Consider the following 112197-nt stretch of genomic DNA (forward strand, 5'->3'; position numbering starts at 1 on the left):
GCCCGTGAGGCTTGACCATATAACACCCAAGCAATTTGCTGCTGCAGATTGTGGTGGTGAAGATGATACGAACCGAAAGTTCGCAACGAACCACAAACATCACATATCCGAATTCGCTGGGCTGTCCATCTGGACATTCTGGCTACAGAATTTCTTGACGACCATAGAGCATTGGAACCACCTGATCCCATCCCGAACTCAGTAGTGAAACGATGCATCGCCGATGGTAGTGTGGGGTTTCCCCATGTGAGAGTAGGTCATCGTCAAGATTCATTTCGCAAAACCCCTATCTGCGCGAGCAGGTAGGGGTTTTGTCTTTCCGATATTCGCACACCTTTCTCCAGGCAAAGATGTTTTGTCCGTCTCGCACCTGCGCAAACGCGCCGAAGGGTGCGACAATTAATCCTGTTCGTTTACGTGACTTTGCCCCGCCCAAGCTGCGTCAAGGCTTAGGTTCGGGGCACCCTCGCGCCCGGATAGAGCGATGCCAGCGTGCCGTGCTGCGCATTTCTGGACCTTCACCGTCCTATACAACTGAGGTTACAAGCAAGATGGCCAAGGCCGCCGATGTCGTTGTGCAATGCCTGGAAAACGAAGGTGTCGAGTATGTGTTCGGCATTCCTGGTGAGGAAAACCTCGACCTGCTGGAATCCCTGCGCAAGTCGAAGATCAAGCTGGTACTGACCCGCCACGAGCAGTCTGCGGGCTTCATGGCAGCCACCTATGGCCGCCTGACCGGCAAGACCGGCGTCAGCCTGTCGACCCTGGGCCCCGGCGCTACCAACCTGGTAACCGCCAGTGCTTACGCCTACCTGGGCGGCATGCCGATGATGATGATTACCGGCCAGAAGCCGATCAAGAAGTCCAAGCAGGGCCGCTTCCAGATCATCGATGTGTGCGGCATGATGGATCCCATCACCAAGTACACCCACCAGTTCGCCTCGGCCGACAACATCCCTTCGCGCATGCGTGAAGCGTTCCGCCTGGCCGAAGAAGAAAAACCGGGTGCCGTGCACCTGGAGCTGCCGGAAGACATCGCCGCCGAGCAGACCGATGCCATGCCGATCCCGCGCAGCCTGCACCGCCGTCCGCTGGCCGAACATGTGGCTATCGAAGCTGCCATCGAGAAACTGCGCACCGCACGCAGCCCTATCCTGGTGATCGGTGCCGGCGCCAACCGCAAGATGACTGCCAAGGTCCTCAAGCAACTGGTCGACAAGACCGGTATCCCGTTCGTCACCACCCAGCTGGGCAAGGGTGTGGTTGACGAGCGCAGCCCGCGCTTCCTGGGTAACGCTGCGCTGTCGTCCGGTGATTTCGTGCACCGTGCGATCGAAGCGGCCGATCTCATCGTCAACATCGGCCACGATGTGATCGAGAAGCCGCCGTTCTTCATGGTCCGTGGCGGCACCGAAGTCATCCATATCAACTTCCGTTCCGCCGAAGTCGACGCCGTGTACTTCCCGCAGGTTGAAGTGATCGGCGACATCGCCAACGCTGTCTGGCAGATCGCCGAAGGCCTGGGCGACACTTCGCACTGGGACTTCACCCGCCTGATGGCGATTCGTGAAGCCAACGAAGCCCAGATCGCCGAAGGCGCCGACGATGACCGCTTCCCGGTCTACCCTCAGCGCCTGGTTGCCGATATCCGCCGCGTACTGCCGTCCGAAGGCATCGTTGCCCTGGACAACGGCATCTACAAAATCTGGTTCGCCCGTAACTACAAGGCTCACAAGCCCAACACCGTACTGCTCGACAACGCCCTGGCGACCATGGGTGCTGGCCTGCCGTCGGCGATGGCAGCCCACCTGGTGTACCCGGACCGTCCGGTGATCTCGGTGTGTGGCGACGGCGGCTTCATGATGAACAGCCAAGAGCTGGAAACCGCAGTCCGTCTTGGCATGCACGTTACCGTGGTGATCCTGCGTGATGACGGCTACGGCATGATCCGCTGGAAGCAGGCCAACATGGGCTTCACCGATTTCGGCCTGGACTACGGCAACCCGGACTTCGTCAAGTACGCCGAAGCCTACGGTGCCAATGGCCATCGCGTAGAAAGCGCCGAAGGTTTGCTGCCGCTGCTCGAGCACTGCATCAAGACCCCGGGTGTGCACGTGATCGACTGCCCGGTCGATTACAGCGAGAACGACCGCATCCTCAACAGCGAGCTGCGTGAGCGCGCGCTGGCGGTGTAAGTCCTAAAGTCCAATCCTTGGTGAACCGCCTCCCCCAGGGGAGACGGTTTACCGGGGATCAGGCTGCCCAGGCATCACAACAGTGTCGGCTTTCCAGCGGTCACGCGGCAGAGCCTGCATTCATGGGCGTACATATCCACCACCGCTCAGGTCTTACGATTCACCATTCTCACGTTCTCAAGCCCCCATGGAGAACACGAGAACATGACCATTGGATCGTCATACAATCACCCCGCCAACTTGGCCATTGAGCCTCCTTCACCCACGCAACCTTGGGCTGCACGCTTCCCGAATCCACCAGACCTTTGCTTTGACTATCGCCGGCTGATCGAGCAAGAAGGTGGTATCGCGCGTGCTGTTCAACCGGAGCATCGGATCTGCATCGTCGGCGCTGGCGTTACCGGTTTGACCGCTGCCCGTGAGCTGCTGCGTTGTGGCTTCACACAAATCACTTTGATCGAGCAATCCCAGCGTCTTGGCGGCCGCCACCTGACAGTGGTGAACAACCTTGGCGATTACAAGCACCCTAAAAGCCCTTTTGAAATGGGGGCAATGCGCATGCCCTTCTTCAATAGAACGGGGGAGCCTGCCAAGGACGGACGTTCGCTGATGGCCTACTACGCCAAATTATTCGACTTGCGCCTCTCCGACTTTCCCAACCCTGGTACACCTTGGGTGAATGCCACAGGGATCTACCTGCGAGAAGGCCAGCTTGACGAAAGTAAAGATCCGGCCCTTCTGATCTGGCGCAATCCAGAAGGAGACACTCCTCCTCCTACGGACACCCTGCAGCGCATTCACGGGAAATGGACACGCTTTGCAGAGCTGTTCGCCGAAAAGGTTGCCACTGTTTACGGCACGCAAAGCTGGGAATCGATGTGGTCTGCCATTGTAGAAAGGTATCACCGGCTATCGTTCCGGGAGTTGGTTCACCAACCTGTTCTTGACCGCTGGGATCCAGCAAACCCCGGTGACTTTGGCGGGTTAGGCATGGATAGAGATGAGTCGGCAATCTTCTATGCGATAGGTATCGGTGATGGCAGCTGGGGTGCATTCTATGATGTCTGCTGCCTGTACCCTCTGCGCACTGCGATCTTCGGCTTCAGCAGCCACTTGCAATTGGTTCACGGGCGTGTGGATGAGGAGGGCATACCTTTCGCCGCACCGTATCTGGAAGTCGAGACGGTGCCTGACAGCAAGGGGGTAATGTTCCAGGCACCTGCCTATCTTGGCCTGGCAGCGATGGATGACTGCCTGCTGTTCATGGATATTGATACTCAGGGCACGTCACTGTATAGCCATCTTGCTCAACGTGATGATGGACTGCTGACTGACAGTTCGGTGTGCGGTCTGCAGAAACTGCCGAATGGTCGTATTCGAGTTCAATACCGTTGGCAGTGGAGCAATTCAGAGCGAGAGCAGTTGCTGCACGATGATTTCGACAGCGTTGTTCTGACCACGCCATCCTGGTTGATTGAAACTCAGATCCGGCTTAGTGATTTCAGCCGGGAGTCTTTGCCGCAACCGATCATGGATGCCTGGAAGCATGCCCATTGGGAAACCAGCTGCAAAGTCTATGCGCCGCTCCAGAAATCCTTCCTCGATCGCCAACTTCCTTTGCCACAAATCCTGATCACTGACAGCTTTGTCCACGACGTGTATGCCTACCGCTACAACGACAGCTACACCGATGATTGCATCCTCCTCAGTTACACCTGGGAAGACGACGCCACCAAACTGGGGGCGTTTTCTGATGAGGAGCTCGCACAGAAGTGCATCAATGAGCTTGATCGGATCCTGTTGCGCTGTAGCAATATCGGTGAAGCCATATCGCCTTACATCGATACTCGAAACATTCGTATACAGCGATGGATGACTGATAGAAACGCCCTCGGCTGCGCAAAACTTTATCGAGCAGGCACCTATTACGACGCTGTTGGCTTGATGAAATACAACCGTGAATTGAGTGCATCCTCGGGACTTTATCTGGCTGGGGAGTGCTTCTCTGTTGATGCGGGTTGGACGGAGCCATGTCTGCGTACGGCAGTCGACACGGTCATAAACATCTGTGATCGCACATCAGCCAAGTTCCATGGTGGCTTCACCCTTGATCACTATCCGCATTATCAAATTCGGTAAACAAAGCGTTTGAAGGTCTTCGAATAGGGCGTTTCCTACCAAAACTCTTCACTTTTCCTACAGGTCTGTGGGAGCGGGCTGACTGTCGCTCCCCAGCCTGGCCCCGCTTTACTGGCGTTCTTCCACAACAACCATAAAAGGAAGCCGCCATGTCCGAACAATGCCTCCCGATAAGCCCGGTTAAAGTTGCCGTCATTCAGTTCGACCCCCAGGTCGGCCTAGAAAATCGCAATGCCAACCTGAAACGCGGGTTGGCACTGGCCCGTCAAGCGGCCCGTGAAGGCGCCGGCCTGATTGTGCTGCCTGAACTGGCAGACACCGGTTATACCTTTCAGTCGCGTGCCGAAGCCTATGCTCATGCCCAGACGCTACAGGACGGGCCCAGCCTCCAGGCGTGGGCGGATTTTGCTCAGGAGCAACAGGTTTATCTGGCCGCAGGCTTCGCGGAACGCGATGGTCTGAAACTCTATGACAGTGCAGTACTGTTCGGGCCAGGAGGGATGCTTGGGCATTACCGCAAGGCTCACCTGTGGAATCAGGAAAAGCTGTGGTTCACCCCCGGCGACTTGGGTTTCCCTGTTTTCGAAACGCCCATCGGGCGTATAGGTTTGTTGATCTGTTGGGATATCTGGTTTCCCGAGGTCCCCCGCTTGATGGCGGCCCAAGGCGCCGACATCCTCTGCAGCCTGAACAACTGGGTATGGACGCCACCACCGCTGTTCGATGTTGCCGGCCGTTGCATGGCTTCGTACCTCACCATGACCGCAGCACACGTCAACAATGTTTATATCGCCGCCGCCAATCGAATCGGTAGCGAGCGGGGAGGCCGTTTTCTGGGCTGTTCGCTGATCGCTGGGACCAATGGGTGGCCTATCGGCGAAATGGCCAGTGCAGATCACGAAACCATCCTTTATGCCGATGTCGATCTCAGCGCGGCCCGTTCGGCGCCAATCTGGAACAGCCTCAACGATTTGCCACGAGACCGGCGGACAGATCTTTACGACGCCACGCTCGGCTACCGCATGCATGCACCCATGCCACGCTGAGGAGATGGTAATGAAGGTTAAGTTCATTTTTTCCCAGCAATTGATTCCTGCGTTGATGCTTGCCGGCCTGACAGCATTGCTGACTGCCAGTGTGGTAGTGGGTCAATGGCCCGATTATGCACAGTGGACTGCGACCCTTGATCAGCCACTAAGCCGCCTGCGCTGGATAGTCGCAGACATCAGCGAAGTCACTTTCTACAAGCATGAACTACCCGCTCTCGGCTTGCTGCTCGGCGCTTGCCTGGCGCATTGGGCCTATATCCGAGGCTACCGGTGCCAGGGCTTCGCCGTCTGTTATGGCAGCGGTTTGTGGCCCTGGGTTGTCACCAGCTCGCTGCTAGGGCTGCTGCTCAGTCATGCCATGTGGGGCTGGACCCTGGCCAGTGGCGCCTGGCAACCCACATTCGTCGCCTTCGTCTCGCTGCCGGCTGCCATGGTGCTGCTGTTTGGTGGCGGCTGGCAGGTAACGGTCACTGGTGCGGTCCTGGGTGCACTGCTGGTAGCACCAGCCAGCCTGTTGCTGGTCAATTACCTCTGCTACCCCCTGCAGTTACCTCCCGTGATCGGCACTGTCAGCGGGATGGCTGTAGCAAGCGTGATGGCTTTCATGCTGTGCAGGCGTTTTCCATCGTTGGTCAAGGGCGGCCGCAGGCCCGCGACGTTGCCGGCCGTTGCGCCAAATCCGGACTATGGAGTGCTCTGGTCACTCCGGCGCGTGCTGGCCGATTTCAGCGAAGGCCCATTCTTCGGAAATGAACTGGCCAGTCTGGGGCTCTTGCTGGGGGTGCTGGCCGCCTACATGCTAGCGCCCGCCGCCCCCGCCTATGGCTCGCAACTGGTTGTTCAACTGTTGGCCGGGCAGGGGTTGTCTTCGCTGATTGGTGTTGTGATCTGGCGGCGTCAATGGCAAGCACGTGGCTGGTATCCCACTTATATCCCCATCGTGTCCATCGTTCCTGCCGCGATACTGACCCATGGCGGTAGCTGGCAGGTGGTCATGCTCAGTGCAGTGTCGGGTGCACTGATCGCACCGCCGTTGGCTGTGGCCATCAGCCAGCGATTACCGAGCTATATGCATGGCTACATCGGCAATGTTCTGTCCATGGCCATCAGTACAGTCGCTATCGTGCCGCTGGTCGGTCTTGTTACGGGAGTTGGCATATGACGGAAGTTGAACATTTGCCTCGCTTGTCGATTGCCAGCCTGGGAGGAACAGTCAGCATGCAGGCCGATGCTCCTGGACGGGGAGTGACGCCGAGTCTCGATTGTGAGAAGCAGTTGGCCTTGCTACCCCAATTACGCGAGCTGGCGCAGCTTGAAATTGCCACGCTGTGTCTGGTCCCTAGCGCCTCCCTGAGTTTCGTGATGCTTCTTGAGGTGCTGGCCTGGGCCCGTGCTGAAATCGAAGCTGGCTCACAGGCAGTGATACTGACTCAGGGAACCGACTCGCTGGAGGAGACGGCGTACTTCTTCGACCTGCTCTGGCCTTACGATGCGCCGCTGGTGCTCACCGGTGCAATGCGCTCGGCCAGCCAGCCGGGGAGCGATGGGCCGGCCAATTTGCTGGCGGCGGCGCAGGTAGCACTGGCCCAGGAGAGCAGGGGACGAGGTGCGCTGGTGGTGATCAACGATCAGATCCACTGCTCAACGAGGGTCCGCAAGACAGCCAGCCTGGCGATGGCGGCGTTCGAGTCGCCTGGCAGTGGTGCCATTGGAGAGCTGGTAGAAGGCATGGCGGTGTATCGTCAAATGCCTTGCCCGCGCGCCGTGCTACCGCTGCCCGAACGCGTTGAACATCGGGTTGCACTGCTGGAGGCCTGCCTCGATGCAGATACCGCCTTGCTGCAGGCTGTTGCGGCCTTTGGGTTCGAGGGGCTGGTCATAGCCGGTTTCGGTGCTGGGCACGTTTCCAGCGCCTGGTCCGATATGCTGGGTGAGCTCGCGCCGAATCTGCCAGTGATTGTCGCTACCCGCACCGGAAGTGGTACCACCGCTCGGTCGACCTATGGCTTTGCGGGGGCAGAGATCGACTTGCAGTCCAAGGGCGTACATATGGCCGGGCAGCTGTGTCCGCGCAAGTGTCGAATATTGTTGTGGTTGCTACTCGGCACGGGGCAACAGTCGTCGCTGTGCTCCTGGCTACCCCATTAGGGGAACTGCCCGCAGCCCTTGCCCCGCTGCTGTGATAGGGTGCACACACTTTGGCTTTTCAGGATGTGCCCCCATGCTTCCTCCCCTCAGCGAAAAAGAGCTCAACCGCCTTGAAGACCTGCTGATCACCTACGGTAACGACTATTCGGTACTCAACCTTGCCGAGCTCAACGGCTTTTTCACCGGCCTGGCCAGCTCGCCGGGTCGGGTCAACCCCGAGCAGTGGTTGCCTGCGGTCGCCGGTGGCAAGGTGCCGAAGTTCAAGAAGCCAGCCCATGAAGAAGCCTACACAGCATTGATGCTGCGCTATGCCCACCAGGTGGCGGAACAGCTTGCGGAGGATGTCGACGGCTTCGAGCCGGTGTTCGAAGAAAGTGAAGGCGAGGAAGGGCCAGCGATCATCATGGAGGAGTGGTGCTTTGGCTACATGCGCGCTACCCAGGTCGCGCAATGGGGCGAGCTTCCGCCAGAGCAGGATCAACTGCTCAAGGCCATTTCGCTGCACGGGCTGGAAGATAACTTCGAACTGCTTGATACCATGAGCTTCGATGAGCTTCAGGCTTGTGTGCCCCACGTGGTCGCTGCAGCCAAGGGCTTGTATCGGTATCAGAAGCAGCAGCGACATTGATCTGCCCAAGGTCATTATTTCGCCCGGCGAAATTATGATCTCCTCTGCGCGCTGATTCTGCTTCCCGCCGAATCAGCGCAGCATGTGTTCCAGCAGCACCACCCCGGTGCCACGCCTGGAGCGCAGACCATGATCAAACTCTACAACTTCCCCAAGTCCGGCCATGCCCACCGCATCGAGCTGATGCTGTCACTGCTGAACCTGCCCACCGAACTGGTCTTCGTAGACCTGGCCAAAGGGGCGCACAAGCAGCCGGAATTTCTCGCCATCAACCCGTTTGGCCAAGTGCCTGTGATCGATGACAACGGTACTGTCATCGCCGACTCCAACGCCATCCTCGTCTACCTCGCGGGTACTTACGACAAACGTGGCCAGTGGCTGCCCCAAGACCCGCTTGCCGCTGCCCGCGTGCAGCGCTGGCTGTCGGTTGCTGCCGGGCCCGTTGCTTTCGGCCCTGCTGCCGCTCGCCTGGTCACGGTGTTCGGCGCCTCGTTCAACACCGACGAAGTCATCGGCCGTGCCCACAGCTTGCTCAAGGTGATGGATGCCGAGCTGGCCAAGACGCCGTTCCTGGTGGGCAGCGAGCCAACCATCGCCGACGTCGCCAACTATTCGTACATCGCCCATGCCCCCGAAGGCAATGTCTCGCTGGACCCGTACCCCAACGTGCGTGCCTGGCTGGCGCGTGTCGAAGCGCTGCCCGGCTTCGTTGCCATGCCACGTACCGCCGTGGGCCTGCAAGCCAGCGCCTGAGCCGCTACCCTACCGAGGAACGCCGCCATGCAAGCACTACCAGACCCTCGTACTTCCCCTTGGCACGCTGGCGAGAAACGGCTGCAGGAACAGGCCGGTGTGGCGGAACGTATGGAGGTGTTCGGGCGGAAGGTCATTCGTGACTACATGCCCGACCAGCATCGCGAGTTCTACCGGCAATTGCCGTTTCTGGTTGCAGGTGCCGTGGACGCCCACGGTAAACCCTGGGCGACGCTGCTTGAAGGCCCCGAAGGCTTCGTCAGCTCGCCCGACCCTCGGCAGTTGCTCATCGACACCCAGCTCGCCAGTGACGACCCGGCAGCGCCAGGCCTGGGCCCAGGTGGTGCTGTCGGCCTGCTCGGCATCGAGCTGCACAGCCGCCGCCGCAATCGCATCAACGGCCTTGTCCAACAAGGGAACGATGGGCGGCTGGCGGTGGCGGTGGAGCATGCTTTCGGCAATTGCCCCCAGTACATCCAGATGCGTGCTTACACGCGTGTCGATGAGCCGGCGCAGGGGCGGCTGGATTCAAGCGTGCTGGATGCCCATGCGGTGACCATGATCGAGCAGGCCGACACCTTTTTCGTGGCCAGCTACATAGACCACCCAGACGGCCACCGCGCGGTGGACGTCTCGCACCGCGGCGGCCGGGCCGGGTTCGTCAAGGTCGATGGCAACCGCCTGACAATCCCCGACTACGCCGGCAACCTGCACTTCAATACCCTCGGCAACCTGTTGGAAAATCCGCAGTCAGGGTTGTTGTTCGTCGATTTCAGCAACGGTGATGTCCTGCAACTGACTGGCCGCACCACTATTGTGCTCGACAGCCCACTGATCAAAGACTTCGAAGGCGCCGAGCGGCTATGGACGCTTCAGGTCGAACAGGTCGTGCTGCGCCGGGCTGGCGTGTCATTGCGCTGGGCCTTCCAGGAGTACGCGGCTACCAGCCTGATGACCGGCACCTGGGCCGAGGCCGAGCAGCGCCTGCAGCAGCGCGAACGGCAGCGCCAATGGCTGGCCTGGCGTGTGCAGCGGGTGGAGCAGGAAAGCCGAGACATCCGCTCGTTCTACCTCGCCCCAGATAGGCCGGTAACGTTCGCCCCAGGGCAGCACATTCCGGTGCGCCTGGCTTTGGGAGGCGAGACGCCGTTGATTCGCACCTACAGCCTGTCGTGCGCGCCATCGGACGGCTACCTGCGCATCAGCGTGAAGGCCCAGGGGGCGGCTTCGCGGTATCTGCACGAACAGGTCGGCGTGGGCGATCTGCTCGACGTGCGGCTGCCCATGGGCAGTTTCACCTTGGATGGCGACAGCGCAAGGCCCATCGTGCTGATCGGGGCAGGCGTGGGCATTACCCCGCTGATCGCCATGTTGCGCGAGCAGCTGGCCCGGCAGCAGGCGCGGCGAATCCATCTGTTCCACGGCGCCCGCCGCCTCGCCGACTTGCCATTTCAGCAGGAACTGGCGGCGTTGGGCGAGCAGGCAGGCGGCCTGTTGAGTGTGCATCGTTTCCTTAGCCAGCCCGAGGACGATGCACTACCAGGACGCGACTACGACCATGCCGGGCGCCTGGCGATCGAGCAGGTCAAAGCGAAGCTGGCGCTGGATGACTACGACTTCTACCTGTGTGGGCCCGCCAGTTTTACCCAGGAGCTGTATGAAGGGCTGCGCGCCATTCATGTACCCGACAAGCGCATCCATGCGGAAGCCTTCGGCCCGTCGACCCTGAAGCGTCATACCGACTACAACCAGCCGACATTGCAGCAGCCACCGGCTGCCAGCGAGCCGGTGCCGGTGTACTTCGCCAGCTCGGCCAAGGAGGCGCGCTGGGCGCCGGGCGGTGGTACCTTGCTGGAACTTGCCGAGGCCCGAGGGTTGTCCCCGGACTTCAGCTGCCGGGGCGGTTCGTGCGGCACCTGCAAGACCAAGGTGGTGAGCGGCCAGGTGCATTACCCGAACCCGCCTGCGCAGATGCCGGACGCGGGGACAGTGCTGATCTGTTGCGCGGTGCCGGGCAAAACGCAGGAGGGTGGGCAAGCGTTGGTACTGGACATTTGATGCCGCCTGCAGATGGCTGATAATCACTCGACACCCGTCCCCAGGAGCTGACATGGACCAGATTCACCTGATGAAGGTGTTCGTTGCGGTAGGCGAGCTGGAAAGCTTCGCAGCCGCCGCCCGCCGCCTGGATATCTCGCCCGCTGCCGTAACCCGCGCTGTCAGTGCGCTCGAGGACATGCTCGGCGTCAAACTGTTGCTACGCACCACGCGCAGCGTGCGCCTGACCCAGGCGGGTGGCCGCTATCTGGAGGACACCCGCCATATCCTCGCCAGCATCCTTGAGGCCAACGAGGCCGCCGCCGGTATCAACGCCACGCCCAAAGGCGAGCTGGCGGTCACTGCGCCCATCCTTTTCGGCAAGAAATTCGTCATGCCGAGCATCGTGCGTTATCTGCAGCAGTACCCCGAGGTCAACGTCTCTGCCTACTTCCTCGACCGCATCGTCAACATGGTCGAGGAGGGCATGGACGTTGCCGTGCGTATCGGTCCGCTGCCCGACTCCGGCCTCAAGGCCCTGCGCGTGGGCAGGGTCAGGCGCATGCTCTGCGCCTCGCCTGAATACCTGCTGCGCCATGGCGTGCCGCAGCACCCTTCGGACTTGCCGGCGCATGCGGTGATCGCCACCACCAACCTGTCACCGCGCGCGGGCTGGCGCTTCGGCGTGACGGACGAACCGACCCTGGTGCGCATCCAACCCAGGCTCACCGTGACCAGCAACGACGGTGCGATTGCCGCGGCGGTGGGTGGGCTGGGGATTGCCCGGTTGCTGTCGTATCAGGTGGTGGACGAGATCGCCAGCGGGCAGTTACAGGTGATCCTTGCCGACTATGAAGAAGCCCCATGGCCGATCCATGTGCTGCACCGCGAAAGCAAGCACGGTTCGGCCAAGGTGCGCGCGTTCGTCGACATGCTGGCGCATGAGCTGCGGGCCCAAGGGCTGGACTGACGTCATCCTGCCTTCGGGCCACCCGGCTCCACTTGCTCGCTGACAACCGTCTGGATCGCCTGGTACTCCAGGCTGAAGCCCAGGCTCATTTCTTCACCCTGCTGCAACAAACGCAGCCCCGGTTGCCCCGGCAGGTGGTGGGCATTGACTGGATGGCTGACCGGCTCAAAGCAGAAGAACGGTTTGTCCTGGGGGCAGAACAGCAAGAAATGCTCGGCGCCGTTGGCGCTGCATGCCAGGCGATAACCGGCTGCGGGTTGTTCGATCACGCAGTCCCCGGCCCAGCCGCCGAACGCATGGTCGACCACGGTGCTCGGCAGGCCGGCCGGCGCATCGAAGCGCCACGCATCAGGCACCGCTGCCTTGTACGACGGCAACCGACCCTCTTCGGCCAGCCACACATGCTGCGCCGCTGCCCGCAGCCGGGTGTCTGGGTAGCGCGGGAAGTAAGGATGCAAGCCCAGCCCGTACCAGGTAGCGGGCTCATCCAGATGCGTCACATGCAGGTCAAGCCTCAGGCAACCTTCATGCACATGCACATCCAGTACCGCCCGGTAGGCGAACGGCACGCTGCTCTGAAGGGTCAACCTTGCACTTCGCTCAGTGTGGTGAGCCACCTGCCAGGCCTGCTGCCAGGCAGTGCCATGAATCGGATACGGATCGTGTGGGGTGTTGGGCGCCAGGGCCAGCCAACCTTCGGGTCTTGCAAAACCACCTTCGCCAATGCGGTTGGACCACGGCGCCAAGGGGTAGCACGCCAACTGCCGCGGTGTACCGTTGGCCAGCGTCGCCGGGTCGGTATGACGCAGCAGCGCCTGCCCGGTCGCCTTCACTTCCCAGTTGACCAAGCTGGCGCCCAGCTCGGGCGCCAGGGTCAGGCGGGTCAGGCGGTCTTGCAGCTGCAGTTCGGTGACAGCCATCAGCGGCTCCTTTTACAAAGCGGGTCAGTTGGCCCGGCGGTAGGTCAGCAGCACGATGCCGCACACCACCACGGCGGCGCCGATCAATTGCCAGGTGCCCAGGCGTTGATCCAGCAAAGCCCAACCCAGCAGTAGCGTAGCGATGGGCTCGATATTCATCACCGGCGCGTTCTGCGCCATGTTCAGCCGTGGCACGCAGACGAACAGCAAGGTGAAGGCCACGCCATACAGCACCACCAGGCTGGCCAACGCTGCCCAGCCGCTGGCGCTGGCCGGCAGCGACAACCCGGATGGCATCACCCCGCTGGCACCGGCCACCAGCATGCTGGCGAACACGATCAACAGGGTCAGCAAGCTACGCACCGGGCCGCGAACCGCCGCCAGTTTGTGGTCAGTGATCCACAACGCGCAGGCGAACACGCAGGCGGCGCAGAACGAAAGGCCCACGCCCAGAAGCCAGTGCGGGTTGGCCTCACCCTCATTGCTCAGGCGCCCAGGTACATCCAGCGCCAGCACCAGGCCACACAGGATCAGCCCCATGAACAGCACGGTGCGCCCGGTCGGGCGAGCGCCGCCCAGCGCCCAGGTCAGCAGCGCCAGCAGCATCGGGAAGGTGTTGCCTACCAGCAGCGCCAAGGCAACCGGGATGCGCGCCACGGCCGAGTACAGGCACAGGCTCTGGGTGGCGATCAGCAGGCCCAACAGCAGTTGCCAATGCCGCGTGCCAGCCGGCAGGCTCAGTGGCTGGCGCTGCCACAGCACCAGGCTGGCCAGTACCAGGAAGGTGATGCCGGAACGACAGAGGATGGCCAGCAGAACGCCGGTGTCGTCATCGAAGGCGATGCGTGCGGCAATGTGGTTGCCGGCGAACGAGCAGGCCAGCAGCGCCAGTAGCGCGACCGCCAGCTTGCGTGGGAAAAGCGAGGTAGAAACAGCGACAGCCATGTGCAGGGTCCATTTGCAGGAGTGTCCATGGGCTGCTGCGCAGCCCATCGCCGGCAAGCCAGCGCCCACAGGTTTCGCATGATCCATCAGATCGGCGCGGTACCTGGGAGCCGGCATGCCGGCGATGGGCCGCACAGCGGCCCCGGATGAGGTCTGTTACAGCACGACGCTCGGCAGCCACAGCGAGATGGCCGGGATGTAGGTGACCGCGATGAGCACCAGGAACAGCGCGATGTAGAACGGCAGCAGCGCCTTCACCGTCGATTCGATACTCACCTTGCCGATGGCCGAGCCGACGAACAGCACCGCACCGACCGGTGGTGTGATCAAGCCGATGCCCAGGTTCACCAGCATGATCATGCCGAACTGCACCGGGTCCACACCTATGCCGGTGATGACCGGCAGCAGGATCGGCGTCAGGATCAGAATCAACGGCGCCATGTCCATCACCGTGCCCAGCAGCAACAGCATGAAGTTGATGCACATCAGGATCACATAGCGGTTGTCTGACAAGGTCAGGAACAAGGTGGTGATCTTCGACGGGATCTGCATCAGCGTCATCACGTAGCCGAAGCTGGCGGCAAAGCCGATCAGGATCATCACGATCGAGATGGTCCGCACCGTACGGTGCATCAGCTTGGGCAGGTCGCGCCATTTGTAGTCACGGTAGATGAACATGGTCACGAAGAACGACCAGACCACTGCCACGGCCGCTGATTCGGTGGCGGTGAACACCCCCGAGAGAATACCGCCGAGGATGATCACCATCGCCATCAGGCCCCACAGTGCTTCGCCGGCGATCTTCAGCGCTTGGCGCAGCGGGATAACCTCGCCTTTGGGGTAGTTGCGCTTCTTGGCGAACATCAGGCACAGGCCCATCATTACCGCGCTCAGCAGTAAGCCCGGCATGATCCCCGCAACGAACAGCGAGCCAATCGACACCGTGCCGCCCGCCGCCAGCGAGTACAGCACCGAGTTGTGGCTGGGTGGGGTGAGCAATGCCTGCACCGAGCCGCTGACGGTTACCGCCGTGGAGAACTCGCGCGGGTAGCCCCTGCGCTCCATCTCGGGGATCAGTACCGAGCCTACCGATGCGGTGTCAGCCACCGACGAGCCGGAAATGGCGCCGAAGAAGGTCGAGGCCATGATATTGACCAGCGACAAACCGCCCCGTACGAAGCCCACCAGCACGCCGGCGAAGGCCACCAAACGCCGTGACATGCCACCTTCGGCCATGATTGCGCCAGCCAGCACGAAGAACGGAATGGCGAGCAGCGAAAACTTGTTAACCCCACTGGCGATCTGAATCATCATCGCCTGCAGCGGGATGTCGATCCACCAGGCGCCGATCAGCGCCGACAGGCCCAGAGCGAAGGCCACCGGCATACCGATCAGGATGAGCACGATGAAGCTGCCCAACAGAATGAACGCATCCATTTACGCAGCTCCTTCGTTTTCTTCGGCCAGATCGTAACGAACCACCTTGCGGTTGCTCTGATCGCCCAGCAGGAGTTTTTCCAGTACAAAAACCAGGGTCAGCAGGCCACCGACGGGGATCGGCGCGTAGGTCATGCCCACCCGCACCCCAGGCAACGAGGCCAACGACTGGTTCCACGTGGTGATGCACAGCTTGACGCCGTAGTAGGTCATGAACACGCATACCAGGATCATCAGCACCTGAACCAGCAGTGCAACCAGCTGGCGCTGCAGGGGTGGCAGACGGTCGGTGATCATCCCCACCGCCATGTGCGCGCCGGCCCGGTAGCTGGCGGCAGCGCCGACAAAGGTGAACACCACCATCAGCAGGATCGCTACCGGCTCCGGCCAGCTGGAGCCGGTACCCAGCACATAGCGGGCGAAGATGCCCCAAGGGATGATCAGCGACATGGCCAGGATCGACAGGCCCGCGACCCAGATACAGCCGCGGTAGAGCGTGTCGTTGACGCTCAGGAAAAGCGATTTCATAGGTATCACCAAAGCGGCAGGGCGACGGGCGTCGCACTGCCGAGGTCAAACTTGGAAAGGGGCCGGTATTACTGTACGGCGTCGATACGCTTCATCAGGTCGGCGTACGGTGCACCGTATTTCTCGCGTACCGAAGCGGTAGCGTCGAAGAACGGTTTCTTGTCGACGGTGATGAACTCCACGCCTGCAGCCTTGAGTTTCTCTTCACTGGCGGCAGTCTTGGCATCCCACAGCGCACGCTCTTCCATCTGCGCTTCGCGGGCGACCTTCTTCACCAGCGCCTGCTGCTCAGGGGTGAGCTTGTTCCAGGTGGTCTTGGACATCACCACCGGCTCTGGCAGGATCAGATGGCCAGTGAGGGTGAAGTACTTGGCGCTCTGATAGTGGTTGTGCTCGAGCAGGGTTGGCGGGTTGTTTTCGGCGCCGTCGATCACCCCGGTCTGCAGGGCGCTGAAGATCTCGCCGGTATCCATGGCGATGCCGTTGCCCCCCATGGCGTTCATCATGTCGATGAACAGCGGGTTGCCCTGCACGCGGATCTTCATGCCCTTGAGGTCTTCCAAGCTGCGCACCGGCTTCTTGGTGTAGATGCTGCGCGAGCCGCCGTCCATCCAGGCCAGGGCCACCAGGTTGAATTCGGAATTGGTGATCTTGTCGAGGATCTCCTGGCCGATATCGCCGTCGATGATCTTGCGCATGTGGTCATGGTCGCGGAACACGAACGGCATGTTGAACACATTCACGTCAGGCACCACCGGGCCGACGATCCCCAGGCTGACGCGGGTCATCTGCACGGCACCGATCTGCGCCTGCTCGATGACTTCCTTTTCCGAGCCGAGGACGCCGCCAGGGAACATCTTGAAAGTGATCTCGCCATTGCTGGCCGCTTCGATCTTCTTGCCCATGTTCTGCTCGGCGACCACGGTCGGGTAACCGGCCGGGTGGATCTCGGCGAACTTGATGTCCAGCGCGTGGGCTGGCAGGGAGAGGCTGAAAGCGAACGGGAGTGCAGCAAGAAGCAGCTTGCGTTTGAACGTCATGATGAAACTCCGTGGTTTTTATTATCTGGTTTCGGGCGTGCGAGTGTGGTTGGCAGTACGGGTGTTCAGCCCCGGCAGGCAGGTTCCTCCAGGCCTTTGACGCCGAGTTCGAAAGCAAAAACGCCCCCGGCCAGCGGCTGGTCGCCGAGGTCGATGCCCGTGGGGCGGATCGAGGTGACGAACAGGGTGTCCAGGTTGGAGCCGCCGAAAGCGCACATCGCTGGCTTTTTGACCGGCACGTTGAGTGAGCGGTCCAGGCGGCCATCCGGTGTGAACCGATGGACCTGACCGGCATCGTTGCCGCAAATCCAGTAGCAGCCGTCCTGGTCGATGGCAGCGCCGTCCGGGCGGCCAGGGAAGGCATGCATATCGATGAACAGCCGCTTGTTGTGGGGTGTACCACTGTCGATGTCGTAGTCGAACACCCAGATTTTCTGCACGTCAGGGTGCGAGTCCGACAGGTACATGCGCGTGCCGTCGGGGCTGAAGGCCAGGCCATTGGGCACGATCATGCCGTCCTGCTGCAGGTACAAGCGGCCCTCGCCGTCATGCCGGTACAGCGCGCCGACCGTGGCGCCTTGCTGCATGTCCATCAGCATGGTGCCGGCCCAGAAGCGGCCCTGGCGGTCACAGCGCCCATCGTTGAACCGCATACCGCTGCGGGCATGGTCGACGGCGCTGAGCAAGTGGCTGGCCAGGCTGCCATCGGCCCTGGTTTCAAGCTGGAAGATGCCGCTTTCCATGCCGGCGATCCAGCCCTGCTCAGTGCGCGCTATGCAGGCGATCATCTCGTCGCCTTGCCAGCTCTGGTGCGCACCATCGGGCTGCCAGCGATGCAGCGTGCGGGCAGGTATGTCGACCCAGTACAGGGCTTGTTCGGTGGGGTGCCACACGGGGCTTTCGCCGGTGCCGTTGCGGGCGTCGACGATCAGTTCGCAGTTCATGGCCGGGCCTCCTGAAGCACTGGGTATCAGTTGAACGGTCCGGCAACGGCGAAGGCGCCGCCCTGATAGACCATGCTCGGGTCATCGGCGGCAGGGGCCGGCTGGGCCTCTACCACGTCGCGAAACACCTCGGAGGTGTCTTTCGGCGCGTAGCCCAGGTGTGCGGCATAGCGGTTGTCCCACCATACGGTGCGGTTGTCGGAGGCACCGTAGACGATGGTGTGGCCTACATTGGGGGTGTGCAGCCCGCGTTCGATCAGCTGCACCAGGTCGTCGTAGCTCAGCCAGGTGCACAACATCCGCAGGTTCTGTGGCTGGGGGAAGGACGAGCCAATGCGGATGCTGACGGTCTCGATGCCATAGCGGTCGAAGTAGAAGCTGGCCACATCCTCGCCGTAGCACTTGGACAACCCGTAGTAGCTGTCGGGCCGGCGCGGGGCGTGGGCGTCGATGCGTTCGTCCTGGCGGTAGAAACCGATGGTGTGGTTGGAGCTGGCGAAGATGATGCGCTTGACCCCATGCTTGCGCGCCGCCTCGTAAACGTGGAACACACCGCAGATGTTGGGGCCGAGGATGTCTTCGAAGGAGTGTTCGGTGGATACGCCGCCGAAATGGAGGATGGCGTCGACACCTTCTACCAGTGCGTGGACGGCGGCCTTGTCGGCCAGGTCGCAGGTCACGACCTCTTCATGCGGGCCCGCAGCAGGTGCCATCGGGCTGATATCGGAAAGGCGCAGGACCTCGGCGTAGCCTTGCAGGCGTTCGCGAAGGACCTTGCCCAGGCCGCCTGCGGCTCCGGTGAGCAGCAGGCGCTTGAGGGGGGTAGTGGTCATGGCCGGCTCTTTTGTTAATTGTTGTAGGTTGTCGTATGACTTGCCTGGATTATCGGCAGTGACTTCCAGGGTTGTCAATGTTATTTCTGTGACCTTGCGGCCCATCGCGAGCCACGGCGCGATGGGCCGCCACGTGCCTGCCTTTACAGCAACGACAATGGGTAATTGAAGATCAACCGGTTCTCATCGAATTCGTTGTTGCTGTAGTCGCGCCGAATCGAGGAGTTGCGCCATTTAACGCTCAGATCCTTGAACGCCCCGCTCTGGATCACATAGGCCAGCTCCGTTTCCCGCACCCACTCCTTGCCGTCGCTGACCGACGCGGTGTGCACGTCCTTGCCGCTGATGTAGCGGTTCATCAGCGTCAGCCCCGGCACGCCAACGGTGACGAAGTTGAAGTCATGACGCACCTGCCAGGAGCGCTCGTTGGCATTGTCGAAACTGGAGTTGTAGCTGTCGTTGGCCAAGGTCCCGCCGCTGGTACCGTTGACCCGCATCCAGGTATCGCCATCGACTTTCTGCAGGCCCACCCAGAACGTGTTGCCGCCATATTTGGCCGAGAACATCCCCGAATACGTCTTGTTGTCCAATTGCCCGGCCTTCTCGGAGCCGTCTTCGCCGCCGTGGAAGTAGCCGAGGTTGGCGCCGAAGGTCCAGCTGCCCACCGGCTGGCTGTGGCTCAGCTGCAGGTACTGCTGCTCATAGACGTCCTTGAGCACAGCGTTCCACAGCCCGACCAGAGTGCGGTCCTGGTTGAACTTGTATTCGCCACCGACGAAGTTGAACCGGTCCGACAGGGCGCCGGCGTAGCTCATGTCGTCCATGCTGGCGTCGTTGCGCGGGCTGTTGCCGCGGAACTGCCCGCCGTACAGCGTCAGCCCGGCGATTTCATTGGACGTGATTTGCCCACCGCGGAAGGTCTGTGGCAGCGAGCGGCCATCGTCGGAACGCAAGATGGGCAGTACCGGCATCCACTCGCCGATCTTCAGCTCAGTCTTGGAAATCCGCGCCTTGCCCGCCACCGCCAGGCGCCCGAAGTCATCCGCCGGCCGCCCATCGTCATGCCGTGGCAGCAGGGCGGTACCATAGGTGCCGCCACCGCCATCGAGCTTCACCGACCACATCCCCAGCACATCCACACCGAAACCGATCGGCCCCTCGGTGAAGCCTGAGCGTGCATCGAGGATGAAGCTCTGCGTCCACTCCTCGGCTTTGCTCTGCGGGTTGCTGGGGTTGGTGAAGTTGCGGTTGATGTAGAAGTTGCGCAGGCCAAGCGTGGCTTTGGAATCCTCGATGAAGCCTGCGGCCACGCTGGTGCCCGGCAAGCTCCCGATCATGCCGGCGCCCAGCAGGGCGAGGGGAAGGGTTTGGCAGATTTTCATTATTGTTGTGCTCCACAAAAGGGTGAGGCAACCCGTCCACCGGGCACGCGAAAGCGGCCTGCGGCAGGAGCGGGTGGGTACGGGCCGGTGAAGGCCGGGTAGGGTGAACCGGGTTTACGGCACTAGGTGGCCGTGCGTGACGCAATGGAGGGCGGTGCGAGGCTTGGGTGTAGCGCGATGGGGGTCGACATGGGGAGAGTGTCCACTGATTGTTGTTTTTGTTATGTGTTGTCGTACAACTATGGCGATTTTTTAGCAAGCGCAGGCGGTAATGTCAACGCCTACCAAGGCGAATAAATCCTCGTGTAGCACCTTTTTGAGAGGCATTTTTCATCAACGGAAGCTCTAGGGCGGGCATCCCCCTGCCTTGAAAGAGATACTACGACTAAAGTCGGTGTGAAGGGCGTTGATTGGCCGGTAACCCTGGAACTTTGTGTATCAGGACCGGATCAGGGGGGTTAAGACGCGTTATGTTGGATTTAAAACCCGGTGAGATCGTTGAGCGCCTATGCAAGCGTGCGTACCGAGCGGACCCTTCCCCATGAACCATTGCTAACAGGACATGTCTTACTGCCACCATCGACATGATGTCATTTTCACACGCAAGGAGGCTCCATCATGCAATACACCCCACCTACATCCACCGGTAAGCTGCTGGGCACCTATGGCTACGGCAAGGCGCTGATCATCAGCATGCTCATCCTGGGCAGCATATTCTTCGGCTTGGCCGTTTTCGTCGGCTACCAGAGTATCGCCAGCGACCTGCAATTCAACGGACCCAAGCACATCTTCTACTTCACCGTCGCCTTGCTGGCTGTGCTCGGGCTGAGCATGTTTGCCCTGGCCCTGTGGCAGATAAAGCTGCGCAAAGCGCGTTACGAGGTCTACGAAAAAGGCATCTGCCAGATCATCGGCAGCGAACGTGACTACGTGCCTTTCAGCGAGATGAATGACGTGTACCTGTTCGCCTCTGGCCAGACAGCCTTCGCAGGCCTCATCAACAACCTGGCTTATCGGCGCAATGCAAGCGAGCCTTTCCGCCGGGTCAATCCGCACCTCAAGGGCCTGTTCGCCTTTATCGAACAGGTGCGCGACCAGCATCTGAACGAACGGCTGCCAGCGGTATACGCCACGCTTCAAAACGGTGGCGGGGTGCAGTTCAACTATCTCGACACCAAACAGGTATGGGGCAAGCGGATCAGTGGCGACTTCTTTAACGTCACCACCAAGCCCCTGACCGTCACCCGCGACGCGCTCGACATCGATGGCCGTAAGGTCGCGTTGAGCAGCCTGGCCAATGTCGACCTCAATCAGTGGACAGAGTTGGTTGTTATCAAGGACGAGAGCGGTCAAACACTGTTGTCGACCGTCGGTAACGGGATCATGAGCTTCGATCTGTTCCTCAATACCCTGCACAACCTGCTAGACGCACCGCAAGCGCAGGCGGACAACGCCGTCACTGCCTGACGACAGGCAGCGGAGCCGCTTGGCGGCTCCTGATTGAGTCAAACCTGAATTGAAGCGCTTCGAGGGGGTTGGTGTCTCCGCCAACCTGCCTTATACTCCTCCACGGCCTCGCCCTCGACCACGTGACTGGCTTGTTCCATGTCGGGCACACTTCTGCCCCTTGTCGGCGTGGGCGAGGCCTCTCCCTTATCCAGTTGTCCCCCCCCGGTCCACGCTCGAATGCTGTGCTTGCAGGTCATTCAAGCAGTTTGCTTGCACCCATGGCCATTATGGCAAGGTCCCGCTCCGGCGCTTCGAGGCTGCGACGATAATGCTCCTCGAGATCCGGTGCCCAGCTCACCACTTCATCAATTATCTCGATGGCCTGCGCCTGGGAGAGCCCATAGTGTTCAACTTGGCTCAACAGGTTTCGTCGTGAAATTTCATGCCCATAACTCCCGATAGCCATTGCCAGGCGTGAAGGCGGGGCCCCATCGGTAGTCGGCACTACGTCATACATCGGCGACAATCGCCAGCAGTCGTTCGTAAACACCACTGCCACATTCTTAGGATGGTCATCATCGTTACCGACAAGAATGTTGAAACAGATCCGCTTGAACAGCTCCTGGCGGTCCGCTTCCGGCACGCCACGGCGGTTCATTTCGTCTACCAGCACCCCGTAATGCCATTTCTTCCAATCCCCCTGCCCGAGCCAGTTGCTGTCGAGCAAGGTCAAGCCGCTTAGCATCGGAACGCGTACGTATTGGCCGTTAGCTGCCGGCGCTCTGTCAAACCGGTCGACCAGCAATGTGTTGACCCGCCCTTTGTGCAAGCGAACGTTGGCAACATTCAAGCCTTTGCTGGCGGCGAATACCATGCACGCATATTCAAGCGAAGGGATGTCGTAGTTGTCGTGGCGATCCCGAGGTTTGGCCAGGATGAATCTGCCTGCCTCGACCAAGGTACATTTGGGGCGCGCACCACCGAGCGAGGAGCGTTGCTGCAACGTAGCCTTGGTCGCTCTATCCGTGCCAGGTGGGAAGCCGCCCTGGACTCCGTCTGCAAACTGGATAAACGCATCCAGTTGAGTGAGTGTGCCCAGACCTGCCTGGCCGATGCCTTCAGGTGGCACTTTGCTGCTGCCCACCATCAGGCTGCCGGCGCGATCATGGTTGGGCGACTTCTGCAGGTAACTGATAGCGTCCATCTCGCCGCCATGCTCGCGGATGACCAGCCGCTCGCCCCAGCCATCCGGCGCGGCATCCCTGATGAAGCCAGGAAGGCCGCCGTTCTTGGTAATGTTGGTATAGGGCTCCACGCGCAGAGGGTAGTGCAGTGGATCAGGCACCCAGCCCCCTGCCTTGTAATAGTCAGGGCTGTAGACGAACTCACCTACACCCTTTTCCACGGTAAGGCGCCCGAGCGTGGTGACCTCAAGCGATGCAGGTTGCTGGATGTAAATGTACAGTGAAGGCATTAGAAATCATCCTCGGAGATACGCTTGAGACGCACGCGATGCTCGGTGGTGTAGGGCGCGGGGGAGGCCTCAGGGATTTCCTTGAAGACATCGTCAAGCAGGCCGAGATGCCACAGTGCGGTCATATAGCTGCGCATTTCCACAGTCGGCGTACCTGCTTCGATTTTGCTCAGCGTGGTGGTAGACAGGCCGGATTGAGCTGCAAGATCTTTCTGACGCATTCGACGTTCTAGCCGTCTGGTTTTGACCAGAAGCCCGATTTTCGTTAGCCGGTCTGCACACATCAAGGGGAAGGCGAGCATTTTAAGATGTTCTATAAGCGTTTTTATCGAAGGTAAGCATGACTATAGCACTGCTTATATGTACTGAAAACCCGAGTGCCGACCCGAGTGTATGGGCAGGCGAATCATGGAGGATACGTCTTCCACTGGATTCTGCAGAGCATTCGAGGTAGGCGGCGAGCCCGTAGGACTTCAGCATTTAACGTCTCTATAAGCATGCTTAAGTGGCTTAAGCATGCTTATAGAGGCTTTTATGAAGAGAGTTGATCGGCATTCGCTACGTGGTGCTCACAGCAGCTCTTTAGACGCCATGCATGCGCAATGCCCGCTGAGCGCACTCGCGCCAGCTCATTTTGCGCTTCGCCATCGGCGAGTGTCCGGCCGCTTCCCCCGCCATCATTACCGGCATATCCCGCATCCGAACCCAGGGCTCACTTTGCCAATACAACAGCGTCGCCGTACGCCCGCCTGGCCAACACATCTGTCCAAGTCGCGGCACATCCTCGAATGCTGCCGCCTGCCCATCGCGCAGAACCGCCACCACCTCATGCGTCAGCCACCAGCGCAGATGGCGGTTCTCCGGAATGTGATGATGCGCCAATAAGGTGTAGGCCCCGGATTCGCTGACCATCATGGTCTCTTGACACTGCCCATAGCGCAGCAGCTGCACGTTGCGGTACTGGTCCGGGTCGAGTTTGCGAATGCAGTGTTCATCGAAGAAGTGAGCGCTCAGCCGGCCTAGTTCGTGAGCGCAGAACCAGGCTTGGGATTCGAGCCAGAGCGAGTGGAGGGGGCGGTTGTGGCGGGTGAAGAGGATAGGGGTGTGAAGGTCAGTCATGGCCGGCCTCCGCAATCTTTAAAGACTCGAGCAGGTGTGGTGCATGTGGGGAAGGTACGGTATTGCTAGGCTTGATAGGCATTTCCTTTACCTCTACGTGATTTCAGCTTTCTTAGGGCTGGGTGTCGGGAGCTAAGAAATCCCACGTAGCGGACCGGACGTATTCCCCTTGCGGGTCTTGTATTAGTCCGCTCCCGACATAACACGTTTTCTGCGCGCAGGATTAAACCACAGGCAAAAAAATGCCGCATCTGTCGGGGCGGATTGACCGCTACGTGAGGCGTTTCTTAGGCGCCGCGGAGAAAGGTAAATCGATCAGACGAGCCCGTCAAACTCAAAAGCTGTAGTCCTTTTCTGAATTTCTTTGTTAGGCTTTTTTGCTTTGGCTGTAGTTGCCGGGATATATGAGGGTAGGTCTAAGATTAAGTTTCCAAGCTTGAGCTTGCGAAGTGCTTAATCAAAGCTCCTGATCTGCCATAGGTAACAAACTCAGTTTCCGAAAAGAGCTCAGGTAGCCTGTATTGCCTCAATAAAAAAGGGCTGCCTCTTGGCAGCCCTTTGGATATCAATCCCAGCTCAACGCCCCACCCGTCTGATACTCGATCACGCGCGTCTCAAAGAAGTTCTTCTCTTTCTTCAAGTCCATGATCTCGCTCATCCATGGGAACGGGTTGGTAGTCCCTGGGTACTCTTCCTTCAAGCCAATCTGGGTCAAACGACGGTTGGCGATGAACTTGAGGTAGTCCTCCATCATCGCAGCGTTCATGCCCAATACACCGCGTGGCATGGTGTCACGGGCGTATTCGATCTCCAGCTGGGTCCCTTGCAGGATCATCTGGGTCGCTTCTTCCTTCATCGCCGCGTCCCACAGGTGTGGGTTCTCGATCTTGATCTGGTTGATCACGTCGATACCGAAGTTCAGGTGCATCGACTCGTCGCGCAGGATGTACTGGAACTGCTCGGCAACGCCGGTCATCTTGTTGCGGCGGCCCATGGACAGGATCTGGGTGAAGCCGCAATAGAAGAAGATGCCTTCCAGCACGCAGTAGTAGGCGATCAGGTTGCGCAGCAGCTCTTTGTCGGTTTCGACGGTGCCGGTGTTGAACTCTGGGTCGGAGATGGCACGGGTGTACTTCAGGCCCCAGGCGGCTTTCTTCGCGACCGACGGGATCTCGTGGTACATGTTGAAGATCTCGCCTTCATCCATGCCCAGCGACTCGATGCAGTACTGGTAGGCGTGGGTGTGGATCGCCTCTTCCAAGGCCTGGCGCAGGATGTACTGGCGGCACTCCGGGTTGGTGATCAGGCGGTACACGGCCAGGGCCAGGTTGTTGGCAACCAGCGAGTCGGCGGTGGAGAAGAAGCCGAGGTTGCGCATCACGATGCGGCGCTCGTCTTCGGTCAGCCCGTCCTGGCTCTTCCACAGGGCGATGTCGGCGGTCATGTTGACCTCTTGCGGCATCCAGTGGTTGGCGCAGCCGTCGAGGTACTTCTGCCAGGCCCAGTCGTACTTGAACGGTACCAGCTGGTTCAGGTCGGCGCGGCAGTTGATCATGCGCTTTTCGTCAACGGCAACACGGGCCGAGGAGCCTTCCAGCTCGGCCAGGCCTTCGGCAACGTCGAGGGCGTCGAGGGCAGCCTTGGCACGTTTGACGGCATCGGAGTCAGAAGCGGTGGCCGCACGGGCTTCCAGGGCGGCGGCACCACCGGCGCTGTCGAGCTTGTCGAGGGTGGCGGCGGCAGTGGCCTGCGCAGGGGTGTTGCCTTTGGCGGCTACTTCGCCGTCTTCTTTGTCGAATTCGTCCCAGCTCAGCATGGTTTGGCTCCTGCTTGAGGGTCGCCATGGGGCAACCGGTTGGATTTTAAGAATGTGATGCCTGACGCAAGGCCGTAACGGCGAATGGACAGCTCGAGAGGCTGACTCTCGTTTACATCTGAATGTGTTCTGGCTTGTCCTGGCCAGGCCTCGGGGAGGGGCCAGGACACTGAATGGCGCTCTTTTCAGAGGGCGCAAAGTATACCGGAATTCACCTTCGATCGGGGCGCATGTCTTGCGGGCGAGGGTAACTTTTTCGACCGGTTTTGCGTGCGTCCGTTCACGAAATGGCTGTGTTGTTCTACGGGGGGAGAGTGTAGCGCCAACCTATATCTTGTGCCAGTTTAAATTTTAAGGCACACCATATAGTGTTTAGGGAGAATTGTGTCGCGCGTCCCGGCGATGAGGCCGGGTCAGGCAACACGAGCTGCGGTGGCGACTTCTACCGAGCCGCGCGAGCGGCGGGCAAGGGCCAAGGTTTCTGTGAAGCGCGGATACAAAAATGCCGCGCGTGGCACCCCTAGGCACCCCGCGCGGCAGTCAGGCCTTACTGGCAGGCTTCGCAGTCAGGCTCGTCGATCGCGCAGGCCTTCGGCACTGGCGCTGGGCCGGCTGCCTGGACCGGGGCGCTGTCGCCACCGCTGGAAACGGCGTTGAGCTTGCCGGTGTTGATGGTCGACTTCTCGGTGCTGGTCGCGGCCAGGGCACGGAGGTAGTAGGTGGTCTTCAGACCACGGTACCAGGCCATGCGGTAGGTCACGTCCAGCTTCTTGCCCGAAGCGCCGGCGATGTACAGGTTCAGCGATTGCGCCTGGTCGATCCACTTCTGGCGACGGGAGGCGGCATCGACGATCCACTTGGTCTCGACTTCGAACGCGGTGGCGTACAGGTCTTTGAGCTCCTGCGGGATACGCTCGATCTGCTGCACCGAACCGTCGTAGTACTTCAGGTCGTTGATCATGACCGAGTCCCACAGGCCGCGGGCTTTCAGGTCGCGGACCAGGTACGGGTTGATCACCGTGAACTCGCCCGACAGGTTCGATTTCACGTACAGGTTCTGGTAGGTCGGCTCGATGGACTGCGACACGCCGGTGATGTTGGCGATGGTCGCGGTCGGCGCGATGGCCATGATGTTCGAGTTACGGATACCTTTCTGTACGCGGGCACGTACCGGTGCCCAGTCCAGGGTTTCTTCCAGGTTGACGTCGATGTACTTCTGGCCACGGGCCTCGATCAGGATCTGTTGCGAGTCCAGCGGCAGGATGCCTTTGGACCACAGCGAACCCTGGAAGGTCTCGTATGCGCCGCGCTCATCGGCCAGGTCGCAGGACGCCTGGATCGCGAAGTAGCTGACCGCTTCCATCGACTTGTCGGCGAACTCGACGGCAGCGTCGGAGCCGTAAGGGATGTGCTGCAGGTACAGTGCGTCCTGGAAGCCCATGATGCCCAGGCCGACCGGGCGGTGCTTGAAGTTCGAGTTGCGTGCTTGCGGCACCGAGTAGTAGTTGATGTCGATCACGTTGTCGAGCATGCGCACGGCGGTGTTCACGGTGCGTTGCAGCTTGGCGGTGTCCAGCTTGCCATCGACAATGTGGTTCGGCAGGTTGATCGAGCCCAGGTTGCAGACCGCGATCTCGTCCTTGTTGGTGTTCAGGGTGATCTCGGTGCACAGGTTCGAGCTGTGGACCACGCCCACGTGCTGCTGCGGCGAGCGCAGGTTGCACGGGTCCTTGAAGGTCAGCCATGGGTGGCCGGTCTCGAACAGCATCGACAGCATCTTGCGCCACAGGTCTTTGGCCTGGATGGTCTTGAACACCTTGATCTTGTTGTACTCGGTCAGGGCTTCGTAGTACTCGTAGCGCTCTTCGAAGGCCTTGCCGGTCAGGTCGTGCAGGTCTGGCACTTCCGATGGCGAGAACAGGGTCCACTTGCCGTCATCGAAGACGCGCTTCATGAACAGGTCAGGAATCCAGTTGGCGGTGTTCATGTCGTGGGTACGACGACGGTCATCACCGGTGTTCTTGCGCAGCTCGATGAATTCTTCGATGTCCAGGTGCCAGGTTTCCAGGTAGGCACACACCGCACCTTTGCGCTTGCCACCCTGGTTCACGGCCACGGCGGTGTCGTTGACCACTTTGAGGAAGGGTACGACGCCCTGGGATTTACCGTTGGTGCCCTTGATGTAGGAGCCCAGTGCACGCACAGGGGTCCAGTCGTTGCCCAGGCCACCGGCGAATTTCGACAGCATGGCGTTGTCGTGGATCGCGTGGTAGATGCCCGACAGGTCGTCCGGCACGGTGGTCAGGTAGCAGCTCGACAGCTGCGGGCGCAGGGTGCCGGCGTTGAACAGGGTCGGGGTCGAGGCCATGTAGTCGAAGGACGACAACAGGTTGTAGAACTCGATCGCACGGGCTTCCTTGTCTTTCTCTTCCAGCGCCAGGCCCATGGCCACACGCATGAAGAACACCTGCGGCAGCTCGAAGCGTACGCCATCCTTGTGGATGAAGTAGCGGTCGTACAGGGTCTGCAGGCCCAGGTAGGTGAACTGCTGGTCGCGCTCGTGGTTGATCGCCTTGCCCAGTTTGTCCAGGTCGAAGTCGGCCAGGGCCGGGTTCAGCAGCTCGAACTCGACACCCTTGGCGATGTAGGCCGGCAGGGCCTTGGCGTACAGGTCGGCCATCTCGTGGTGGGTGGCGCTGTCGGCGACGTTCAGGAAGCCCAGGCCTTCGGCACGCAGGGTGTCCATCAGCAGGCGGGCAGTGACGAACGAGTAGTTCGGCTCGCGCTCTACCAGGGTACGGGCGGTCATCACCAGGGCGGTGTTGACGTCTTTGATGGCTACGCCGTCGTACAGGTTCTTCAGGGTTTCGCGCTGGATCAGGTCGCCATCGACTTCGGCCAGGCCTTCGCAGGCTTCGCTGATGATGGTGTTCAGGCGCGCCATGTCCAGCGGCGCCAGGCTGCCGTCGGCCAGCGTGATGCGGATGCTTGGGTGCGGCTCGATCGCGGCGTCGGTGTTGGCGCGGGTGGCGCGCTCTTTGGCACGCTGGTCGCGGTAGATCACGTAGTCACGGGCGACTTTCTGCTCGCCGGCACGCATCAGCGCCAGTTCGACCTGGTCCTGGATTTCTTCGATGTGGATGGTGCCACCCGATGGCATGCGACGCTTGAACGTGGCGGTGACCTGTTCGGTCAGGCGCGCGACGGTGTCGTGGATGCGCGACGAGGCAGCGGCGGTGCCGCCTTCAACTGCGAGGAACGCTTTGGTGATGGCCACGGTGATCTTGTCGTCGGTGTAAGGGACGACAGTGCCGTTGCGCTTGATCACGCGCAGCTGGCCCGGAGCGGTCGCGGCCAGATCCTGGTTGGAATCGGCAGCCTGCGGCGCCAAAGCCTGCGGGTTCTCGCGAGTTGTGTCGGTTTGCATGGGTGGGTGTCTCCACAATTTCTATATGTTCAGGCGCCTTTTGGGCGCCCACCGTTCTGTCCACTCGTTCGACGGCCCTGGCGGGGATGCGTCATGCGCACGCATCCGCCCGCTCGGGCGTACCGACTTCGGGACAGACTCAGGAATAAGGGGCAAAGAACATGCCGCTCCCTGGCCGAAGTCAAAGGCTATGGGGCTAGCCCAAAAGCTGTTGCTCTCCATCTCCGCTGGAGCGGTTTGGTTGTTGAAACCACAATAAGTTCAGGCAGAAAAATCGCTTGAGTTTCTCTGCTGACTCGTGCTTGGGGTTGGTACGTGAAACCCAACATCTAGTGGTTCGCTGCGCTGGGGATACAAGATAATGCGGTATCGGGGGCTTTGCAAGGCGAGCGCTTGTGGATAACTTGTGCGTACTTTGTGAGTGAATAGTGGGTATTCGCTGTAGGCCTTGTACCAAGTGGTTTGCAGTTTTTTTTTCTGCAGCTCGTTGCCCCAGTGCAGATTTTTCAGGGCGCGAACCCTAGCACAAAAAACGCTTCAGTCCAGGGGTGTTTCGGGTGAGGTTGGCAGTGCTGGGTGCGGGACGTAGTATCGGCAGGGGATGTTGCCTTTTGGTTAAGGCGGCGATGCCGGCGATAGCGCCGGCACAGGCAACGCAAAAACAACAATCAAGGCAAACGCCATGGACCAACCCGTACCCCGCATCCTGATCGTCGAAGACGACCAGCGCCTCGCCGAGCTCACGGCTGAATACCTGCAGGCCAACGGTTTCGAGGTGGCAGTGGAGGGCGATGGCGCGCGCGCCGCCCGGCGCATCGTCGACAGCCAGCCAGACATGGTCATCCTCGACCTGATGCTGCCCGGTGAAGACGGCCTGAGCATCTGTCGCCGGGTACGTGGCCAGTACGCAGGCCCCATCCTCATGCTCACCGCCCGCAGCGATGAACTCGACCAGGTCCAGGGCCTGGACCTGGGTGCTGATGATTACGTGTGCAAGCCAGTGCGCCCGCGCCTGCTGTTGGCACGCATCCAGGCCCTGCTGCGGCGCAGCGAGCCGGCACAAGGCAAAACCCAAGAACTGGCCTTTGGCGCCCTGCGCATCGACAATCGCCTGCGCGAAGCCCGGCTTGGCGAACAGCTGATCGAACTGACCGGTGCCGAGTTCGATCTGCTCTGGCTGCTGGCCAGCAACGCCGGGCGGGTGCTGTCGCGCGAGCAGATCTTTACCGCCTTGCGCGGTGTCGGTTACGACGGCCAGGACCGCTCCATCGACGTGCGCATCTCCAAGATCCGCCCCAAGATCGGTGATGACCCTGTCCACCCCCGTCTTATCAAGACCCTGCGCAGCAAGGGCTACCTGTTCGTCGGCGATGCACCATGAACAACTCGATCTTCCTGCGCATTTATGGCGGCATGCTCGCGGTCCTGGTGCTGGTGGCCCTGCTCGGCGTGCTCAGCCTGCACCTGGTCAACGAGGTGCGCGCCGCCCAGCACCGCGAGCGTCTGGCCCAAGGCACGTTCAGCCTGATGGCAGACAACCTGGCCCAGCAGAATGAAACCGAACGCAAACGCTCGTTGTTGATGTGGGAGCGCTTGTTGGGCGTGCCCTTGGACTTGCAACCGATGTCAGCGCGCACCCTTGATGGAGGCCAGCGCGCGCGGCTCAATCGCGCCCTGGTGGTGGTGCACAAGACCGGCCCGCACGCCGCGCAGGTGCTGCGCAAGGTGGGCCAGGAAGACCTGCTGCTGGTGGCCGAGGTCAAGCAGGTCAGCGAGCAGTTGGCGCGGGCCACGCTCTATTTGCTCGCCGATGAACTGGTGCGCTACCCCGTCACCGAACAGCAACAGCGCCTGGCGCAGATCAAGCAGAGCAAGGGGTTCGGTTTTGGTATTGCCCTGCAGCGCCTGGAGCGCGTGGGCCTGGACGATGACCAGCGGCGCCGGGTAGAGGAGGGCGACACGGTCATGGCGCTGGGCAAGGATGGCGATTCGATCCGCGTGTTCGCAGGCTTGCCGGGCTCGCCCTGGGTATTGGAAATTGGCCCGCTGTACCAGCTCAACCCCTATCCGCCGCAATTGCTGGTGCTGATCGCATTCCTCGGCCTGTGCCTGATTGGCCTGGTGGTCTATCTGCTGGTGCGTCAGTTGGAGCGGCGGGTCTCGGGCCTGGAAATGGCCGCCACGCGCATCGCCCAGGGCAGCCTGGAAACCCGCGTGCCGGCCGACGATGCCGATTCGGTCGGGCGCCTGGCGGCAGCGTTCAACGGCATGGCCGAACACCTGCAGCGTTCGCTGAACATGCAGCGCGAACTGGTGCGGGCGGTGTCCCATGAGTTGCGCACGCCCGTGGCGCGCTTGCGCTTTGGCCTGGAAATGATCGAAAGCGCGCCGACCGATCAGGCCCGCGCCAAGCACCTGGCGGGCATGGACGGCGATATCCAGGACCTGGACAAGCTGGTCGACGAGATGCTGACCTACGCCCGCCTGGAGCAGGGCGCGCCGGCCCTGAAGTTCCAGCGCGTCGACCTGGATGCCTTGCTGGACCGGGTGATCGACGAACTGGCCCCGCTCAATACCGAAGTCAGGCTGGTGCGCGGTGCCTGTCAGCTTCAGGGTGGCGAAGAGGCCTGGGTCGAGGCCGAACCGCGCTATCTGCATCGGGCGCTGCAGAACCTGGTCAGCAATGCCCTGCGCCATGCCCGGGCAGAGGTGCGGTTGAGCTATGAGTTGGGCCAGCAGCGCTGCCGCATCGAAGTCGAAGATGACGGGCCGGGCATCCCCGAAGGTTACTGGGACCGCATCTTCACGCCGTTCACCCGGCTCGACGACAGCCGTACCCGGGCTTCGGGAGGGCATGGTCTGGGCCTGTCGATCGTGCGGCGCATCATCTACTGGCACGCCGGCCGGGCCACGGTAGGGCGAAGTGAAGCGCTGGGCGGTGCCTGCTTCAGCCTCAACTGGCCACGCGAGCAGGCGCCGCTGTAAGGCTTAAACGCTGACCAGGCTGAGCAGGTGACCGTCCTGCACGCAGAACTGGCCGTCCAGCTCGACGCCATGGCGCCATTCGGGCGACAGGTCGATGAGCAGGCGCAGGCGTGCAAGGCCTTCAGGTGACCACTGCAGTATCTCGGCGTGCTCGAAGTAGAAGCGCTGCCGGGTCAGTGGGTAAAGGGTCTTGAACAGGCTTTCCTTGAGTGAAAAGGTCAGGGTAACCGCCAGGCCCACCTGGTTGCGGTCCAGGCGCTCAAGCTCTGCCGGGGTGAGGATTTCGCCCATCAGCCGTTCGGCTCGCTCGTCGTCCAGCAGTGCTTCCTGGTCCAGCCCCAGGCCACGGCAACTGCCGTGCGCTGCAACCACGGCCGCAGCCCAGCCTTTGCCGTGGGTGATCGAGCCGTGGATGCCCGTGGGCCAGATCGGCGAACGGTCTTCGTGGGTGCCGGGCACATGGTCACGGCCATCCAGGCGTTGCAGCGCGGCGCGCGCGCACACCCGGCCGGCCAGGTACTCGGCCTGACGCTTGGCCACCGAGCGTTGCAGGCTGAGGCTGGGTTCGATACCGGCACGCTGGAAGTCGTCGGCGGCCAGGCGGTTGGGGTCGAAGGCACAGCTGACCAGCACCGCGCCGGGCAACGGGCGGGGCAGGGGCCAGTGGTGCTGCAGCGGGTCACAGCAGGAAGGCAATCTGTTCATGGCGGTATTGTGCCAGCCGCTGTGGCTGTGTGGGAGATGGGCCGCGAAGCGGCCCGGCAATCTTCAGTCGAACGCTTTCTTGAAGAACGCCTGCATGTCCGCCCATGAACGCTCGTCCGCAGCCTTGTTGTAACCGATGTCCGGCCCGCCATGGGCGCCGTGGCTCAAGCGGTCGGCATCCGGGTTGGTGAAGCCATGCTTGGCGCCGGGGATGCTGACGAATTGATAGTTGGCTTTGGCCGCGTCCATTTCGGCCTTGAACGCGGCGACTTGTTCATCAGTGACCATGCTGTCCGCCGCGCCGTGTTCCACCAGGATGTCGGCCCTGACCACACCAGGCTTGGCCGGCGTCTGGGTAGCCAGTGCACCATGGAAGCTCACCACGCCGTCCAGTTTCTCGCCGCGCCGGGCCGCATCCAGCACCACCTTGCCGCCGAAGCAGTAACCTACGGCGCCCAGTTGATGCTTGTTGACGTTCGGCTGCTTTTTCAGCAGTTCAAGGCCCGCGTCGAAGCGCGCGGCCGCCGCGGCCGGGTCCTTCAGCGCTTGGGCCATGAATGCCTGGGCATCCTGCGGGTGCTCGGTGTGCTTGCCGTCACCGTACATGTCGATGGCCAGCGCTTTGTAGCCCAGTGCCGCGAGGTCACGGGCACGACGCTTGGCGTAATCGTTGAGCCCCCACCATTCATGCACTACGACGATGCCCGGGCGTTTGCCCTCCAGTGCATCGTCATAGGCGTAGTAGCCGACCAGGCGGTTGCCATCGTCGTCCTGGTAGGGGATCTCTCGGGTCACTACTGCCGCCTGGGCAAGAGCGGCGCTGCACATCAGGGTCAAAGCCAGCAGGGCACGCATGTTCACTACTCCTTGTTTTGCAAACGTATCGTTCAGCCCCGGTTCAGCCAGGGTTCAGCCGCGGTTCAGGGCGTTCTGCTTACTCTAGCTTCCAGACCGAAACAGCGCATTCAACTGGAGTACAACGTCATGAAAACCTTCAATACCCTGCTTGCCGCCATGGCTGTCTGTGCAGCGGGCATGACCACCGCCCAGGCCGCCGACGACAACTTCGCCAGCCTGACCTACGGCCAGACCAGCGACAAGGTCCGCAAGTCTGGGCTGCTGCAACGCAACACCGACCACCTGAACGCCGACGGCATCATCGGCAAGGATGACACCTGGGGCGTGCGCCTGGGCAAGATCAACGACCAGGGTCGCTACTACATGACCTACGACAACGTCTCGGGCGACCACAGCGGCCTGAAGCTGCGCCAGGAGAACCTGCTGGGCAGCTATGATCTGTTCCTGCCGGTAGGCGACACCACCAAACTGTTCGGTGGCGGCAGCCTGGGCATGACCAAGCTGACCCAGGACTCGCCAGGGGCCAGCCGTGATACCGACTATGGCTATGCAGTGGGCCTGCAGGCCGGCGTAATCCAGGAAATCACCGACCGGGCTTCGGTTGAGCTGGGCTACCGCTATCTGCGTACCAATGCGGCGACCGAGGTGGGAGCGAGCGGCGGGCCGAAAGAGGGGACCTTGCGCCTGACCAGCAGTGCTCAGACCTACCTGTCGGCGAACTACACGTTCTGATGCCCGAGTCGAGTTATCCTCTACGGGCCTCATCGTCTGCAAGCCGGGTTCCCCACTGCTATTGAGTGCGGGAGCCGGCCTGCCGGCGCTCAGGCCGGTACAGCCAACATAGGAAGGAGCGTCACATGAAACTGCTGGTGGTCGAGGACGAAGCCCTGCTAAGGCACCACCTCCATACCCGCCTGAGCGAAAGCGGCCATGTGGTCCAGGCCGTGGCTGACGCCGAAGAAGCGCTGTACCAGGCCGAGCAATTTCACTTCGACCTGGCCGTGATCGACCTCGGCCTGCCCGGCATCAGCGGCCTGGAACTGATCGGCCGCCTGCGCGCCCAGGCCAAGACCTTTCCCATTCTGATTCTCACCGCCCGGGGCAACTGGCAGGACAAGGTCGAAGGCCTGGCCGCCGGTGCCGATGATTACCTGGTCAAGCCCTTCCAGTTCGAAGAGCTTGAAGCACGCCTCAATGCCCTGCTGCGCCGCTCCAGCGGCTTCACCCAGTCGACCATCGCCGCAGGGCCCTTGCTGCTGGACCTCAACCGCAAGCAGGCGACCCTTGACGAGCAGCCGCTGGCGCTGACCGCCTACGAGTACCGCATCCTTGAATATCTGATGCGTCATCACCAGCAGGTGGTGGCCAAGGAGCGCCTGATGGAACAGCTGTATCCAGGCGACGAGGAGCGTGACCCCAACGTCATCGAAGTGCTGGTCGGCCGTTTGCGTCGCAAGCTCGAAGGTGAGCGCGGGTTCAAACCGATCGACACGGTGCGTGGCCTGGGCTACCTGTTCACCGAGCGCTGCCGATGATTCGTTCGCTGCGGGTGCGCTTGATGCTCGCGGCAGCGGTTCTCGCGGTGCTGTTCATGCTGGCGCTGCTACCCGCGCTGCAGAAGGCCTTCAGCCTGGCCTTGCAGGAATCGATCGAGCAGCGCCTGGCGTCGGATGTGACCACGCTGATTTCTTCGGCGCGCATCGAGCATGGCCAGTTGCAGATGCCCGCACTGCTGCCGGACGAGCGTTACAACCTGCCGTATACCGGTTTGCTCGGTTACATCTTCGACCGCGAAGGCAAGCTGGTCTGGCGCTCCCGGGCCACGGCCGACCAGCACATCAACTACCAGCCGCGCTACGATGGACGCGGTAATGAGTTCGCCCGTATGCACCAGGATGACGGTGAGGAATTCTTTGTCTACGACGTCGAAATAAAGCTGCTGGGTGGCCAGAGCGCCGCCTATAGCATCGTTGCCCTGCAGCCGGTGCGTGAGTACCAGCGAACCCTCGATGGCCTGCGTGAAAAGCTCTACCTGGGCTTTGGTGCGGCCTCGCTGGCGTTGCTGGTATTGCTTTGGGCCGGCCTGACCTGGGGCCTGCGTTCCCTGAGGCGGCTGAGCCGCGAGCTGGATGAGGTGGAGGCCGGTGCCCGCGACGGGCTAAGTGCCGAGCACCCCCGTGAGCTGCTGCGCCTGACCGGCTCGCTCAACCGTCTGCTGCGCAGTGAGCGGGAACAGCGCCAGCGTTATCGCGACTCGCTGGGGGACCTGGCGCACAGCCTCAAGACGCCGCTGGCGGTGCTGCAGGGCGTGGGCGAGAGCATGCAGCAGCGCGCGGGTGAGCGTGAGCAGGCGCGGGTGCTGCAGAGCCAGATCGAACGCATGAGCCAGCAGATCGACTACCAGTTGCAGCGCGCCAGCCTGCGCAAGAGTGGCCTGGTGCGCCACAGCGTGCAGTTGCTTCCGGTGCTGGACAGCCTGTGCAGCACCCTGGCCAAGGTGTACCGCGACAAGCGCGTCGAAGTGCTGCTCGAAGTGCCGGCGCAGGCACAGGTGCCGATGGAGCAGGGCGCGCTGCTGGAGCTGTTGGGCAACCTCTTGGAAAACGCCTTCCGCCTGTGCCTGGGGCAGGTGCGGGTGAGCCTGCAGGAGGCGCCTGGGCGGCTGACCTTGAGCATCGACGATGACGGGCCGGGTGTACCGGCCGATCAGCGTGAGCGGATTCTCGAACGGGGCGAGCGGCTGGACCGGCAGCATCCGGGGCAGGGAATCGGCCTTGCAGTGGTCAAAGATATCGTCGACAGCTACGACGCTGAATTGAGCCTGGACGACTCGCCGCTGGGCGGAGCGGCATTGCGGGTCACCTTTTACCTGGATTGACGTTCAGGCGCAGGGTGCCCCATCACCTGCGGGCGGATTCCCGCCAAGGCCCCTGTACAAATCCCGCCATCGGGCGGAAATCCGCCATCTCTCCTCAGGCAATTCGCCCTGTCGTTGGGCATTTCCCACGAGCAAATACGGCCTTTGCACCCTTCGTGGGCGTTTTGGCATCGCCCTTGCTATCTGACTTGGCAGAGGCCTGCCCAGGCAGCTCGAACACAACGACAAATCCCTCCGGGTGCAGGAGGGTTAGCGATTCAGGTGCCCTGACATCCTGGGAAGGATGAAGCCGGCACACTTGAGGAAATTTAGCCATGACGACACGTCAGCCGCTGTACAAATCCCTGTATGTCCAGGTGATCGTTGCCATCACCATCGGCATCCTGCTCGGCCACTTCTACCCGGAAACCGGCGTCGCCCTCAAACCCTTGGGTGATGGTTTCGTCAAACTGATCAAGATGGTCATCGCGCCCATCATCTTCTGTACCGTGGTCAGCGGCATTGCTGGCATGCAGAGCATGAAGTCGGTCGGCAAGACCGGCGGCTACGCACTTCTGTACTTCGAGATCGTTTCCACCATCGCCCTGATCATCGGCCTTGTCGTCGTCAACGTGGTCAAACCAGGCGCTGGTATGCACATCGACGTCAGCACTCTGAACGCCAGCAGCGTGGCCGCCTACGCCGCCGCCGGTGCTCAGCAGACGACCGTTGGCTTCCTGCTCAACATCATCCCTAACACCGTGGTAGGTGCCTTCGCCAACGGCGACATCCTGCAGGTGCTGATGTTCTCGGTGATCTTCGGCTTTGCCCTGCACCGTCTGGGCAGTTACGGCAAACCGCTGCTGGACCTGATCGACCGCTTCGCCCATGTCATGTTCAACATCATCAACATGATCATGAAACTGGCTCCGGTCGGTGCCTTCGGTGCCATGGCCTTCACCATCGGCCAGTACGGCGTTGGCTCGCTGGTACAGCTGGGCTACCTGATGGCCTGCTTCTACATCACCTGCCTGTTGTTCGTGCTGGTCGTGCTGGGCGGTATCTGCCGCGCCCACGGCTTCAGCGTGCTCAAGCTGATCCGCTACATCCGTGAAGAACTGCTGATCGTACTGGGTACCTCGTCCTCGGAATCTGCGCTGCCACGCATGCTGGCCAAGATGGAGCGCCTGGGTGCCAAGAAGTCGGTGGTTGGCCTGGTGATCCCTACCGGTTATTCCTTCAACCTGGACGGCACCTCGATCTACCTGACCATGGCCGCGGTGTTCATCGCTCAAGCCACCGACACCACCATGGACATCACTCACCAGATCACCCTGCTGCTGGTGCTGCTGGTAGCGTCCAAAGGGGCTGCCGGTGTTACTGGCTCTGGCTTCATCGTGCTCGCCGCGACCCTGTCGGCGGTCGGCCACCTGCCGGTTGCCGGCCTCGCACTGATCCTTGGCATCGACCGCTTCATGTCCGAAGCCCGCGCCCTGACCAACCTGGTGGGCAACGCCGTTGCGACCGTGGTGGTGGCCAAGTGGGTCAAGGAAATGGACGACGACAAGCTGGCATCGGAGCTGGCTTCGGGTGGCGCGCCGCTCGAGCTGAACACCCCGACCGATGACCTGGGCGTTGCTGAAGTCCCGGTTCGTTGAGTGTGATGCCGTCATGAGAAAGGCGACCCTCGGGTCGCCTTTCTCGTTTTTGCTATGAAGCCAGCGCAGTATCTGCGGGGGGGCGGCTTGCCGGCGATAGGCCGGTTTATTCAACCCGCGTCTCGCCACTGTAGATCAGAACTTCTTTACACCGCCTGCACAGGTAGCGCCGCCCCTGATGCACCAACTTGTGCCGCTGTGCCGTGAACGGGAAATCGCTCTGCGGGCACGGGCAGCGATAGATGTAGCGGGTCGCCACACGCCGGCGCACCTCATAATTGTGGCAACGATTGGGCGGCAGTTCATACACCCCGCGCATGATCAGTTGCCACTCTTCGCCATGGGCCTGAATGCGGTCGCCGAACAGTTGGTGAGCCACCAGGTGCGCCACTTCATGGGCCACGGTCTGGCGCAGGAAATCTTCCTGGTTTTCGCGGTACAGCTGCAGGTTGAAGCGCAACAGGTTTTCGTGCAGGTGGGCGACGCCCGCTTTCTGGCCGCGCAGCTTGAAGCTGACTTCCGGGCGCGGGAAGGGGCGCTTGAAAAAGGTTTCGGCTTGCTGGTAACAGGTTTCGACGCGTTGTTTGAGCAGCTCGGGCATGGCGGGGTAATTCTCCTGACCGGGCATTATGCCGCAAGCAGTGGCAGCCTGCCGAGCCACCGGTCAGCAGACAGCCGGAAGTCGCCTTGCGGCGGCTTCCGGTTTGATGCCCCAGTGTTGGATCTAAGTGTTTTCGAAGCTAGTTGGTATAGACGGGCCCCACGCCCAGTCCCCAGATGATCACGGTCGCAGCCATGATCGCTACCAGTACCACCAGGCCCACTGCCAGCACTGAGCTGGAGAACAGGAAGCCTTCATCGGTCGGTATGTTCATGAATGTCGGCAAGCCGACGTACAGCAGGTAGACGGTGTAACAAATGGCCGCGGTGCCCACCAGCATGCCCAGCCACAGGTGCGGGTAAAGCGCTGCCAGGCCGCCGAGGAACAGCGGTGTGGCGGTGTAGGTGGCAAAGGCGATGCATTGCGCCATGGACGGGCTGGCGTCATAGGTGCGTGCCATCCAGTGAATGAACGCGCCCATGACCGCAACCCCGGCGAGCATCGCCAGGTAGGACATGATGCTCATCCATAAAGCGCTTTCCATCGTCAGCATCACCGCTGGCCGGTCGCCGATCACCCAGCCGACCTGGGTAGTGCCGATGAATGCCGAAACGGCGGGTATCGCCGCCAGTATCAGCGTGTGCGTCAGGTACATGTGGCTGATGCTTTCTTCTTCCCCGCGTATTTCCCGCCACTCCTGATCGGGGTGGGTAAACAGCCCCACAACGTGATGAATCATGCCGGTCACTCCTCTCGTTGTTGCCAATCGCCCCCCAGATGGAGCGCAAGCGGCCCGAGGCCAAGGCACCGATGGAAGCGGTAATGTGGCCTTATGTCGCAGTATAGGAAGCCGTTACCCGCACAAACTGTGCTTTTTAGAGCAAATCGCGCTGTAAGGCCGCCTGCTGATTCCCTTGAAGTCTTTATCGGAATCCCTACAGGTGCGCGTGGTTTGTGCGTAAAATAGCCGGCTTTTGTCACACCTCGCGGATCCAAGCGCTATGGGCACCCTCTCGGTCAACCAGAACAAACTGCAAAAACGCCTGCGTCGTCTCGCCGGCGAAGCCATCACCGACTACAACATGATCGAGGATGGCGACAAGGTCATGGTCTGCCTGTCCGGCGGCAAGGACAGCTACACCATGCTCGACGTTCTGTTGCACCTGCAGAAGGTGGCACCGATCACGTTCCAGATCGTCGCGGTGAACATGGACCAGAAGCAGCCGGGCTTCCCCGAGCATGTGCTGCCGGCCTACCTGAAAGCGCTGGGCGTCGAGTACCACATCGTCGAGAAGGACACCTACTCGGTCGTCAAGGAGCTGGTGCCAGAGGGCAAGACCACTTGCTCGCTGTGCTCGCGCTTGCGCCGTGGCACCCTGTACACCTTCGCTGACGAAATCGGCGCAACCAAGATGGCGCTTGGGCACCATCGCGACGACATCGTCGAGACCTTCTTCCTCAACATGTTCTTCAACGGTTCGCTCAAGGGCATGCCGCCCAAGCTGCGTGCCGACGACGGCCGTAACGTGGTGATCCGCCCGCTGGCGTACTGCAGCGAGAAGGACATCCAGGCCTACTCGGACATGAAGGAATTCCCGATCATCCCGTGCAACCTGTGCGGTTCGCAGGAGAACCTGCAGCGCCAGGTGGTCAAGGACATGCTGGTGGAGTGGGAGCGCAAACACCCGGGCCGTACCGAGAGCATCTTCCGCGCCCTGCAGAACGTCGCCCCGTCGCAGTTGGCCGACCGCAACCTGTTCGACTTCACCAGCCTCAAGATCGACGAAAGCGCCACCCCGCGCTTCCTCGATGTACTGAACATCTGATCCATGCGCGATTACCAGTGGTTGCATGAGTACTGCCTGAACCGCTTCGGCTCGGCCCAGGCCCTGGAGGCCTTCCTGCCGCAGCCGCGCACCCCGGCGCAGCTGCGCGACATCAGCAACGACCGCTACCTGTCGACCTTGGCCTTGCGCGTGTTCCGCGCAGGGCTCAAGCACAGCCTGGTCGATGCAAAATGGCCGGCATTCGAGCAGGTGTTCTTCGGTTTCGACCCGGAGAAGGTCGTACTGATGGGCGCAGAGCACCTGGAGCGGTTGATGCAGGACGAGCGCATCATCCGCCACCTGGGCAAGCTCAAGAGCGTGCCGCGCAATGCACAGATGATCCTTGATGTGGCCAGGGAGAAGGGCAGCTTTGGTGCGTTCATCGCCGATTGGCCGGTGACCGATATCGTCGGGTTGTGGAAGTATCTGGCCAAGCATGGCAATCAGTTGGGCGGGTTGTCAGCGCCACGGTTTTTGCGCATGGTCGGCAAGGATACGTTCATCCCCACCGATGACATGGCCGCTGCGCTCATTGCCCAGAAGGTGATCGACAAGCAGCCGACCAGCCAGCGCGACCTGGCGCTGGTGCAGCAGGCGTTCAACCAGTGGCATGCCGAGAGCGGGCGGCCGCTGTGCCAGTTGTCGGTGATGCTGGCCCATACCGTCAACCATTGAAAAAACCGGGGCTGCAACAGCAGCCCTGCGGATTCAACGGCCTTCGCCCGCCATGCGCCGTTCATGCTGGAATTTCCAGCGCACGAACAGCAACCCGCTGATGAACAGCCCCAGGCTCAGCAGCACCTCGACCCAGCCGAACACTGCCCGCGACGGGTCGAACGCCGCCAGCACCCCTTTGATGAAATAGATATTCACCACAAAGCAGGTCCAGGCATGCGCCCGGGCGCTGCCCAGCAGCATGCCGGGCAGCAGCAACAGCAGCGGCACAAGCTCGATCGCCAGGATCACTTCTACCCGCGCCCCGTGCAGGTTGGCGAACCACAGGTTGTTCGCCACCAGCAATGCGATCAGGCCAAAAAAGAATGCCAGGCTCAAGGCGCGGGTGAGGCGCAGGCGCGGTGCCAGCCACTCCAGTGGTGGCAACACCTTTGGCTTCTTAGCCACGCGAGGCCTCCAGGGCCTTGGCCGTGGTTGCCAGGCGTTGGCCCAGCGCGCGGCACAGGGTGATCTCGTGTTGGTCCAGCTCACGTTTGCCGTCTGCGCCGGCATGGTGGCTGGCGCCGTAAGGCGTGCCGCCGCCGCGGGTTTCGAGCAGCGCCGATTCGCTGTAGGGCAGGCCCATCACCAGCATGCCGTGGTGCATCAGCGGCAGCATCATCGACAGCAGGGTGGTTTCCTGGCCGCCGTGCAGGCTGGCGGTGGAGGTGAACACGCCGGCCGGCTTGCCGACCAGTTCACCCCCCAGCCACAAGCTGCTGGTGCCATCGAGGAAGTACTTGAGTGGTGCGGCCATGTTGCCGAAGCGGGTCGGGCTGCCCAGCACCAGGCCAGCGCAATGGCGCAAGTCGTCCAACGTGGCGTACAGCGCGCCGCTGGCCGGAATGTCTGGCGCCACGGCCTCGCACTCGGTGGAAATCGCCGGCACCGTGCGCAGGCGCGCTTCCATGCCGGCCAGTTCGATACCGCGGGCGATATGCCGGGCCATTTCGCTGGTCGAGCCGTGTCGGCTGTAGTACAGCACCAGGATGTAGGGCGCGCTCACGGCAGGATCTCCAGCACGTTCTCTGGTGGTCGGCCGATCACCGCCTTGTCACCGGCCACCAGGATCGGGCGCTCGATGAGCTTAGGGTGCTGGGCCATGGCGTCGATCAGTTGTGCATCGCTCAAGGCCGGGTTGGCCAGGTCCAATGCCTTGTATTCGTCTTCACCGGTGCGCAGCAGCTGGCGTGGGCCGATGCCCAGTTTGCCGAGCAGAGCCTTGAGGGTGGCGGCGTCGGGCGGGGTTTCGAGGTAACGAACGATGGTCGGCGCCAGCCCGCGTTGTTCGAGCAGTTCCAGTGCGCCGCGGGATTTTGAGCAGCGCGGGTTATGATAGAGCGTCAAGTCAGTCATGTCGGGTCGCATCCAGCTGGGTGTGGCGGCTATTCTAACCGCAGGAACTGACCTATTCGCTTGAAACTTCGAGAAGGATTGACCCATGGCAAGGCGTTTGGCAGCAGTATTGGCCATCACCGCAGGCCTTTTGCTCAGTGGCTGCGGTGCCGACTACGGTGTGGACCAGCATGGCAACACGGTGAAGGCCGAGCAGATCGACGGGCACTGGCTGGTGCTCAATTATTGGGCTGAATGGTGCGGCCCGTGCCGTACGGAGGTGCCTGAACTGAACACTGCGGCCAAGCAGTGGGCAGCCGATGGCATCAAGGTGGTGGGGGTGAACTTCGATGGCCTGCAGGGGCAGGAGTTGAAGCAGGCGGCCGATACCTTGGGCATCGGCTTTACCGTGCTGGCCCAGGACCCGGCCGAGCGTTATGACCTGCCACGCAGCGAAGCGTTGCCGGTGACCTACATCATCGATGACCAGGGCAAGGTCCGCGAGCAGCTGCTGGGTGAGCAGACCCTGGAAGGGCTCCAGGCCAAGATCAAAGCGCTCAAGGGGGCCTGAGAGCGGCAAGCTTCAAGCTTCAAGCTGCAAGAAAAAGCGGGCCGTGCATAGATCCGCCTTTGCTTGCAGCTTGTAGCTAGCAGCTTGCAGCTTGCAGCTTGCAGCTCAAAGCACTCAACGGGGCCTCAAAGCGGCAAGCTTCAAGCTTCAAGCTGCAAGAAAAAGCGGGCCGTGCGCCGATCCGCCTTTGCTTGCAGCTTGAAGCTTGCCGCTTGAAGCTTCCGAGAGCTTAGCCCTCTTCGGGCCAGAACCGCAGGGGCTTGCCTTCGGCCGGCCAGAAGCGCATCTGCTCGACAGGGGACACATCCCAGCGCTGCACCGTCTCCAGCGCCTGCAGGAAGCGCTTTTCCTGCTCCATCAACGCTGGCGCGCAAAGCTTGCGGGTCTTGCCGACCTTGCCGAAGCTCAGGTGCTCGCCGTCCAGCGTGTACGGGGCGAACCAATGATTGCAGCCCGCATTGCCATAGGCCCGGCCGTCACTGGCCAGCGTCAGTGTCAGGTGGCTGTAGTCGATCAGCGGCCGTTCACCGATCCACTCCAGCGCATAGCTGCGCTCCAGTTGCAGCTTCGACGGTTCGGTTGCGCAGCCGAGCAGGCCGGTGGCAATCAGGGCGCCGGTCAGCAGATTCTTCACTCGGTGCTCTCCTGGCAGCGCGGGCACACGTGCTTGTCGCCACGACTGGCCCAGCCCAGCTCGGCGATACGCGCCGTAGCGGCCGGCTGGCGGGCTTTCTTGCCCAGCTTGGCGTCCACGGCGAACTCGAAGTCCAGCACAGCATCGCAGCTGTCGCACTCAGCCTGCCAATTGAGGATTTCCAGCTCGTTGAACAGCGGGCCGCTGGCTACGGCCACCCACTGGCCACGCGGGTTGATCAGGTGGCGCACGCTCTCGACCGTCAGGCGCATGGACAAGTCCTTGCTGCCCTTGAGGGTGACCAACAGGGTGTCGCCCTTGTGCATCGAACCACCGTTGCCGGTCACCTGGTAGCGGCCCGGTACCAGGGCGCGGCACTCGATCAAGGTGTGTTGCGGGTTGAAAAGGGTGTAGCGGAAATCGTGCTCGACCATGGGTCCTCCAGAAATGCCGCGTATCCTAGCATCAACCTGTGACCAGATTCTGCGCATTACCCGCCGCCCAGCGGTTGATGTTTTCCAGCGTGGTCGCGGCAATGGCATCCAGCGCCTCGCGGGTCAGAAACGCCTGGTGCGCGGTGACGATCACATTGGGGAACGTCAGCAGCCGCGCCAGCACATCATCCTGCAGCGGCAGGTCAGAGCGGTCCTCGAAAAACAGCTGGGCTTCTTCTTCATACACATCCAGCCCCAGGTACCCGAGCCGGCCGCTTTTCAAGGCCTCGATCAGGGCCGGGGTGTCGACCAACGCACCACGGCCGGTGTTGATCAGCATGGCGCCGGGCTGCAGTTGGGCCAGGCTTTGCGGGTTGATCAGGTGCCGGGTGTGTTCGGTGAGCGGGCAGTGCAGGCTGATGATCCGCGCCTCGCGCAGCAGTTCTGGCAGCTCTACGTAGCGCGCCCCAAGCGCCAGCAGTTGGGGGTTGGGGAAGGGGTCATAAGCCAGCAGCTGGCAACCGAAGCCTGCCATGATCTGGGCGAAGGCGGCGCCGATCTGGCCGGTACCGACCACGCCGACGGTCTTGCCGTGCAGGTCGAAGCCGGTCAGGCCATGCAGGGTGAAGTCACCCTCGCGGGTGCGGTTGTAGGCCCGGTGCAGGCGTCGGTTGAGGGCCAGGATAAGCGCCACGGCATGCTCGGCCACGGCGTGCGGTGAGTACGCGGGTACGCGCACCACCGCAAGGCCGAGCCTTTGGGCGGCAGCCAGGTCGACATGGTTGTAGCCGGCCGAGCGCAGGGCGATCAGGCGCGTACCGCCAGCCGCCAGGCGTTGCAATACCTGGGCGTCGAGCTCATCGTTGATGAATGCGCACACCACCTCGAAGCCCTGAGCCAGGGCTGCTGTGTCGAGGGTCAGGCGGGCGGGCTGGAAATGCAGCTCCAAAGCGCTATCGCAAGCGGCCTGGGTGAAGCTTTCCTGGTCGTAGTGCTGGCTGCTGAACAAAAGAGCGCGCATGGTCGGGCTTCCTTGATCGTGGTTGGGGGATTGTAGCCACCTGCGCGCACAAGGAAGTTGATCTGCGCCGCCCCCATCGCCGGCAAGCCGGCTCCCACCGCGACCGCGCACTGCTTCAGGCCTGCGCTTTACCTGTGCAAGCCGCCGTTTTGCCCCATTCATAAAAGCCGGCGCAAATCCCTGTGGGAGCCGGCTTGCCGGCGATGAGGCCCTGAAGGTCAGGCGTTTTGGCGGGCCTGCTCCGTCAGCCGGACAATTGCGCCATCCAGCTCGTCGAGCGCCTGCTGCGCTTGCGGATGCTCCTGTTTCAGCAAGGTCTCGCTGCGCTGGCAGGCGGCACGCAACTGCGGCACGCCGCAATAGCGCGAGGCACCGTTGAGCCGATGCACCTGCTCGATCAGCACACCGTGATCGTCCGCCTCCCGTGCAGCACGAATGGCTTCACGGTCCGACGCCAGCGACGCCAGCAACATGGTCAGCATGTCTGCCGCCAGATCCGGCTTGCCTGCCGCCAGGCGCAAGCCTTCGTCAGGGTCGAGCACCGGTAGATCCTGGCCCTCGGCCTGCTGCTCCTCCAGACGCTCCAATGGCCCGACACCCAGGCTCAGGCCGGTCCATTTCATCACCACCTGGGCCAGCTGGCGCTCGCTGATCGGTTTGGTCAGGTAGTCGTCCATGCCGCTGTGCAGCAATGCCCGTTTCTCGTTGGCCATGGCGTGGGCAGTGAGGGCGACGATCGGCAGCGGGCTGCCGCTCTGGGTGTTTTCCCACAAGCGGATCTGCTCGGTGCAGGCACGGCCATCCATGCCTGGCATCTGCACGTCCATCAGCACCAGGTCGAAGTGTTCGCTCTGTACCGCCTGGACCGCAGCATGGCCGTTGTCGAGCGCCAGCACATCGGCGCCGAGGTCTTCCAGGAGGGTTTGTACCAACAGCAGGTTGGCCGCATTGTCGTCGACACAGAGGATTTTCGGCTGGCGCTGGCCGCGCGTTGGCGCGGCCAGTTCGCCCCGCGTACGGCGCGGTTGCAGCAGCTCCAGCAGCAGGCGGCGCAGCTTGCGCGTGCAGGTCGGCTTGGACAGCAGTTGGCCATGGCCATTAGGCAGGTGAGGGTGGTACAGCGCTTGCTCGGTGGTCGGGCAAAGCACCACGCAATGGCAGTGGTAGCGCTCCAGTTGCTGGTGGTATTGGCCCAGCTGTTCGGGCGTGAGATTGCCCAGGTTGGCACCCAGCACCGCGAACTCGAAGGGCATGCCGGCCTGGAAGCCCGCCTGAACCCCCTGCAGCAGGTGTTCATACGAGGCGAACAGGCTTACGCTCAAGCCGCAATCCTGCAACTGGTGCTCCAGGGCCTGGCGTGCCAGGTCATGCCCGTCGACGATCGCCGCGCGACGCCCCAGCAGCGGCTGCGACGCCTGCGTTTCGCTGTCGTCGTGGGCCTTGGGCAGGCTCAGGCTGATCCAGAATTGCGAACCCTCCCCTGGGGTGCTGTCGACCCCGATCTCGCCGCCCATCTGCTCGATCAGGCGCTTGGAAATCACCAGCCCAAGGCCGGTGCCGCCCGGCTGGCGGGCCAGCGAATTGTCGGCCTGGCTGAACGCCTGAAACAACGTGCGCACATCCTGCGGTGACAGGCCGATACCGGTGTCCTGCACGCTGATGCGCAGTTGCGCGCTGTCTTGCTGCTCGTCCTCGAGCATTGCCCGCACGACGATGGTGCCCTCGCGGGTGAATTTGATGGCGTTGCTCACCAGGTTGGTGAGGATCTGCTTGAGCCGCAGCGGGTCGCCAACCAGCGATGACGGTGTGTCGCGGTAGATCAGGCTGAGCAACTCCAGCTGCTTGGCGTGGGCGGCGGGCGCCAGGATGGTGAGGGTGTCCTGGACCAGGTCGCGCAGGTTGAAAGGGATGCTGTCGAGCACCAGCTTGCCGGCCTCGATTTTGGAAAAGTCGAGGATCTCGTTGATGATCCCCAACAGGTTGTCGGCCGATTTCTCGATGGTGTTCAGGTAGTCCAGCTGGCGCGGGGTCAGCTCGCTTTTCTGCAACAGGTGGGTGAAGCCGAGAATACCGTTGAGCGGCGTGCGGATTTCGTGACTCATGTTGGCCAGGAATTCCGATTTGATCCGGCTCGCCTCCAGGGCCTCCTTGCGCGCCATGTCCAGCTCGATGTTCTGGATTTCGATGGTTTCCAGGTTCTGGCGCACATCCTCGGTGGCCTGATCGATGCTGTGCTGCAGTTCTTCATGGGCGCTGTGCAGGGTTTCTGCCATGCGGTTGATGCCCCTGGCCAGTTCGTCCAGCTCGTGGCTGCCCATGGCGGGCAGACGTTCTTCCAGGTGGCCGTCTTTGAGCTGGTTGACGGCATGCTTGATGCGCGCGATCGGGTCATTGATGGTGCGGCTCATGCGCATTGCCAGCAGGCCGCTGAGCACCAGGCACGCGAGTATCAGCAGCATGCTGGTGAACAGGTTGCGGTAGCCGCGCAGCAGCGTTCCGTCGTGCGACAGTTCGATTTCGACCCAACCCAGCAGGCGCTCGGCTTCGGCCGGGACGGCTTCGGTGGCCAGGTCGCGGTGGTGGCCGAACACCGGCATCAGGTAGCGGGTGGCATCGTTGCCGCTGCGCTCCAACAGTTGAGTACCCGTGCCGCCGCTGGGCGCCTGGTTGATCATGCTGGGGCCGGCGTGGGCCAGACGGGTGCGGTCCGGGGCGAGGAAGGCCACCGCACGCACATCGGCCTGCTCCAGCGTTTGCGCAGCGATCCGCTCCAGTTGCGCAGGCGCCTGCCGGGCCATGGCGGGCGCGGCCAACGGTGCCAGTTGTTCGGCAATCATCTTGCCGCGTTGCAGCAGTTGGGTGCGCAACTGGTCTTGCTGCAGCCAGGTGAAATAGCTGCCCAGCACCAGAGCCATCAAGCTGGCAGGCAGCAGTGCCAGCAGCAGTACCCGGCTTCTGATTCCCAAACGATCGAGCACACTCGCCTCCTGTGATGTGCCTGGATGCCGTTACTGGCGTAACGGAGCAAAGCGGAAAGTTACTCCGCCTGCCTGCCTAATGCACCCTTTATGTGGCTGTTTTCACCCAGCAGTCGGGCGTTGAGCGCAGGGCGGTTGCCTATGGCGGACGCATGCTCAATAATCGCGCAACTGAGAATATGTGGCAGTTGCCAATGAATCCCGTAACTATTAATACTTCCAGCATCCTCGCCATCGAGGATGACCCGGTGCTGGGTGCCTACCTGCACGAAGAACTGCAGCGCGGCGGCTTTGCGGTGACCTGGTGCCGCAACGGCCTGGAAGGCCTGGAAACCGCCGGTCGTCAGGACTTCGACGTGGTCCTGATGGATATTCTGCTGCCCGGGCTCAATGGGCTGGATGCCCTGGCCCAGTTGCGTCGACGCAGCGCCACGCCGGTTATCCTGATGTCGGCGTTAGGTGCCGAGGCCGACCGCATCAATGGCTTCCAGCGCGGTGCCGACGATTACCTGCCCAAGCCTTTCAGCATGGTCGAGCTGCAGGTGCGCATCGAGGCCATCCTGCGCCGCGTCGCGCTGGAGCGTCGTCATCAGCCGCCATCGGGTATTGCCTGCGGCGAGCTGTGGTTCGACGAGACGGTTTGCGATGTCAGCTTCGGTGGCCGGCAGGCAGGCCTCACCCCTAGCGAGTATCGCCTGTTCGATCTCCTCAACCGCAACGTCGACGAGGTGCTGAGCAAGCCGTTTCTCTACCAGCAGGTGCTGCAACGGGGCTATTCGCGGCATGACCGTAGCCTGGACATGCACGTCAGCCAGATCCGCCGCAAGCTCAAAGGCATCGGCTACCTGGAGCGGCAGATCCGCACCGTGTGGGGCAAGGGTTACGTGCTCAGTGCCGGTGAAGCGGAGTAGGCCATGCTGGACCGTCACTCGCTGTTCTGGAAGCTGGCCATCCTGCTGGTAGGTTTCTGCCTGCTGATGATCGGCCTGAGTTACACCTGGGGCCGGCATATGGAAACCCAGAATGCCTACCTCGATGAGCCTGCCCGCCAGGTGCTGCGCAGCTATGCCGGGGAGGCCGAAGCGGCCTGGCGCAGTGGTGGCCGCACCGGGCTGGACCAGTGGGTTGCGGCCATGCACCAGCGTGAGCGCGGCTGGATAGGCGTGCTCGATAGCAATCTGCAGCCCCTTACCAGCACCACCCTCGGCCCGGAGATCATGCAGCGGCTCACGCGCTTGCGCGGTGTCGACTGGCCCATGAGCCGGCGCAGTACCGATCAGCCCTGGCTGCGCATACCGTTTCCGGGGGCACCGGAGCAGGGCATGCTGGTGATGGTGTTGCCCGAACGTTTCAACCCTGGCCAGTACCGGGTGCTGTGGCGGGTGGTGACCAACGGTGTGATTCCCGGGTTGTTCACCTTGCTGCTGTGTGTCGGCCTGTACCGCATGCTGATCGTGCCGCTCAACCAGTTGCGCGAGCAGGCCAATGCCTGGCGTGCCGACCAGCTGTCGGCGCGGCTGGACGCACGCACCACCGCCCGGCATGACGAACTGGGCGAGCTGGCCCGCGCCTTCGACCAGATGGCCGAACGGCTGCAGGGCACGGTGGCCATGCAACAGCAGTTGCTGCGTGATTTGTCCCACGAAATGCGCACACCGCTGAGCCGGTTGCGCGTGGCCTGCGACGGTGAAACTGACCTTCAGCGCCTGCGCGAGCGCCTGGGGCGCGAGGTGGACTGCATGCAGCAGTTGGTCGAGAACACCTTGCAGCTTGCCTGGCAGGATGCCGAGCGTGCGCCGATGAACCTTGAGCCTATCCAGGTGCAGGCCCTGTGGGACCTGCTGGCAGAGGATGCCAGTTACGAAAGCGGCTGGTCCCCCGAACGCCTGCGCTGCGAGCTGCCAGCCGACTGCTGGGTGCAGGGCAACCTGAATCATCTGGCTCAGGCGTTGGAAAACATGCTGCGCAATGCCATCCGCCACTCCCCGGAAAACGGTGTGGTGCAGCTGGCCGGGCAGCGTGAAGGTAGCCACTGGCGCCTGTGGCTGGAAGATCAGGGCGGTGGCGTGGCTTACGAGGATCTGGAGCGCATCTTCGCCCCCTTCACCCGGCTCGATGGCTCGCGCCCCGGCGACGGCGGTTTCGGCCTGGGCCTGAGCATCGCCCGCAGTGCGATCCAGCGTCAGGGCGGCACCCTGTGGGCAGAGAACGGCAAACGCGGTCTAAAGCTCTGCATGCGCCTACCGCTGCACCTCCCCGCGCCATCACTGCAACCCCCGCCCCCACAAACGCTACCCACAGCTTGAAGCTTGAAGCTTGAAGCTTGCAGCTTGCAGCTTGCAGCTTGAAGCTTGCCGCTTATAGCTTGTAGCTATACCCACCACAGATTGCGTGATATGGCCGGGAAGTGTTTGCCGGTATGATAGGCGCCCCTGCCGTCCGGATTGTGAAATACACCATGACCTTGCAGTACCCAACCATCGCCGATTGCGTCGGCAATACGCCCCTGGTTCGCCTGCAGCGCATCGCTGGAGAAACCAGCAACACCCTCCTGCTCAAGCTCGAGGGTAACAATCCAGCAGGCTCCGTGAAGGACCGCCCGGCACTGTCGATGATCGCGCGCGCCGAACTGCGCGGCCAGATCAAGCCCGGCGACACCCTGATCGAAGCTACCTCCGGAAATACCGGTATAGCCCTGGCCATGGCGGCAGCGATCAAGGGCTACAAGATGATCCTGATCATGCCCGACAACTCCACTGCAGAGCGCAAGGCAGCGATGACTGCCTACGGTGCCGAGCTGATCCTTGTGACCAAGGAAGAGGGGATGGAAGGCGCCCGCGACCTGGCCGAGAAGCTGCAGGCCGAAGGCCGCGGTCTTGTGCTGGACCAGTTCGCCAACGGCGACAACCCGATTGCTCACTACAACAGCACCGGCCCGGAAATCTGGCAGCAGACCCAGGGCACCATCACGCATTTCGTCAGTTCCATGGGCACCACCGGCACCATCATGGGTTGCTCGCAGTACCTCAAGGAGCAGAACCCGGCCGTGCAGATTGTTGGCCTGCAACCGATGGAAGGCTCGGCCATTCCGGGCATCCGCCGCTGGCCCGAGCAGTACCTGCCGAAAATCTTCGATGCCACTCGCGTTGACCGCGTCATGGACATGTCCCAGCAAGAAGCTGAAGACACCATGCGCCGCCTTGCCCGCGAAGAGGGCATTTTCTGCGGCGTGTCTTCCGGTGGTGCGGTGGCAGCCATGCTGCGCCTGTCCCAGGAAGTGGAAAACGCGGTAATGGTCGCGATCATTTGCGACCGTGGCGACCGTTACCTGTCCACCGGCCTGTTCGACCCGAGCTAAATGTCCAGAAAGAAAATCAACAGCGGCCTGCGCTTCCAGCCAGCCGGTGGTAACCGCACGCCCCAGGTACCCGTGGGCAAAAAGCAGCGTCTGGACATCGAGCGTCTTGCCGGTGACGGCCGTGGCATCGCCTTCCACGACGGGCGGACCTGGTTCGTCAGCGGCGCCCTGGCCGGTGAGGCGGTCGAGGCGCGGGTGCTCAATGCCCGTGGCAAGGTGGTCGAGGCGCGCCTGGAGCGTGTGCTGCAGGCCAGCGCCGAGCGCCGCCAGGCGCCGTGCCGCCATTACGCGCGTTGCGGTGGCTGCAACTTGCAGCACCTGCCGCATCAGGCGCAGCTGGCGCTCAAGCAGCGGACCCTGGCCGAACAGCTGCAACGGGTGGCCGGGGTGCAACCGCAAGAATGGGCGGCGCCATTGAGCGGGCCGGAATTCGGCTATCGGCGGCGGGCGCGTGTGGCCGTGCGCTGGGATGTCAAAGCGCGTCAGCTGGAGGTAGGGTTCCGTGCCGAGGCCAGTCAGGACATCGTCGCCATCGACGACTGCGCCGTGCTGGTACAGCCTTTGCAGTCCATCGTGCGGCATTTGCCTACGGTGCTGCGTTCGTTGAGCAAGCCCCAGGCCATCGGCCACGTCGAGCTGTTCAGCGGCACGGCCGAAGCGTTGCTGGTACGCCATGTGGCACCGTTGCCGGCCGATGACCTGGCGCGTCTGCAGGCATTCTGCAACGAGGCCAAGGCGCAGCTGTGGCTGCAGGGAGAAGGCGAACCGGTGTCGGTGGAGGCTGGCGCGACGCTAGGCTTCACCTTGGAGCCGTGGCAGCTGGAACTGGCCTGGCGCCCGGGCGATTTCGTTCAGGTCAACGCTCAGGTCAATACTGCAATGGTCGAGCAGGCCCTGGCCTGGCTCGCTCCGCAGGCCGACGAGCGTGTGCTCGACCTGTTCTGTGGCCTGGGCAATTTCGCCCTGCCGCTGGCCCGCCAGGCGCGGGAAGTGGTGGCGGTTGAGGGTGTGCAGGCGATGGTGGACCGGGCTGCGGCCAATGCCCGAAACAACAATGTGCATAACGCACGGTTTTTTCAGGCCGATTTATCCCAGCCTTTGGCAGGCGCCGGATGGGCCGCCGAGGGCTTTTCTGCGGTACTCTTGGATCCACCGCGCGACGGTGCTTTCGAGGTGGTGCAAAGCATCGCACGCCTCAAGGCCAAGCGGCTGGTTTATGTATCATGCAACCCGGCCACACTGGCGCGAGACGCCCAGGTGCTGGTCGGCCAGGGGTACCGGTTAAAAAGGGCCGGGATTCTCGACATGTTTCCTCAGACGGCGCATGTCGAGGCCATGGCGTTATTCGAAGCGGGCTAGCAGGCTGGCCCCTTGGTGCGGTTCCCATGGACTGGGAGCCACACGGTGATAGCCAGCGCTCCGAGTGGTGCGCTGTATGGAAAGGTAAAACAAAGATGGTACAGGTGAGAGTGCACCAGCCGGTCAATACGGACGGCAGTATCAATCTCGAAGCATGGCTGGATCATGTGGTGAGCGTCGATTCGGCATTGGATCGCGTGGCACTCGAAGAGGCCTGCGAGTTCGCCCAGGAAATCGAGAAAAAGGGCAACCCTGCCAAGCATTCCTGGGCCGATGGAACCTCCAGTTTCCAGGCTGGCCTGGAAATCGCCGAAATCCTCGCCGACCTCAAGCTCGACCAGGATTCGCTGGTGGCGGCGGTAATCTACCGCTCCGTGCGTGAGGGTAAGGTGACCCTGGCCGAAGTCGGGCAGCGTTTCGGCCCTGTGGTGTCCAAGCTGATCGACGGCGTGCTGCGCATGGCCGCCATCAGTGCCAGCCTCAGCCCGCGCCAGTCGCTGGTGCTGGGCTCGCAGGCGCAGGTCGAGAACCTGCGCAAGATGCTGGTGGCGATGGTCGACGATGTGCGCGTGGCGCTGATCAAGCTGGCCGAGCGTACCTGCGCGATCCGTGCGGTGAAGTCCGCCGATGACGAGAAGCGTCTGCGTGTGGCGCGGGAGGTCTTCGACATCTATGCGCCGCTGGCCCATCGGCTTGGCATCGGCCACATCAAGTGGGAGCTGGAAGACCTGTCCTTCCGCTACCTGGAGCCCGATCAGTACAAGCAGATCGCCAAGCTGTTGCACGAGCGCCGGCTGGACCGTGAGCGCTTCATCAGTGACGTGATGAACCAGTTGCAGAATGAGCTGCTGGCCACCGGCGTCAACGCCGACATCAGTGGGCGGGCGAAACACATCTACTCGATCTGGCGCAAGATGCAGCGCAAAGGCCTGGAATTCAGCCAGATCTACGACGTGCGTGCGGTGCGCGTGCTGGTACCGGAAGTGCGCGACTGCTATACGGCGCTCGGTATCGTCCACACCTTGTGGCGGCACATTCCCAAAGAGTTCGACGATTACATCGCCAACCCCAAGGAGAACGGCTACCGTTCGCTTCACACCGCCGTGATCGGCCCCGAGGGCAAGGTGCTGGAAGTGCAGATCCGTACCCACGGCATGCACGAAGAGGCCGAACTGGGCGTCTGCGCCCACTGGCGCTACAAGGGCACCGACGTCAAGCCCAGCTCCAATCACTACGAAGAGAAGATCTCCTGGCTGCGCCAGGTGCTTGAATGGCATGAGGAACTGGGCGACATCGGTGGCCTGGCCGAGCAGTTGCGGGTCGATATCGAACCGGACCGGGTCTACGTATTCACCCCCGACGGCCATGCCATCGACCTGCCCAAGGGCGCCACGCCGCTGGACTTCGCCTACCGGGTGCACACCGAGATCGGCCACAACTGCCGTGGCGCCAAGATCAACGGGCGCATCGTGCCGCTCAATTACAGCCTGCAGACCGGCGAGCAGGTGGAGATCATCACCAGCAAGCACGGCAACCCGAGCCGGGACTGGCTGAACTCCAACCTGGGGTACGTCACCACTTCACGGGCCCGGGCCAAGATCGTCCACTGGTTCAAGCTGCAGGCCCGCGATCAGAACGTCGCCGCAGGCAAGACCTTGCTCGAGCGCGAGCTCAGCCGCCTGGGCCTGCCGCAGGTAGACTTCGAACGCCTGGCCGAGAAGACCAACGTCAAGACCGCCGAGGACATGTTCGCCTCGCTCGGTGCCGGTGACCTGCGCCTGGCTCACCTGGTCAACGCTGCTCAGCAACTGCTCGAGCCCGAGCGTATCGAGCAGATCGAACTGGTGCCGCGCAAGCCTAGCGGCCCGCGCAATGGCAAGCGTGGCGACATCCAGATCCAGGGCGTCGGCAACCTGCTCACGCAGATGGCCGGCTGCTGCCAGCCGCTGCCGGGCGATGCCATTGTCGGCTACATCACCCAGGGCCGCGGGGTGAGCATTCACCGCCAGGACTGTGCCTCGGTGCTGCAACTGGCAGGGCGTGAGCCGGAGCGGATGATTCAGGTCAGCTGGGGGCCGATACCGGTGCAGACCTACCCGGTCGATATCGTTATCCGTGCCTACGACCGCCCAGGGTTGCTGCGCGACGTGTCGCAGGTGCTGCTCAACGAGAAGATCAACGTGCTGGCAGTCAACACCCGCTCGAACAAGGAAGACAACACCGCGCTGATGTCGCTGACCATCGAGATTCCGGGCCTGGATGCGCTGGGGCGTCTGCTGGGCAGGATTTCGCAGTTGCCGAACATCATCGAGACGCGGCGTAACCGTACCCCTTGAACCTGCGGTGGCTTCTTTGTGGGCTTGCCCGCAACGAAGTCACCGCCGAAGGACCTGCTACATGACCTATTCCCTCGAAGACCTGCTGCACCTCATGGCCCGGCTGCGCGACCCGCAGTACGGTTGCCCGTGGGACCTCAAGCAGAACTACGCGAGCATCGTGGCGCACACCATCGAAGAGGCCTACGAAGTTGCCGACACCATCGAGCGCGGGGATTTCGAGCACCTTCAGGGCGAACTCGGTGATCTGCTGTTCCAGGTGGTCTACTACAGCCAGCTGGCCAGGGAGGAGGGGCGCTTCGAGTTCGACGGTGTGGTCGATGCGATTACCCGCAAGCTGATCCGCCGCCACCCCCATGTATTTCCCACCGGCGAGTTGTACGCACCGCTGGACACGTCGAGCCTGAGCGAGGCACAGGTCAAGTCGCGCTGGGAAGAAATCAAGGCCCAGGAACGTGCCGAGAAAAGCGAGCCTGAACAGCTGTCGCTGCTCGATGACGTGCCGGCGGCATTGCCTGCCCTGTCCCGGGCCGCCAAACTGCAAAAGCGTGCCGCCACTGTCGGTTTCGACTGGCCAGACGCATTGCCGGTGCTGGACAAGGTCCGCGAGGAGCTCGACGAAGTGTTGCAGGCCATGGCCGACGGGGATTCCGACTCAGTCGAAGATGAAGTCGGCGACCTGCTGTTCGCGGCTGTCAACCTGGCCCGTCACCTCAAGCAAGACCCGGAAAATGCACTGCGTCGTGCCAACCGCAAGTTCGAGCGGCGTTTTCGCTTCATCGAACAGGCATTGCGCGACAGCGGTCGCCCCATCGAATCGTGTAACCTTGACGAACTGGACGCCCTTTGGGGGGAAGCCAAACGTCAGGAAAAGAACCTGCCCAGCTGCGGCTGAGTGGCTGCATAAGTGAGTGAACATCCATGAGTCTTTCCCTTCGCGATCAATTGCTCAAGGCCGGTCTGGTCAACCAGAAGCAGGTCTCCCAGGCCAACAAGGCCCAAAAGAAACAGAAACGCCTGGAGCACAAGGGCCAGGTAGAAGTCGACGACACCCAGCAGCGCCTGGCCAAGGAAGCCATGGCCGAGAAGGCCAAGCGTGACCAGGAACTGAACCGTCAGCAGCAGGAAAAGGCCGAACAGAAGGCCCGTGCCGCGCAGATCAAGCAGTTGATCGAGGCGACCCGCCTGCCCAAGCTCACGACCGAGGACTACTACAACTTCGTCGACGACAAGAAGGTCAAACGTATTGCGGTAAACGCCCTGATGCGTACCAAGCTGAGCAATGGCGCGCTAGCGATCGTGTCGTTTGGTGGGGGGTACGAAGTCATTCCGCGCGAGGCAGCGGTGAAGATCCAGGAGCGCGACCCCCATCGCATCCTGCTGCTCAATACCCATGTCGAGGAAGCGGATGAGGACGATCCGTATGCGGCGTACAAAATCCCTGACGACTTGATGTGGTAAGCATCAAGCACCCCGCCTTAGCGGTAGTGCCAGTCAGTTAGCGTTAGTGGGGCCGCTGCGCGGCCCATCGCTGGCAAGCCAGCTCACACAGGTACAGCACACACCTCGAGTACTGCGCTGCCCCCAGGAAGTGGGACACCAAGCCAATGTCTTGTGGTACTCCATCCTGTGGAGCAACTGTCTTGCTCAACTTCTAAAAGCTGGCGCGATCCCGGTGGGAGCCGGCTTGCCGGCGATGGGCCGCGCAGCGGCCCCAAATCAAAAGCCTGTGCGGGTCATTGCGAAGTGCGCTGGTTTTCCTGCACTTCAAGCTCTGCCCGGTATTGGTGGGCTTCGTGTTCATTGTGGAACATTCCGACCAATTCGCCTTGCTGGTGCACATCCCAGATCCGCACGCCAGCGGCCAGGCCTTCGTGGGACATTTTCGATTCGTCGCGTTCAGTTACTTGGACTGTCATCGTTAAACTCCACTGTTCAGTTGGTTGCGACATTCTGTCGCGCACCTCTTTTATAGAGTTTGTTAGCAGCCTAAGTAAATAAAATAGCCATGAAACAAGTTTCATGTTGCCCAGGCAAAAAGAAGCCCCGCACAGGGCGGGGCTACGGATCTTGCGGGCTGCGGCTTAGCTGCCTTTGACCGACTTGCCATCGACCGTACCATCCTGCAGCACGATCACATACTCCTTGCCATCGGTTTCGACCTGGCGCAGTTGGACCAGCAGGTAGTCCCAGTCCTTGGCGAACCACAGCTCGGTGATGCGCTTGCTCTGGCTTGGGTCGCGCACGCGCTCGACCTTTACCGCCTCGACCTGGCCGGTCTTGGTGGTGACTTTCTCTGTGCCCAGCACGCGGAAGTCGTAGGTGTCGATCTCGTCACCATCGACCACTTGGTAGGTCATGCTTTTCTTGCCAGCGGCCACATCATGCTGCAGCGCCAACTGATAAGAGGACTTGTCCAGCACGCCGCGGTTGAGCGGCAGGCTGACGGCGTCACCCCGGTCGCTGCCGGTGACTTTCTTGCCGTTCCAGTCGAAGGTGAGGTCGACTTTCTTGGCTTTGCCCAGGCCGCCACGCTCGAAGTGATACTTCTGCGGCAGCAGGGTGTCGTTGTCCATGCGCAGGGTGCTTTGCTCGGTCAGGCTGGCGATCATCATGGAAGCCTTGAAATTAAGGTCCCAGGTACCGTTGGCATTCTTGACCAGGCTGCGCTCGGCAGTGCCGCTCATGGGAAGTTGCTTCCAGTCGGCGGTGTAACTGGCCGAGAAGGGTTTCAGATCGGCTGCCTGGAGGGGCAGGGCGAGCACGGCGAGAGCCAAGAGCAGGGCGCGACGCATAAATTCTCCTAGGGTCGGATCAAATGACCACTGGCCGGCAGTGGCTGGCCATCCAGTAATGCACCCTGTTCGCCCAGGCGCAAGCGCCCCTCGGCAAACCAGTGCACTGCCAGCGGGTAGATCTGGTGTTCCTGTTGGTGTACTCGCTGGGCCAGGCTCTCAGCGCTATCGCCTGACGCGACCGGCACCACAGCCTGTACGACCAGAGGGCCGCCATCGAGTTCCTCGGTGACGAAGTGTACGCTGCAGCCGTGCTCGGCGTCGCCTGCCTCCAAGGCCCGTCGGTGAGTATGCAGGCCCTTGTATTTGGGCAGCAGTGACGGATGGATGTTGAGCAGGCGGCCCTGATAGTGGCGAACGAAGCCGCCACTGAGGATACGCATGAAGCCGGCCAGCACCACCAGGTCGGGCGCGAAGCCGTCGATGCGCGCCATCAGCGCTGCATCGAAGGCTTCACGGCCGTCGAAGCCGGTGTGGTCCAGTACGGCGGTGGCGATACCCGCCGCCGCCGCGCGTTGCAGCCCGTAGGCGTCGGCGCGGTTGGAAATCACCGCAGCGATGCGTACCGGGCTGTTTTCACCATGGCTGCTATCGATCAAGGCTTGCAGGTTGCTGCCCGAACCCGACAGCAGTACCACTACATTGCAGGGCTCGCTCGGCATCAGTGTGCCTTGAGGTTCTGCAGCTCGACCTGGGCAGCGCCTTCAGCGGCTTGTTCGATGCGACCGATGACCCAAGGCTGCTCGCCTTCTGCACGCAGTACATTCAGTGCTGCCTCGACCTGGTCCTGGGCCACGCAGATGACCATGCCCACGCCGCAGTTCAGTACACGGTGCATCTCATGCTCGTCGACGTTGCCTTTCTCTTGCAGGAAGTCGAATACCGCAGGGCGCTGCCAGCTGGCCACGTCAACCACGGCCTGGGCGTTTTTCGGCAGAACGCGCGGGATGTTGTCCAGCAGGCCGCCACCGGTGATGTGGGCCATGGCCTTGACGGCGCCCGTCTGCTTGATCAGTTGCAGCAGTGGCTTGACGTAGATGCGGGTCGGCGCCATCAGCAGGTCGGTCAGCGGCTTGCCGTCGAGCTGCGTGTTCTCGATGTCGGTCGCCGACACCTCGAGGATCTTGCGGATCAGCGAGTAACCGTTGGAGTGCGGGCCGGAAGACGGCAGGGCGATCAGCGCGTCGCCGGTAGCGACCTTGGAGCCGTCGATGATCTCGGCCTTTTCCACCACGCCGACGCAGAAACCGGCCAGGTCGTAATCTTCGCCTTCGTACATGCCCGGCATTTCTGCGGTTTCGCCGCCAACCAGGGAGCAGCCGGCCAGCTCACAGCCGGCGCCGATGCCGGTGACCACGGTCGCGGCGACGTCGACGTTGAGCTTGCCGGTGGCGTAGTAGTCGAGGAAGAACAGCGGCTCGGCGCCGCAGACCACCAGGTCATTGACGCACATGGCGACCAGGTCCTGGCCGATGCTGTCGTGCTTGTTCAGGTTCAGCGCCAGGCGCAGCTTGGTGCCGACGCCGTCGGTGCCAGAGACCAGCACCGGCTGCTTGTAGCCGGCCGGGATCTCGCAGAGGGCGCCGAAGCCACCCAGGCCACCCATGACTTCAGGGCGTGCGGTGCGTTTTGCCACGCCCTTGATGCGTTCGACCAGTGCTTCGCCGGCGTCGATGTCTACACCGGCGTCCTTGTAGCTCAGGGAGGGTTGCTTGCTCATTGATCCAGGCCTTTAAGAGGGAGGGATTCGTAAAAACGACCGTGACGGCCAAGGCCGGCTGGGAGCGGCGGCTGCCTGAAACGTCAGAGGTCTGTGAAGGCGCGCGATTTTATCAGGGTTGCGGTGCAGCGGCCATCCTCAGGCCGACGGGCAGGGCAGTAAATTACTGAAAAAGCCTCGCGGGTGGTTGATGCAGCCCCTTCTGTATAAGCTGCAATCAGCGAGCCCCAGTCGCGAGTCAAAGCGCTGGGGTTCTGACTGCTTTTTCTTACAGCTTGAAGCTTGCAGCTTGAAGCTCGACTGGACAGGAATCCTCAATGCGTCTTCTCAATTATCTGTCAGCCGGCTGCCTTGCCTTGGTCAGTATCGCCGCCCAGGCCGAAAGCGTTTCCGGGCTCTATCAGGTGCGCGAACCGCTCGAAGGGCAGGGCGCTGAAGCCCGTACTGCAGCCACCACCAAGGCGCTCGATACGTTGGTGCTGCGCCTGACCGGCGACCCCAAGGCCCCGCAAAACCCGGCGCTGGCCGAGCTGCGCAAAGACCCGCAACAGATCATCAACCAGGTCGGTACCGAGGCCGGCCCGCCTGAGTCGGTGATGGTCGAGTTCGACCCCGGTAGCACCGAGCGGGCCTTGCGCAAGGCCGGGCTGGCGCTGTGGGGCAGCAATCGGCCGTCGATTCTCGGCTGGTGGCTCAATGACAGTGTCGAGGGCAGCAGCCTGGTTGGCGATGGCCAGACCAGCGCCCAGGCGCTGCGCCGTGCCGCCCAGCACCGCGGCCTGCCACTGCGCCTGCCGCTGGCCGACCTGCAGGAGCAACTGGTGGCCAACGCCAAACAGCTCGAAGGCAACGACCCGGCGCCACTGCGCGAAGCTTCCGAGCGTTATGGCGCCGATGCGCTGTTGGCCGTGCACGCCCTGGAGGCTGACGGCAAGTGGCAAGGCAAATGGCAGCTGTGGCTGGGCGACAAGCGCGAGCAAGGCAGCGCCGAAGGTGCAGACCAGGCCGCATTGGCCGATGCCGTGATGCTGGCTGTCAGCAACCGCCTGGCCCCTCGTTACGTGACCCGGCCCGGCGCCAGCAGCCAGTTGCAGGTGCAGGTGCAAGGCGTGAACCTGCAGCGTTACGCTGAGCTCAACCGCGTGCTCGAACCTTACGGCCCGCGCCTGCAACTGGCCGACGGCAAGACCTTGACCTATGGCGTCACTGCCAACCCTGAGCAGTTGCGTGCACAGCTTGGCTTGGCCAAGTTGCAGGAGGTCCCCGCTGAGCAGGCGCCTGCCGCCCCGGCTACGCCTGCGCCTGGAGCCGAAGCTACGCCAGGGCAACCGGCAACGGCTGCTGTAGCCCCCAAGCCGTTCGACGGCCTGCGTTTTCGCTGGTAAGGATAAGCGACCATGACTGATATGCGCCGTTGGATCTGGGTGGGTGTCGCCCTGCTGATCGCCCTGCTTCTTTATGGCCTGCACAACATCCTCTCACCCTTTTTGGTGGGTATCCTGCTGGCTTATCTGGCCGATCCGCTGGTCGATCGCCTGGAGCGCATGGGGTTGTCGCGGACCTGGGGAGTGGTGGTGGTCTTCACCCTGTTCACCTTGATCCTGCTGGCGCTGCTGCTCATCCTGATCCCGATGCTGGCCAAACAGCTGGTGCGGCTGTATGAACTGACGCCGCAGATGCTCGACTGGTTGCAACATGTGGCGCTGCCCTGGGTGCAGAGCCGCCTGGGCCTGGCCGACGGGTTCTGGAAGTTCGACAAGATCAAGGCCGCGGTCAGTGAACACATGGGTCAGACCACGGACATCGTTGGCATGCTGCTGTCCCAAGCCACTGCCTCGAGTCTGGCGCTGCTGGCCTGGCTGGCCAACTTCGTGCTGATCCCGGTGGTGGGCTTCTATCTGTTGCGCGACTGGGACCTGATGATGGCCAAACTGCGCAGCCTGCTGCCGCGCCAGCGCGAGTCGCAGGTGGTGGGGCTGGCTGCAGAGTGCCATGAGGTGTTGGGGGCCTTCGTGCGGGGCCAGTTGATGGTCATGCTGGCGCTCGGGGTGATCTATTCCGCCGGGCTGATGCTGGTGGGGCTGGAGCTGGGGCTGCTGATCGGCATGCTGGCCGGCCTGGCGGCCATCGTGCCCTACATGGGCTTCATCATTGGCATCGGTGCGGCGCTGGTGGCCGGGTTGTTCCAGTTTGGCGGCGACCTGTACCCGATGCTGGGCATCGTCGCAGTGTTCATGGTCGGCCAGGCGCTGGAAGGCATGGTGCTGACACCGTTGCTGGTAGGGGACCGTATCGGCCTGCATCCGGTGGCGGTGATCTTCGCCATCCTTGCCGGGGGCGAACTGTTCGGCTTTACCGGCGTGCTGCTGGCCTTGCCAGTGGCTGCAGTGATCATGGTGTTGCTGCGCCATGTGCATGACCTGTACAAGGAATCGGACATGTACGCGGGGGAGGTCGACCCTGATCTGTAAGCTGCTGTCTTGCTCTACTTCTAAAACCCGGCGCAGTCCATGTGGGCGCCAAACTGTCTTGCAACTCGTTGATTTTGCTTGTGCTACGTGCCTTCGCGATTGTGCCACCCGCGTTGCGGGTATAGACTTTGCACACCGATCACCCTAGGCCCCCTGTGGTCTCCCGACCGCCCGCGAGCATGAAACCACCGATCCAGTTGCCCCTGGGTGTGCGCCTGCGCGATGACGCCACCTTCATCAACTACTATCCGGGCGCCAATGCAGCGGCGTTGGGCTACGTAGAGCGGCTGTGCGAAGCCGACGCCGGCTGGACCGAGAGCCTCATCTACCTGTGGGGCAAGCAGGGTGTCGGCCGTAGCCACCTGTTGCAAGCCGCCACTCACCGCTTCCAGCAGCGGGGCGAAGCCGCTGTGTACCTGCCGCTGGCGCAGTTGCTCGATCGTGGTATCGGGTTGCTCGATTACCTGGCGCAGTACGAACTGGTGTGCATCGACGACTTGCACGTGATTGCCGGCAAGGCAGAGTGGGAAGAGGCGATGTTCCATCTGTTCAACCGCCTGCGCGACAGTGGTCGGCGCCTGCTGCTGGCCGCCTCGGCCTCGCCGCGCGAACTGCCGATCAAGCTGCCCGACCTCAAGTCCCGCCTGACCCTGGCGCTGGTATTCCAGATGCGCGGGCTGTCTGATGAAGACAAGCTGCGCGCCCTGCAATTGCGCGCTTCGCGCCGTGGCCTGCACCTGACCGATGAAGTCGGCCACTTCATCCTGACCCGTGGTACGCGCAGCATGAGTGCCCTGTTCGACCTGCTCGAGCGGCTCGATCAGGCTTCTTTGCAGGCACAGCGCAAGCTGACCATCCCGTTCCTGAAAGAAACCCTTGGCTGGTAAGCCCTTGAATACGGGGCTTTGAGCGGCAAAACGAAAAAGTCACATCTTTTTCGATAAAATTTGCAAATGGGCCTGATAGAAGGCATAGTTTCCCCCTTCTAAAGGACTACAGACACGGTCGTGCCCATGCTCAAGCGCTTCGCACCCCTCGTGCCCCTCGCACTTGTGACCCTGCTGATTGGCTGCGCGGCCCAAGGCCCTGTTTCCCAGCCCCAGGATCACACCCCGGTCGCCGCTCAGTCGGCGCCCAAGGCCAAAGCTTCGGTATCGTCCGTGTTCGGCGAGCAACCCGAAGTGGCCACTGAAGATGACCTTCAGGCGTTCTCCAGCACCAGCAAGCCTTATCAGTTGCCAGCCTTGGCCGACAGCATCCTCGAACGTGGCATGTCGCTGATCGGTACCCGTTACCGCTACGGTGGTACCTCGCAGGCGTCCGGTTTCGATTGCAGCGGTTTCATCGGCTACCTGTTTCGCGAAGAGGCCGGCATGACCCTGCCGCGCTCGACCCGCGAAATGATCAACGTCGATGCGCCCAAGGTGGCCCGCAACAAGCTCAAGCCGGGTGACTTGCTGTTCTTCAGCACCAATGGCCGTGGCCGTGTCAGCCATGCCGGCATCTATCTGGGTGACAACCAGTTCATCCACTCCAGCAGCCGCCGCAGCGGTGGTGTGCGCATCGACAACCTCGGTGATCGCTACTGGAGCAAGACCTTCCTCGAGGCCAAGCGCGCCCTGGCCATGGCGCCGGCGAGCAATCTCGCACGCAACTGATATCAAAATGATGTACTCTGCCACGGCGACGATGCTTGAAAAGCTAGTCGCCGTGCGTATTTACAGAATGCGTCTAATCTAAATTCTCAACACTTTTCGGTTGCAGCCCAGCGATCTCAGACAGGATGTTCTGCCATGGTGATGATGGCGCGCTTCGCACTCCTTTCCCTGGTGGCATTGCTTGCCGCCTGTTCCAGCCGTGCCCCGGCACCGGCGCCTGTGGTACAGCCTCAGGTCTCGTACAGCCAACCCCCTGCTTCGCCGATTGCCAACGACGTGCTGATGCGCGCGATCGGTCTGGTGGGTACGCCGTATCGCTGGGGCGGTAACACTCCCGATTCCGGTTTCGATTGCAGTGGCTTGATCAACTACGTCTACCGGGATGCGGCGGGTATCAGCCTGCCTCGTTCCACCCGAGAAATGATCGTCATGCGTGCTCCGACCGTGGATGTCCACTCCCTGCAATCGGGCGACCTGGTGTTCTTCGCCACCAGCGGTGGCTCGCAGGTCAGTCACGCCGGTATCTACGTGGGCGAAGGGCGTTTCGTGCATGCGCCGTCCACCGGTGGCACTGTGCGCCTGGATTACCTGTCCAACAGTTACTGGTCCAAAGCCTACCTGCAGGCAAAACGGGTGATCACTCAAGGGCATCTGGCGCATAACCCTTGATCGCGCAAGGCGCTACGGCGCCTTGCTTACCCGCCACACCACGTTGCCCACATCGTCTGCCACCAGCACGCCGCTGCGATGGTCGTTGACCACGCCTACCGGTCGCCCCATGGCGTTGCCATCGCCATCCAGAAAGCCGCTGAGCAGGTCGATCGGTTTGCCGACAGGTTTGCCAGCCGTGTCGAATGGCACGAAGATCACTTTGTAGCCACTGTGCGGTTGGCGATTCCAGGAACCATGCTGGCCCACGAAAGCACCGTGGTCGAACGGTGCAGGCAGCGCTCCGGGCTCTGCAAACGCCAACCCCAGTGATGCGGTATGGGGCCCCACGGCATAGTCCGGCACAAGCGCCTGCGCGACTTTTTGCGGGTTCGGCGGCACGACCCGCTCATCGACGTGCTGCCCGTAATAGCTGTAGGGCCAACCATAAAAGCCGCCATCTTTCACCGATGTGATGTAGTCGGGCACCAGGTCACTGCCGATCTCGTCACGCTCGTTGACGGCTGTCCACAAGGCACCAGTACGCGGCTCCCAGGCCAGGCCGTTGGGGTTGCGCAGCCCAGAGGCAAAGATCCGGTGCGCGCCGCTGGCCGCATCGACCTCCCAGATCGCAGCGCGTCCCTGTTCCTGTTCCATGCCGTTCTCACCGACATTGCTGTTGGAGCCGACTGTCACATACAGCTTCTTGCCATCGGCACTGGCAATGACGTTCTTGGTCCAGTGATGGTTCAGAGGCCCCGCCGGCAACTCGATGACCTGCGCCGGCGGTTCGCGAAGCTGCAGAGCCCCCGAGGTGTAGCGAAAGCGCAGCAGCCTGTCGGTGTCGGCGACATAGAAATCCTGGCCGATCAGCGCCATGCCAAACGGCGAATTGAGCCCGTCGATGAAGGTCGTGCGGGTGTCGGCAACGCCGTCATGGTCGGCATCGCGCAGCAAGGTGATGCGGTTGGCGCTGGGCACCGCGGCACCGGCGCGCGTCATCGCCCTGTCCATGGCCCAGCCACGCAGGCCCTTGCCATCATCAGGCCTGGGCGGGGCATTGGTCTCTGCCACAAGCACATCACCGTTGGGCAGTACATGAAGCCAACGCGGGTGGTCGAGGTTGTCGGCGAAGGCGTTCACCTGTGTGCCTGCTGCCGCCTTGGGTTTACCACCCGTTGGCCAACCGATGGCGGGCGCGATATTGACGGTGGGTATCAACGTCTTTTTCGGTGGGGGCAGCTGTACAGACGGGCCGCTGCCCTCACTGACCTCCAGCATGGCCCTTTCGGTGCAGCCCGCCAGGCAAGCGCCCAGTACCCAAGGAAAGACAACACGCATGTGTTTCATGTCTGCACCCCTGTGACGATGCTCTTGAAGATTCAGAGCCGGGAGAACGGCCAGTGGTTCAGCTGAGCACTTCCCGGTCGTAGCGGCCGATCCGCTCGCAGCGATCCATGAGCAATCGATCATGCGCCTTTATCGGCATCAGATCGCTGCCAAATCACCCCCTTCGATTGACGCTCCCGGTGCAACACTCTAACCTTCGCGCGTGTTTCAGGTGCCCTGCAAGCCCGTCTGGGCAGGGTGAAACTGGGAAGCCGGTGTGCGCCTATAAGGTGCGAGTCCGGCGCTGCCCCCGCAACGGTAGGTGAGTCAAAAACCGCGCACGGCCACTGGATGCCAGTATCCGGGAAGGCGCGCGGGCCCGGGCCAACGCCCGCTCACGAGCCCGGAGACCGGCCTGTCACTGCCAACGGCATCACGGAGGGTGATGCGCGGTGCACCGTGGCGTCTGGCCACGGCCCTGCGCGCTCTCCGTCTGCCCGCCTATCGACCTGTCGCCGTGTCTTACGCGGCGACAGCCTGCGGAGACCCCCATGAGCGAAACCACCGAACGCGACGAACGTCACCTGGCGCGCATGCAGCGCAAGAAGGCGATCATCGACGAGCGCATCGCCAATTCCCCTAATGAGTGCGGCCTGCTGCTGGTGCTGACCGGCAATGGCAAGGGCAAGAGCAGTTCCGCGTTCGGCATGCTCGCACGCGCCTTGGGCCACGGCATGCAGTGCGGCGTGGTGCAGTTCATCAAGGGCCGCAACAGTACCGGCGAGGAGCTGTTCTTCCGGCGCTTCCCCGAGCAGGTGCGTTACCACGTGATGGGCGAAGGCTTCACCTGGGAAACCCAGGACCGCCAGCGCGACATTGCCGCCGCTGAGGCAGCCTGGGCGGTATCACGCCAGCTGCTGCAGGACCCGAGCGTCCAGTTCGTGGTGCTCGACGAGCTGAACATCGCCCTCAAGCACGGCTACCTCGACCTCGATCAGGTGCTTGGCGACATCCAGGCGCGCCCCCCCATGCAGCATGTGATCGTCACTGGCCGCGCGGCCAAAGCCGAAATGATCGAACTGGCCGACACCGTTACCGAGATGGGCATGCTCAAGCATGCCTTCCAGGCGGGTATCCGTGCCCAGAAGGGCGTCGAACTGTGAGTCAGACGCGCCACTGCCCAGCCGTCCTGATCGCAGCACCGGCATCTGGCCAGGGCAAGACCACCGTGACCGCAGCCCTGGCCCGCCTGCACCGCAACCTTGGGCGCAAGGTCCGTGTGTTCAAATGCGGGCCTGATTTTCTCGACCCGATGATCCTCGAGCGTGCCAGCGGGGCGCCGGTGTACCAGCTCGACCTGTGGATGATCGGTGCGCAGGAAAGCCGCCGCCTGCTGTGGGACGCGGCGGGTGAGGCCGACCTTATCCTGATAGAGGGCGTGATGGGGCTGTTCGACGGCACCCCGTCCAGTGCCGACCTGGCGCGCCACTTCGGCGTGCCGGTGTTGGCTGTTATCGATGGTACGGCCATGGCCCAGACCTTTGGTGCACTGGCCCTGGGGTTGGCGCGCTACCAGCCCGACCTGCCGTTCGCTGGGGTGCTCGCCAACCGTGTCGGCAGCCTGCGCCACGCGCAGTTGCTCGAAGGCAGCCTGACCGAAGGCCTGCGCTGGTACGGCGGGCTGTCGCGCGAGCGCGGGATCGAGCTGCCCAGCCGCCACCTGGGGTTGGTGCAGGCCAGCGAGCTGAATGACCTGGATGCGCGTCTGGACGCTGCCGCCCAGGCACTGGGCAGCAGCTGCGATGCCGCATTGCCGCCGCCGGTGGCATTCGCCGCGCCGCAGGAAGTGCCCTGCACCGCCTCGCTGGCGGGTGTGCGCATTGGCGTCGCCCGGGACGCAGCGTTCGCCTTCACCTACGGCGCCAACCTCGACCTGCTGCGCAACCTGGGCGCACAGCTGGCGTTCTTCTCACCGCTGCACGACCGCGCGTTGCCCGATGTAGACAGCCTGTACCTGCCGGGCGGCTACCCGGAGCTGTACCACCATGCGCTGGCCGCCAACGCCCCGATGTGCGCCGCGATCCGTGCGCACCACGGCGCCGGCAAGCCGTTGCTGGCCGAGTGCGGTGGCATGCTCTACCTGCTCGATGCCCTGACCGACGTAGCCGGTGAGCGTGCAGCGCTGCTCGGCCTGCTGCCCGGCGAGGCGACCATGCAAAAACGCTTGGCGGCGCTGGCCCTGCAAGCTGTGGAGCTGCCCGAAGGCACTCTGCGCGGGCACACCTACCACCATTCCCTGACCAGCACCGAGCTGCAGCCCATCGCGCGCGGCCTGAGCCCCAACGGCGGGCGCGGCAACGAGGCGGTCTACCGCCTGGGGCGGCTCACTGCATCCTATGTGCACTTCTATTTCCCCTCCAACCCAGAGGCGGCGGCGGCGCTGTTACGGCCATGAGCGAGCACGCCTTCAGTGATGCCGAGCGCGCGGCCGTCTACCGGGCAATCGGCGAGCGCCGCGACATGCGCCACTTCGCCGGCGGCAGCGTTGCGCCTGACGTGCTCGGCCGCCTGCTCGGCGCGGCGCACCAGGCCCCCAGCGTTGGCCTGATGCAGCCTTGGCGTTTCATCCGCATCAGCCAGGGGGATCTGCGCGGGCGGATCCAGGCGCTGGTCGAGGAGGAGCGGGTGCGCACGGCCCAGGCTTTGGGCGAGCGCAGCGACGCCTTCATGAAGCTCAAGGTAGAAGGCATCAACGACTGCGCCGAAGTCTTGGTGGCGGCATTGATGGACAACCGCGAGCCACATATTTTCGGCCGGCGGACCTTGCCGGAAATGGACCTCGCCTCGCTCGCCTGCGCCATTCAGAACCTGTGGCTGGCGGCCCGTGCCGAAGGGCTGGGGCTGGGCTGGGTCTCGTTGTTCGACCCGCAGGCACTGGCTGCGCTGCTGGGCATGCCTGCCGGCGCCAAACCGGTGGCGGTGCTGTGCCTGGGGCCTGTCACCGAGTTCTATCCGGCGCCCATGCTGGTGATGGAAAACTGGGCCCAGGAACGGCCTTTGAGCGACATGCTGTATGAGAACCACTGGGGAGAGCGCCCATGAGTGTCGCCTTGCTGACCGTGGCCGGTGTGGCCCTGGATGCATTGTTCGGCGAGCCGCAGCGGCGCCATCCGCTGGTGGCCTTCGGTAACCTGGCGTCGAGCCTGGAGCAGCGCCTGAATGCCGGTGGGCGTGGTTGGCGCAGCCACGGCGTGAGTGCCTGGTTCCTGGCCGTGGTGCCCTTGACCCTGGTGGCGCTGATCCTCTCCTGGCTGCCCTACATTGGCTGGCTGGTGGATGTGCTGGCGCTGTACTGCGCCCTGGGCCTGCGCAGCCTGGGCGAGCATGTGCTGCCGGTCGCCAGCGCCTTGCGCCAGGGTGATCTGGAGGCGGCGAGGCGCCGCGTCGGTTACCTGGTCAGCCGCGAGACCCGCGAGCTCGACGAGCCGGCCGTGGCCAGGGCCGCAACCGAATCGGTGCTGGAGAACGGCAGCGATGCCGTGTTCGCCGCGCTGTTCTGGTTCATCGTGGCCGGAGCGCCGGGCGTGGTCCTGTACCGCCTGAGCAATACGCTGGATGCCATGTGGGGCTACCGCAATGAACGCTTTGAACGCTTCGGGTGGTGTGCGGCGCGCATCGACGATGTACTCAACTATATTCCCGCAAGGCTGGTGGCACTGACCTACGCCTTGCTCGGCAAAACCCGCCTGGCGCTGGCCTGTTGGCGCAACCAAGGCCCGTTGTGGGACAGCCCCAACGCCGGGCCGGTGATGGCGGCGGGGGCCGGTGCGCTGGGTGTCGAACTCGGTGGCCCGGCGGTGTATCACGGTGAGCGCCACGAGCGCCCGCGCCTGGGCGAAGGCCCGGTGGCCGATGCCGGTGCCATCGAGCGCGGCTGGGCCCTGGTGCAGCGTGGCGTGTGGTTGTGGTTGCTGGTGATCTGCGTGGGAGCCTACTGCAATGCTTGAACATGGCGGCCGACTGCTCAGGGCAGTGCGGCAATACGGGATTGCCCGGGAGGCCTGGCTCGATCTGTCCAGCGGTATTGCGCCGTGGGCCTACCCGGTGCCGCCGATCCCGGCGCACGCCTGGGCGCGGCTACCCGAGACCGAGGACGGCCTCGAAGAGGCGGCCCGCCAGTACTACGGTGTTGGCCAGTTGTTGCCGGTAGCGGGCTCGCAAGCGGCGATCCAGGCCCTTCCGCATCTGCGCCCGAGCGGTCGTGTCGGAGTGCTGTCGCCGTGCTATGCCGAGCATCCACAGGCCTGGCGACGCGCCGGGCATCACGTGATCGAACTGGATGAAAGCAAGGCCCAGGCGTGCCTGGACAGCCTTGATGTGCTGGTGCTGGTCAACCCGAACAACCCCACCGGCCACCGCGTGCCGCGCGATCGCCTGCTGGCATGGCATGCCCGCCTGGCCGAGCGCGGCGGCTGGTTGGTGGTGGATGAAGCCTTCATGGACAACACGCCCGAGCACAGCGTGGCCGGTTGCGCCGAACGCCCTGGGCTGATCGTGCTGCGCTCGTTCGGCAAGTTCTTCGGCCTGGCCGGTGTGCGCTTGGGCTGCGTAGCGGCCGAGCAGCCACTGTTGCGGCGCATGGCCGACCTGCTGGGCCCGTGGACCGTCAGTGGCCCGACCCGGGTGCTGGCCCAGGCGTGTTTCGCCGACCTGGCAGCGCACCGGCTGCAGATCGAGCGTTGTGCCCGTGCCAGCCAACGGCTTGCCCGGCTGCTGGAAAACACTGGCCTGGCCCCCGCAGGTGGTTGCGACCTGTTCCAGTACGTACGCTACGAGCGCGCAGCGCACCTGCATGACTTTCTGGCCCGCCGCGGCATCCTGGTGCGCCTGTTCGAACAGCCACCTGCCGTGCGCCTGGGCCTGCCCGCCTGCGCTGCTGAAGAGCAGCGGCTGGCCCAGGCCCTGGCCGATTATCAGAAGGAAATGGCATGACCACCCTCATGGTGCAAGGCACCACCTCCGACGCCGGCAAGAGCACGCTGGTGACCGCACTGTGCCGGTGGCTGCTGCGCCAGGGGGTGGCCGTGGTGCCGTTCAAGCCGCAGAACATGGCACTCAACAGTGCCGTGACTGCCGATGGTGGTGAGATCGGCCGCGCCCAGGCGGTGCAGGCCCAGGCTTGCCGCCTGGCGCCGCACACCGACATGAACCCGGTGCTGCTCAAGCCCAACAGTGACACCGGCGCCCAGGTCATCATCCATGGCCGCGCGGTCACCAGCATGAATGCGGTGGCCTATCACGACTACAAGGCCATTGCCATGCAGGCGGTACTGGCGTCCCACCAGCGCCTCAGCGGCCAGTACCCGGTGGTGATGGTCGAAGGTGCAGGTTCGCCTGCCGAGATCAACCTGCGTGCGGGTGACATCGCCAACATGGGGTTCGCCGAAGCGGTCGACTGCCCGGTGATTCTGGTTGCCGACATCAATCGCGGCGGCGTTTTCGCCCACCTGGTCGGTACCCTGGAACTGCTGTCGCCGACCGAGCAGGCCCGGGTCAAGGGCTTCGTCATCAACCGTTTCCGTGGCGACATCGCCCTGCTGCAGCCGGGCCTGGACTGGCTGGAGCAGCGCACGGGCAAGCCGGTGCTGGGTGTGCTGCCGTATGTCACCGACCTGCACCTGGAGGCCGAAGACGGCATCGATGTACGCCAGGCGGCCAAGGATGAGCGCGTGCTCAAGGTGATCGTGCCGGTGCTGCCGCGCATCAGCAACCACACCGACTTCGACCCATTGCGCCTGCATCCTCAGGTGGACCTGCAGTTCATCGGCCCTGGCCAGCCGATTCCGCCTGCCGACCTGATCATCCTGCCTGGCTCCAAAAGCGTGCGTGGCGATCTGGCGCAACTGCGCGCGCGCGGTTGGGATACCGCCATCGCCCGCCATCTGCGCTACGGCGGCAAGCTCATCGGTATCTGTGGCGGCCTGCAGATGCTGGGCCGTGAGGTGCATGATCCGCTCGGCCTCGAGGGGCCTGCCGGGTCCAGCCCGGGGCTGGGCCTGCTCGATTACGCCACGGTGCTTGAGACCGAGAAGCAGCTGCGCAACGTAGCCGGGGCCTTGCACCTCGGACAGTCGCCTGTGGCCGGTTACGAGATCCATGCCGGCGTCACCCAAGGCCCCGCGCTGGAGCGCCCCGCCGTGCAACTGGCCGATGGCCGCAGCGACGGAGCCATCAGCGCCGACGGGCAGATCCTCGCCACCTACCTGCATGGCCTGTTCGAAGGCAGCCAGTCGTGCGCAGCGCTGCTGCGTTGGGCGGGCCTGGCGGACGTGCAGCAGATCGATTACCAGGCCCTGCGCGAACGGGATATCGAACGCCTGGCCGACCTGGTGGAAAAGCACCTGGACACCGCGCAACTGCGCAAACTTTGTGGGCTCGCCTGACATGCGCAACCTGATCCTCGGCGGTGCCCGTTCGGGCAAAAGCCGCCTGGCCGAACAACTGGCAGCCGACAGCGGCCTGCCGGTGACCTATATCGCCACCAGCGAACCCCTGGATGGCGAAATGAACGAACGGGTACGCCTGCACCGCCAGCGCCGGCCAAGCGATTGGGCGCTGATCGAAGAGCCGCTCGCCCTGGCTGCCGCGCTGCGCGCCGAAGCGGGCGAAGGGCGCTGCCTGCTGGTGGACTGCCTGACCCTGTGGCTGACCAATCTGTTGATGCTCGACGACGATCAGCGCCTGGCCCAAGAGCGCGATGCACTGCTCGACTGCCTGGCGCAATTGCCCGGCGTGATCATTCTGGTCAGCAATGAAACCGGCCTGGGTGTAGTGCCCATGGGCGAGCTGACCCGGCGCTATGTCGACCAGGCCGGCTGGCTGCACCAGGCCGTCGCCGAACGTTGCCAGCGGGTGGTACTCACCGTCGCCGGCCTGCCCCTGATGCTCAAAGGACCTGCTTTATGAACTCGACCTGGTGGCTTGATGCCTGCCAACCTCTGGACACCGCCGCCATGGATCAGGCCCGCGCCCGTCAGCAGCAGCTGACCAAACCTGCCGGGTCGCTCGGCCAGCTGGAACACCTGGCTGTGCACCTGGCCGGGCTGCAGGGGGTTGAGCGACCGAGCCTGGATCAGGTCGCCATCACGCTCTTTGCCGGTGACCATGGCGTGGTCGAGGAGGGGATTTCGGCCTATCCGCAGGCGGTCACCGGGCAGATGTTGCGTAACTTCGTCGGCGGCGGCGCAGCGATCAGCGTGCTGGCGCGCCAACTGCAGGCAAGCCTGGACGTGGTCGACCTCGGTACCATCGACCCGAACCTGCAATTGCCTGGTGTTCGCCACCTGTGCCTGGGTGCCGGCACCGCCAACTTCGCTCGCCAGCCGGCGATGACCGAGGTGCAACTGCGGGCGGCCCTGCAAGCCGGCCGTGACAGCGCCCTGCGCGCAGCCCAGAACGGCGCGCAGCTGTTCATCGGTGGCGAGATGGGCATTGGCAATACCACGGCTGCTGCAGCGCTGGCCAGCACGCTGCTGGGCTGCCCGGCGCGCGAACTCAGTGGCCCAGGCACTGGCCTGGACAGCGCAGGGGTCCGCCACAAGGCTGAGGTGATAGAGCGCGCTTTGGTGCTGCACGGCCTGCGTGCCGACGACCCGCTGCAGGCGCTGGCCTGTGTGGGTGGTTTTGAGATCGCCGCGCTGGCCGGCGCTTACCTAGGCTGTGCACAGCAAGGCATCGCGGTGTTGGTGGACGGCTTCATCTGCAGCGTCGCCGCGCTGGTAGCCGTGCGCCTGAACCCACAGTGCCGGGCCTGGCTGCTGTTTGCCCACCAAGGTGCCGAGCCTGGGCACAAGGCGTTGCTCGAGGCCCAGCAGGCCGAGCCGCTGCTGGCCCTGGGGCTGCGCCTGGGCGAGGGCAGCGGTGCGGCGCTGGCGGTGCCACTGTTGCGCATGGCCTGCGTGCTGCATGGGCAGATGGCGACCTTTGCCGAAGCGGCCGTGGCGGACCGGCCGGCATGATTCTGCACTTGCTGCGCCACGGTGAAACCGAACAGGGTGGCGGTTTGCGTGGCAGCCTGGACGATGCCCTCACCGAACTGGGCTGGGCGCAGATGCGCAGTGCTGTGGAGGATCGTGCCCCTTGGCAAGTAGTGGTCAGCTCACCCTTGCAGCGTTGTGCGCGGTTTGCCGATGAGCTGGGTGAACGGCTGGGCTTGGCGGTGCAGCGCGAAGCCGATCTGCAAGAGTTGCACTTCGGTGAGTGGGAAGGGCGCAGCGCCCTGCAGATCATGCAGACGCAAGCGGATGAGCTGGGGCGTTTCTGGGCCGATCCTTACAGCTATACGCCGCCCGGCGGTGAGGCCGTCAGTGCGTTCGCCCAGCGGGTGCTGGGGGCTGTCGCCCGCTTGCATCAGCAGCATGCCGGCAAGCAGGTGTTGCTGGTCACCCACGGTGGCGTCATGCGCCTGCTGCTGGCGCGTGCGCGAGGCTTGCCCAAGGAGCAGTTGCTGCAGGTCGAAGTGGGCCACGGCGCGCTTGTACGTCTGAGCCTGGGCGGAGACGGCCAATTGACCGAGGTGCACTGAAATGCTGCCTTTTTGGATTGCCCTGCAGTTTCTCAGCAGCCTGCCGGTACGCTTGCCCGGTATGCCTGAACCGCGGGAGGTGGGGCGCTCGCTGCTGTGCTATCCGCTGGTCGGCTTGCTGTTCGGGCTGTTGCTGTGGCTTGCCAGCCATCTGTTGCAAGGCGCGCCGGCACCTTTGCACGCGGCGTTGCTGTTGGCCCTATGGGTATTGCTCAGTGGTGCGCTGCACCTGGACGGCCTGGCAGACAGCGCTGATGCGTGGCTGGGTGGGTTCGGCGATCGCGAGCGCACGCTCAAGATCATGAAGGACCCGCGCAGCGGGCCGATTGCCGTGGTCACCCTGGTGCTGGTGTTGTTGCTGAAGTTCTGTGCGCTGTGGGTGCTTGTCGAGCGCGGCGCGGGTGCACTGCTGGTGCTGGCGCCTGTGATTGGGCGGGCAGCGATGCTGGGGCTGTTCCTGGGCACGCCATACGTGCGCCCTGGCGGGCTTGGGCAGGCGCTGGCCGAGCACCTGCCGCGTCGCACGGCGCGCTGGGTGCTGTTGGGCAGTTTGCTGTTCTGCCTGCTGCTGGGGGGCTGGAGTGCGCTGTGGGCGGGCCTGCTGGCGTTTGCGGTGTTCTGCTGGTTACGACAGCTGATGTGCCAGCGCTTGGGCGGGACCACTGGCGATACCGCGGGGGCAGTGCTGGAGTTGCTGGAGCTGGCCGTGGTGCTGGGGCTCGCTTTGGGGATGTAGCTGCACCTGCCAGGTGCAATGCCCGGCAATACATCAGCAAATGCTTCGTGGGTCGGAAAGGGTATCCTCGGTTTTTTCAATTGGCCAAGGAGGCCTCATGTGGCATTGGATCCTTGCCAGCTTGCTCATCTTTGCTCTGCCACCAGCTCTTGCCGCCGACCTCATGGGCTTCTGGAACACCCCGCGCCACGGCGGTAACAGCTTCAACCGCCTGCCACCCGATCGGGCATACTTCGACGCTTTGCGCGGTTATGGCGCAACCTGGGTGCGGTTGTCTTATGACAAATGGCAACCTGCGCAGCGCGACTTTCTGTTGGGTAGCGCCGACCATTACCGGGGCTTGGCCGAAACGGACCTCAAAACACTGCGTGACACACTTGATCGTGCGCATGAGGCTGGCCTGAAGGTCGTGATTGCCCCACTTTCGCTGCCGGGCATGCGCTGGTCGCAAAACAACCAGGGCCAGTTCGATGACCGCTTGTGGCAAGACAAGCAGTATTGGGCCCAGGCGGCCGATTTCTGGCGTGACCTGGCGCGCGAGCTCAAGGGCCACCCGGCCATCGCTGCCTACAACCTGATCAACGAACCAGCACCGGAGCGTGAGGGCGGCCTCCCCGAGCATGCGCCCGAGCCGCACATGCAGCAGTGGTATGCGCGCGAAAAGGGCGGTGCACGTGACCTGCCGGGCTTTTACCGGCAACTGCTGCTGGCGATCCGTGAGGTGGATACGCTCACGCCAGTCATGCTCGACGCTGGTTGGTATGCAGCAGCCGATGCTTTGAGCTACTGGCCCGAGCCGCTCAAGGATCAGCGTGTGCTGTACAGCATTCACATGTACGAGCCCTATGCCGCCACCAGCGCGCCAAACATGGCGCGCAAAAAACCGTATGCCTATCCAGGGCCGGTACCCTTTGCCGGGCAAACCTGGCACTGGGATGGCAAACGGGTAGAGCAGTACCTTGAGCAGCCGCTGGCGTGGATGGCGGCCAACAACGTGCCGCGTGAGCGCCTGGTCGTTGGCGAGTTCGGTTGCATGCGCCGCTTGCCGGGCTGCAGGCAGTACCTTGAAGACGTGCTCAGCGTGCTTGATCGCAACCAGTTGCACTGGGCCTTCTACAGCTTCCGTGAGGACAGCTGGGATGGCATGGACTATGAGCTGGGTTCGGCCAAGGTGCCCTGGCGCTATTGGCAAGCCATCGATAACGGGGCACCGGACCCGCTGGCGCGCAGCGCTACCGAAGCATTCGAGCCGATCCGCCGACGTTTGAGCCCGCAGCAGCGCTGAAACTTCTTGCAACACGCCAAACGCGGGTATATACACGTAACCATGTTGACCAGTGAATGCATCTGCACCCACCTGCGTCGTGCCGCCCGTGGGGTGAGCCGGCATTACGACGAAGCCCTCGAAGGTTTCGGCATCAACGTCGCCCAATTTTCCCTATTGCGCCACCTGCAGCGGCTCGACCGGCCGAGTATCACCACCCTGGCTGAAGCCATGGGCCTGGAGCGCAGCACCCTTGGCCGCAACCTGAGGGTGCTGGAAGCCGAAGGCTTGGTAGCTTTGGCTGAGGGGGATGACCAGCGCAACCGTGTCGTGCTGTTGACCGACGCGGGGGCGAGCCGCTTGCAAGCGGCCTACCCAGCCTGGGAGCTGGCGCAGCAAGTACTGGTGCAGCGATTGGGTGAGGGGCAGCGCGACCAGTTGGTGCGTTTGCTGGCACAACTGGCTTGAGCCAATTTGACTTAAAGCGGGTATATACCCGCATAACCTTGTGATGTGCTGGAGATAACGACAATGACTTCGGTTTGGCGAACCAGCGGGTGGGTACTGGTGGGGGCTGCGTTGATCCTGGCATTGTCCCTGGGTGTGCGGCACGGCTTCGGCTTGTTCCTGGCGCCGATGAGCGCAGATTTTGGCTGGGGCCGTGAAGTTTTCGCGTTCGCCATTGCCCTGCAGAACCTGATCTGGGGTTTGGCGCAGCCGTTTGCCGGTGCGTTGGCAGACCGCCTGGGCGCAGCGCGGGTGGTCATCATCGGCGGCATCTTGTATACCGCGGGCCTGCTGCTGATGAGTACGGCCGACTCGGCCTGGTCGCTGTCACTCAGTGCCGGCCTGCTGATTGGTATCGGCCTGTCCGGCACCTCGTTCTCGGTCATTCTTGGCGTGGTTGGCCGGGCGGTGCCGGCTGAGAAGCGCAGCATGGCCATGGGCATTGCCAGCGCGGCAGGCTCGTTCGGCCAGTTTGCCATGCTGCCCGGTACGCTGGGCCTTATCGAATGGCTGGGCTGGTCGGCAGCGCTGCTGGTGCTCGGCCTGCTGGTGGCATTGATCGTGCCCTTTGTCGGGCTGCTGCGTGACCGCCCGTTGCCTGCCCTCGGTGGCGAACAAACGCTGGGCCAGGCGTTGCGTGAAGCCTGCTCGCATTCGGGTTTCTGGCTGCTGGCGCTGGGCTTTTTTGTCTGCGGCTTTCAGGTGGTATTCATTGGCGTGCACTTGCCGGCCTATCTGGTTGACCAGCACCTGGCGGCAACCACCGGTACCACCGTGCTGGCGCTGGTCGGGCTGTTCAACATCGTCGGCACCTACACGGCGGGCTGGTTGGGTGGGCGCATGTCCAAGCCGCGCCTGCTCACGGCGTTGTACCTGTTGCGCGCGGTGGTGATCGTGCTGTTCCTCTGGGCACCCGTGACCCAGTTCAGCGCCTACCTGTTCGGCATTGCCATGGGCTTGCTGTGGCTTTCGACCGTGCCCTTGACCAACGGCACCGTTGCCACGGTATTCGGCGTGCGTAACCTGTCGATGCTGGGCGGCATCGTCTTCCTGTTCCATCAGTTGGGTGCCTTCCTCGGTGGCTGGCTGGGGGGTGTGGTGTATGACCGTACCGGTAATTACGACCTGGTCTGGCAGATCTCCATTCTGCTCAGCCTGCTGGCTGCCGCGCTCAACTGGCCGGTGAGTGAGCGCCCGGTCGCCCGCCTGCAGGCTCAGGCGGCATGAACCGCTATCTGGCTCGCGCGTTGCTCGCCGTGGGGGCCGCACTGCTGCTGGTGCTGGCGTGGTGGGGCTGGCATCGGGGCGGCATGGCCCTCATGCAACTGGGCGTAGGTGTGTGTTAAGCGCTACCCTGCAAGTTCGAGGGTCGTCTTGCAGAGGAGTGTTTCGATGCGTGCATATGGGTTGATGATGCCGTTGCTGGTCATGTTCGCTGCCGGTTCTGCCTGGGCGGCGGATTGCCCGGCATTGTTGCAGGGCAGCTTGCCGGAGTTGCGTGGCAAGGGTGAGGTCGACCTTTGCCAGCGTTTTGCCGGTAAGCCTCTGGTGGTGATCAACACGGCCAGTTATTGCGGGTTTGCGCCGCAGTTCGAGGGGCTTGAGAGTGTCTACAAGAAATATCACGAGCAAGGGTTGGAGATGCTCGGCGTGCCGTCCAACGATTTCAAGCAGGAAGACGCCGACAGCGAGAAGACCGCCAAGGTCTGTTATGCCAACTATGGCGTGACGTTCACCATGACCAAGACCCAGGCGGTGCGTGGCAAGGATGCGATCCCGCTGTTCGTGGGGCTGGCGGAGCAGAGCAGTGCTCCGAAGTGGAATTTCTACAAGTACGTGATTGATCGCAGGGGCAAGGTGATTGCCAACTTCTCCAGCCTGACCAAACCGGATGATGCTGAGTTCAAGGCGGCGATCGAGAAGGCGATTGCATCGCAGCCATAACCCTGCGCTCTTGGTTTGCCTTGCTTTCGCTTGGGGGTTGCAGCCCATCGCCGGCAAGCTGGCCCTTACAGGTACAACACAGAACCTAAAGAGCTGCGCGGTCTCTGTGGGCGCCGGCGTGCCAGCGATGGGCTGCGTCGCAGCCCTGAAATCGCTGACTGACTGGCGTCAGCCACACGGGCTGCTTTTACACAGCCGTGCGGATCAGAAACGGTAGGTGAGGGAGGCACCTATACCGTGAGCGCTGTTCTCGTACTTGGCCTGGTAGCTGCCTTTGGTGGCGCTGACCTGGTTGACCTTGGTGTCCTCTTCCCACAGGTAGGAGTAGGCCACGTCGATGGTCATGTCGTCGTTCGGGCTCCAGCCCGCACCCAGGCTGAACACCTTGCGGTCGCCAGTCGGGATGCGCGGTGAACGGTCGTGGTTGTTGGTTGGCGATTGGTCGACGGTAAAGCCGGTACGCAGCACCCACTCCTTGTTCACCTTGTAGGACGCGCCAATGGCGTGGGCCCAGGTGTCGTGCCAGTTCTGCTCTTCGCTGATGGTCTCGAACGCCGAACCTGCAAGCGGTGCCGGCACATCGTTCTGCACGGTGATGTCTTTGAGGCGGCTCCAACGGGTCCAGGTGCTGCCCGCGTAGAGGGTCCATTGGTCGTCGAGTTCGTGGGTGACCGAAAGATCCACCGACTCCGGTGTCTTGATCTTGAGGCTGGCGTCGAACTTGTCGCCATTGAAAGGCCCGATCAGCGGGGTGCTCACACGGGTCTTGCCTTCGAGCTTGTAGTCGACCATGGAGTGGTAGGTCAGGCCTACACGAGTACGGTCGGTGGCCTGCACCAGGATACCGATGTTGTAACCGACAGCGGTATCGTCGCCCTTGATCTTCACTTCACCGTCATTGCTGCCCGGCGTGAACGGGTTGATCAGGCTTGAGCCCAACTCGCCCTTGATGCGGTTGATGGTCGGGCCGAAACCGATCGACACCTTATCGTTGAAGGCGTAGCTGACGGTTGGCTGGAAGGTGATGACTTCGACGTGGCTCTTTTTACCCCAGTAGCGCGCGGCATCGTCGCTGCCGTAGTCGGTGACCAGACCAAACGGTACATAGACGCCGAAACCGACGCTCCAGTGATCGTCGAGGGGTTTGACGTAGTAGCCCATCGGTACGCCGACCACAGGCACCATGTCACCGTCGGTTTCCCCCCCGAGGTTGCTTCCAGGGCCCGAGATATCGGTTTTGGCAATGACGGCAGCGCCGCCCACGGTGAATTGTTCGCGCTTGAGGCGTGACATGCCTGCCGGGTTGCCAAACACAGTACTGGCATCTTCGGCAGAAGAAGAACGTCCCGCGAAACCTGTCCCCATGCTGCTGATGCTCTGTTCGTTGAGGGCAAAGCCGGCAGCGAACAGATGGCTGGAGGCGAAAGCCACGGCCAAGCCGAGGGAGGTTTTGAGCATTACTTTTTTCATTATTAGAAACTCCTTGGGATCTCCGGGGCGAAAAGCTACCAACAATTCACGCGCCGCGCCATAGCCTGTATCGCAGGAGATAGAGCGGTTTTGTAGGACAATCCGACCAAAATTCCATTTTTTCCGGTAGTGCTGTAGGGCGTTTCCTAAGATGCCTGGGGCAATTTCTGAGTAATACACAGATGCCAGGCCTGCGTGAAGTCGCGCAGACGGCCTTGGGGGTTAAAGATCTGACGCCAGATTCGCGCCTGGCCTAGCAGGTTGTCGACGGCAGGCAGGGGCGTGGCTTGCGCTTCGATGAGCATCCAGGCGATGGCGGTGGAGTAGCGCAGGTTGACTGCAAGCTCCAGGTGCGGGCCACCCAGAAACGCATGTTGGCTCGCCAGGCCGCGGACCAGGCTGGCCAGCTCAGGGTCACGGGCGAGAAAATCGTCCCAGACCGCGCGATGGCGATGCTCGCCGATACGGTAAAGCCCGTGGCCACGGCGATCATGCAGCGCCGACCCGAGTGCCGACTGGCTGGCCGCGATGCCCAGCAAAAGGGCTTCGGCACTGGCACAATGACGATTGAGATAGACCAAGGTTGGTCGAATCACATACTGACACAATTCATTCGCCGCAATACCCATGATGCCCTCGAGCAATAAGGGGCCGACGGGCGTGGGAGCTTGGCAGCTGGTGAATGATCAGGCCCGCCGGAAGCGGCAAGGACCGCTCGAGTTGAAGTGTAGTGTGATAATCGTGGTGTAAAGGGCTGTTTTTAAATCGATTGCTGCCTGTCGTTCGGCGCTATATACCTTGCGGCAATTAGGCCAAGAACGATCAGGTAGCTTACCGTGTGCGTCATTCAGCGACTGAATGCCACGGCATTCGCCGCTCACGCAGTGAGCGACTGGCGCGTCCGGGCAATGACGGCTTGCAGCGGTTCCGAGCGGCTGTACTGTTCGGGGTACAGGCGTTCGGTGTGGCAGGCAACGCCGTGCTCGTCCACCAGGGTGAAGCTGAAGTTGCCCTTGCGTGGGGCGGTGATAAGGCACTTCAACGGCGAGAAGGCCTGGGAGAGGGTGCCAATGGCAGCCTGAATTTGTTGAGTTTGCATATTGTTGGATGTTCCTGCTTTAAACACGGGGATTATGATCCGTGCATGATAGAAACGTTCCAGTGACGCCTTTATTAAGGGACGAACGAACCTGACTGGAACAGGGCAGCCAGAGGGGGCGCAATCATAAGGTGGGCGCTTGGGCTGACTGGTAGGTACTTCAGAGGGCAGGCAGCATGCCGGGGCCAAGGTTCAAGGCCATCGGTATGGAATCCTGATCAATCTGTCACGTGATTCGTGCTGAACAGCGCAAGGCTGGAGAGTGAATCATCGAAAGGGCCGGTCCTGGTTTCAGCAGTGGTGCTCTTGGGGGGAGCAGGCCTGCAAGGACGCTTCTGGCCAGAATTGACTTTCAGCTTGGTACTAACGAGGCGCACCTTACCGCAAGCTCAGAAGCTTTGCAAGCATTGCCACGTTTCTTCGGGTAAGCCGGGCAGTATGGCGCTTCTTTTGAGTTGTGTGAAGAGGGGGCAAATGGCCCATAACCGGCCGGATGTACCAATTTCGTGCATTCAAATGCAGGTTTTCGGTGCACTTGTTCACATTCCGGGCGTGACTTGTAACAGCTTGGCAACACCCCCCATCGACCCTGCCAATGCCTTGACTGATGCCTTAAGTCAATGAAAAAAAACACTATTTTTTACTGGTGAAAAAATCGTCAGTTTGACTGAAAGCCCCGGTTCACGCGGGTTTGCGGGGTGGTTTGGGGGGTTGTCCACCGAGTTATCCACAGGAACTGTGGATTGTCCCGAGCGCTTGCTCTAGGACGGGAGTGCCAGCAAATTACAGAACTGTCCGACAGTTATCAGTCAGCTGCAGATCCGCCGGTCATCTACTTGGGAACGTCAAGAAACGATCATCGAGAATTTTTTCCAAGCGTTGAAAATCGTCGGGCCACGGCAAGAAAAAAAGGGTAGAGTGGCGCGCTTTTCAAATTGCCTTCTCTGTTCGTCATGAAATTTCGCGGTAGATCCTCCAGCGAACCCGCTGTTACGCCATCAGCCCCTTCGTCCAGACGTTTTTCCCTGAAAGTGGCCCTTTGGCTGTTGGACAACCCGCGCCTGGGCGAAAAGCCTCAGGTCAAGCATCTGGCCGGGCGCCTGCTCAAGCAACCGGCTCGGGAGGGCGTGGTGGTGGCCCAGAGCCGATTGGGGCAGTTGCTTTGCCGCGACTGCGGCAACGCGCGTGACAGGCGTATCGGGCACGAACTGCTGCGCCAGGCGGCGCGCGCCGGTGACCGCCGGGCGCAACTGGAATATGCGCGGCTGTGCCAGGCCAACGCGCCAGAGCAGGCGCAGAAACGGACTGACTGTTAAGCTGCACCTCATTTGCGACAGACTGTTCGGGGTAAGCATGGCAGTGGATCTGACCAGCATCGTGCTGGGCTTGGTGGCAGGCGCCTTGCCTTGCCTGGTGTGGGTCATGCAGGTGCAGCGCCGTCAGGCTGCCGGCCAAGGCGAGCGGGCCTTGCTCGAAGAACGCCTCAATGGGGCCCTGCTGGCCCAGGCAGGCCTGCAAGCACAACTGGATGCCAGCCGGGACGAGGTGAGCGACCTCAGCGAAGCCAACACCCTCAAGCAGGCCCAACTGGCCGCCCAGGGCCGTGAACTCGAGCTGCTGCAGATTGACCGCGACAATGCCCGTGACGCTGCCCACGCCTGGCACCTGGAGCGCGCCAACCGGGAAGCCGAACTGCGTCGCCTGGAGGCCCAGGCAGCGCGCCTGGAAGCGGAGCTGCGTGAGCAGCAGGACAGCCATCAGCAGCGCCTGGAAGACCTGCAGGAAGCCCGCGACACGCTTCGCGCGCAGTTCGCCGACCTGGCCACGAAAATCTTCGACGAACGCGAGCAGCGTTTTGCGCAGACCAGCCAGCAGCACTTGGGCCAGTTGCTTGACCCGCTAAAGGAGCGCATCCAGGCCTTCGAAAAGCGTGTCGAGGAGAGCTACCAACAAGAAGCCCGTGAACGTTTTTCCCTGGGCAAGGAACTGGAGCGCCTGCAGCAACTCAACCTGCGCCTGTCCGACGAAGCCACCAACCTCACCCAGGCGCTCAAGGGCCAGAAAACCCAAGGCAACTGGGGTGAGCTGATTCTCGAGCGCGTGCTCGAGCATGCCGGCCTGGAAAAGGGCCGCGAGTACCAGACCCAGGTCAGCCTCAAGAGCGCCGACGGTGAGCGCTTCCAGCCAGACGTACTGATCATGCTGCCCGGTGACAAGCAGGTGGTGGTCGATGCCAAGGTCAGCCTCACGGCCTACCAGCAGTTTGTCAGCAGCAATGATGAAAGCGCGCTCAAACAGCACGTACAGTCGCTGCGCAGCCACGTCAAAGGGCTGTCGAGCAAGGACTACAGCCGCCTGGACGGCTTGCACAGCCTGGATTTCGTGTTGTTGTTCGTGCCCATCGAGGCCGCGTTTTCGGCAGCCCTGCAGGCCGAGCCGAACCTGTTCCAGGAGGCTTTCGACCGGCAGATCGTGATCGTCAGCCCGACCACCTTGCTCGCCACTTTGCGGGTCATCGACAGCCTGTGGAAGCAAGAACGCCAAGGGCAGAACGCCCGCGAGATCGCCGAACGCGCCGGTTGGCTGTATGACAAGTTCGTGCTGTTCATCCAGGACCTGGACGAGCTGGGCAATCGCCTGCAGCAGGTCGACAAGGCCTATGCCGCTGCGCGCAACAAACTCTGTGAAGGGCGTGGCAACCTGGTCAGCCGCAGCGAGCAGCTCAAGCTGCTCGGCGCCCGTGCCAGCAAAAGCCTGCCGGCCGACTTGCTGGAGCGGGCACTGACGGATGAAACGCTGGCGGACCAGGCGGTTACTGAACCAGGCTCAGATGGCGATTGAGCAGCGCGCGCAAGGCCGCAGGCTTGACCGGCTTGGCCAGGTAATCAAGGCCTGCGGCATGCACCGTGGCCAAGGTTTCCTTGCTGCCGTCGGCGCTGATCACCACCCCAGGCACCGGCTCGCCCAGGCGCGCGCGTAGCCAGCCCATCAGCCCGGTTCCGGTTTCGCCGTCATCCAGGTGATAGTCCACCAGCGCCAGGTGCGGGCGCATGCCCTGGGCCAGCAACGCCTCGCAATCGGCGCGGTTGCGCGCCGTCCATACCTGGCAGCCCCAGCGGCTGAGCAGGCTGTTCATGCCGATCAGAATGCTGTCTTCGTTGTCGATGCACAGCACCTGCAGCCCGGCCAGGGGTTGGCTGGCTTGCTCCACCGGCGCGCTCGGCGCGGCCGCTGCCTGGCGGGCGATCGGTACATTGACGCGGAACACCGTGCCTTTGCCAGGCCAGGAACGCACCTGCAGCGTGTGGCCGAGCACCCGGCACAGGCCATCGGCAATCGCCAGCCCCAGCCCCAGGCCCTTTTCGGCGCGGGTCTGGTGGCTGTCCAGGCGCTTGAACTCCTGGAAGATCACCTGCAGCTTGTCGTCGGCAATGCCCGGGCCGCGGTCCCAGACCTCCAGCCACAGCCGTTCGCCCTGGCGCCGGGCGCCCAGCAGGATCGGGCTCTTGCCGTAACGCAGGGCATTGGTCAGGAAGTTCTGCAGCACCCGGCGCAGCAGTTTCATGTCACTGTCGATCCGCAGGCGGCTACCGCGCAGGCGGAACTCCAGCCCTTTTTCGGCGGCCAGGACCTTGAACTCGGCACCCAGCGTATCGAACAGCTCATTCAGGGCAAAAGGCTTGGCGTCTGGGGTGATCTTGCCGTTTTCCAGGCGCGAGATATCCAGCAGGTCGCTGATCAGCTCTTCCGCCGAACGCAGCGAACTGTCCATGTGCTGCACCAATTGTTGGGCTTCCTCGTTCATGCCCCCGGCCTGCTGCGACAAGGCGGCGGAGAACAGCCGCGCGGCGTTGAGCGGCTGCATCAGGTCATGGCTGACCGCCGCCAGGAAGCGGGTCTTGGACTTGCTGACCGCTTCGGCTTGGCTTTTGGCCTCCGACAGCGCCTGGTTGAGTTGCGACAGCTCGTGGGTGCGTTCGGCCACCCGCTGTTCAAGGCGCTCGTTGGCGTCGCGCAACGCCTGTTCGGCCTCGCGGAACGGGGTGATATCGGTGAAGCTCATGACGAAGCCGCCCCCGGGCATCGGGTTGCCGATCAGTTCGATCACCCGGCCATTGGGGAACAGCCGCTCGGACGAATGCGCGCGGCCTTGGCGCATCCAGTGCAGGCGCCGGGCCACATGCACCTGCGCCTCTCCCGGGCCGCACAGGCCGCGTTCGGCGTTGTAGCGGATGATGTCGGCGATCGGCCGGCCGACGCTGATCAACCCGTCGGGGTAGTTGAACAGCTCCAGGTAGCGGCGGTTCCAGGCCACCAGGTGCAGGTTCTGGTCGACCACACTGATGCCCTGGTTGATGTTCTCGATGGCGCCTTGCAGCAGGGCGCGGTTGAACTGCAGCACTTCGCTGGCTTCATCGGCGATGCGCACCACGTCTTCAAGCTGCATGTCGCGGCCTTCGATGGCCGCCTTGACCACGGCGCGGGTCGAGGAGCTGCCAAGCACCCCGGCGAGCAGGCGCTCGGTGTGTTCGATCCAGTCGCCGTCAGCGTTCTGGTTGGGATTGAAGCCTTTGCCCTGGCGATAAGCAAAGCGGATGAAGCTTTGCCTGGCACGCTCCTCACCGACAAAGCGTGAGGCCAGCGTCAGCAGGTCATCGATCTGCACCGCCAGCAGCGGTTTGCCGTTGGGGCGGGCACTGGTCTGCTGGCCAATGAAACGCCCCGCCTGCCAATGCTCCGACACGCGCGTGCGCGACAGCATCGAGACCCAGGCGAACAACGTGAAGTTGCCCGCCAGTGACAGCACTACCCCCTGTGTGAGCGGCGTGATCGGCAGGCCCAGCGGGTTGCCGTGCAGCCACGCCAGGCCCGGGAACAGCTGCAGCGACCAGCCCAGGCTGTGGGCGGTGATTGGCAGCACCAGGGTGTAGAACCACAGGAAGATACCTGCAGCGAGGCCGGCGAACACGCCACGGCGGTTGGCTTGCTTCCAGTACAGCGCACCGAGCATGGCCGGGGTGAGTTGGGTCACGGCGGCGAAGGCGATCTGGCCGATGGTTGCAAGGCTTGCCGTAGAGCCAAGCAGGCGATAGCTGACATAGGCCAGCAGCAGGATGACCACGATGGTCACCCGGCGCACCGACAGCATCCAGTGGCGGAACACCTCGAAGGGCCGTTCGGCGTTGTTGCGGCGCAACAGCCACGGCAGCAGCATGTCATTGGACACCATGGTCGACAATGCCACGGCCTCGACGATGACCATGCCGGTGGCGGCCGAGGCACCGCCGATGAAGGCCAGCAGAGCCAGGCTCGGGTGCGCTTCGGCCAACGGCAGGCTGATCACGAAGGAGTCGGAAATCACCGTACCTGGCAGCAGCATTTGCCCGGCCAGGGCAATGGGCACCACGAACAACGCGGCCAAGGCCAGGTACATCGGGAACACCCAGCGCGCCAGGCGCATGTCCTGCGGCTCGATGTTCTCCACGACGGTGACGTGGAACTGCCGGGGCAGGCAGATGATCGCCATCATCGCCACGGCGGTCTGCACCACCATCGAGGGCCAGTTGATCGTCTCCTGCCAGTAGCTGTCCAGCAGCACCGACTGGCGCGCCTGGGTGAACAGGTCGTCAAACCCGTCGTACAGGTTGAACACCACGAACACGCCCACGGCGAGGAAGGCCAGCAGCTTGATCAGGGACTCGAACGCGATGGCCAGGACCATGCCGCGGTGGTGTTCGGTGACGTCGAGGCTGCGCGTGCCAAAGACGATGGCGAACAACGCCAATACCAGCGACACCACCAGCGCGGTGTCCTGCACACGGGTGCCGGTGGCATCGGCATTCGCGCCGATCAGCAGGTTGACACCGAGCACGATGCCCTTGAGCTGCAAGGCGATGTAGGGCAGCACCCCGACCAGGCAGATCAGCGCCACCACCACGGCCAGGGTCTGCGACTTGCCGTAGCGGGCCGCGATGAAGTCGGCGATGGAGGTGATGTTCTGCTGCTTGCTGATCAGCACCATCTTCTGCAGCACCCAGGGCGCGAAGATCAGCAGCAGGATCGGGCCCAGATAGATTGGCAGGAAGGCCCACAGTTGCTCGGCCGCCTGGCCGACCGCACCGAAGAAGGTCCAGCTGGTGCAGTACACCGCCAGTGACAGGCTGTACACCCAGGCGCGCAGCCGCGGCGGCAATGGTGTGCTGCGGCGGTCGCCGTAGAAGGCGATGGCGAACATGACGGCCATGTAGGCCAGGGCGACCAGAGCGATCAGCCCGCTGGACAACGACATGAAGACTCCGGAGCAAAAAAAGTAACGCGATCCCGATCAGTCAGTCTGGCACGCAGGCGGGGGTTCGTCAGCGCCGACGATGGTCGCAGTGGCGCCTCGTCGCAGGCACTGGCACAGCGAGCTGCGCCAGTGCCCGCCATCGCTTCAGGAAATATCGATCTGGTAGCGGAAGCCTTCGGCTGCTGCCTGGGACACGCGGTACTCCAGCGGGCTGCGATCGTAACCCAGTGCCGTGCGCTGGATGACCACCACGGGCGCACCTTCCTTGATTGCCAGGTGGCCGGCACTGGCTGCATCGGCTGTACCCACGGTCAGTGTTTCCTTGGCCGAGGCGACGCACTGGCCACAGCTGGACTCGTAGAAGGGGTAGAGCAGGTCGCCGAAGGCCTCTGTGTCAATATCCAGCAGGGCCATGAACCGCTTGGCCGGTAGCCAGATCTGCTCATGGAACAGCGGGCGGCCGTCCACCAGGCGCAGGCGCTCCAGCCAGATGACCTGTTCTGCATCGCCCAGGCCAAGGGCTGCGCTGACTTGCTCCGGTGGCTCGCGCAGCTGCTTGTCCAGTATGCGGCTGATCGGCACCAGCCGCTGGCCGGTCGAATCCACCTGTCGGAAAAACCGCACCAGTGATCCCTCGAAGTCAGGGCGCCGGACGAAGGTGCCGCGGCCCTGGCTGCGCAGCAGCAGGCCTTCATTGACCAAGGTGTCGACCGCCTTGCGCACTGTGCCGATGGCGACACCGTAGAGGCGGGTCAGCTCCGTTTCAGTGGGGATCGTTCCCCCGGGTAGCCATTGCCCGGCGGCGATCCTGGCGAGGATTTCTTCCCGTACTTGCTGATAAAGCGGTAGGCGCGGGTCTTGTCCGAGAATCCCGTTACTCATTGTGCGAAGGGTCCATGGCTGACGAGTTGGCACTACTTTACCACCCGGGGCTTGATTGACAGAGTCGGTCGACTGAAGATATGGTCATATATTCATATATATGACTGCATGTTTGTATAACAACGCAGCGCTTCAGCTGCCAATAACAATCGACCAGGGTTCGCTTCATGACCAACCCCTATCTGCCCGCCATCACCGGCGTCGATACCCATGCCCATATCTTTCGCCAAGACCTGCCGATGGTGCCCAACCGTCGCTACAGCCCAGACTACGATGCACTGATCGAGCAATACCTCGATCATCTGGATCAGCATGGCCTGTCCCATGGCGTGCTCATCCAGCCCAGTTTCCTGGGCACCGACAACAGCTTCATGGTCCAGGCTCTGCGCCGTTTTCCTGAGCGCTTGCGTGCTGTGGCGGTCGTCGATGCCACGGTCAGCGATCAGCAGCTCGATGCGCTGGGTGACGCCGGCGTGGTGGGCATCCGCCTGAACCTGGTCGGCAAGCACCTGGCAGACTATGCCGGGCCCGAGTGGACCGCCTTGTTCAAACGCTTGGCTGCGCGCGGCTGGCAAGTGGAAATCCAGCGCTGTTTCGATGACTTGGCCTTGATCGTGCCAGCGATCCTCGCCTGCGGCGTGGAGGTGGTGGTCGATCATTTTGGCCTGCCTGCCGAGGGGATCGACCCGCAAAAGGACAGCCACCGTACCTTCCTTCACCTGCTCAGCGAACCGAAGGTGTGGTTGAAGCTGTCCGCCGGTTATCGCAGCCAGACCGACCCGGCCAAAGCGCAGGTGCTGCTGGCCCAGATACGGCAGGCAGCGGGTGGCCTGGATCGGTTGCTGTGGGGAAGCGACTGGCCCAACACCCAGTTCGAGCGCCAGACCCGCTACGCCGACCAGTATGCCTTCTTCGAAGCGCTGCTCCCCGATGCGGGCGAGCGTGCCCAGGTGCTGAGGCTCAACCCGGTGAAGCTGTTCGGCTTCGACCGTTCGCGCTGATACTTACACAATAACAACAGGACACTTTCAACATGATGAGCATGCTAGTCGTCGCGGCCATCGTCGCCGCCGTGGCCCTCGGCTACAAGACCAAGATCAACATCGGCCTTTTCGCCATCGCCTTTGCCTATCTGATCGGTTGTTTCGGCATGGGCCTGAGCCCCTCGGAGGTCATCGGCCTGTGGCCTCTGAAGATCTTCTTCGTGATCTTCTCGGTCTGCCTGTTCTATAGCTTCGCCACCGTCAATGGCACCCTGGAGAAGCTGGCCGAGCACCTTATCTACCGCTGCCGTGCCGTGCCGCAGTTGCTGCCGTTCGCGGTGTTCTTCGCCGCCACCGTGATCGCCGCGATGGGGGCCGGGTATTACACCGTACTGGCGTTCATGGCGCCTATCACCCTGCTGCTGTGCGAGCGTACCCGCATGAGCCTGATCGTCGGCGGCATGGCCGTGAACTATGGCGCGCTCAGCGGGGCCAACTTCATGTCCAGCCAGAGCGGCATCATCTTCCGTGGGCTGATGACCAATGCCGGCGTGAGTGACAATCAGGCCTTCATCAATGCTGCCGGTATCTTCGTCAGCACCTTCGTCATTCCACTGCTGGTGATCGGAGTATTCGTCTTCCTTACCAGCCATGGGCGCGCGTTGAAGGCCTCTGTCGTTGCTGTCGAGGCGCCAGCGCCGCTCAACAGCCAGCAGCGAACCACGTTGTGGCTGACCCTGGCGATGATGCTGATGGTGCTGGCTGCGCCTGTGGCCAGCATCGCCCTGCCGGGCAATGCCACGGTGGCCTTCATCAACGCCAAGGTGGATATCGGCCTGATCGCCAGCCTGTTCTCGGTGATTGCCCTGTTGCTGAAACTCGGTGACGAGCGCAAGGCCATGGCGACCGTGCCTTGGGGCACGCTGATCATGATCTGCGGTGTGGGCATGCTGATTTCCGTGGCGATCAAGGCAGGCACCATCGACATCCTCGCCTCCTGGATCGGCACCAGCATCCCGCCAATCATGGTGCCGGTCGTATTCGGTGCGGTGGCGGCATTCATGTCCATTTTCTCCAGCACCCTGGGCGTCGTGACGCCAGCCTTGTTCCCCATGGTGCTGCCAATTGCGCAGAACATGGGTATCGAGCCCATGATCCTGTTCATTGCCATTGTCGCGGGTGCTCAAGCCACCTCCATCTCGCCGTTCTCCTCCGGCGGCAGCCTGATTCTGGGCTCCTGCAGCAACGAGAAGAGCCGCATGTCGCTATTCCCGCAGTTGCTGTTCAAGGCGGCGCCGATCGGTTTCGTGGCGGCGCTGGCGTTCAATGTGCTGCTGACCTTCGTGCTCTGACGTTCCAATGCATGAAAAAAAACCGCAGCCTGGCTGCGGTTTTTTTGTGCCTGCGGTTGCAGTGACTAGAACCGGAACCGGCTGATCATCTGCTGCAACTGCCCACCCAGCCGCGCCAGCTCGACACTGGAGGCGGACGTCTGGTGGCTGGCTTGCGCCGTCTGTTCGGAAATATCCCTTACCGTCACCACGCTACGGCTGATCTCTTCGGCCACCGCGCTCTGCTGCTCGGAAGCCGCGGCAATCTGCTGGTTCATCGATTGGATTCCCGAAACGCGCTGGGTTATGCCTTCCAGCGCCACCCCTGCTTCACGCACCAGCGCCACGCTGCTCTGGGTCAGGCTCTGGCTTTCGTCCATCAGTTCGCTCACTGAACGGGTGCCTTCCTCCAGGCTACCGATGGCCGACTCGATCTCCAGGGTGGATGCCTGGGTACGCTGCGCCAGGCTGCGCACTTCATCGGCCACTACGGCAAAGCCACGGCCAGCTTCGCCAGCGCGGGCCGCTTCGATCGCGGCATTGAGCGCCAGCAGGTTGGTCTGCTCGGCCACTGCCTTGATGACGTCCATCACCTTGCCGATGCGCTGGCTCTCGTTGCGGAGTGCGCCCATGGCTTGGCCAGTGGCGTCTACCTGGTTGGCCAGCCGGCCGATCTGCTCGACGGCGCGGTTGACCACGCGGTCGCCTTCGCGCGCTTCTTCGTCCGTGGCACTGGCAGCCTGCGAGGCCTCACCGGCGTTGCGCGCCACTTCGTGTACGGTGGCGGCCATTTCCTGCATGGCCGTGGCAACCTGATCCGTTTCAACTTTCTGGCTGCTGGCGCCAGCACTGGTCTGCTCGGTGATCGCCGACAGTTCTTCGGTGGCACTGGCAATCTGCGAAATACCGTCGCGCACTTGCGCGATCAGGTCGCGCAAGTTGCCGGTCATGCCCTGCAAGGCATTCTGCAACTGGCCGACTTCGTCGCGGCGGCGGCTGGGCGGTTGCTCGCTGAGGTCACCGGCTGCAACTTGCTGCATGGCGCGCAAGGCCTGCTGCAGTGGAGCACTGATCTGGCGGGCGATGATGAGCGCGGCGAAGATGCCCATGAGCAGCGCCAGCAGCGTGGTGAAGATCTGCAGGTTCTTGGCGAACTGGCTGTCGTTGACCACCGACACTGCCTGGGCGTCGAGCAAATCACCGATCAGGCCTGTGAGCGTGTCGATGTCACTGGTCATGGCGTTGCGGCGCTCGATCAGCGTGCTCACTTCACCCCGGAACGCTTCGACCGCGTCGGCATAGGCACGAACCTGTTGGTTCAGGGTGCTGAACTGTGCGTCGAAATCGCCATTGAAACGCGCCACCAGGCCAGGCAGGTCGTTCACCGTGGTGGCGATCTGTGCGTTCATCAGTTTTTCGGTGTCGGCGTTGGTGTTACCGGTGTAGCCGCGTACGTGGTAGCGGAGCAGGATCAGGTTCTCGCGGATCTGATTGATCGCTTCGCCGCGGACAACGCGTTGCTCGGCGTCGGGCAGGGCGCGTACCTGGGTGCGGATCGTTTCGATGCTGGCGAACGAACGGGTGGCGAGGGCGCCCATTTCCTTTTGTGCCGCCCGCATTTTCTGGTACGACTGGAAGCTCTGTGCCTGGTTGGCGGCATACCCTGCAAGGGTCTGCTCGGCCTTGTCGAGCAGCGCCAGGCTCTGGGGCTTGACCAATGTCTCACGCAGTTTCGCCAGCGGCGTCTTGAACGCTTCAAGCGCATCCTGCAACGCTTTGGCCTGGTTTTCGGCGCCATTGGCCATGGCGTGGCGCAGGCGCGCCTCACGCAGGTCGCCCAAGGCATCGTTGAGGCGCGACACCGCACTGACCACCTCGCTGCGGCGCACCAGGCTGCCCATGCCTTCCCAGCTGATCAGCGACTGGAGCAAGGTCAGGCTCAGCACCAGGCCGAAACCGAGGAAGAGTTTGTGGGCGATCCTGAGGTCGCCTATCCAGGTAAGCATGCTGCTGAGCTCCTTTTCTTGTGCGTTGGAGGAGACCGGAGGTCCGTTCCTTCTGTTAGATACAGTCATCTATATGTTTAATCGGCAGATGTAACAAAATCTGAACACCGATAGCAAGAAGATTGACGTCAAAATGCCATCATTTGGGGTGGCAGGCGGTCTACGCGACGTAACTGGCTTGCCAGCAACAGGCTTTACCGTGCAGATTTGTGGCTTATCGCGGCCTGCGTGCCTCAAATGACAAAAGCCCCTCAGGGAACAAGGACGATGAGTCATTCCTCGCAATTCACCTTGCTCGGCAAGCGGCGCTTCCTGCCGTTTTTCATCACCCAGTCGCTGGGTGCCTTCAACGACAACCTGTTCAAGCAATCGCTGATCCTGGCCATCCTGTTCAAGCTCAGCCTTGGCGACGGGGACCGCTCGATCTGGGTCAACCTGTGCGCGTTGCTGTTCATCCTGCCGTTCTTTCTGTTTTCGGCGCTGGGCGGGCAGTTTGGCGAGAAGTTCGCCAAGGACGCGTTGATCCGTGCGATCAAGCTGGCCGAAATCGCCATCATGGCCATCGGGGCCCTCGGCTTCGTCAGCGACAGCCTGCTGCTGATGCTGGTGGCGCTGTTCGGCATGGGCACCCATTCGGCGCTGTTCGGCCCGGTGAAGTACTCGATCCTGCCCCAGGCCCTGCGTGAAGAAGAGTTGGTGGGCGGCAACGGCCTGGTGGAAATGGGCACCTTTCTCGCCATTCTCGCCGGCACCATCGGCGCCGGGGTGATGATGGCCAGCGACAGCTACGCCACTGTGGTGGCGGGTGGGGTAGTGGGTACCGCAGTGCTGGGCTACCTGGCCAGCCGCTGGATCCCGCGCGCGGCGGCCATATCACCGCAAATGGCGCTGGACTGGAACATCTTCAAGCAGTCGTGGGTGATCCTGCGCATGGGGCTGGGGCAACCGCCGGCGGTGTCGCGCTCCATCGTCGGCAACTCGTGGTTCTGGTTCGTCGGCGCCATCTACCTGACCCAGATCCCGGCCTATGCCAAGGACTGGCTGCACGGTGACGGCACGGTGGTGACCCTGGTACTGACACTGTTCTCGGTGGGGATCGCCCTGGGCTCGTTATTGTGTGAGCGGCTCAGTGGGCGCAAGGTCGAGATCGGCCTGGTGCCTTTCGGCTCTTTCGGCCTGACGCTGTTCGGGCTGCTTTGGTGGTGGCATTCCGGTGATGTGCCGGCCGGCGCAGCCCCCCACGATTGGCTGGCACTGCTGGGCCTGAGCCAGGCCTGGTGGATCCTGCTGTCGATCGTCGGGCTTGGGGTATTCGGTGGCTTCTATATAGTGCCGCTGTACGCGCTGATCCAGGCGCGTACCGCCGAGGACCAGCGCGCGCGCGTGATCGCCGCCAACAATATTCTCAATGCCTTGTTCATGGTGGTGTCGGCCATCCTCACCATCGTCCTGCTGGGCCTTGCGGACCTGAGCATCCCGCAGCTGTTCCTGGTGGTGTCGCTGCTCAACATCCTGGTCAACGCTTATATCTTCAAGATCGTGCCCGAGTTCACCATGCGCTTCTTGATCTGGCTGTTGAGCCACTCGATGTACCGGGTGGAGCACCGCGGCCTCGAGCGCATTCCCGACGAAGGCGCAGCGCTGCTGGTGTGCAACCATGTGTCATTCGTTGACGCGCTGCTGCTCGGCGGTGCCATCCGCCGCCCGATCCGGTTCGTGATGTACTACAAGATCTACAACCTGCCGGTGCTCAATTTCGTGTTCCGCACCGCCGGTGCCATCCCGATTGCCGGGCGCAATGAGGACCCGGCCATTTACGAGCGCGCATTCGCCCGAATCGCCGAGTACCTGTCGGCGGGGGAGGTGGTGTGCATTTTCCCGGAAGGCAAGCTGACCGGCGATGGCGAGATCGATGTGTTCCGCGGCGGTGTCAGCCGCATTCTGCAAGAAACCCCGGTGCCGGTGATTCCGTTGGCGCTGCAGGGGCTGTGGGGCAGCTTCTTCAGCCGCGACCCGGGCAAGGGGTTCTTCAAGCGCTTGTGGTCGCGGGTGACCATCGTCGCTGGCGCTTCCATCCCGGTGGAGGTGGCGCAGCCTGAGTTGCTGCGTGAGCAGGTCAGCCGCTTGCGCGGCGACCTGCGTTAGGCGTAGGCGGTCAGCTGGCGCTGACTTTCAGGCCGATCAGGCCGGTAACGATCAGCGCCACACTGACCAGCCGCACCAGGGCCATGGACTCACCGAACAGGATGATGCCGGCGATGACGGTGCCGACGGCACCCACGCCGGTCCAGATGGCATAGGCGGTGCCCAGCGGTAGCTCTTTCATGGCCAGGCCCAGCAGGCCGAGGCTGATGACCATTGCGCCGACGGTAAGCACGGTGGGAAGCGGGCGGGTGAAGCCGTCGGTGTATTTGAGGCCGACAGCCCAGCCGACTTCGAACAGGCCGGCGAAGAACAGGATGATCCAGGACATGAGTAAGTCTCCATCGTTTGACTGATGGGGCCGTCCCCGTAATGGTCACGCAGTGCGTCGTGAGGTCGTCCTCACAGTGGCCCTGATAATGCAGCTTCAAGCTTCAAGCTTCAAGCTACAAGCTTCAAGCTTCAAGCTGCAAGCTACAAGCTACAAGCTACAAGCTACAAGCTACAAGCAGTACGGCGGTGTATTGAGCACCGCACTACCGCTTTTGATCTTTCTTGTAGCTTGCAGCTCACAGCTTGCAGCTGCTGTCAGACCCCTTGGGGGATCTCTTCGCCGCCGAGGGCTTCGAACAGCACCGGCAGGAATTCGCTGAAGGTCATCATCATCAGCAGGAAGCTGGCATCGAACTGCTGGGCCGCTTCATCGCCGCCATCCTGCTCGGCCTGCTCTTGCAGCAGCTCCTCGAACTTCAGGCGCTTGATCACCATCTTGTCGTCCAGCACGAACGACAGCTTGTCCTGCCAGGCCAGAGCCAGTTGCGTGACCACCTTGCCAGTGCTCAGGTGCAGCTGGATTTCCTCGCCAGTCAAATCCTGGCGTTTGCAACGCACGATGCCGCCATCTTCGGCCGTGTCGCGCAGCTCGCATTCATCCAGCACATAGAAACCTTCGGCAGCCTGCTGCGACTTGACCCAGTCGGTCATGGTCGCGGTCGGTGCGATTTTCACCGTCGCCGGGCGCACCGGCAACGAACCCATCACCTCACGCAGCGTCGACAGCAGGTCTTCGGCGCGCTTGGCGCTCGCCGAGTTGACCAGGATCATGCCCAGGCGCGGGGCGATGGCGGCGAAGATCATCGAGCGGCGGATGAACGCCCGCGGCAGGAACGCCTGGATGATCTCGTCCTTGATCTGGTCGCGCTCCTTTTTATAGACCTTGCGCATCTGCTCGGTCTCGATCTCTTCGACCTTCTCCTTCACAGCATCGTTTACCACGCTGCTTGGCAGAATGCGTTCTTCCTTGCGCGCGGCAATCAGCAGGAACTCGCCGCTGACGTGCACCAGTGGGGCGTCTTCGCCCTTGCCGAACGGAGCGACGAAACCGTAAGTGGTCAGCTCCTGGCTAGCGCAGGGGCGGGCCGGCTTGCTGGCCAGGGCGGCCTCCAGTGCTTCAGCCTCGAATGGGACATCCTGGGTCAGGCGGTAGGTCAGCAGGTTCTTGAACCACATGAGGGTGAGTCTCTCCTTAATGCATAAGGGGGGCATTATTCTCCGTGCAGCCGTTCCAGGCCAGCCCTGTCATTGGGCCAGCAGCTATATAGGAAGAAAGAAACCCCGGACCGCGCTAGGTCTTTGAAAGGCCTGAACATTTTTTTTAGAAAAGTTGAAAAATGTGCTTGCCAGGGTGGCGGCCCATCCGTAGAATGCGCGCCACACCGAGACGAAGGGTGATTAGCTCAGCCGGGAGAGCATCTGCCTTACAAGCAGAGGGTCGGCGGTTCGATCCCGTCATCACCCACCACTCGATGTATAGCGCAGCGGTAGTTCAGTCGGTTAGAATACCGGCCTGTCACGCCGGGGGTCGCGGGTTCGAGTCCCGTCCGCTGCGCCATATTCCACTTCCAGGGCCCACTGAACACCCGGAAGTCACAAGAAAAGCGACCTTAGGGTCGCTTTTTTTGTGCCTGCTGTTTGGGGTTTCGATTTTTTTCAAAAAAAACAGCCCTACGGCTTGCCAGGCTTGCGCTTGCTCCGTAGAATGCGCGCCTCACCGAGACGAAGGGTGATTAGCTCAGCCGGGAGAGCATCTGCCTTACAAGCAGAGGGTCGGCGGTTCGATCCCGTCATCACCCACCACTCGTTGAATAGCGCAGCGGTAGTTCAGTCGGTTAGAATACCGGCCTGTCACGCCGGGGGTCGCGGGTTCGAGTCCCGTCCGCTGCGCCATATTCCACTTCCAGGGCCCACTGAACACCCGGAAGTAACAAAAAAAGCGACCTTAGGGTCGCTTTTTTTGTGTCTGTATCCCGTGCTTTCAACCCACGCGTTCTTCCTTGCGTAGCGTCAGCACCTCGACCCCATCCTCGGTCACCGCCACGGTATGCTCCCACTGCGCCGACAGCGTATGGTCGCGGGTAATCACCGTCCACCCATCCTTCAAGGTCCTTGTGCCACGCCCGCCCTGGTTGATCATCGGCTCGATGGTAAACACCATGCCCGGCTTGAGCTTCATGCCCATACCGCGCTGGCCGTAATGCAGCACCTCTGGCGCTTCGTGCATCTGCTGGCCAATGCCATGGCCGCAGTACTCGCGCACCACGCTGTAGCCCGCCGCTTCGGCATGGGCCTGGATGGCGTGGCCGATGTCGCCAAGCGTCGCCCCCGGGCGCACCTGCTCGATCCCCTTCCACAGGGCCTCATAGGTGGTGTCGACCAGGCGCCGAGCCTCATCGCTGATCGGGCCCAGGCAATACATCTTCGACGAATCGGCGATGTAGCCGCCTTGTTCCAGCGTGATATCCACGTTGATGATCGACCCTTCACGCAATACCTCATCGGCCTTGGGCATACCGTGGCAGACCACATGGTCCACCGAGGTATTGAGCGCGTAGGGGAAGCCGTACTGGCCCTTGCTCGCCGGGCGTGCCTTGAGGGTGTTGACGATGAAGGCCTCAGCGCGGTCGTTGATCTGCATCGTGGTCACACCGGGGCGAATGAAGGTGTCGAGGTCGGCGAACACCTGGGCCAGTAAACGGCCGGCGTTGCGCATCAGGTCGAGTTGGGCGGAGGTCTTGAGAATCACTTGGGACATGTGGGAGGCGCAGTAACTCATGCTGGAATGTGCCCCAGCATAGCGCCATGGGGCGTCGGGGTGCCACCGCATGGTGCGTTGGCCTGCAGGCCTTGCCCGCTCCACCCGCGTTGAAATACCGGTGATCCTGCAGCGGCCGGCTTGCCGGCGACAGGGCGGTGGGGCTGGCCCGACAATTGCTGAAAGACCCCCATCAAGGCCGTCAACGTCGACAGCCTTCAACCCTTCACGACAAAGGCGCCGTGTTGCCCTCGCTTGCCAAGCAAGCCGGGGCAGCCGGCGCCTTTTGCGTTTGCACCAGGAGACCCGCCCCATGGCCAGCACCGAAGTACGCAGCGTCTGCCCCTATTGCGGCGTAGGCTGCGGCATCGTCATGAGCGTGGCCGATGGCAAGGTCAGCAAGATCAGCGGTGACAAGCAGCACCCGAGCAACTTCGGCCGTCTGTGCACCAAAGGCCTTACCGCGCACCTGCCCCTGACCGCCGCCGGGCGCATGGACAGTGCCTTTGTGCGCCAGCAACGCGACCATGAACCGGCGCGCAGCAGCATGGACCAGGCCATCGCCCAGGCTGCCGAGCGCCTGCGCGGCATCATCGACCAGCACGGCCCGGACGCCGTAGCGCTTTACGTTTCCGGGCAGATGTCACTGGAGGCCCAGTACCTGGCCAACAAACTGGCCAAGGGCTTTATCCGCACGCGCCATATCGAGTCCAATTCACGCCTGTGCATGGCCAGCGCCGGCAGCGGCTACAAACTCTCGCTGGGAGCCGATGGCCCGCCCGGGAGCTACCAGGACTTCGAGCGTGCCGAGGTGTTCCTGGTGATGGGTGCCAACATGGCCGACTGCCACCCGATCCTCTTCCTGCGCCTGCTCGACCGGGTCAAGGCGGGGGCGAAGCTGATCGTGGTCGACCCACGCCGCACCGCCACCGCCGACAAGGCCGACCTGTTCCTGCAAGTGCGCCCCGGTAGCGACCTGGCACTGCTCAATGGCCTGTTGCATCTGCTGCACCGCAATGGCCAGACCAACCCCGACTTCATCGCTCGCCACACCGAGGGCTGGGAGGCGCTGCCGGCCTTCCTCGACGACTACACGCCTGAGCGCGTCGCCGCCATCACCGGCCTTGCAGAAGATGACATCCGCCAGGCTGCCGCATGGATCGGCAGTGCAGGGGAGTGGATGAGCTGCTGGACCATGGGGCTGAACCAGAGCGTGCACGGCACCTGGCATACCAACGCAATCTGCAACCTGCACCTGGCCACCGGCGCCATCTGCCGCCCCGGCAGCGGGCCGTTCTCGCTGACCGGCCAGCCCAATGCCATGGGTGGCCGCGAGATGGGGTATATGGGGCCGGGGCTGCCGGGCCAACGCTCGGCGCTGGTCGACACCGACCGTAGTTTTGTCGAAGCGCAATGGGGCCTGGCACCGGGCAGCCTGCGGGCAGAAAGCGGCGAGGGGACGGTAGCCCTGTTCGAGCAGATGAAAACCGGCGAAGTGAAAGCCTGTTGGGTCATCTGCAGCAACCCGGTGGCCAGCGTCGCCAACCGCCAGCAGGTGATCGATGGCCTGCGCCAGGCGCAGCTTGTGATCACCCAGGATGCCTTTCTCGACACCGAAACCAACCCATACGCCGACATTCTTCTGCCCGCCGCACTCTGGGCTGAAGGCGAGGGTGTGATGATCAATAGCGAACGCAACCTCACACTGATGCCTCGCGCCGTGCCGGCACCGGGCCAGAGCTTGCCGGACTGGCAGATCATCGCCCGGGTCGCCTGTGCCATGGGGTACGCCGAAGCCTTCGACTACGCCGACGCTGAAGCGGTGTACGACGAAATCCGTCGCTTCTACAACCCGCTCACCGGTTACGACCTGCGTGGGGTGGGCTACCCGCAACTGCGCGACAAGCCGCACCAGTGGCCGTGCCCGCCCGGCCGCGTGGACGACCGCAGCCCGGTGCGTTACATCGACGACGGCGCATGCGCTGCCCCGGTGTTCCCCACAGCCAGTGGCAAGGCCCGCTTCTTCGCCCGGCCCTGGCTGCCCGCGCCGGAGCTGCCCGACGCCGACTACCCACTGGTGCTCAATACCGGGCGCGTGCAACACCAATGGCACACCCTGACCAAGACCGGCAAGGTGCCGGCCCTGAACAAGCTGGAGCCCGGCCCCTTCGTCGAGCTGCATCCCGAGGATGCCGCCCGGCTGGGCATCCAGGGCCGGGACCAGGTGGCGATCCGCTCGCGGCGGGGCCAGGCCGTGCTGCCGGCGCGGATCAGCGACCGGGTCATGCCGGGCAATTGCTTCGCGCCGTTCCATTGGAACGATGTGATCGGCGAGCAACTGGCAATCAATGCCGTGACCTGCGATGCGGTCGATCCGCTGTCGCTGCAGCCTGCCCTCAAGCACTGCGCCGTGGCCCTCGAGCGGGTTGCTGGAGAACGCATCGATGCCCTGGACCTTGGCACCACCACCCATGCACCGGAGCCTGCCCGTATGCCGACTGCGATCCTCTCTCGCCTGCTTGGTCTGGACACCCTCCCAGCTCCCGTGCTGGCCGAAGACGAACGCCATTACCTGCAGGGCTTTCTGCTCGGCCTGGACCAGGCGCGAGCCGAAGGGGTTCCCCGTTTGCCGGCCAGTGCGCCCTTGGCGGCCTCGCGGCGGTCGTTCGTGGACGGTCTGCTGGCCGGCCTGTACGCCCAGCAGCCAGCAGCAGCGGTGCTGCTCCCCGCCACGGCCCGGCATCAGGTGCTGTGGGCCTCGCAAACCGGCAACGGCGAGGCGCTGGCCGAGCGCTGCGCAGAGCGTTTGCGCGGCGCAGGGCTGCAGGTGCAGCTCAGTTGCATGGAGGCGATCAGCCCAAGCCAGTTGCAAGGCGCGGCGAGTGTGCTGCTGATTGCCAGCACCTTTGGCGATGGTGATGCGCCCGACAGCGCCACCGCGTTCTGGCGGGCGCTGCAGAGCGAGGAGGGCGCCCACTGCGCTGAGCTGCCTTATGCGGTGCTGGCCCTTGGCGACTCCAGTTACGCCCAGTTCTGCGGCTTTGGTCGCAAGCTCGATCAGCGCCTGGCCGAACTTGGGGGGCGCCGCCTGCTGCCGCGGGTCGACTGTGAACCGGATTTCGATGAGGCCTTTGCCACTTGGCTCGACGCGCTGTTGCCCCAGCTGGGCAGCGCTGCCGTGGCGCGCCCGGTCAACCAGGCCGCCGCCGCTGCGCCGTACAGCAAGCAACGGCCGTGGGCGGCGACGCTGCTGGAAAACACCCTGCTCAGTGGCCCCGGTTCAAGCAAGGAAACCCGCCATCTAGTGTTCGAGCTTCCCGGCAGCGGCTTCACCTACGCGGTGGGCGATGCGCTGGGCGTGTGGCCCCGCAACTGCCCGGCGCTGGTGGAGGAGTTGTTGGCGCTCATGCAGCAGGACGGCCAGGCCCTGGTCGAACTCAAGGGCCAGCCGCCCATGCCGTTGGCCCAGGCCTTGGCGTCGCACCTGGAAATTGCCAGGGTCACCCCTCAGCAACTGCAGGTCTTCAGCCAGCAGGCTGAAGACCTCCGGCACCTGTTGCAGCCTGAGCGCACGGCAGCCCTGCAGGATTGGCTATGGGGCCGGCAGTTGGCCGACGTGCTGCGCGCGTTTCCACAAGACCTGCCGTTGGCAACCTGGCTCGAGTTGCTCAAACCCTTGCAACCGCGCCTGTACTCGATCAGTTCCAGCCCATTGGCCCACCCCGGCCAGGTGCATCTGACCGTCTCTACCGTGCGTTATGGCCAGCGAAAAGGGGTGAGTTCGAGCTTCCTCGCTGACCGGGGGCAGGCTGTGAAAGTGGCGATCTTTCCCCAGGCATCCCGGCATTTCCACCTGCCTGAAGACGATGACGTGCCGCTGATCATGGTGGGCCCCGGTACAGGCATCGCGCCGTTTCGTGCGTTTCTCGAAGAGCGCGAGGCGCGGGGGGCAAAAGGGCATAACTGGCTGTTCTTCGGCGAGCAATGTGCAGCCACCGATTTTTACTACCAGGCGCAGTTGCAGGCCTGGCAGGCCAGCGGCCACCTGCGCCTGGATACCGCGTTCTCCCGCGATCAGGCAGAAAAGATCTATGTGCAGCAGCGGATGCGTGAGCAGGGTGCGCAGGTGTGGCAGTGGCTGGAGGCGGGGGCCTACTTCTATGTGTGCGGTGATGCTCAGCGCATGGCCAAGGATGTGGATGCGGTGCTGCGCGAGATCATTGCCGAGCACGGTGGTGTGGATGCCGATGCCTACATGCAGGCCTTGAGCAAGGCCAGGCGTTATCGCCGCGATGTGTATTGAAGTGCTCCAGGATGGGGAGCAGTGCACCTTGAATGGGCGTGGTTCGGGTTGGCGCTAAGGTCGGTAAGCCGGCTTTCACTCCTGCAGCACAGGGCCAAATGACAGCGAAGCCCCTGCATGCGCCGGGTTGCCGGCGACAGGGCCGCGACAGGCGAGGTAACTGGCACATTCCCTGCTTTATCTCCAGCACAACAAGCCCCACTGATCAACGGCGATCAACCGGGGGCACTCCGTGATGAATACAGGCAAAGGCGCCTGGAGCTTCGGCTCCAGGCGCTTTTTTTTTGATCGAGGATCGGCTTATGAAGGCAACAGCGAGCAGCGGGCAACGAGAGCGACTGGTCATCGTCGGCAACGGCATGGTGGGCCACCATTGCGTCGAGCAACTGGTCGAACGCGGCGCGCTGGCGCGCTTCGAGTTGCGCGTGTTCGGCGAGGAGCGCCAGCGCGCCTACGACCGCGTGCACCTGTCTGAATACTTCAGCGGCAGCTGTGCCGAAACCCTGGCCCTGTGCGAGCAGGGTTTCTATGGCGCCAACGGGGTGCACCTGCACCTGGGTGAAGCGGTGCTGCAGATCGACCGCGAGCGCTGTGAAGTGGTGACCGCCGCAGGCCGCTACGGGTACGACCATCTGGTCCTGGCCACCGGCTCTTACCCCTTCGTGCCCCCGATCGAGGGCTCCAGCGGCAACGCCCGCCTGGTCTATCGCACCCTCGACGATCTCGACGCGATACGCGCCGCTGCCGTTGATGCCACCCGTGGCGTGGTGGTGGGCGGCGGTCTGCTGGGCCTTGAGGCGGCCAATGCCCTCAAGTCCCTGGGCCTGGAAGCGCACGTGGTGGAGTTCGCGCCACGGCTGATGCCGGTGCAACTGGATGCTGAAGGCGGCGCCGCGCTCAAGGCGCAGATCCAAGCGCTGGGCGTAGGCGTGCACCTGTCGCGCGCCACCCAGTCGATCAGCGACGGCGAGGCCTACCGTTATCGGATGAATTTCGACGGTGGCGAACACCTGGAAACCGACCTGGTGGTGTTCTCTGCCGGCATCCGCCCGCAGGATGCCCTGGGCCGTGCCTGCGGCCTGGAGATCGCCGCGCGCGGCGGGGTGGTGGTCGACAACCACTGCCGCTCCAGCGACCCCCGGATCTTCGCCATCGGTGAATGCGCCTCGTGGAACGGCAGCGTGTTCGGCCTAGTTGCGCCGGGCTACAGCATGGCGCGCAACGTCGCGGCGCTGTTGTTGGGCGAGGCGGCTGAGGAATTCACCGGGGCCGACATGTCGACCAAGCTCAAGCTGCTGGGCGTCGATGTCGGCTCCATCGGCGATGCTCATGGCGCCACGCCGGGCTCGCGCAGCTACCGCTTCATTGACGAGGCCAATGCCGCCTATCGCCGGCTGGTGGTCGATGCCAGCGGCAAGCACGTACTCGGTGCCGTGCTGGTGGGCGACAACAGCTACTACGATACATTGCTGCAATACGCCCAGAACGGCATCGCCCTGCCTGCCGACCCGGCGGCCTTGATCCTGCCGCAAAGCGGCGGCGTACCAGCCCTGGGCGCCGATGCGCTGCCTGACAGCGCGACCCTCTGCTCGTGCCACAACGTCAGCAAGGGCGCAGTCTGCGCAGCGATTGACAGTGGTTGCGCCGACCTGGCTGCGGTCAAGGGCTGCACCAAGGCTGCCACCGGCTGTGGCGGCTGCGCGGCGCTGCTCAAGCAGGTGTTCGAGCATGAACTCACCGCCCGTGGCGTGGCCGTGGACAAGCGCCTGTGCGAACACTTCGCCTATACCCGGCAGGAGCTGTACGGGCTGGTGCGGGTGGGTGGCATACGCACCTTCAATGATTTGCTGGCGCGCCATGGCCAGGGCCATGTCGGCTGCGACATCTGCAAGCCGGCGGTGGGCAACATCCTCGCTTCGTGCTGGAACCAACCGATCATGGACCCTGCGTTGGTGCCACTGCAGGACACCAACGACACCTTCATGGCCAACATGCAGAAAAACGGTACCTATTCGGTGGTGCCGCGCATTCCCGGCGGCGAAATCACCCCGGACAAACTGATCGTGATCGGTCAGGTGGCCAAGAAGTACGACCTTTACACCAAGATCACCGGCGGCCAACGCATCGACCTGTTCGGCGCCCAGTTGCACGAGCTGCCGCTGATCTGGGGCGAGCTGATCGAGGCCGGCTTCGAGACTGGCCACGCCTACGGCAAATCGACCCGCACGGTGAAGTCCTGCGTAGGCAGCACCTGGTGCCGCTACGGTGTGCAGGATAGCGTCGCCATGGCGCTGCGCCTGGAGGACCGCTACAAGGGCCTGCGCAGCCCGCACAAGCTCAAGTTCGCGGTCTCTGGCTGCACCCGCGAATGCGCCGAGGCGCAAAGCAAGGACATCGGCGTGATCGCCACCGACAAAGGCTGGAACCTCTACATTTGCGGCAATGGCGGCATGCGCCCACGCCATGCCGAGCTGTTCGCTACCGACCTGGACGACGAGACCCTGGTACGCCTGATCGACCGCGTGCTGATGTTCTACATCCGCACCGCCGACAAGCTGCAGCGCACGTCGGTGTGGCGCGAAAGCCTGGACGGCGGCCTGGACTACCTCAAGCAGGTGATCCTCGAAGACAGCCTGGGCCTGGCTGCCGAGCTGGAAGCGCAGATGCAGCATGTGGTCGAGCAGTACGAGTGCGAATGGGCCAATGCCCTCAACGATCCGGAAAAGCTCAAGCGCTTCCGTACTTTCGTCAACGATCGACGCGCCGACCCGGACGTGCACTTCGTCCGCGAGCGTGAACAACGTCGCCCCGCCGCACCCCTGCACCTGATCCCTACCGTCGAGGAGGCTGTCTGATGAACCTGTCCAATACTGCTGTGGCAAAGCAACCCAACTGGCAAGCGGTGTGCCACACCGCTGACCTGGTCGCCGACTCCGGTGTGGTGGTCTGGCTCGATGGCATCCAGGTCGCCCTGTTCTACCTGCCGGGGCAGGCGCAGAGCCTGTACGCGGTGGACAACCGCGACCCACGCTCGGGGGCCAACGTCATTGGCCGCGGGCTGGTGGGCAGCCTGCGGGGTGAGCTGGTGGTGGCAGCCCCGCTGTACAAGCAGCACTTCAGCCTGCACAGCGGGGCCTGTCTGGAAGATGCCAGCCAGCAGTTACGTGTGTGGCCGGTACGGCTGAACGGGGAGGCAGTGGAAGTGGCGCTGGCCTGATCCCGGCTCTGGTTCTGCGTGTGCTTCTGAACAAGCGATAGCGCGGGCGCCGCCGATTGCGACTTTTAAAGACCGGGGCGAGGAACCCTGGGTACGCCACAGGTGGCGATGCGGTAAGCTTGGCGCATGAACCTCGACACCCGCATCAAGTACCGCCACCTGCTGTGCTTTCTGGAGATTGCCCGGCAGGGCAGCCTGGCCAGGGCCGCTGACATTCTGGCGATCAGCCAGCCTGCGATTTCCAAGACCCTCAAGGAGCTTGAGGACCTGCTCGAAACGCGTCTGTTCGAGCGCAGCCGTCAAGGGGTCGAGCTGACCCCGGCCGGCACCCGTTTCATGCATTACGCCGGGCCCAGCGTGCAGGCCCTGCGCGACGGCGTGAGCAGCTTGCGCGGTGAAGCGCGGGCACCGTCGCAGGTGCGCATCGGCGTGCTGTCCACGGTCGAAGGCCTGCTGATGCCCGAAGTGCTGTGCCGGCTGCACCAACGCCACGAGGCGTTGCTGATCAGTGTGGTGACCGGGGCCAGTGCACAGTTGCTCGGGCAGTTGCGCCTGGGGGAACTGGAATTGGTGGTGGGGCGCATGACCGACAGCCCGCAGATCCAGGGTTTGTCGTTCGAACACCTGTACAGCGAGTCGATGGCTTTGGTCGTGCGCCCCGGCCACCCATTGCTGGCCAGCACGCAAGTAGACCGAGCCCGCGTCAGCCGATACCCGCTGGTGCTGCCGCCACCGGGCACGACCATTCGCCAGCACGCCGACAGCCTGTTCGTGCAATGCGGCATTCAACTGCCGGCCCAGCGCCTGGAGACCCTCTCACTGGCCTTGAGCCGCCGCTACCTGCTCGGCAGTGACGCCGTGTGGGTGGCGCCGCGTGATGCGGTACTGCTCGACCTGCGCCGCGGCGAACTGGCCGAGCTCGACCTAGGGGTGCGGGAACCGGGTGGGTCGGTGGGTATCTGCCGCAATGCCGCCTTGGCGCTGAGCCTGCCCGGGCAGTGGGTGTGCGATGTATTGCGGGAAGTGGCGGGGCAATATCGCGAGCGGTCGTACCCGTAAGCTTCGTTGTAGCCGAGCGTTCCTGGCCGAGGAACGCTCGTGGGTTTGATGCTCAACTGCTGTCAAGCGCTTGGCAAGGCCACCGCGGCCACACAGGGAACAGTCGAGCCGCGGACCTCTTCGTCACGGCCATTGATCAACAAGCGCTGGTTGCCTGCATCGAGCGAGACCGTCGATCCAGAGGCATAGAAGCCGTCCTCTGGTATTTGTGCGCCGAACTGGCCGTAGCCGAAGGGCGGGACGAAGCGGGTGTCGAACGTGCCCTCGGAGGTCAAGCTGAAGGCAAGCGAATAAGTGTAGAAATGCCCGTAACCCACCAGGCCACCGGCTGTTTCTACGCCGGCGTACCAACCGCCCGGCTTGTCAAATACCAACGCTTCGCCGCCGTTGAACTCCCTGGCCGGCGCCCCCGAATAGTCGATGCGGTAAACGGTCGGGTGGCTGATATCTTCATCGACGTCGTACAGTTCCCCGTAAAAGGTGATTCGCTTGGCGACGGGGTCTACGGAAAAACCATTATTGATGATCCAGGGGGCTGACCAGTGGAAACCCTTGGTGCCAAAGTTATCATCCACTTTGCCGTCAGGGGTCATGGCTGTGGTAACGCTGTAGGGGTCTTCCCCCCGTATCAGGTACCAGGTCAATACCAGCTGCTGCGCATTCGAGGGGGACGTGAAACTGGCAATGCCGTCGACAATGTGTGAGTCGGTATCGGGTATTAGCTTGCTGACATCAACCAGGCCATCATCACCAAAATCTGCGCGCAATGCGCCGTCATTGTCCAGCCCCAGCACCACCGGTTCGAAGTTCTCTGACTTGCCACCGGTGGCGAAAATGTGGCCCTTCGTCACTGCCAAGTGTTCCAGCACCAACTCTTCGCCGATCAAGTGGCGGGTATCCACGTACCCCTTGCGGTCCCCAAAATTCGGGTCCGGTTGTCCACCGGCACTCAGTTTCCAAAGGTGGCTGGCTGATTGCCCCACCACCTTGAGAGCGATGAGTATATTGCCCGCAGCATCCTCCACGATGCTTTTGGGGTCCATGTAGTCGGTGCTGGCTGCCTTGTTGAAATCGAAGATTCCACCGTCACCGAAACTGTTGTCCAGGGTGCCTAGATCCTTCAGGCAAGCCACGAAAACCTTCGCTTCACTCGTTTGGGGATTGTAACTTTCACCGATTACATAACTGCGACCAGCGCTCACCGTACTGTTGATGATTGCATTGGTGTTAGCCCGTGACCCGGCGATTTTTTCAAAGATGTAGGCGAGCCCATGGATGCCGTAATCACAATCGATAGGGGCCTGCGGCAGCTCGATGGATGTGCGGGGCTTACGGGTTGAGCGGTTGGGCTTTGGCGAAATGTTCATGGCTCTTCCTCGGTAATGAGTGAACGCGGGGCCGTGCGGCTTAGGGGGGTATCAGCCATTGCGCGTCAGGTGCGTTGCAGGCTCATTGGAAACCAGGCTCAAGGAGGGCGCTACTGGCAGAAATGCCAGCTTGGGGCCGGCCGCTGGAAGGGCCAAGTTTGCAGGGGCGTTTGCTGGGCTCATGGTCAATACTGGCCAAAGGCCCTTAAGGTTGAGTGCAAGCGCGCTACCGAGTGAACTTACTCCATGAAACCCGCTCTTATGCCGGTAGCCATTGGTAATGGCCGCCTGATAAGCTCGCGGCTTTACCCTGATTGCCCACATGGCGCATGAACAAGGAAATAGCATGAAACAGCATCGTTTGGCGGCTGCGGTTGCCCTGGTAGGCCTGGTACTGGCTGGCTGTGATCAACAAGCCAGCAGCCCCGAGCTGAAAACTCCGGCACAGAAAGCCTCCTACGGTATCGGCCTGAACATGGGCAAGAGCCTGGCTCAGGAAGGCATGGAAGACCTTGATTCCAAAGCCGTCGCCCTCGGCATCGAAGACGCCGTTGGCAAGAAAGAACAGCGCATCAAGGACGAAGAGCTGGTAGAAGCCTTCACCGCGCTGCAGAAGCGCGCCGAGGAGCGCCTGGCCAAGGCCAGCGAAGAAGCTGCCTCCGCCGGCAAGAAGTTCCTCGAAGAAAATGCCAAGAAGCCAGGTGTGGTCACTACCGCCTCGGGCCTGCAGTACGAAGTGGTCAAGAAGGCCGACGGCCCACAGCCCAAGCCGACCGACGTGGTGACTGTCCACTACGAAGGCAAGCTGATCGATGGCAAGGTGTTCGACAGCTCGGTAGAGCGTGGCAGCCCGATCGACCTTCCGGTCAGTGGTGTCATTCCAGGCTGGGTCGAAGGCCTGCAGCTGATGCACGTTGGCGAGAAGTACAAGCTGTTCATCCCGGCTGAACTGGCCTATGGCGCACAGAGCCCAAGCCCGCTGATCCCGGCCAACTCGGTGCTGGTGTTCGACCTGGAACTGATCGCCATCAAGGACCCGGCCCAGCTGCAAGGCGACGCGCCTGAAGCTGAAGCTCCGGCTGAAGCACCCGCCAAGTAATACCGGCTGGTAGTGCACAACGCCCCGTTTCGACGGGGCGTTGTCGTTTGTGTAGCAGGCCTCGGGCCGAACCTCCGGGGCAGCAGGCTGTCCGAGAAAGGGCAGCGTGAAGAAGCAGGAGGCTTCTGACGCAAATCGTTTGCGGTTTTGAAACGACTGTGTAAAAAACGCCCGATCTGACCGAGGCCCTTGCTTTACAGGCACCTGCCGTCAGAAACTTCGCCCTGTTCACAAGGTTATCCACAATAAATGTGGATAACCTCTCCCTGCTGGAGGCTACATGAGCGCACCCTGGAATTTCGCCCGCTTCCTGCCCTTGGCCGAGCGCCTGCTAAGCCGTGGCCGCTTGCCGGCTTTGCTGTTCGCGGTGGCCCGCAAGGGCCCGCGCCTGGGCCAGTTGCGTGGAGACATCAAGCTGTTGCAGTCGCTGTGCCTGGCCTGGTGGCGTGGCGAGTACCGCGCGATCAGCCCCAAGGCACTGGTGACCATCGTCGCCGGCCTGCTGTATTTCGTCAGCCCCATCGATGCGATCCCCGACTGGCTGCTGGGCGTAGGTTTTCTCGATGACATCGCCGTGCTCGGCTGGGTGCTGAAAACCGTCTCCGATGAGCTGGCGCGGTTCAAGGCTTGGCGCGACAGCCAGGCCCCCGAGCGCTTGCGTGTGGTCGAGCGCTTGCCTGACACCCCTGAAGCGTTGCGCCTGGAGCGTAAAACGCCCTAAAAGCACCGTTTTCCACTGGTGCAGAGGGTTCGGCTACAATACACACACTGCCTGCTAACCAAGGGTCATAGAGATGGAAAAGCTCAGTTTGGAAGCCAAGAAAGCCTGGTTCGCCAAGCACCGCAAAGCCAACTATGCGGCCAGCCTGCGCCTTGAAGGTGTATGGGTGTCGAATGGCGAGGGTGAGATCAAGCTGCCAACGCGTGCCGCAGCCCTCAAAGCAGTGCGGCTGATCAAGGCTTGAGTTCGGACAAGTACGGTTCCGAACAAGACTCGGACTGCTATCCGGGTACTGACGTTCTGATTAACCTGCTCGAGTTGCACGACCCTGACGATCTCGAAGATGCCGAACGCTACCTCAGCGCGCTCGCGGCTTCCCGTTTGGAGTTCTTACCGCCTCCTTACAGCCTGGATTCGCTGAAGCAAATCCACAGTGCCCTGTTTTCCCGCATCTACAGCTGGGACGCGGTTTTGTAGCCCAGAATTCATAGAACCTGAAACCAGGAAGGAGTTTTCAAGGATCGCTGCGGCAGGGTGGTTTGAAGGGTATTCGCGTGACCATCTGATCACCGCAGTAGCTGAAGCTTACGGTACATTGAATGTCGCGCACCCCTTCAGGGAAGGCAATGGCCGTACGCAGCGCATTCTGTTTGAGTGGATCATCATCAATGCGGGCTTTTCTATTACGTGGGAGGCTGTCCAGCGTGACGAGTGGATTCACGCCAACATCCTTTCCTACCATGGCGACGACGGATATTTAGCCCAGATATTCGCTCGGTGTATCGGTCAGCCAATCCTGGAAAATGACTAAACGCTGCCTATAGGCGCCAGCGCATTCGCGAGATTGTCCTCCTTGACTGTCGAGAGCGCGCGGCAGGTGGAAATCCCTTACAATGAGATATAACAGAAGAAGAGCAGCCCGATTGCCTTTCGCTATTGGTCGACGACGGCTCTATGCATCGGCAAGCACGCGCAGTTAAGGCAGGCCTGTGAGAGATGCAAGCCTGGGGCTGCTGAGCGGATTACATGCGGTAATCCTACGTAAGGGGGTTGTTATGGGTATTCAGGTCATTAGCCGGGACGGTCAGCCCGAGTACGCCGTCGTTCCCTGGGAGCAGTATCAGGTGCTGCTCAAGGCGGCCGGCCAGGCGCCTGCCGAGGCGGTTGGTGAAACCCGCGATCATACTGAGCCAAGTGCCAGTTTGCCCGCGTTCAGCGAGGTAGGGCAGTTGCGTCAGGCCAAAGGCATTGCGCCCGAGCAATTGGCGCGCAATGTGGGGGTAAGCCCCGCCTACCTGGCGATGATCGAGTCTGGTGAACGCCAGCCGGATGCAGCGATCCGCCGTGCCCTGGCCTGGCACCTGGGGGTGGCGGGCTGGAGCGAGCCGTCATGAGCCAGGTCAGGATCAGCCGTCAGCATTGGCAGAGCTTGCTGGACGAGCTTGACCTGGCCCGCCGCCAACGCCATTTACTGACTTACCGCGCACTGATCGAGCGTTTGCAATTGCCCAGCCCTGCCATGCAGACGCTGACTGCGGCGCTCGAGTACCTGGCGGTGCTCGATGCCCGTGCCGAGCAGCCGCTGCGCAGCTCACTGGTGATCAGCCAGGGCGCCAGCCGCCTGCCGCGCACCGGTTTTTTCGAATGCGTTGAGCGCCTTGGGCGCTTCTCCGGGCCGGTCGACGGCATGGAGGCCGCGTCGTGGCATGCTTCGGAAGTTGTGCGGGTCTTCGAGTATGCCTACCCGGAGATTGCCTGACAGGTTGAGGGTGGCGCTGTGATTGCGGTCGTAGGCCGATAGACGTGCGCCGCACTGTTGCCACCCATGGTAAACACCGAAAGCAGAAGGGGCCGAGCACTTACGTGCCCGGCCCCTTTTGTGTCACATCAGCGCGATGACTGACTACTGCTTGGCTACCTTGGTGCTGGCACTGAGGTAATCGATCAGGATGCGACCCGTCTCGGACAGGTAAGCGTCGTCTTCGGGCTTGGTGTTTTCATCCTCGGTCGGCAGGGCGT

At 62.6% G+C, this 112197-nt stretch carries 99 protein-coding genes, 4 tRNA genes, 1 rRNA gene, 3 pseudogenes and 1 riboswitch (1 of these 108 only partly in view); of the genes and pseudogenes, 66 read left to right on the plus strand and 41 right to left on the minus strand.

Features of this window, described 5'->3' with window-relative positions:
• Positions 1-153: 153 nt before the first annotated feature.
• From rrf to ACIPZC_RS17680, 10 genes are all read left to right on the plus strand, one after another.
• A 5S ribosomal RNA gene (gene rrf / locus ACIPZC_RS17635) occupies positions 154-269 on the plus strand.
• Positions 270-551: 282 nt separating this feature from the next.
• Positions 552-2195 (plus strand): acetolactate synthase large subunit, encoded by a 1644-nt coding sequence (locus tag ACIPZC_RS17640; protein WP_012313089.1) that lies wholly within the window; start codon positions 552-554, stop codon positions 2193-2195.
• A 204-nt stretch (positions 2196-2399) separates the two neighbouring features.
• The gene (locus tag ACIPZC_RS17645) at positions 2400-4334 is read left to right on the plus strand and encodes a flavin monoamine oxidase family protein (protein WP_400628477.1); all 1935 of its coding nucleotides are present in this window, start codon (positions 2400-2402) and stop codon (positions 4332-4334) included.
• 149 nt (positions 4335-4483) lie between these two features.
• The gene (locus ACIPZC_RS17650) at positions 4484-5380 is read left to right on the plus strand and encodes a nitrilase family protein (RefSeq protein ID WP_400628479.1); all 897 of its coding nucleotides are present in this window, start codon (positions 4484-4486) and stop codon (positions 5378-5380) included.
• Positions 5381-5390: 10 nt separating this feature from the next.
• Positions 5391-6545: a hypothetical protein gene (locus ACIPZC_RS17655; RefSeq protein WP_400628481.1), complete on the plus strand. Its 1155-nt coding sequence runs from the start codon at positions 5391-5393 to the stop codon at positions 6543-6545.
• Entirely contained in the window at positions 6542-7531 is a 990-nt protein-coding gene (locus ACIPZC_RS17660; protein WP_400628483.1) for an asparaginase, read from the plus strand. The genes ACIPZC_RS17655 and ACIPZC_RS17660 overlap by 4 nt, the downstream gene beginning before the upstream one ends.
• A gap of 73 nt (positions 7532-7604) precedes the next feature.
• The gene (locus tag ACIPZC_RS17665) at positions 7605-8159 is read left to right on the plus strand and encodes a UPF0149 family protein (RefSeq protein WP_400628484.1); all 555 of its coding nucleotides are present in this window, start codon (positions 7605-7607) and stop codon (positions 8157-8159) included.
• Positions 8160-8288: 129 nt separating this feature from the next.
• Positions 8289-8912, plus strand: a complete 624-nt coding sequence (locus ACIPZC_RS17670) for a glutathione S-transferase family protein (protein WP_241802714.1) — start codon at positions 8289-8291, stop codon at positions 8910-8912.
• A gap of 27 nt (positions 8913-8939) precedes the next feature.
• Entirely contained in the window at positions 8940-10970 is a 2031-nt protein-coding gene (locus tag ACIPZC_RS17675; protein ID WP_400628487.1) for a pyridoxamine 5'-phosphate oxidase family protein, read from the plus strand.
• A gap of 52 nt (positions 10971-11022) precedes the next feature.
• Complete coding sequence (locus ACIPZC_RS17680) at positions 11023-11919, plus strand: LysR family transcriptional regulator (protein ID WP_400628489.1); 897 nt, start codon at positions 11023-11025, stop codon at positions 11917-11919.
• 2 nt (positions 11920-11921) lie between these two features.
• Here ACIPZC_RS17680 and ACIPZC_RS17685 read toward each other — a convergent pair whose 3' ends face one another.
• From ACIPZC_RS17685 to ACIPZC_RS17720, 8 genes are all read right to left on the minus strand, one after another.
• The gene (locus ACIPZC_RS17685) at positions 11922-12839 is read right to left on the minus strand and encodes an aldose 1-epimerase (RefSeq protein ID WP_400628491.1); all 918 of its coding nucleotides are present in this window, start codon (positions 12837-12839) and stop codon (positions 11922-11924) included.
• A gap of 24 nt (positions 12840-12863) precedes the next feature.
• Positions 12864-13784: a DMT family transporter gene (locus ACIPZC_RS17690; protein ID WP_241802718.1), complete on the minus strand. Its 921-nt coding sequence runs from the start codon at positions 13782-13784 to the stop codon at positions 12864-12866.
• Between the two features lie 156 nt (positions 13785-13940).
• Positions 13941-15221 (minus strand): TRAP transporter large permease, encoded by a 1281-nt coding sequence (locus tag ACIPZC_RS17695; RefSeq protein WP_400628493.1) that lies wholly within the window; start codon positions 15219-15221, stop codon positions 13941-13943.
• A complete protein-coding gene (locus ACIPZC_RS17700) occupies positions 15222-15749 on the minus strand; it encodes a TRAP transporter small permease (protein ID WP_400628495.1) in 528 nt (175 codons plus the stop codon). It abuts the gene before it with no gap.
• A 68-nt stretch (positions 15750-15817) separates the two neighbouring features.
• Entirely contained in the window at positions 15818-16789 is a 972-nt protein-coding gene (locus ACIPZC_RS17705) for a TRAP transporter substrate-binding protein (RefSeq protein ID WP_267821524.1), read from the minus strand.
• 65 nt (positions 16790-16854) lie between these two features.
• Positions 16855-17733, minus strand: coding sequence for an SMP-30/gluconolactonase/LRE family protein (locus ACIPZC_RS17710; RefSeq protein ID WP_400628498.1), 879 nt, complete (start codon positions 17731-17733; stop codon positions 16855-16857).
• A gap of 26 nt (positions 17734-17759) precedes the next feature.
• Entirely contained in the window at positions 17760-18566 is an 807-nt protein-coding gene (locus ACIPZC_RS17715; RefSeq protein ID WP_267821528.1) for an NAD(P)-dependent oxidoreductase, read from the minus strand.
• Between the two features lie 143 nt (positions 18567-18709).
• The gene (locus tag ACIPZC_RS17720; RefSeq protein ID WP_241802724.1) at positions 18710-19948 is read right to left on the minus strand and encodes an OprD family porin; all 1239 of its coding nucleotides are present in this window, start codon (positions 19946-19948) and stop codon (positions 18710-18712) included.
• A 618-nt stretch (positions 19949-20566) separates the two neighbouring features.
• Between ACIPZC_RS17720 and ACIPZC_RS17725 the strand changes: the two genes are divergently transcribed.
• Positions 20567-21415, plus strand: coding sequence for a hypothetical protein (locus ACIPZC_RS17725; protein WP_400628501.1), 849 nt, complete (start codon positions 20567-20569; stop codon positions 21413-21415).
• Positions 21416-21650: 235 nt separating this feature from the next.
• On the opposite strand, the gene ACIPZC_RS17730 is transcribed toward ACIPZC_RS17725, so the two are convergent.
• From ACIPZC_RS17730 to ACIPZC_RS17750, 5 genes are all read right to left on the minus strand, one after another.
• Positions 21651-22871, minus strand: a complete 1221-nt coding sequence (locus ACIPZC_RS17730) for a type II toxin-antitoxin system HipA family toxin (protein WP_400628502.1) — start codon at positions 22869-22871, stop codon at positions 21651-21653.
• Positions 22871-23173, minus strand: coding sequence for a helix-turn-helix domain-containing protein (locus tag ACIPZC_RS17735; protein ID WP_347269605.1), 303 nt, complete (start codon positions 23171-23173; stop codon positions 22871-22873). Before ACIPZC_RS17735 ends, ACIPZC_RS17730 begins: the two co-directional genes overlap by 1 nt.
• Before the next feature lie 280 nt (positions 23174-23453).
• Positions 23454-23990, minus strand: coding sequence for a Bro-N domain-containing protein (locus tag ACIPZC_RS17740; protein ID WP_400628505.1), 537 nt, complete (start codon positions 23988-23990; stop codon positions 23454-23456).
• Between the two features lie 565 nt (positions 23991-24555).
• The gene (locus ACIPZC_RS17745; protein ID WP_400628507.1) at positions 24556-25806 is read right to left on the minus strand and encodes a ribonucleotide-diphosphate reductase subunit beta; all 1251 of its coding nucleotides are present in this window, start codon (positions 25804-25806) and stop codon (positions 24556-24558) included.
• 547 nt (positions 25807-26353) lie between these two features.
• Positions 26354-29233 (minus strand): ribonucleoside-diphosphate reductase subunit alpha, encoded by a 2880-nt coding sequence (locus ACIPZC_RS17750; protein ID WP_241802730.1) that lies wholly within the window; start codon positions 29231-29233, stop codon positions 26354-26356.
• 682 nt (positions 29234-29915) lie between these two features.
• Between ACIPZC_RS17750 and ACIPZC_RS17755 the strand changes: the two genes are divergently transcribed.
• Together ACIPZC_RS17755 and ACIPZC_RS17760 are read left to right on the plus strand one after the other, a co-directional pair.
• Entirely contained in the window at positions 29916-30614 is a 699-nt protein-coding gene (locus ACIPZC_RS17755) for a response regulator (protein WP_400628509.1), read from the plus strand.
• Positions 30611-32218, plus strand: coding sequence for an ATP-binding protein (locus ACIPZC_RS17760; RefSeq protein WP_241802732.1), 1608 nt, complete (start codon positions 30611-30613; stop codon positions 32216-32218). Before ACIPZC_RS17755 ends, ACIPZC_RS17760 begins: the two co-directional genes overlap by 4 nt.
• A 3-nt stretch (positions 32219-32221) precedes the next feature.
• Here ACIPZC_RS17760 and ACIPZC_RS17765 read toward each other — a convergent pair whose 3' ends face one another.
• Both ACIPZC_RS17765 and ACIPZC_RS17770 read right to left on the minus strand, forming a co-directional pair.
• Complete coding sequence (locus ACIPZC_RS17765) at positions 32222-32923, minus strand: 4'-phosphopantetheinyl transferase (RefSeq protein ID WP_400628511.1); 702 nt, start codon at positions 32921-32923, stop codon at positions 32222-32224.
• A 63-nt stretch (positions 32924-32986) separates the two neighbouring features.
• Entirely contained in the window at positions 32987-33778 is a 792-nt protein-coding gene (locus ACIPZC_RS17770; RefSeq protein ID WP_400628513.1) for a dienelactone hydrolase family protein, read from the minus strand.
• Between the two features lie 129 nt (positions 33779-33907).
• Here ACIPZC_RS17770 and ACIPZC_RS17775 point away from each other — a divergent pair, with 129 nt between their 5' ends.
• From ACIPZC_RS17775 to ACIPZC_RS17790, 4 genes are all read left to right on the plus strand, one after another.
• Positions 33908-34513: a porin family protein gene (locus ACIPZC_RS17775; protein ID WP_241802735.1), complete on the plus strand. Its 606-nt coding sequence runs from the start codon at positions 33908-33910 to the stop codon at positions 34511-34513.
• Positions 34514-34638: 125 nt separating this feature from the next.
• Positions 34639-35316 (plus strand): response regulator, encoded by a 678-nt coding sequence (locus tag ACIPZC_RS17780; RefSeq protein ID WP_400628515.1) that lies wholly within the window; start codon positions 34639-34641, stop codon positions 35314-35316.
• Positions 35313-36659 carry an ATP-binding protein gene (locus tag ACIPZC_RS17785; RefSeq protein WP_241802737.1) on the plus strand — a complete coding sequence of 449 codons (1347 nt, stop codon included), beginning with the start codon at positions 35313-35315 and terminating at the stop codon, positions 36657-36659. The genes ACIPZC_RS17780 and ACIPZC_RS17785 overlap by 4 nt, the downstream gene beginning before the upstream one ends.
• Positions 36660-36973: 314 nt before the next feature.
• The gene (locus ACIPZC_RS17790; RefSeq protein WP_241802738.1) at positions 36974-38296 is read left to right on the plus strand and encodes a dicarboxylate/amino acid:cation symporter; all 1323 of its coding nucleotides are present in this window, start codon (positions 36974-36976) and stop codon (positions 38294-38296) included.
• Positions 38297-38402: 106 nt separating this feature from the next.
• Here the strand turns inward: ACIPZC_RS17790 and ACIPZC_RS17795 are convergent, their stop codons facing one another.
• Both ACIPZC_RS17795 and ACIPZC_RS17800 read right to left on the minus strand, forming a co-directional pair.
• Entirely contained in the window at positions 38403-38897 is a 495-nt protein-coding gene (locus ACIPZC_RS17795; protein ID WP_241802739.1) for a SprT family zinc-dependent metalloprotease, read from the minus strand.
• 139 nt (positions 38898-39036) lie between these two features.
• Entirely contained in the window at positions 39037-39636 is a 600-nt protein-coding gene (locus ACIPZC_RS17800; RefSeq protein ID WP_241802740.1) for a Yip1 family protein, read from the minus strand.
• A 262-nt stretch (positions 39637-39898) separates the two neighbouring features.
• Between ACIPZC_RS17800 and ttcA the strand changes: the two genes are divergently transcribed.
• Positions 39899-40723, plus strand: coding sequence for a tRNA 2-thiocytidine(32) synthetase TtcA (gene ttcA / locus ACIPZC_RS17805; protein ID WP_241802741.1), 825 nt, complete (start codon positions 39899-39901; stop codon positions 40721-40723).
• A 3-nt stretch (positions 40724-40726) separates the two neighbouring features.
• Positions 40727-41398, plus strand: coding sequence for a DNA-3-methyladenine glycosylase I (locus ACIPZC_RS17810; protein WP_349976579.1), 672 nt, complete (start codon positions 40727-40729; stop codon positions 41396-41398).
• Positions 41399-41431: 33 nt separating this feature from the next.
• On the opposite strand, the gene ACIPZC_RS17815 is transcribed toward ACIPZC_RS17810, so the two are convergent.
• From ACIPZC_RS17815 to arsC, 3 genes are read right to left on the minus strand one after another with little or no spacing between them, the layout of a single operon-like run.
• Positions 41432-41845 (minus strand): DUF2069 domain-containing protein, encoded by a 414-nt coding sequence (locus ACIPZC_RS17815; RefSeq protein ID WP_267821694.1) that lies wholly within the window; start codon positions 41843-41845, stop codon positions 41432-41434.
• On the minus strand, positions 41838-42443 hold the full coding sequence (gene wrbA, locus ACIPZC_RS17820; protein ID WP_012313121.1) for an NAD(P)H:quinone oxidoreductase: 606 nt from the start codon (positions 42441-42443) through the stop codon (positions 41838-41840). The genes ACIPZC_RS17815 and wrbA overlap by 8 nt, the downstream gene beginning before the upstream one ends.
• Complete coding sequence (gene arsC / locus ACIPZC_RS17825) at positions 42440-42793, minus strand: arsenate reductase (glutaredoxin) (RefSeq protein ID WP_241802744.1); 354 nt, start codon at positions 42791-42793, stop codon at positions 42440-42442. The genes wrbA and arsC overlap by 4 nt, the downstream gene beginning before the upstream one ends.
• A gap of 85 nt (positions 42794-42878) precedes the next feature.
• On the opposite strand from arsC, the gene ACIPZC_RS17830 reads away from it, so the two are divergent.
• Complete coding sequence (locus ACIPZC_RS17830; protein ID WP_241802745.1) at positions 42879-43343, plus strand: TlpA disulfide reductase family protein; 465 nt, start codon at positions 42879-42881, stop codon at positions 43341-43343.
• Between the two features lie 229 nt (positions 43344-43572).
• On the opposite strand, the gene ACIPZC_RS17835 is transcribed toward ACIPZC_RS17830, so the two are convergent.
• The 4 genes from ACIPZC_RS17835 to ACIPZC_RS17850 all read right to left on the minus strand — a co-directional run bounded on the left by ACIPZC_RS17835 (position 43573) and on the right by ACIPZC_RS17850 (position 48410).
• The gene (locus ACIPZC_RS17835) at positions 43573-43977 is read right to left on the minus strand and encodes an META domain-containing protein (protein ID WP_400628520.1); all 405 of its coding nucleotides are present in this window, start codon (positions 43975-43977) and stop codon (positions 43573-43575) included.
• On the minus strand, positions 43974-44411 hold the full coding sequence (locus ACIPZC_RS17840; protein ID WP_400628522.1) for a hypothetical protein: 438 nt from the start codon (positions 44409-44411) through the stop codon (positions 43974-43976). The genes ACIPZC_RS17835 and ACIPZC_RS17840 overlap by 4 nt, the downstream gene beginning before the upstream one ends.
• A 31-nt stretch (positions 44412-44442) precedes the next feature.
• A complete protein-coding gene (locus tag ACIPZC_RS17845) occupies positions 44443-45432 on the minus strand; it encodes a 2-hydroxyacid dehydrogenase (protein WP_400628524.1) in 990 nt (329 codons plus the stop codon).
• Positions 45433-45650: 218 nt separating this feature from the next.
• Positions 45651-48410: a response regulator gene (locus ACIPZC_RS17850; protein WP_400628526.1), complete on the minus strand. Its 2760-nt coding sequence runs from the start codon at positions 48408-48410 to the stop codon at positions 45651-45653.
• 194 nt (positions 48411-48604) lie between these two features.
• On the opposite strand from ACIPZC_RS17850, the gene ACIPZC_RS17855 reads away from it, so the two are divergent.
• From ACIPZC_RS17855 to ACIPZC_RS17885, 7 genes are all read left to right on the plus strand, one after another.
• Positions 48605-49321 carry a response regulator transcription factor gene (locus ACIPZC_RS17855; RefSeq protein WP_267821706.1) on the plus strand — a complete coding sequence of 239 codons (717 nt, stop codon included), beginning with the start codon at positions 48605-48607 and terminating at the stop codon, positions 49319-49321.
• Between the two features lie 3 nt (positions 49322-49324).
• Positions 49325-50716 carry a sensor histidine kinase gene (locus ACIPZC_RS17860; RefSeq protein WP_400628528.1) on the plus strand — a complete coding sequence of 464 codons (1392 nt, stop codon included), beginning with the start codon at positions 49325-49327 and terminating at the stop codon, positions 50714-50716.
• Between the two features lie 152 nt (positions 50717-50868).
• On the plus strand, positions 50869-51768 hold the full coding sequence (cysM, locus tag ACIPZC_RS17865) for a cysteine synthase CysM (RefSeq protein WP_241802752.1): 900 nt from the start codon (positions 50869-50871) through the stop codon (positions 51766-51768).
• Positions 51769-53127, plus strand: coding sequence for a 23S rRNA (uracil(1939)-C(5))-methyltransferase RlmD (gene rlmD, locus ACIPZC_RS17870; RefSeq protein ID WP_400628531.1), 1359 nt, complete (start codon positions 51769-51771; stop codon positions 53125-53127).
• A gap of 95 nt (positions 53128-53222) precedes the next feature.
• Entirely contained in the window at positions 53223-55463 is a 2241-nt protein-coding gene (relA, locus tag ACIPZC_RS17875; RefSeq protein WP_267821712.1) for a GTP diphosphokinase, read from the plus strand.
• Positions 55464-55524: 61 nt separating this feature from the next.
• On the plus strand, positions 55525-56358 hold the full coding sequence (gene mazG, locus ACIPZC_RS17880; protein ID WP_400628533.1) for a nucleoside triphosphate pyrophosphohydrolase: 834 nt from the start codon (positions 55525-55527) through the stop codon (positions 56356-56358).
• 26 nt (positions 56359-56384) lie between these two features.
• Entirely contained in the window at positions 56385-56924 is a 540-nt protein-coding gene (locus ACIPZC_RS17885; RefSeq protein WP_241802756.1) for a DUF2058 domain-containing protein, read from the plus strand.
• Between the two features lie 275 nt (positions 56925-57199).
• On the opposite strand, the gene ACIPZC_RS17890 is transcribed toward ACIPZC_RS17885, so the two are convergent.
• The 4 genes from ACIPZC_RS17890 to purM all read right to left on the minus strand — a co-directional run bounded on the left by ACIPZC_RS17890 (position 57200) and on the right by purM (position 59978).
• Positions 57200-57382, minus strand: coding sequence for a hypothetical protein (locus tag ACIPZC_RS17890; RefSeq protein ID WP_241802757.1), 183 nt, complete (start codon positions 57380-57382; stop codon positions 57200-57202).
• A 165-nt stretch (positions 57383-57547) separates the two neighbouring features.
• Positions 57548-58258, minus strand: coding sequence for a DUF3108 domain-containing protein (locus ACIPZC_RS17895; protein WP_241802758.1), 711 nt, complete (start codon positions 58256-58258; stop codon positions 57548-57550).
• Positions 58259-58266: 8 nt separating this feature from the next.
• On the minus strand, positions 58267-58920 hold the full coding sequence (gene purN / locus ACIPZC_RS17900; protein WP_349976574.1) for a phosphoribosylglycinamide formyltransferase: 654 nt from the start codon (positions 58918-58920) through the stop codon (positions 58267-58269).
• Positions 58920-59978, minus strand: coding sequence for a phosphoribosylformylglycinamidine cyclo-ligase (gene purM / locus ACIPZC_RS17905; RefSeq protein WP_012313138.1), 1059 nt, complete (start codon positions 59976-59978; stop codon positions 58920-58922). Before purM ends, purN begins: the two co-directional genes overlap by 1 nt.
• Before the next feature lie 317 nt (positions 59979-60295).
• Between purM and ACIPZC_RS17910 the strand changes: the two genes are divergently transcribed.
• From ACIPZC_RS17910 to ACIPZC_RS17930, 5 genes are all read left to right on the plus strand, one after another.
• On the plus strand, positions 60296-61363 hold the full coding sequence (locus ACIPZC_RS17910; RefSeq protein ID WP_349976572.1) for a DUF2066 domain-containing protein: 1068 nt from the start codon (positions 60296-60298) through the stop codon (positions 61361-61363).
• A 12-nt stretch (positions 61364-61375) separates the two neighbouring features.
• Positions 61376-62449 carry an AI-2E family transporter gene (locus ACIPZC_RS17915; RefSeq protein ID WP_241802762.1) on the plus strand — a complete coding sequence of 358 codons (1074 nt, stop codon included), beginning with the start codon at positions 61376-61378 and terminating at the stop codon, positions 62447-62449.
• A gap of 179 nt (positions 62450-62628) precedes the next feature.
• Positions 62629-63336, plus strand: a complete 708-nt coding sequence (hda, locus tag ACIPZC_RS17920; protein ID WP_039601502.1) for a DnaA regulatory inactivator Hda — start codon at positions 62629-62631, stop codon at positions 63334-63336.
• Between the two features lie 126 nt (positions 63337-63462).
• Positions 63463-64107 carry a C40 family peptidase gene (locus tag ACIPZC_RS17925; RefSeq protein WP_400628538.1) on the plus strand — a complete coding sequence of 215 codons (645 nt, stop codon included), beginning with the start codon at positions 63463-63465 and terminating at the stop codon, positions 64105-64107.
• Positions 64108-64242: 135 nt separating this feature from the next.
• On the plus strand, positions 64243-64776 hold the full coding sequence (locus ACIPZC_RS17930) for a C40 family peptidase (protein ID WP_241802764.1): 534 nt from the start codon (positions 64243-64245) through the stop codon (positions 64774-64776).
• A 12-nt stretch (positions 64777-64788) separates the two neighbouring features.
• Here the strand turns inward: ACIPZC_RS17930 and ACIPZC_RS17935 are convergent, their stop codons facing one another.
• Positions 64789-66105: a PQQ-dependent sugar dehydrogenase gene (locus ACIPZC_RS17935; RefSeq protein WP_400628540.1), complete on the minus strand. Its 1317-nt coding sequence runs from the start codon at positions 66103-66105 to the stop codon at positions 64789-64791.
• A 192-nt stretch (positions 66106-66297) separates the two neighbouring features.
• Positions 66298-66518: riboswitch (cobalamin riboswitch) on the plus strand.
• Between the two features lie 117 nt (positions 66519-66635).
• On the opposite strand from ACIPZC_RS17935, the gene cobO reads away from it, so the two are divergent.
• The 15 genes from cobO to ACIPZC_RS18010 all read left to right on the plus strand — a co-directional run bounded on the left by cobO (position 66636) and on the right by ACIPZC_RS18010 (position 79119).
• Positions 66636-67247 (plus strand): cob(I)yrinic acid a,c-diamide adenosyltransferase, encoded by a 612-nt coding sequence (gene cobO / locus ACIPZC_RS17940; protein ID WP_267821733.1) that lies wholly within the window; start codon positions 66636-66638, stop codon positions 67245-67247.
• Positions 67244-68539, plus strand: a complete 1296-nt coding sequence (locus ACIPZC_RS17945; protein ID WP_349976571.1) for a cobyrinate a,c-diamide synthase — start codon at positions 67244-67246, stop codon at positions 68537-68539. The genes cobO and ACIPZC_RS17945 overlap by 4 nt, the downstream gene beginning before the upstream one ends.
• Positions 68536-69186, plus strand: coding sequence for a 5,6-dimethylbenzimidazole synthase (gene bluB, locus ACIPZC_RS17950; RefSeq protein WP_241802769.1), 651 nt, complete (start codon positions 68536-68538; stop codon positions 69184-69186). The genes ACIPZC_RS17945 and bluB overlap by 4 nt, the downstream gene beginning before the upstream one ends.
• Positions 69183-70091 carry an adenosylcobinamide-phosphate synthase CbiB gene (cbiB, locus tag ACIPZC_RS17955; protein WP_400628543.1) on the plus strand — a complete coding sequence of 303 codons (909 nt, stop codon included), beginning with the start codon at positions 69183-69185 and terminating at the stop codon, positions 70089-70091. The genes bluB and cbiB overlap by 4 nt, the downstream gene beginning before the upstream one ends.
• A complete protein-coding gene (cobD, locus tag ACIPZC_RS17960) occupies positions 70084-71076 on the plus strand; it encodes a threonine-phosphate decarboxylase CobD (protein WP_400628545.1) in 993 nt (330 codons plus the stop codon). The genes cbiB and cobD overlap by 8 nt, the downstream gene beginning before the upstream one ends.
• A complete protein-coding gene (locus tag ACIPZC_RS17965; protein WP_400628547.1) occupies positions 71073-72527 on the plus strand; it encodes a cobyric acid synthase in 1455 nt (484 codons plus the stop codon). The genes cobD and ACIPZC_RS17965 overlap by 4 nt, the downstream gene beginning before the upstream one ends.
• Position 72528: 1 nt before the next feature.
• A complete protein-coding gene (gene cobU / locus ACIPZC_RS17970) occupies positions 72529-73050 on the plus strand; it encodes a bifunctional adenosylcobinamide kinase/adenosylcobinamide-phosphate guanylyltransferase (RefSeq protein WP_241802773.1) in 522 nt (173 codons plus the stop codon).
• Entirely contained in the window at positions 73047-74102 is a 1056-nt protein-coding gene (gene cobT / locus ACIPZC_RS17975) for a nicotinate-nucleotide--dimethylbenzimidazole phosphoribosyltransferase (RefSeq protein WP_400628549.1), read from the plus strand. The genes cobU and cobT overlap by 4 nt, the downstream gene beginning before the upstream one ends.
• Complete coding sequence (gene cobC, locus ACIPZC_RS17980) at positions 74099-74668, plus strand: alpha-ribazole phosphatase family protein (protein WP_400628551.1); 570 nt, start codon at positions 74099-74101, stop codon at positions 74666-74668. The genes cobT and cobC overlap by 4 nt, the downstream gene beginning before the upstream one ends.
• 1 nt (position 74669) lies before the next feature.
• Positions 74670-75404 (plus strand): adenosylcobinamide-GDP ribazoletransferase, encoded by a 735-nt coding sequence (locus ACIPZC_RS17985; protein WP_400628553.1) that lies wholly within the window; start codon positions 74670-74672, stop codon positions 75402-75404.
• A gap of 163 nt (positions 75405-75567) precedes the next feature.
• Entirely contained in the window at positions 75568-76689 is a 1122-nt protein-coding gene (locus ACIPZC_RS17990) for a glycoside hydrolase family 5 protein (protein ID WP_400628668.1), read from the plus strand.
• Between the two features lie 42 nt (positions 76690-76731).
• Positions 76732-77136: a MarR family winged helix-turn-helix transcriptional regulator gene (locus tag ACIPZC_RS17995; RefSeq protein WP_400628555.1), complete on the plus strand. Its 405-nt coding sequence runs from the start codon at positions 76732-76734 to the stop codon at positions 77134-77136.
• A 63-nt stretch (positions 77137-77199) separates the two neighbouring features.
• A complete protein-coding gene (locus tag ACIPZC_RS18000) occupies positions 77200-78402 on the plus strand; it encodes an MFS transporter (RefSeq protein WP_241802780.1) in 1203 nt (400 codons plus the stop codon).
• Positions 78399-78521, plus strand: a complete 123-nt coding sequence (locus tag ACIPZC_RS18005) for a hypothetical protein (protein WP_267821751.1) — start codon at positions 78399-78401, stop codon at positions 78519-78521. The genes ACIPZC_RS18000 and ACIPZC_RS18005 overlap by 4 nt, the downstream gene beginning before the upstream one ends.
• A 46-nt stretch (positions 78522-78567) precedes the next feature.
• A complete protein-coding gene (locus ACIPZC_RS18010) occupies positions 78568-79119 on the plus strand; it encodes a glutathione peroxidase (RefSeq protein WP_241802781.1) in 552 nt (183 codons plus the stop codon).
• A gap of 204 nt (positions 79120-79323) precedes the next feature.
• On the opposite strand, the gene ACIPZC_RS18015 is transcribed toward ACIPZC_RS18010, so the two are convergent.
• The 3 genes from ACIPZC_RS18015 to ACIPZC_RS18025 form a co-directional block, all read right to left on the minus strand.
• The gene (locus ACIPZC_RS18015; protein WP_400628558.1) at positions 79324-80589 is read right to left on the minus strand and encodes an OmpP1/FadL family transporter; all 1266 of its coding nucleotides are present in this window, start codon (positions 80587-80589) and stop codon (positions 79324-79326) included.
• 146 nt (positions 80590-80735) lie between these two features.
• Positions 80736-81218: a hypothetical protein gene (locus ACIPZC_RS18020; protein ID WP_400628560.1), complete on the minus strand. Its 483-nt coding sequence runs from the start codon at positions 81216-81218 to the stop codon at positions 80736-80738.
• A gap of 248 nt (positions 81219-81466) precedes the next feature.
• Entirely contained in the window at positions 81467-81688 is a 222-nt protein-coding gene (locus ACIPZC_RS18025; protein ID WP_241802790.1) for a hypothetical protein, read from the minus strand.
• Positions 81689-82641: 953 nt separating this feature from the next.
• Between ACIPZC_RS18025 and ACIPZC_RS18030 the strand changes: the two are divergent.
• Both ACIPZC_RS18030 and rmuC read left to right on the plus strand, forming a co-directional pair.
• Positions 82642-82986, plus strand: a pseudogene (locus tag ACIPZC_RS18030) (sel1 repeat family protein); the annotation flags it as partial.
• Positions 82987-83155: 169 nt separating this feature from the next.
• Complete coding sequence (gene rmuC / locus ACIPZC_RS18035; RefSeq protein ID WP_241803389.1) at positions 83156-84529, plus strand: DNA recombination protein RmuC; 1374 nt, start codon at positions 83156-83158, stop codon at positions 84527-84529.
• Here the strand turns inward: rmuC and ACIPZC_RS18040 are convergent.
• Both ACIPZC_RS18040 and ACIPZC_RS18045 read right to left on the minus strand, forming a co-directional pair.
• Entirely contained in the window at positions 84501-87977 is a 3477-nt protein-coding gene (locus tag ACIPZC_RS18040; protein ID WP_241802791.1) for a hybrid sensor histidine kinase/response regulator, read from the minus strand. The two genes, rmuC and ACIPZC_RS18040, sit on opposite strands and share 29 nt — an antisense overlap.
• A 144-nt stretch (positions 87978-88121) precedes the next feature.
• Positions 88122-88859, minus strand: a complete 738-nt coding sequence (locus ACIPZC_RS18045; RefSeq protein ID WP_267821758.1) for a GntR family transcriptional regulator — start codon at positions 88857-88859, stop codon at positions 88122-88124.
• Positions 88860-89026: 167 nt separating this feature from the next.
• Between ACIPZC_RS18045 and ACIPZC_RS18050 the strand changes: the two genes are divergently transcribed.
• Both ACIPZC_RS18050 and ACIPZC_RS18055 read left to right on the plus strand, forming a co-directional pair.
• Positions 89027-89860, plus strand: coding sequence for an amidohydrolase family protein (locus ACIPZC_RS18050; RefSeq protein ID WP_400628563.1), 834 nt, complete (start codon positions 89027-89029; stop codon positions 89858-89860).
• 32 nt (positions 89861-89892) lie between these two features.
• Entirely contained in the window at positions 89893-91194 is a 1302-nt protein-coding gene (locus tag ACIPZC_RS18055; RefSeq protein ID WP_241802794.1) for an SLC13 family permease, read from the plus strand.
• A gap of 65 nt (positions 91195-91259) precedes the next feature.
• Here the strand turns inward: ACIPZC_RS18055 and ACIPZC_RS18060 are convergent, their stop codons facing one another.
• Together ACIPZC_RS18060 and ACIPZC_RS18065 are read right to left on the minus strand one after the other, a co-directional pair.
• Positions 91260-92123, minus strand: coding sequence for a methyl-accepting chemotaxis protein (locus ACIPZC_RS18060; RefSeq protein WP_400628671.1), 864 nt, complete (start codon positions 92121-92123; stop codon positions 91260-91262).
• Positions 92115-93248, minus strand: a pseudogene (locus ACIPZC_RS18065) (methyl-accepting chemotaxis protein); the annotation flags it as partial. The pseudogene ACIPZC_RS18065 and the gene ACIPZC_RS18060, both read right to left, overlap by 9 nt.
• 198 nt (positions 93249-93446) lie before the next feature.
• On the opposite strand from ACIPZC_RS18065, the gene ACIPZC_RS18070 reads away from it, so the two are divergent.
• Positions 93447-95324 (plus strand): 1-acyl-sn-glycerol-3-phosphate acyltransferase, encoded by a 1878-nt coding sequence (locus tag ACIPZC_RS18070; RefSeq protein ID WP_241802796.1) that lies wholly within the window; start codon positions 93447-93449, stop codon positions 95322-95324.
• A 10-nt stretch (positions 95325-95334) separates the two neighbouring features.
• Here ACIPZC_RS18070 and sugE read toward each other — a convergent pair whose 3' ends face one another.
• Both sugE and rdgC read right to left on the minus strand, forming a co-directional pair.
• Positions 95335-95652: a quaternary ammonium compound efflux SMR transporter SugE gene (sugE, locus tag ACIPZC_RS18075; RefSeq protein ID WP_012313171.1), complete on the minus strand. Its 318-nt coding sequence runs from the start codon at positions 95650-95652 to the stop codon at positions 95335-95337.
• Between the two features lie 257 nt (positions 95653-95909).
• Positions 95910-96830 carry a recombination-associated protein RdgC gene (gene rdgC / locus ACIPZC_RS18080; protein WP_008098477.1) on the minus strand — a complete coding sequence of 307 codons (921 nt, stop codon included), beginning with the start codon at positions 96828-96830 and terminating at the stop codon, positions 95910-95912.
• A 216-nt stretch (positions 96831-97046) separates the two neighbouring features.
• On the opposite strand from rdgC, the gene ACIPZC_RS18085 reads away from it, so the two are divergent.
• From ACIPZC_RS18085 to ACIPZC_RS18100, 4 genes are all read left to right on the plus strand, one after another.
• Positions 97047-97122, plus strand: a tRNA-Val gene (locus ACIPZC_RS18085).
• A 13-nt stretch (positions 97123-97135) separates the two neighbouring features.
• Positions 97136-97212, plus strand: a tRNA-Asp gene (locus ACIPZC_RS18090).
• A gap of 169 nt (positions 97213-97381) precedes the next feature.
• Positions 97382-97457: transfer RNA gene (locus ACIPZC_RS18095), tRNA-Val, on the plus strand.
• A 13-nt stretch (positions 97458-97470) separates the two neighbouring features.
• Positions 97471-97547: transfer RNA gene (locus ACIPZC_RS18100), tRNA-Asp, on the plus strand.
• An 88-nt stretch (positions 97548-97635) separates the two neighbouring features.
• On the opposite strand, the gene map is transcribed toward ACIPZC_RS18100, so the two are convergent.
• Positions 97636-98412: a type I methionyl aminopeptidase gene (gene map, locus ACIPZC_RS18105; RefSeq protein ID WP_400628566.1), complete on the minus strand. Its 777-nt coding sequence runs from the start codon at positions 98410-98412 to the stop codon at positions 97636-97638.
• A 313-nt stretch (positions 98413-98725) separates the two neighbouring features.
• Here map and ACIPZC_RS18110 point away from each other — a divergent pair, with 313 nt between their 5' ends.
• The 4 genes from ACIPZC_RS18110 to pcaQ all read left to right on the plus strand — a co-directional run bounded on the left by ACIPZC_RS18110 (position 98726) and on the right by pcaQ (position 106991).
• Positions 98726-102715 carry a molybdopterin-dependent oxidoreductase gene (locus tag ACIPZC_RS18110; protein ID WP_400628568.1) on the plus strand — a complete coding sequence of 1330 codons (3990 nt, stop codon included), beginning with the start codon at positions 98726-98728 and terminating at the stop codon, positions 102713-102715.
• A gap of 302 nt (positions 102716-103017) precedes the next feature.
• Positions 103018-105570 carry a nitrite reductase large subunit NirB gene (nirB, locus tag ACIPZC_RS18115; RefSeq protein ID WP_400628570.1) on the plus strand — a complete coding sequence of 851 codons (2553 nt, stop codon included), beginning with the start codon at positions 103018-103020 and terminating at the stop codon, positions 105568-105570.
• Positions 105570-105932: a nitrite reductase small subunit NirD gene (gene nirD, locus ACIPZC_RS18120; protein WP_400628572.1), complete on the plus strand. Its 363-nt coding sequence runs from the start codon at positions 105570-105572 to the stop codon at positions 105930-105932. The genes nirB and nirD overlap by 1 nt, the downstream gene beginning before the upstream one ends.
• Positions 105933-106058: 126 nt before the next feature.
• A complete protein-coding gene (gene pcaQ / locus ACIPZC_RS18125) occupies positions 106059-106991 on the plus strand; it encodes a pca operon transcription factor PcaQ (protein ID WP_267821777.1) in 933 nt (310 codons plus the stop codon).
• A 62-nt stretch (positions 106992-107053) separates the two neighbouring features.
• Here pcaQ and ACIPZC_RS18130 read toward each other — a convergent pair whose 3' ends face one another.
• A complete protein-coding gene (locus ACIPZC_RS18130; RefSeq protein ID WP_400628574.1) occupies positions 107054-108358 on the minus strand; it encodes a hypothetical protein in 1305 nt (434 codons plus the stop codon).
• 346 nt (positions 108359-108704) lie between these two features.
• Between ACIPZC_RS18130 and ACIPZC_RS18135 the strand changes: the two genes are divergently transcribed.
• From ACIPZC_RS18135 to ACIPZC_RS18160, 6 genes and pseudogenes are all read left to right on the plus strand, one after another.
• Positions 108705-109457, plus strand: a complete 753-nt coding sequence (locus tag ACIPZC_RS18135; protein WP_241802803.1) for an FKBP-type peptidyl-prolyl cis-trans isomerase — start codon at positions 108705-108707, stop codon at positions 109455-109457.
• Positions 109458-109737: 280 nt separating this feature from the next.
• Positions 109738-110178: a YkvA family protein gene (locus ACIPZC_RS18140; RefSeq protein ID WP_400628576.1), complete on the plus strand. Its 441-nt coding sequence runs from the start codon at positions 109738-109740 to the stop codon at positions 110176-110178.
• A gap of 73 nt (positions 110179-110251) precedes the next feature.
• Complete coding sequence (locus ACIPZC_RS18145) at positions 110252-110422, plus strand: YhfG family protein (RefSeq protein WP_241802805.1); 171 nt, start codon at positions 110252-110254, stop codon at positions 110420-110422.
• Positions 110419-110989 (plus strand): annotated as a pseudogene (locus ACIPZC_RS18150) (Fic/DOC family protein). The gene ACIPZC_RS18145 and the pseudogene ACIPZC_RS18150 overlap by 4 nt, the downstream one beginning before the upstream one ends.
• A gap of 244 nt (positions 110990-111233) precedes the next feature.
• Entirely contained in the window at positions 111234-111572 is a 339-nt protein-coding gene (locus ACIPZC_RS18155; RefSeq protein ID WP_400628578.1) for a multiprotein-bridging factor 1 family protein, read from the plus strand.
• Complete coding sequence (locus tag ACIPZC_RS18160; RefSeq protein WP_012313182.1) at positions 111569-111937, plus strand: hypothetical protein; 369 nt, start codon at positions 111569-111571, stop codon at positions 111935-111937. Before ACIPZC_RS18155 ends, ACIPZC_RS18160 begins: the two co-directional genes overlap by 4 nt.
• A 144-nt stretch (positions 111938-112081) precedes the next feature.
• Here the strand turns inward: ACIPZC_RS18160 and ACIPZC_RS18165 are convergent, their stop codons facing one another.
• Positions 112082-112197, minus strand: partial view of a carboxy terminal-processing peptidase gene (locus tag ACIPZC_RS18165; RefSeq protein WP_241802814.1) — the 3' portion only. 1966 nt of this gene lie beyond the right edge of the window; only the last 116 of its 2082 coding nucleotides appear in the window; the start codon falls outside the window, past its right edge; its stop codon occupies positions 112082-112084.

The sequence above is a fragment of the Pseudomonas sp. NPDC089743 genome, assembly GCF_044748785.1.
GTDB classification, from domain to species: domain Bacteria; phylum Pseudomonadota; class Gammaproteobacteria; order Pseudomonadales; family Pseudomonadaceae; genus Aquipseudomonas; species Aquipseudomonas putida_X.

What these genes read in the sequence shown, in the direction of transcription:
- ACIPZC_RS17640 (WP_012313089.1), top strand. Translation starts at nt 552, where the DNA reads ATGGCCAAGGCCGCCGATGTCGTTGTGCAATGCCTGGAAAACGAAGGT.
- ACIPZC_RS17645 (WP_400628477.1), top strand. Translation starts at nt 2,400, where the DNA reads ATGACCATTGGATCGTCATACAATCACCCCGCCAACTTGGCCATTGAG.
- ACIPZC_RS17650 (WP_400628479.1), top strand. Translation starts at nt 4,484, where the DNA reads ATGTCCGAACAATGCCTCCCGATAAGCCCGGTTAAAGTTGCCGTCATT.
- ACIPZC_RS17655 (WP_400628481.1), top strand. Translation starts at nt 5,391, where the DNA reads ATGAAGGTTAAGTTCATTTTTTCCCAGCAATTGATTCCTGCGTTGATG.
- ACIPZC_RS17660 (WP_400628483.1), top strand. Translation starts at nt 6,542, where the DNA reads ATGACGGAAGTTGAACATTTGCCTCGCTTGTCGATTGCCAGCCTGGGA.
- ACIPZC_RS17665 (WP_400628484.1), top strand. Translation starts at nt 7,605, where the DNA reads ATGCTTCCTCCCCTCAGCGAAAAAGAGCTCAACCGCCTTGAAGACCTG.
- ACIPZC_RS17670 (WP_241802714.1), top strand. Translation starts at nt 8,289, where the DNA reads ATGATCAAACTCTACAACTTCCCCAAGTCCGGCCATGCCCACCGCATC.
- ACIPZC_RS17675 (WP_400628487.1), top strand. Translation starts at nt 8,940, where the DNA reads ATGCAAGCACTACCAGACCCTCGTACTTCCCCTTGGCACGCTGGCGAG.
- ACIPZC_RS17680 (WP_400628489.1), top strand. Translation starts at nt 11,023, where the DNA reads ATGGACCAGATTCACCTGATGAAGGTGTTCGTTGCGGTAGGCGAGCTG.
- ACIPZC_RS17685 (WP_400628491.1), bottom strand. Translation starts at nt 12,839, where the DNA reads ATGGCTGTCACCGAACTGCAGCTGCAAGACCGCCTGACCCGCCTGACC.
- ACIPZC_RS17690 (WP_241802718.1), bottom strand. Translation starts at nt 13,784, where the DNA reads ATGGCTGTCGCTGTTTCTACCTCGCTTTTCCCACGCAAGCTGGCGGTC.
- ACIPZC_RS17695 (WP_400628493.1), bottom strand. Translation starts at nt 15,221, where the DNA reads ATGGATGCGTTCATTCTGTTGGGCAGCTTCATCGTGCTCATCCTGATC.
- ACIPZC_RS17700 (WP_400628495.1), bottom strand. Translation starts at nt 15,749, where the DNA reads ATGAAATCGCTTTTCCTGAGCGTCAACGACACGCTCTACCGCGGCTGT.
- ACIPZC_RS17705 (WP_267821524.1), bottom strand. Translation starts at nt 16,789, where the DNA reads ATGACGTTCAAACGCAAGCTGCTTCTTGCTGCACTCCCGTTCGCTTTC.
- ACIPZC_RS17710 (WP_400628498.1), bottom strand. Translation starts at nt 17,733, where the DNA reads ATGAACTGCGAACTGATCGTCGACGCCCGCAACGGCACCGGCGAAAGC.
- ACIPZC_RS17715 (WP_267821528.1), bottom strand. Translation starts at nt 18,566, where the DNA reads ATGACCACTACCCCCCTCAAGCGCCTGCTGCTCACCGGAGCCGCAGGC.
- ACIPZC_RS17720 (WP_241802724.1), bottom strand. Translation starts at nt 19,948, where the DNA reads ATGAAAATCTGCCAAACCCTTCCCCTCGCCCTGCTGGGCGCCGGCATG.
- ACIPZC_RS17725 (WP_400628501.1), top strand. Translation starts at nt 20,567, where the DNA reads ATGCAATACACCCCACCTACATCCACCGGTAAGCTGCTGGGCACCTAT.
- ACIPZC_RS17730 (WP_400628502.1), bottom strand. Translation starts at nt 22,871, where the DNA reads ATGCCTTCACTGTACATTTACATCCAGCAACCTGCATCGCTTGAGGTC.
- ACIPZC_RS17735 (WP_347269605.1), bottom strand. Translation starts at nt 23,173, where the DNA reads ATGCTCGCCTTCCCCTTGATGTGTGCAGACCGGCTAACGAAAATCGGG.
- ACIPZC_RS17740 (WP_400628505.1), bottom strand. Translation starts at nt 23,990, where the DNA reads ATGACTGACCTTCACACCCCTATCCTCTTCACCCGCCACAACCGCCCC.
- ACIPZC_RS17745 (WP_400628507.1), bottom strand. Translation starts at nt 25,806, where the DNA reads ATGCTGAGCTGGGACGAATTCGACAAAGAAGACGGCGAAGTAGCCGCC.
- ACIPZC_RS17750 (WP_241802730.1), bottom strand. Translation starts at nt 29,233, where the DNA reads ATGCAAACCGACACAACTCGCGAGAACCCGCAGGCTTTGGCGCCGCAG.
- ACIPZC_RS17755 (WP_400628509.1), top strand. Translation starts at nt 29,916, where the DNA reads ATGGACCAACCCGTACCCCGCATCCTGATCGTCGAAGACGACCAGCGC.
- ACIPZC_RS17760 (WP_241802732.1), top strand. Translation starts at nt 30,611, where the DNA reads ATGAACAACTCGATCTTCCTGCGCATTTATGGCGGCATGCTCGCGGTC.
- ACIPZC_RS17765 (WP_400628511.1), bottom strand. Translation starts at nt 32,923, where the DNA reads ATGAACAGATTGCCTTCCTGCTGTGACCCGCTGCAGCACCACTGGCCC.
- ACIPZC_RS17770 (WP_400628513.1), bottom strand. Translation starts at nt 33,778, where the DNA reads ATGCGTGCCCTGCTGGCTTTGACCCTGATGTGCAGCGCCGCTCTTGCC.
- ACIPZC_RS17775 (WP_241802735.1), top strand. Translation starts at nt 33,908, where the DNA reads ATGAAAACCTTCAATACCCTGCTTGCCGCCATGGCTGTCTGTGCAGCG.
- ACIPZC_RS17780 (WP_400628515.1), top strand. Translation starts at nt 34,639, where the DNA reads ATGAAACTGCTGGTGGTCGAGGACGAAGCCCTGCTAAGGCACCACCTC.
- ACIPZC_RS17785 (WP_241802737.1), top strand. Translation starts at nt 35,313, where the DNA reads ATGATTCGTTCGCTGCGGGTGCGCTTGATGCTCGCGGCAGCGGTTCTC.
- ACIPZC_RS17790 (WP_241802738.1), top strand. Translation starts at nt 36,974, where the DNA reads ATGACGACACGTCAGCCGCTGTACAAATCCCTGTATGTCCAGGTGATC.
- ACIPZC_RS17795 (WP_241802739.1), bottom strand. Translation starts at nt 38,897, where the DNA reads ATGCCCGAGCTGCTCAAACAACGCGTCGAAACCTGTTACCAGCAAGCC.
- ACIPZC_RS17800 (WP_241802740.1), bottom strand. Translation starts at nt 39,636, where the DNA reads ATGATTCATCACGTTGTGGGGCTGTTTACCCACCCCGATCAGGAGTGG.
- ttcA (WP_241802741.1), top strand. Translation starts at nt 39,899, where the DNA reads ATGGGCACCCTCTCGGTCAACCAGAACAAACTGCAAAAACGCCTGCGT.
- ACIPZC_RS17810 (WP_349976579.1), top strand. Translation starts at nt 40,727, where the DNA reads ATGCGCGATTACCAGTGGTTGCATGAGTACTGCCTGAACCGCTTCGGC.
- arsC (WP_241802744.1), bottom strand. Translation starts at nt 42,793, where the DNA reads ATGACTGACTTGACGCTCTATCATAACCCGCGCTGCTCAAAATCCCGC.
- ACIPZC_RS17830 (WP_241802745.1), top strand. Translation starts at nt 42,879, where the DNA reads ATGGCAAGGCGTTTGGCAGCAGTATTGGCCATCACCGCAGGCCTTTTG.
- ACIPZC_RS17840 (WP_400628522.1), bottom strand. Translation starts at nt 44,411, where the DNA reads ATGGTCGAGCACGATTTCCGCTACACCCTTTTCAACCCGCAACACACC.
- ACIPZC_RS17845 (WP_400628524.1), bottom strand. Translation starts at nt 45,432, where the DNA reads ATGCGCGCTCTTTTGTTCAGCAGCCAGCACTACGACCAGGAAAGCTTC.
- ACIPZC_RS17855 (WP_267821706.1), top strand. Translation starts at nt 48,605, where the DNA reads ATGAATCCCGTAACTATTAATACTTCCAGCATCCTCGCCATCGAGGAT.
- ACIPZC_RS17860 (WP_400628528.1), top strand. Translation starts at nt 49,325, where the DNA reads ATGCTGGACCGTCACTCGCTGTTCTGGAAGCTGGCCATCCTGCTGGTA.
- cysM (WP_241802752.1), top strand. Translation starts at nt 50,869, where the DNA reads ATGACCTTGCAGTACCCAACCATCGCCGATTGCGTCGGCAATACGCCC.
- rlmD (WP_400628531.1), top strand. Translation starts at nt 51,769, where the DNA reads ATGTCCAGAAAGAAAATCAACAGCGGCCTGCGCTTCCAGCCAGCCGGT.
- relA (WP_267821712.1), top strand. Translation starts at nt 53,223, where the DNA reads ATGGTACAGGTGAGAGTGCACCAGCCGGTCAATACGGACGGCAGTATC.
- mazG (WP_400628533.1), top strand. Translation starts at nt 55,525, where the DNA reads ATGACCTATTCCCTCGAAGACCTGCTGCACCTCATGGCCCGGCTGCGC.
- ACIPZC_RS17885 (WP_241802756.1), top strand. Translation starts at nt 56,385, where the DNA reads ATGAGTCTTTCCCTTCGCGATCAATTGCTCAAGGCCGGTCTGGTCAAC.
- ACIPZC_RS17890 (WP_241802757.1), bottom strand. Translation starts at nt 57,382, where the DNA reads ATGACAGTCCAAGTAACTGAACGCGACGAATCGAAAATGTCCCACGAA.
- ACIPZC_RS17895 (WP_241802758.1), bottom strand. Translation starts at nt 58,258, where the DNA reads ATGCGTCGCGCCCTGCTCTTGGCTCTCGCCGTGCTCGCCCTGCCCCTC.
- purN (WP_349976574.1), bottom strand. Translation starts at nt 58,920, where the DNA reads ATGCCGAGCGAGCCCTGCAATGTAGTGGTACTGCTGTCGGGTTCGGGC.
- purM (WP_012313138.1), bottom strand. Translation starts at nt 59,978, where the DNA reads ATGAGCAAGCAACCCTCCCTGAGCTACAAGGACGCCGGTGTAGACATC.
- ACIPZC_RS17910 (WP_349976572.1), top strand. Translation starts at nt 60,296, where the DNA reads ATGCGTCTTCTCAATTATCTGTCAGCCGGCTGCCTTGCCTTGGTCAGT.
- ACIPZC_RS17915 (WP_241802762.1), top strand. Translation starts at nt 61,376, where the DNA reads ATGACTGATATGCGCCGTTGGATCTGGGTGGGTGTCGCCCTGCTGATC.
- hda (WP_039601502.1), top strand. Translation starts at nt 62,629, where the DNA reads ATGAAACCACCGATCCAGTTGCCCCTGGGTGTGCGCCTGCGCGATGAC.
- ACIPZC_RS17925 (WP_400628538.1), top strand. Translation starts at nt 63,463, where the DNA reads ATGCTCAAGCGCTTCGCACCCCTCGTGCCCCTCGCACTTGTGACCCTG.
- ACIPZC_RS17930 (WP_241802764.1), top strand. Translation starts at nt 64,243, where the DNA reads ATGGTGATGATGGCGCGCTTCGCACTCCTTTCCCTGGTGGCATTGCTT.
- ACIPZC_RS17935 (WP_400628540.1), bottom strand. Translation starts at nt 66,105, where the DNA reads ATGAAACACATGCGTGTTGTCTTTCCTTGGGTACTGGGCGCTTGCCTG.
- cobO (WP_267821733.1), top strand. Translation starts at nt 66,636, where the DNA reads ATGAGCGAAACCACCGAACGCGACGAACGTCACCTGGCGCGCATGCAG.
- bluB (WP_241802769.1), top strand. Translation starts at nt 68,536, where the DNA reads ATGAGCGAGCACGCCTTCAGTGATGCCGAGCGCGCGGCCGTCTACCGG.
- cbiB (WP_400628543.1), top strand. Translation starts at nt 69,183, where the DNA reads ATGAGTGTCGCCTTGCTGACCGTGGCCGGTGTGGCCCTGGATGCATTG.
- cobD (WP_400628545.1), top strand. Translation starts at nt 70,084, where the DNA reads ATGCTTGAACATGGCGGCCGACTGCTCAGGGCAGTGCGGCAATACGGG.
- ACIPZC_RS17965 (WP_400628547.1), top strand. Translation starts at nt 71,073, where the DNA reads ATGACCACCCTCATGGTGCAAGGCACCACCTCCGACGCCGGCAAGAGC.
- cobU (WP_241802773.1), top strand. Translation starts at nt 72,529, where the DNA reads ATGCGCAACCTGATCCTCGGCGGTGCCCGTTCGGGCAAAAGCCGCCTG.
- cobT (WP_400628549.1), top strand. Translation starts at nt 73,047, where the DNA reads ATGAACTCGACCTGGTGGCTTGATGCCTGCCAACCTCTGGACACCGCC.
- cobC (WP_400628551.1), top strand. Translation starts at nt 74,099, where the DNA reads ATGATTCTGCACTTGCTGCGCCACGGTGAAACCGAACAGGGTGGCGGT.
- ACIPZC_RS17985 (WP_400628553.1), top strand. Translation starts at nt 74,670, where the DNA reads ATGCTGCCTTTTTGGATTGCCCTGCAGTTTCTCAGCAGCCTGCCGGTA.
- ACIPZC_RS17990 (WP_400628668.1), top strand. Translation starts at nt 75,568, where the DNA reads ATGGGCTTCTGGAACACCCCGCGCCACGGCGGTAACAGCTTCAACCGC.
- ACIPZC_RS17995 (WP_400628555.1), top strand. Translation starts at nt 76,732, where the DNA reads ATGTTGACCAGTGAATGCATCTGCACCCACCTGCGTCGTGCCGCCCGT.
- ACIPZC_RS18000 (WP_241802780.1), top strand. Translation starts at nt 77,200, where the DNA reads ATGACTTCGGTTTGGCGAACCAGCGGGTGGGTACTGGTGGGGGCTGCG.
- ACIPZC_RS18005 (WP_267821751.1), top strand. Translation starts at nt 78,399, where the DNA reads ATGAACCGCTATCTGGCTCGCGCGTTGCTCGCCGTGGGGGCCGCACTG.
- ACIPZC_RS18010 (WP_241802781.1), top strand. Translation starts at nt 78,568, where the DNA reads ATGCGTGCATATGGGTTGATGATGCCGTTGCTGGTCATGTTCGCTGCC.
- ACIPZC_RS18015 (WP_400628558.1), bottom strand. Translation starts at nt 80,589, where the DNA reads ATGAAAAAAGTAATGCTCAAAACCTCCCTCGGCTTGGCCGTGGCTTTC.
- ACIPZC_RS18020 (WP_400628560.1), bottom strand. Translation starts at nt 81,218, where the DNA reads ATGGGTATTGCGGCGAATGAATTGTGTCAGTATGTGATTCGACCAACC.
- ACIPZC_RS18025 (WP_241802790.1), bottom strand. Translation starts at nt 81,688, where the DNA reads ATGCAAACTCAACAAATTCAGGCTGCCATTGGCACCCTCTCCCAGGCC.
- ACIPZC_RS18040 (WP_241802791.1), bottom strand. Translation starts at nt 87,977, where the DNA reads ATGTCGTTGTCCAGCGGGCTGATCGCTCTGGTCGCCCTGGCCTACATG.
- ACIPZC_RS18045 (WP_267821758.1), bottom strand. Translation starts at nt 88,859, where the DNA reads ATGAGTAACGGGATTCTCGGACAAGACCCGCGCCTACCGCTTTATCAG.
- ACIPZC_RS18050 (WP_400628563.1), top strand. Translation starts at nt 89,027, where the DNA reads ATGACCAACCCCTATCTGCCCGCCATCACCGGCGTCGATACCCATGCC.
- ACIPZC_RS18055 (WP_241802794.1), top strand. Translation starts at nt 89,893, where the DNA reads ATGATGAGCATGCTAGTCGTCGCGGCCATCGTCGCCGCCGTGGCCCTC.
- ACIPZC_RS18060 (WP_400628671.1), bottom strand. Translation starts at nt 92,123, where the DNA reads ATGACCGGCAACTTGCGCGACCTGATCGCGCAAGTGCGCGACGGTATT.
- ACIPZC_RS18070 (WP_241802796.1), top strand. Translation starts at nt 93,447, where the DNA reads ATGAGTCATTCCTCGCAATTCACCTTGCTCGGCAAGCGGCGCTTCCTG.
- sugE (WP_012313171.1), bottom strand. Translation starts at nt 95,652, where the DNA reads ATGTCCTGGATCATCCTGTTCTTCGCCGGCCTGTTCGAAGTCGGCTGG.
- rdgC (WP_008098477.1), bottom strand. Translation starts at nt 96,830, where the DNA reads ATGTGGTTCAAGAACCTGCTGACCTACCGCCTGACCCAGGATGTCCCA.
- map (WP_400628566.1), bottom strand. Translation starts at nt 98,412, where the DNA reads ATGTCCCAAGTGATTCTCAAGACCTCCGCCCAACTCGACCTGATGCGC.
- ACIPZC_RS18110 (WP_400628568.1), top strand. Translation starts at nt 98,726, where the DNA reads ATGGCCAGCACCGAAGTACGCAGCGTCTGCCCCTATTGCGGCGTAGGC.
- nirB (WP_400628570.1), top strand. Translation starts at nt 103,018, where the DNA reads ATGAAGGCAACAGCGAGCAGCGGGCAACGAGAGCGACTGGTCATCGTC.
- nirD (WP_400628572.1), top strand. Translation starts at nt 105,570, where the DNA reads ATGAACCTGTCCAATACTGCTGTGGCAAAGCAACCCAACTGGCAAGCG.
- pcaQ (WP_267821777.1), top strand. Translation starts at nt 106,059, where the DNA reads ATGAACCTCGACACCCGCATCAAGTACCGCCACCTGCTGTGCTTTCTG.
- ACIPZC_RS18130 (WP_400628574.1), bottom strand. Translation starts at nt 108,358, where the DNA reads ATGAACATTTCGCCAAAGCCCAACCGCTCAACCCGTAAGCCCCGCACA.
- ACIPZC_RS18135 (WP_241802803.1), top strand. Translation starts at nt 108,705, where the DNA reads ATGAAACAGCATCGTTTGGCGGCTGCGGTTGCCCTGGTAGGCCTGGTA.
- ACIPZC_RS18140 (WP_400628576.1), top strand. Translation starts at nt 109,738, where the DNA reads ATGAGCGCACCCTGGAATTTCGCCCGCTTCCTGCCCTTGGCCGAGCGC.
- ACIPZC_RS18145 (WP_241802805.1), top strand. Translation starts at nt 110,252, where the DNA reads ATGGAAAAGCTCAGTTTGGAAGCCAAGAAAGCCTGGTTCGCCAAGCAC.
- ACIPZC_RS18155 (WP_400628578.1), top strand. Translation starts at nt 111,234, where the DNA reads ATGGGTATTCAGGTCATTAGCCGGGACGGTCAGCCCGAGTACGCCGTC.
- ACIPZC_RS18160 (WP_012313182.1), top strand. Translation starts at nt 111,569, where the DNA reads ATGAGCCAGGTCAGGATCAGCCGTCAGCATTGGCAGAGCTTGCTGGAC.